Annotated in this window: 106 protein-coding genes and 3 tRNA genes (2 of these 109 only partly in view); 60 read left to right on the top strand and 49 right to left on the bottom strand. The window is 69.7% G+C overall.

What is annotated here, in order from left to right; genetic code table 11:
* The 3 genes from PUW82_RS09445 to PUW82_RS09435 form a co-directional block, all read left to right on the top strand.
* Positions 1-187, top strand: partial view of an ATP-dependent Clp protease proteolytic subunit gene (locus PUW82_RS09445; protein WP_274222048.1) — the final stretch only. 479 nt of this gene lie to the left of the window's left edge; 187 of the gene's 666 nt are visible here — the last part of the coding sequence; its start codon lies off the left edge, out of view; its stop codon occupies positions 185-187.
* A 167-nt stretch (positions 188-354) separates the two neighbouring features.
* Entirely contained in the window at positions 355-1,623 is a 1,269-nt protein-coding gene (gene clpX, locus PUW82_RS09440; RefSeq protein ID WP_274222047.1) for an ATP-dependent Clp protease ATP-binding subunit ClpX, read from the top strand.
* A 37-nt stretch (positions 1,624-1,660) separates the two neighbouring features.
* Positions 1,661-2,218, top strand: a complete 558-nt coding sequence (locus PUW82_RS09435; protein ID WP_274222046.1) for a dihydrofolate reductase family protein — start codon at positions 1,661-1,663, stop codon at positions 2,216-2,218.
* Between the two features lie 10 nt (positions 2,219-2,228).
* Here PUW82_RS09435 and PUW82_RS09430 read toward each other — a convergent pair whose 3' ends face one another.
* The 6 genes from PUW82_RS09430 to PUW82_RS09405 all read right to left on the bottom strand — a co-directional run bounded on the left by PUW82_RS09430 (position 2,229) and on the right by PUW82_RS09405 (position 9,560).
* Positions 2,229-4,286, bottom strand: a complete 2,058-nt coding sequence (locus PUW82_RS09430; RefSeq protein ID WP_274222045.1) for a M3 family metallopeptidase — start codon at positions 4,284-4,286, stop codon at positions 2,229-2,231.
* Between the two features lie 44 nt (positions 4,287-4,330).
* On the bottom strand, positions 4,331-4,564 hold the full coding sequence (locus PUW82_RS09425; RefSeq protein ID WP_274222044.1) for a hypothetical protein: 234 nt from the start codon (positions 4,562-4,564) through the stop codon (positions 4,331-4,333).
* A 1-nt stretch (position 4,565) separates the two neighbouring features.
* Positions 4,566-7,145 (bottom strand): valine--tRNA ligase, encoded by a 2,580-nt coding sequence (valS, locus tag PUW82_RS09420; protein ID WP_274222043.1) that lies wholly within the window; start codon positions 7,143-7,145, stop codon positions 4,566-4,568.
* A gap of 102 nt (positions 7,146-7,247) precedes the next feature.
* Entirely contained in the window at positions 7,248-8,075 is an 828-nt protein-coding gene (locus PUW82_RS09415) for a MetQ/NlpA family ABC transporter substrate-binding protein (RefSeq protein ID WP_274222042.1), read from the bottom strand.
* Positions 8,076-8,127: 52 nt separating this feature from the next.
* Positions 8,128-8,799 (bottom strand): methionine ABC transporter permease, encoded by a 672-nt coding sequence (locus tag PUW82_RS09410; RefSeq protein ID WP_274222041.1) that lies wholly within the window; start codon positions 8,797-8,799, stop codon positions 8,128-8,130.
* Complete coding sequence (locus tag PUW82_RS09405; RefSeq protein ID WP_274222040.1) at positions 8,796-9,560, bottom strand: ATP-binding cassette domain-containing protein; 765 nt, start codon at positions 9,558-9,560, stop codon at positions 8,796-8,798. Before PUW82_RS09405 ends, PUW82_RS09410 begins: the two co-directional genes overlap by 4 nt.
* A 47-nt stretch (positions 9,561-9,607) precedes the next feature.
* On the opposite strand from PUW82_RS09405, the gene PUW82_RS09400 reads away from it, so the two are divergent.
* On the top strand, positions 9,608-10,024 hold the full coding sequence (locus PUW82_RS09400; RefSeq protein ID WP_274222039.1) for an OsmC family protein: 417 nt from the start codon (positions 9,608-9,610) through the stop codon (positions 10,022-10,024).
* Here the strand turns inward: PUW82_RS09400 and PUW82_RS09395 are convergent.
* Positions 9,990-10,556 (bottom strand): GNAT family N-acetyltransferase, encoded by a 567-nt coding sequence (locus PUW82_RS09395; RefSeq protein WP_274222038.1) that lies wholly within the window; start codon positions 10,554-10,556, stop codon positions 9,990-9,992. The genes PUW82_RS09400 and PUW82_RS09395 overlap by 35 nt on opposite strands.
* Positions 10,553-11,236: a hypothetical protein gene (locus tag PUW82_RS09390; protein ID WP_274222037.1), complete on the bottom strand. Its 684-nt coding sequence runs from the start codon at positions 11,234-11,236 to the stop codon at positions 10,553-10,555. Before PUW82_RS09390 ends, PUW82_RS09395 begins: the two co-directional genes overlap by 4 nt.
* Positions 11,237-11,448: 212 nt before the next feature.
* Between PUW82_RS09390 and ileS the strand changes: the two genes are divergently transcribed.
* From ileS to ndk, 4 genes are read left to right on the top strand one after another with little or no spacing between them, the layout of a single operon-like run.
* On the top strand, positions 11,449-14,796 hold the full coding sequence (gene ileS / locus PUW82_RS09385) for an isoleucine--tRNA ligase (RefSeq protein WP_274222036.1): 3,348 nt from the start codon (positions 11,449-11,451) through the stop codon (positions 14,794-14,796).
* Positions 14,793-16,145 (top strand): bifunctional folylpolyglutamate synthase/dihydrofolate synthase, encoded by a 1,353-nt coding sequence (locus PUW82_RS09380; RefSeq protein ID WP_274222035.1) that lies wholly within the window; start codon positions 14,793-14,795, stop codon positions 16,143-16,145. The genes ileS and PUW82_RS09380 overlap by 4 nt, the downstream gene beginning before the upstream one ends.
* Positions 16,133-16,534, top strand: coding sequence for a DUF4233 domain-containing protein (locus PUW82_RS09375; protein ID WP_420792742.1), 402 nt, complete (start codon positions 16,133-16,135; stop codon positions 16,532-16,534). The genes PUW82_RS09380 and PUW82_RS09375 overlap by 13 nt, the downstream gene beginning before the upstream one ends.
* 1 nt (position 16,535) lies before the next feature.
* Entirely contained in the window at positions 16,536-16,952 is a 417-nt protein-coding gene (gene ndk / locus PUW82_RS09370; RefSeq protein WP_210004510.1) for a nucleoside-diphosphate kinase, read from the top strand.
* A gap of 64 nt (positions 16,953-17,016) precedes the next feature.
* On the opposite strand, the gene PUW82_RS09365 is transcribed toward ndk, so the two are convergent.
* Together PUW82_RS09365 and PUW82_RS09360 are read right to left on the bottom strand one after the other, a co-directional pair.
* The gene (locus PUW82_RS09365) at positions 17,017-17,616 is read right to left on the bottom strand and encodes a vitamin K epoxide reductase family protein (RefSeq protein WP_274222033.1); all 600 of its coding nucleotides are present in this window, start codon (positions 17,614-17,616) and stop codon (positions 17,017-17,019) included.
* A 197-nt stretch (positions 17,617-17,813) separates the two neighbouring features.
* Positions 17,814-18,491 (bottom strand): hypothetical protein, encoded by a 678-nt coding sequence (locus PUW82_RS09360; RefSeq protein WP_274222032.1) that lies wholly within the window; start codon positions 18,489-18,491, stop codon positions 17,814-17,816.
* A gap of 80 nt (positions 18,492-18,571) precedes the next feature.
* Here PUW82_RS09360 and PUW82_RS09355 point away from each other — a divergent pair, with 80 nt between their 5' ends.
* Positions 18,572-19,144 (top strand): hypothetical protein, encoded by a 573-nt coding sequence (locus tag PUW82_RS09355; RefSeq protein ID WP_274222031.1) that lies wholly within the window; start codon positions 18,572-18,574, stop codon positions 19,142-19,144.
* Here the strand turns inward: PUW82_RS09355 and PUW82_RS09350 are convergent.
* From PUW82_RS09350 to PUW82_RS09335, 4 genes are all read right to left on the bottom strand, one after another.
* A complete protein-coding gene (locus PUW82_RS09350; protein WP_274222030.1) occupies positions 19,141-19,953 on the bottom strand; it encodes a fibronectin type III domain-containing protein in 813 nt (270 codons plus the stop codon). The two genes, PUW82_RS09355 and PUW82_RS09350, sit on opposite strands and share 4 nt — an antisense overlap.
* Positions 19,954-19,963: 10 nt before the next feature.
* Positions 19,964-20,179 carry a hypothetical protein gene (locus tag PUW82_RS09345; RefSeq protein ID WP_274222029.1) on the bottom strand — a complete coding sequence of 72 codons (216 nt, stop codon included), beginning with the start codon at positions 20,177-20,179 and terminating at the stop codon, positions 19,964-19,966.
* 13 nt (positions 20,180-20,192) lie between these two features.
* Entirely contained in the window at positions 20,193-20,405 is a 213-nt protein-coding gene (locus tag PUW82_RS09340) for a hypothetical protein (protein ID WP_274222028.1), read from the bottom strand.
* A gap of 223 nt (positions 20,406-20,628) precedes the next feature.
* Positions 20,629-21,699, bottom strand: coding sequence for a tyrosine-type recombinase/integrase (locus PUW82_RS09335; protein WP_274222027.1), 1,071 nt, complete (start codon positions 21,697-21,699; stop codon positions 20,629-20,631).
* A gap of 342 nt (positions 21,700-22,041) precedes the next feature.
* Between PUW82_RS09335 and PUW82_RS09330 the strand changes: the two genes are divergently transcribed.
* Positions 22,042-24,531 (top strand): Rne/Rng family ribonuclease, encoded by a 2,490-nt coding sequence (locus tag PUW82_RS09330; RefSeq protein ID WP_274222939.1) that lies wholly within the window; start codon positions 22,042-22,044, stop codon positions 24,529-24,531.
* A gap of 34 nt (positions 24,532-24,565) precedes the next feature.
* Here PUW82_RS09330 and PUW82_RS09325 read toward each other — a convergent pair whose 3' ends face one another.
* On the bottom strand, positions 24,566-24,838 hold the full coding sequence (locus PUW82_RS09325; protein ID WP_274222026.1) for a DUF4031 domain-containing protein: 273 nt from the start codon (positions 24,836-24,838) through the stop codon (positions 24,566-24,568).
* Positions 24,839-25,070: 232 nt separating this feature from the next.
* On the opposite strand from PUW82_RS09325, the gene rplU reads away from it, so the two are divergent.
* The 10 genes from rplU (at position 25,071) to PUW82_RS09275 (ending at position 31,994) form a co-directional block, all read left to right on the top strand.
* The gene (rplU, locus tag PUW82_RS09320) at positions 25,071-25,379 is read left to right on the top strand and encodes a 50S ribosomal protein L21 (protein ID WP_178014546.1); all 309 of its coding nucleotides are present in this window, start codon (positions 25,071-25,073) and stop codon (positions 25,377-25,379) included.
* 17 nt (positions 25,380-25,396) lie between these two features.
* Positions 25,397-25,654 carry a 50S ribosomal protein L27 gene (rpmA, locus tag PUW82_RS09315; RefSeq protein ID WP_210004483.1) on the top strand — a complete coding sequence of 86 codons (258 nt, stop codon included), beginning with the start codon at positions 25,397-25,399 and terminating at the stop codon, positions 25,652-25,654.
* Between the two features lie 72 nt (positions 25,655-25,726).
* Complete coding sequence (obgE, locus tag PUW82_RS09310) at positions 25,727-27,238, top strand: GTPase ObgE (RefSeq protein ID WP_274222025.1); 1,512 nt, start codon at positions 25,727-25,729, stop codon at positions 27,236-27,238.
* Entirely contained in the window at positions 27,235-28,080 is an 846-nt protein-coding gene (gene proB, locus PUW82_RS09305; protein WP_274222024.1) for a glutamate 5-kinase, read from the top strand. The genes obgE and proB overlap by 4 nt, the downstream gene beginning before the upstream one ends.
* Positions 28,081-28,089: 9 nt before the next feature.
* Entirely contained in the window at positions 28,090-29,352 is a 1,263-nt protein-coding gene (locus PUW82_RS09300) for a glutamate-5-semialdehyde dehydrogenase (RefSeq protein WP_274222023.1), read from the top strand.
* A gap of 47 nt (positions 29,353-29,399) precedes the next feature.
* A complete protein-coding gene (locus tag PUW82_RS09295; RefSeq protein WP_274222022.1) occupies positions 29,400-29,627 on the top strand; it encodes a hypothetical protein in 228 nt (75 codons plus the stop codon).
* A 10-nt stretch (positions 29,628-29,637) separates the two neighbouring features.
* The gene (gene nadD / locus PUW82_RS09290; protein WP_274222021.1) at positions 29,638-30,234 is read left to right on the top strand and encodes a nicotinate-nucleotide adenylyltransferase; all 597 of its coding nucleotides are present in this window, start codon (positions 29,638-29,640) and stop codon (positions 30,232-30,234) included.
* Positions 30,231-31,508, top strand: a complete 1,278-nt coding sequence (locus PUW82_RS09285) for a hypothetical protein (RefSeq protein WP_274222020.1) — start codon at positions 30,231-30,233, stop codon at positions 31,506-31,508. Before nadD ends, PUW82_RS09285 begins: the two co-directional genes overlap by 4 nt.
* Complete coding sequence (rsfS, locus tag PUW82_RS09280; RefSeq protein ID WP_274222019.1) at positions 31,505-31,894, top strand: ribosome silencing factor; 390 nt, start codon at positions 31,505-31,507, stop codon at positions 31,892-31,894. Before PUW82_RS09285 ends, rsfS begins: the two co-directional genes overlap by 4 nt.
* Before the next feature lie 27 nt (positions 31,895-31,921).
* A tRNA-Ala gene (locus tag PUW82_RS09275) sits at positions 31,922-31,994 on the top strand.
* A gap of 74 nt (positions 31,995-32,068) precedes the next feature.
* On the opposite strand, the gene PUW82_RS09270 is transcribed toward PUW82_RS09275, so the two are convergent.
* The 4 genes from PUW82_RS09270 to PUW82_RS09255 are packed head-to-tail and all read right to left on the bottom strand — an operon-like array spanning position 32,069 to position 35,426.
* Positions 32,069-32,953: a 3-methyladenine DNA glycosylase gene (locus tag PUW82_RS09270; RefSeq protein ID WP_274222018.1), complete on the bottom strand. Its 885-nt coding sequence runs from the start codon at positions 32,951-32,953 to the stop codon at positions 32,069-32,071.
* On the bottom strand, positions 32,950-33,657 hold the full coding sequence (locus PUW82_RS09265; RefSeq protein ID WP_274222017.1) for an SOS response-associated peptidase: 708 nt from the start codon (positions 33,655-33,657) through the stop codon (positions 32,950-32,952). The genes PUW82_RS09270 and PUW82_RS09265 overlap by 4 nt, the downstream gene beginning before the upstream one ends.
* A 49-nt stretch (positions 33,658-33,706) precedes the next feature.
* Positions 33,707-34,741 carry an App1 family protein phosphatidate phosphatase gene (locus tag PUW82_RS09260; protein ID WP_274222016.1) on the bottom strand — a complete coding sequence of 345 codons (1,035 nt, stop codon included), beginning with the start codon at positions 34,739-34,741 and terminating at the stop codon, positions 33,707-33,709.
* Positions 34,742-34,745: 4 nt separating this feature from the next.
* Positions 34,746-35,426, bottom strand: coding sequence for a DedA family protein (locus tag PUW82_RS09255; RefSeq protein ID WP_274222015.1), 681 nt, complete (start codon positions 35,424-35,426; stop codon positions 34,746-34,748).
* 43 nt (positions 35,427-35,469) lie between these two features.
* Here PUW82_RS09255 and PUW82_RS09250 point away from each other — a divergent pair, with 43 nt between their 5' ends.
* From PUW82_RS09250 to holA, 5 genes are all read left to right on the top strand, one after another.
* Complete coding sequence (locus PUW82_RS09250; RefSeq protein ID WP_274222014.1) at positions 35,470-36,798, top strand: anthranilate synthase component I family protein; 1,329 nt, start codon at positions 35,470-35,472, stop codon at positions 36,796-36,798.
* Positions 36,799-36,850: 52 nt separating this feature from the next.
* Complete coding sequence (gene leuS, locus PUW82_RS09245; protein WP_274222013.1) at positions 36,851-39,430, top strand: leucine--tRNA ligase; 2,580 nt, start codon at positions 36,851-36,853, stop codon at positions 39,428-39,430.
* Positions 39,431-39,614: 184 nt separating this feature from the next.
* Entirely contained in the window at positions 39,615-40,223 is a 609-nt protein-coding gene (locus PUW82_RS09240; RefSeq protein WP_274222012.1) for a ComEA family DNA-binding protein, read from the top strand.
* Complete coding sequence (locus tag PUW82_RS09235; protein WP_274222011.1) at positions 40,220-42,535, top strand: ComEC/Rec2 family competence protein; 2,316 nt, start codon at positions 40,220-40,222, stop codon at positions 42,533-42,535. The genes PUW82_RS09240 and PUW82_RS09235 overlap by 4 nt, the downstream gene beginning before the upstream one ends.
* 62 nt (positions 42,536-42,597) lie before the next feature.
* Positions 42,598-43,638, top strand: a complete 1,041-nt coding sequence (gene holA, locus PUW82_RS09230) for a DNA polymerase III subunit delta (protein ID WP_274222010.1) — start codon at positions 42,598-42,600, stop codon at positions 43,636-43,638.
* A 95-nt stretch (positions 43,639-43,733) separates the two neighbouring features.
* Here the strand turns inward: holA and rpsT are convergent, their stop codons facing one another.
* The 3 genes from rpsT to PUW82_RS09215 all read right to left on the bottom strand — a co-directional run bounded on the left by rpsT (position 43,734) and on the right by PUW82_RS09215 (position 49,918).
* Positions 43,734-43,994 (bottom strand): 30S ribosomal protein S20, encoded by a 261-nt coding sequence (rpsT, locus tag PUW82_RS09225; protein WP_274222009.1) that lies wholly within the window; start codon positions 43,992-43,994, stop codon positions 43,734-43,736.
* A 117-nt stretch (positions 43,995-44,111) separates the two neighbouring features.
* The gene (locus PUW82_RS09220; RefSeq protein ID WP_274222008.1) at positions 44,112-44,849 is read right to left on the bottom strand and encodes an alpha/beta fold hydrolase; all 738 of its coding nucleotides are present in this window, start codon (positions 44,847-44,849) and stop codon (positions 44,112-44,114) included.
* Between the two features lie 113 nt (positions 44,850-44,962).
* The gene (locus PUW82_RS09215; protein ID WP_274222007.1) at positions 44,963-49,918 is read right to left on the bottom strand and encodes an ExeM/NucH family extracellular endonuclease; all 4,956 of its coding nucleotides are present in this window, start codon (positions 49,916-49,918) and stop codon (positions 44,963-44,965) included.
* A gap of 222 nt (positions 49,919-50,140) precedes the next feature.
* On the opposite strand from PUW82_RS09215, the gene lepA reads away from it, so the two are divergent.
* The 11 genes from lepA to era all read left to right on the top strand — a co-directional run bounded on the left by lepA (position 50,141) and on the right by era (position 61,064).
* Positions 50,141-51,991 (top strand): translation elongation factor 4, encoded by a 1,851-nt coding sequence (lepA, locus tag PUW82_RS09210; protein WP_274222006.1) that lies wholly within the window; start codon positions 50,141-50,143, stop codon positions 51,989-51,991.
* Positions 51,992-52,017: 26 nt separating this feature from the next.
* A complete protein-coding gene (locus PUW82_RS09205) occupies positions 52,018-52,677 on the top strand; it encodes a DUF1990 domain-containing protein (RefSeq protein WP_274222005.1) in 660 nt (219 codons plus the stop codon).
* The gene (hemW, locus tag PUW82_RS09200) at positions 52,677-53,894 is read left to right on the top strand and encodes a radical SAM family heme chaperone HemW (protein WP_274222004.1); all 1,218 of its coding nucleotides are present in this window, start codon (positions 52,677-52,679) and stop codon (positions 53,892-53,894) included. The genes PUW82_RS09205 and hemW overlap by 1 nt, the downstream gene beginning before the upstream one ends.
* A gap of 75 nt (positions 53,895-53,969) precedes the next feature.
* Positions 53,970-55,007, top strand: coding sequence for a heat-inducible transcriptional repressor HrcA (hrcA, locus tag PUW82_RS09195; protein WP_274222003.1), 1,038 nt, complete (start codon positions 53,970-53,972; stop codon positions 55,005-55,007).
* A gap of 39 nt (positions 55,008-55,046) precedes the next feature.
* Positions 55,047-56,168: a molecular chaperone DnaJ gene (gene dnaJ, locus PUW82_RS09190; RefSeq protein ID WP_274222002.1), complete on the top strand. Its 1,122-nt coding sequence runs from the start codon at positions 55,047-55,049 to the stop codon at positions 56,166-56,168.
* A gap of 4 nt (positions 56,169-56,172) precedes the next feature.
* Entirely contained in the window at positions 56,173-56,901 is a 729-nt protein-coding gene (locus PUW82_RS09185; RefSeq protein ID WP_274222001.1) for a 16S rRNA (uracil(1498)-N(3))-methyltransferase, read from the top strand.
* Positions 56,902-56,947: 46 nt separating this feature from the next.
* Complete coding sequence (locus PUW82_RS09180; RefSeq protein WP_274222000.1) at positions 56,948-57,295, top strand: HIT domain-containing protein; 348 nt, start codon at positions 56,948-56,950, stop codon at positions 57,293-57,295.
* Positions 57,246-58,385 carry a PhoH family protein gene (locus tag PUW82_RS09175; RefSeq protein ID WP_274221999.1) on the top strand — a complete coding sequence of 380 codons (1,140 nt, stop codon included), beginning with the start codon at positions 57,246-57,248 and terminating at the stop codon, positions 58,383-58,385. Before PUW82_RS09180 ends, PUW82_RS09175 begins: the two co-directional genes overlap by 50 nt.
* Positions 58,382-58,846, top strand: coding sequence for an rRNA maturation RNase YbeY (gene ybeY, locus PUW82_RS09170; protein WP_274221998.1), 465 nt, complete (start codon positions 58,382-58,384; stop codon positions 58,844-58,846). Before PUW82_RS09175 ends, ybeY begins: the two co-directional genes overlap by 4 nt.
* Positions 58,843-60,168 (top strand): hemolysin family protein, encoded by a 1,326-nt coding sequence (locus PUW82_RS09165; RefSeq protein WP_274221997.1) that lies wholly within the window; start codon positions 58,843-58,845, stop codon positions 60,166-60,168. The genes ybeY and PUW82_RS09165 overlap by 4 nt, the downstream gene beginning before the upstream one ends.
* Entirely contained in the window at positions 60,165-61,064 is a 900-nt protein-coding gene (gene era, locus PUW82_RS09160) for a GTPase Era (protein ID WP_274221996.1), read from the top strand. Before PUW82_RS09165 ends, era begins: the two co-directional genes overlap by 4 nt.
* Here era and PUW82_RS09155 read toward each other — a convergent pair.
* Entirely contained in the window at positions 61,061-61,660 is a 600-nt protein-coding gene (locus tag PUW82_RS09155) for a hypothetical protein (protein WP_274221995.1), read from the bottom strand. The genes era and PUW82_RS09155 overlap by 4 nt on opposite strands.
* A gap of 204 nt (positions 61,661-61,864) precedes the next feature.
* On the opposite strand from PUW82_RS09155, the gene leuA reads away from it, so the two are divergent.
* Entirely contained in the window at positions 61,865-63,625 is a 1,761-nt protein-coding gene (leuA, locus tag PUW82_RS09150) for a 2-isopropylmalate synthase (protein ID WP_274222938.1), read from the top strand.
* 56 nt (positions 63,626-63,681) lie between these two features.
* Positions 63,682-64,584: an alpha/beta fold hydrolase gene (locus PUW82_RS09145; RefSeq protein WP_274221994.1), complete on the top strand. Its 903-nt coding sequence runs from the start codon at positions 63,682-63,684 to the stop codon at positions 64,582-64,584.
* On the opposite strand, the gene PUW82_RS09140 is transcribed toward PUW82_RS09145, so the two are convergent.
* Positions 64,544-65,104: a CGNR zinc finger domain-containing protein gene (locus tag PUW82_RS09140; RefSeq protein WP_274221993.1), complete on the bottom strand. Its 561-nt coding sequence runs from the start codon at positions 65,102-65,104 to the stop codon at positions 64,544-64,546. The genes PUW82_RS09145 and PUW82_RS09140 overlap by 41 nt on opposite strands.
* Before the next feature lie 75 nt (positions 65,105-65,179).
* On the opposite strand from PUW82_RS09140, the gene PUW82_RS09135 reads away from it, so the two are divergent.
* Complete coding sequence (locus tag PUW82_RS09135) at positions 65,180-66,220, top strand: DMT family transporter (RefSeq protein WP_274221992.1); 1,041 nt, start codon at positions 65,180-65,182, stop codon at positions 66,218-66,220.
* Here PUW82_RS09135 and PUW82_RS09130 read toward each other — a convergent pair.
* The 3 genes from PUW82_RS09130 to PUW82_RS09120 are packed head-to-tail and all read right to left on the bottom strand — an operon-like array spanning position 66,156 to position 68,181.
* On the bottom strand, positions 66,156-66,629 hold the full coding sequence (locus PUW82_RS09130) for an Lrp/AsnC family transcriptional regulator (RefSeq protein WP_274221991.1): 474 nt from the start codon (positions 66,627-66,629) through the stop codon (positions 66,156-66,158). The two genes, PUW82_RS09135 and PUW82_RS09130, sit on opposite strands and share 65 nt — an antisense overlap.
* A gap of 42 nt (positions 66,630-66,671) precedes the next feature.
* Positions 66,672-67,280, bottom strand: a complete 609-nt coding sequence (locus PUW82_RS09125) for a histidine phosphatase family protein (protein ID WP_274221990.1) — start codon at positions 67,278-67,280, stop codon at positions 66,672-66,674.
* 52 nt (positions 67,281-67,332) lie between these two features.
* Positions 67,333-68,181 carry a Sir2 family NAD-dependent protein deacetylase gene (locus PUW82_RS09120; protein WP_274221989.1) on the bottom strand — a complete coding sequence of 283 codons (849 nt, stop codon included), beginning with the start codon at positions 68,179-68,181 and terminating at the stop codon, positions 67,333-67,335.
* Positions 68,182-68,245: 64 nt separating this feature from the next.
* On the opposite strand from PUW82_RS09120, the gene PUW82_RS09115 reads away from it, so the two are divergent.
* Positions 68,246-69,037 carry a TrmH family RNA methyltransferase gene (locus PUW82_RS09115; RefSeq protein ID WP_274221988.1) on the top strand — a complete coding sequence of 264 codons (792 nt, stop codon included), beginning with the start codon at positions 68,246-68,248 and terminating at the stop codon, positions 69,035-69,037.
* Here PUW82_RS09115 and PUW82_RS09110 read toward each other — a convergent pair whose 3' ends face one another.
* Positions 69,038-69,886: an SGNH/GDSL hydrolase family protein gene (locus tag PUW82_RS09110; protein WP_274221987.1), complete on the bottom strand. Its 849-nt coding sequence runs from the start codon at positions 69,884-69,886 to the stop codon at positions 69,038-69,040.
* Positions 69,887-69,981: 95 nt separating this feature from the next.
* On the opposite strand from PUW82_RS09110, the gene PUW82_RS09105 reads away from it, so the two are divergent.
* From PUW82_RS09105 to PUW82_RS09090, 4 genes are all read left to right on the top strand, one after another.
* Entirely contained in the window at positions 69,982-71,820 is a 1,839-nt protein-coding gene (locus PUW82_RS09105; protein ID WP_274221986.1) for a DEAD/DEAH box helicase, read from the top strand.
* Positions 71,821-71,922: 102 nt separating this feature from the next.
* Positions 71,923-72,007 (top strand) — tRNA-Leu (locus PUW82_RS09100).
* 128 nt (positions 72,008-72,135) lie between these two features.
* Positions 72,136-73,434: a M20/M25/M40 family metallo-hydrolase gene (locus PUW82_RS09095; protein WP_274221985.1), complete on the top strand. Its 1,299-nt coding sequence runs from the start codon at positions 72,136-72,138 to the stop codon at positions 73,432-73,434.
* Positions 73,435-73,444: 10 nt separating this feature from the next.
* Entirely contained in the window at positions 73,445-74,278 is an 834-nt protein-coding gene (locus PUW82_RS09090) for an undecaprenyl-diphosphate phosphatase (protein ID WP_274221984.1), read from the top strand.
* 17 nt (positions 74,279-74,295) lie between these two features.
* On the opposite strand, the gene PUW82_RS09085 is transcribed toward PUW82_RS09090, so the two are convergent.
* Positions 74,296-75,159: a PAC2 family protein gene (locus PUW82_RS09085; RefSeq protein ID WP_274221983.1), complete on the bottom strand. Its 864-nt coding sequence runs from the start codon at positions 75,157-75,159 to the stop codon at positions 74,296-74,298.
* Positions 75,160-75,262: 103 nt separating this feature from the next.
* Here PUW82_RS09085 and PUW82_RS09080 point away from each other — a divergent pair, with 103 nt between their 5' ends.
* The 9 genes from PUW82_RS09080 (at position 75,263) to lnt (ending at position 85,096) form a co-directional block, all read left to right on the top strand.
* Complete coding sequence (locus tag PUW82_RS09080) at positions 75,263-75,943, top strand: HAD family hydrolase (RefSeq protein WP_274221982.1); 681 nt, start codon at positions 75,263-75,265, stop codon at positions 75,941-75,943.
* Positions 75,940-76,953 (top strand): tRNA (adenine-N1)-methyltransferase, encoded by a 1,014-nt coding sequence (locus PUW82_RS09075; RefSeq protein ID WP_274221981.1) that lies wholly within the window; start codon positions 75,940-75,942, stop codon positions 76,951-76,953. Before PUW82_RS09080 ends, PUW82_RS09075 begins: the two co-directional genes overlap by 4 nt.
* Before the next feature lie 9 nt (positions 76,954-76,962).
* On the top strand, positions 76,963-77,913 hold the full coding sequence (locus tag PUW82_RS09070; RefSeq protein WP_274221980.1) for an FKBP-type peptidyl-prolyl cis-trans isomerase: 951 nt from the start codon (positions 76,963-76,965) through the stop codon (positions 77,911-77,913).
* 36 nt (positions 77,914-77,949) lie between these two features.
* Positions 77,950-78,951, top strand: a complete 1,002-nt coding sequence (locus PUW82_RS09065) for a helix-turn-helix transcriptional regulator (protein ID WP_274221979.1) — start codon at positions 77,950-77,952, stop codon at positions 78,949-78,951.
* Positions 78,948-79,910 (top strand): helix-turn-helix transcriptional regulator, encoded by a 963-nt coding sequence (locus tag PUW82_RS09060; protein WP_274221978.1) that lies wholly within the window; start codon positions 78,948-78,950, stop codon positions 79,908-79,910. Before PUW82_RS09065 ends, PUW82_RS09060 begins: the two co-directional genes overlap by 4 nt.
* 71 nt (positions 79,911-79,981) lie before the next feature.
* Complete coding sequence (locus PUW82_RS09055) at positions 79,982-80,230, top strand: twin-arginine translocase TatA/TatE family subunit (protein ID WP_274221977.1); 249 nt, start codon at positions 79,982-79,984, stop codon at positions 80,228-80,230.
* 66 nt (positions 80,231-80,296) lie between these two features.
* Positions 80,297-81,076 (top strand): twin-arginine translocase subunit TatC, encoded by a 780-nt coding sequence (gene tatC / locus PUW82_RS09050; protein WP_274221976.1) that lies wholly within the window; start codon positions 80,297-80,299, stop codon positions 81,074-81,076.
* Positions 81,073-83,547, top strand: a complete 2,475-nt coding sequence (locus tag PUW82_RS09045; protein ID WP_274221975.1) for a DEAD/DEAH box helicase — start codon at positions 81,073-81,075, stop codon at positions 83,545-83,547. Before tatC ends, PUW82_RS09045 begins: the two co-directional genes overlap by 4 nt.
* A 10-nt stretch (positions 83,548-83,557) precedes the next feature.
* Positions 83,558-85,096: an apolipoprotein N-acyltransferase gene (gene lnt / locus PUW82_RS09040; protein ID WP_274221974.1), complete on the top strand. Its 1,539-nt coding sequence runs from the start codon at positions 83,558-83,560 to the stop codon at positions 85,094-85,096.
* A 54-nt stretch (positions 85,097-85,150) separates the two neighbouring features.
* On the opposite strand, the gene PUW82_RS09035 is transcribed toward lnt, so the two are convergent.
* From PUW82_RS09035 to PUW82_RS09020, 4 genes are all read right to left on the bottom strand, one after another.
* Positions 85,151-85,513, bottom strand: a complete 363-nt coding sequence (locus PUW82_RS09035; protein ID WP_274221973.1) for an RNA polymerase-binding protein RbpA — start codon at positions 85,511-85,513, stop codon at positions 85,151-85,153.
* A gap of 110 nt (positions 85,514-85,623) precedes the next feature.
* Positions 85,624-86,394, bottom strand: coding sequence for a glycerophosphodiester phosphodiesterase family protein (locus PUW82_RS09030; RefSeq protein WP_274221972.1), 771 nt, complete (start codon positions 86,392-86,394; stop codon positions 85,624-85,626).
* Positions 86,391-87,317 (bottom strand): SPFH domain-containing protein, encoded by a 927-nt coding sequence (locus PUW82_RS09025; RefSeq protein ID WP_274221971.1) that lies wholly within the window; start codon positions 87,315-87,317, stop codon positions 86,391-86,393. Before PUW82_RS09025 ends, PUW82_RS09030 begins: the two co-directional genes overlap by 4 nt.
* The gene (locus tag PUW82_RS09020) at positions 87,310-87,795 is read right to left on the bottom strand and encodes an NfeD family protein (RefSeq protein ID WP_274221970.1); all 486 of its coding nucleotides are present in this window, start codon (positions 87,793-87,795) and stop codon (positions 87,310-87,312) included. The genes PUW82_RS09025 and PUW82_RS09020 overlap by 8 nt, the downstream gene beginning before the upstream one ends.
* Positions 87,796-87,916: 121 nt before the next feature.
* Here PUW82_RS09020 and PUW82_RS09015 point away from each other — a divergent pair, with 121 nt between their 5' ends.
* A complete protein-coding gene (locus PUW82_RS09015; protein ID WP_274221969.1) occupies positions 87,917-88,681 on the top strand; it encodes an SDR family oxidoreductase in 765 nt (254 codons plus the stop codon).
* A gap of 2 nt (positions 88,682-88,683) precedes the next feature.
* Entirely contained in the window at positions 88,684-90,666 is a 1,983-nt protein-coding gene (locus tag PUW82_RS09010; protein WP_274222937.1) for an alpha/beta hydrolase family protein, read from the top strand.
* Between the two features lie 7 nt (positions 90,667-90,673).
* Here the strand turns inward: PUW82_RS09010 and PUW82_RS09005 are convergent, their stop codons facing one another.
* The 3 genes from PUW82_RS09005 to PUW82_RS08995 all read right to left on the bottom strand — a co-directional run bounded on the left by PUW82_RS09005 (position 90,674) and on the right by PUW82_RS08995 (position 94,630).
* Positions 90,674-91,225, bottom strand: a complete 552-nt coding sequence (locus PUW82_RS09005) for an HdeD family acid-resistance protein (protein WP_274221968.1) — start codon at positions 91,223-91,225, stop codon at positions 90,674-90,676.
* Between the two features lie 74 nt (positions 91,226-91,299).
* A complete protein-coding gene (locus tag PUW82_RS09000; protein WP_274221967.1) occupies positions 91,300-92,217 on the bottom strand; it encodes an AEC family transporter in 918 nt (305 codons plus the stop codon).
* A gap of 43 nt (positions 92,218-92,260) precedes the next feature.
* Positions 92,261-94,630, bottom strand: coding sequence for a glycoside hydrolase family 65 protein (locus PUW82_RS08995; protein WP_274221966.1), 2,370 nt, complete (start codon positions 94,628-94,630; stop codon positions 92,261-92,263).
* Between the two features lie 124 nt (positions 94,631-94,754).
* Here PUW82_RS08995 and PUW82_RS08990 point away from each other — a divergent pair, with 124 nt between their 5' ends.
* A complete protein-coding gene (locus PUW82_RS08990) occupies positions 94,755-95,156 on the top strand; it encodes a hypothetical protein (RefSeq protein ID WP_274221965.1) in 402 nt (133 codons plus the stop codon).
* Positions 95,157-95,314: 158 nt separating this feature from the next.
* Here PUW82_RS08990 and PUW82_RS08985 read toward each other — a convergent pair whose 3' ends face one another.
* Positions 95,315-95,743, bottom strand: a complete 429-nt coding sequence (locus PUW82_RS08985) for a hypothetical protein (protein WP_274221964.1) — start codon at positions 95,741-95,743, stop codon at positions 95,315-95,317.
* Positions 95,744-95,993: 250 nt separating this feature from the next.
* Positions 95,994-96,587, bottom strand: coding sequence for an RNA polymerase sigma factor (locus PUW82_RS08980; RefSeq protein ID WP_274221963.1), 594 nt, complete (start codon positions 96,585-96,587; stop codon positions 95,994-95,996).
* 132 nt (positions 96,588-96,719) lie between these two features.
* Here PUW82_RS08980 and PUW82_RS08975 point away from each other — a divergent pair, with 132 nt between their 5' ends.
* Positions 96,720-97,475, top strand: a complete 756-nt coding sequence (locus tag PUW82_RS08975) for a phosphotransferase (protein ID WP_274221962.1) — start codon at positions 96,720-96,722, stop codon at positions 97,473-97,475.
* An 11-nt stretch (positions 97,476-97,486) separates the two neighbouring features.
* Here the strand turns inward: PUW82_RS08975 and PUW82_RS08970 are convergent, their stop codons facing one another.
* Positions 97,487-97,915 carry a YdeI/OmpD-associated family protein gene (locus PUW82_RS08970; protein ID WP_274221961.1) on the bottom strand — a complete coding sequence of 143 codons (429 nt, stop codon included), beginning with the start codon at positions 97,913-97,915 and terminating at the stop codon, positions 97,487-97,489.
* A gap of 59 nt (positions 97,916-97,974) precedes the next feature.
* Between PUW82_RS08970 and PUW82_RS08965 the strand changes: the two genes are divergently transcribed.
* On the top strand, positions 97,975-99,312 hold the full coding sequence (locus PUW82_RS08965; RefSeq protein WP_274221960.1) for an MFS transporter: 1,338 nt from the start codon (positions 97,975-97,977) through the stop codon (positions 99,310-99,312).
* Position 99,313: 1 nt separating this feature from the next.
* On the opposite strand, the gene PUW82_RS08960 is transcribed toward PUW82_RS08965, so the two are convergent.
* The 6 genes from PUW82_RS08960 to polA all read right to left on the bottom strand — a co-directional run bounded on the left by PUW82_RS08960 (position 99,314) and on the right by polA (position 107,362).
* Entirely contained in the window at positions 99,314-99,574 is a 261-nt protein-coding gene (locus PUW82_RS08960) for a DUF6458 family protein (RefSeq protein ID WP_274221959.1), read from the bottom strand.
* Between the two features lie 103 nt (positions 99,575-99,677).
* Positions 99,678-100,454, bottom strand: a complete 777-nt coding sequence (locus tag PUW82_RS08955; RefSeq protein ID WP_274221958.1) for an SGNH/GDSL hydrolase family protein — start codon at positions 100,452-100,454, stop codon at positions 99,678-99,680.
* A complete protein-coding gene (locus PUW82_RS08950) occupies positions 100,444-101,811 on the bottom strand; it encodes an MFS transporter (protein ID WP_274221957.1) in 1,368 nt (455 codons plus the stop codon). The genes PUW82_RS08955 and PUW82_RS08950 overlap by 11 nt, the downstream gene beginning before the upstream one ends.
* Before the next feature lie 43 nt (positions 101,812-101,854).
* The gene (locus PUW82_RS08945; RefSeq protein ID WP_274221956.1) at positions 101,855-102,895 is read right to left on the bottom strand and encodes an LLM class flavin-dependent oxidoreductase; all 1,041 of its coding nucleotides are present in this window, start codon (positions 102,893-102,895) and stop codon (positions 101,855-101,857) included.
* Positions 102,896-102,971: 76 nt separating this feature from the next.
* Positions 102,972-104,648, bottom strand: coding sequence for a DUF885 domain-containing protein (locus PUW82_RS08940; RefSeq protein ID WP_274221955.1), 1,677 nt, complete (start codon positions 104,646-104,648; stop codon positions 102,972-102,974).
* A gap of 74 nt (positions 104,649-104,722) precedes the next feature.
* A complete protein-coding gene (gene polA, locus PUW82_RS08935) occupies positions 104,723-107,362 on the bottom strand; it encodes a DNA polymerase I (protein WP_274221954.1) in 2,640 nt (879 codons plus the stop codon).
* Positions 107,363-107,419: 57 nt separating this feature from the next.
* On the opposite strand from polA, the gene PUW82_RS08930 reads away from it, so the two are divergent.
* Positions 107,420-107,851, top strand: a complete 432-nt coding sequence (locus PUW82_RS08930; RefSeq protein WP_274221953.1) for a hotdog fold thioesterase — start codon at positions 107,420-107,422, stop codon at positions 107,849-107,851.
* An 80-nt stretch (positions 107,852-107,931) separates the two neighbouring features.
* On the opposite strand, the gene PUW82_RS08925 is transcribed toward PUW82_RS08930, so the two are convergent.
* Positions 107,932-108,549: an ANTAR domain-containing response regulator gene (locus tag PUW82_RS08925; RefSeq protein WP_112614836.1), complete on the bottom strand. Its 618-nt coding sequence runs from the start codon at positions 108,547-108,549 to the stop codon at positions 107,932-107,934.
* 88 nt (positions 108,550-108,637) lie between these two features.
* On the opposite strand from PUW82_RS08925, the gene PUW82_RS08920 reads away from it, so the two are divergent.
* Positions 108,638-108,718: transfer RNA gene (locus tag PUW82_RS08920), tRNA-Leu, on the top strand.
* Between the two features lie 59 nt (positions 108,719-108,777).
* On the opposite strand, the gene pyk is transcribed toward PUW82_RS08920, so the two are convergent.
* The 3 genes in view from pyk to gltB are tightly spaced (at most 42 nt apart) and all read right to left on the bottom strand, a layout consistent with a single transcriptional unit that may run on beyond the window.
* Positions 108,778-110,226, bottom strand: coding sequence for a pyruvate kinase (pyk, locus tag PUW82_RS08915; RefSeq protein WP_274221952.1), 1,449 nt, complete (start codon positions 110,224-110,226; stop codon positions 108,778-108,780).
* Positions 110,227-110,268: 42 nt separating this feature from the next.
* Entirely contained in the window at positions 110,269-111,735 is a 1,467-nt protein-coding gene (locus PUW82_RS08910; protein ID WP_274221951.1) for a glutamate synthase subunit beta, read from the bottom strand.
* Positions 111,728-114,676, bottom strand: partial view of a glutamate synthase large subunit gene (gltB, locus tag PUW82_RS08905; RefSeq protein ID WP_274221950.1) — the 3' portion only. 1,632 nt of this gene lie beyond the right edge of the window; only the last 2,949 of its 4,581 coding nucleotides appear in the window; its start codon lies beyond the right edge, outside the window; the stop codon is at positions 111,728-111,730. The genes PUW82_RS08910 and gltB overlap by 8 nt, the downstream gene beginning before the upstream one ends.

Here is a 114,676-nt window from a genome sequence, read left to right as displayed (position 1 = left end):
CGAGATCCTGCGCATGCGGACCTGGCTCGAAGAGACCATGGCGCGCCACACCAACCGCACGCAGGAGCAGGTCAACAAGGACATCGACCGCGACAAGATCCTGTCGGCGCACGAGGCGATGGAGTACGGCATCGTCGACCAGGTGCTGACGTCGCGCAAGCGCACCCCCGCGGCCATCACCGCGTGACGCTCACGACGTGAACAGCGACGGCCCCGGGGGAACCCGGGGCCGTCGCTGTTCGCGACGATCGACGGCGAGGCGTCGGAAATCCGCAGGGATGTCCGTGGGAGAGGTTAGGCTCGGAACACCGCGTTCCCCCCGGGGGCGACGGCATCCGGCATCCAGGAGGGTACATGGCTCGCATCGGTGAGAGCGCTGACCTGTTCAAGTGCTCGTTCTGCGGCAAGAGTCAGAAGCAGGTGCAGCAGCTGATCGCAGGCCCCGGCGTCTACATCTGCGACGAGTGCGTCGAGCTGTGCAACGAGATCATCGAAGAGCGCATGGCCGAGTCGGGCGATGAGTCCGTCGCCGAGTTCGATCTGCCCAAGCCGCGCGAGATCTTCTCGTTCCTCGAGGAGTACGTCGTCGGGCAGGATCCCGCCAAGCGCGCCCTGTCGGTCGCCGTCTACAACCATTACAAGCGGGTCCGCGCGCACTCGACGCTGCAGCCCGCGGAGCAGCGTGCCGATGATGTCGAGCTCGCGAAGAGCAACATCCTGCTGCTCGGTCCGACCGGTTGCGGCAAGACCTACCTCGCGCAGACGCTCGCGAAGCGTCTCAACGTCCCGTTCGCGGTGGCCGACGCCACGGCGCTGACCGAGGCCGGGTATGTCGGCGAGGATGTCGAGAACATCCTGCTCAAGCTGCTGCAGGCAGCGGACTTCGACGTGAAGCGTGCCGAGACGGGCATCATCTACATCGACGAGGTCGACAAGATCGCCCGCAAGGCCGAGAACCCCTCGATCACGCGCGACGTCTCCGGCGAGGGTGTTCAGCAGGCGCTGCTGAAGATCCTCGAGGGCACTGTCGCGTCCGTTCCCCCGCAGGGCGGGCGCAAGCACCCGCACCAGGAGTTCATCCAGATCGACACGACGAACGTGCTGTTCATCGTCGCCGGTGCATTCGCGGGCCTCGAGGAGATCATCTCGTCGCGCGTCGGCAAGCACGGTGTCGGCTTCGGTGCGCCGCTGCAGGAGAAGGACAAGGAGCTCGACCTGTTCCGCGAGGTCGAGCCCGAGGACCTGCACAAGTTCGGCCTGATCCCCGAGTTCATCGGCCGGCTGCCCGTCGTCACGTCGGTCTCGCCGCTCGACCAGAAGGCGCTCATCGAGATCCTCACCGGTCCCAAGAACGCCTTCGTCAAGCAGTACCAGCGCATGTTCGAGCTGGACGGCGTCGAGCTCGAGTTCGAGGACGATGCTCTGCGTGCAATCGCTGACCTCGCTGTCGCGCGCAAGACCGGAGCTCGCGGTCTGCGAGCGATCCTCGAGGATGTCCTCGGCCCCATCATGTTCGAGATCCCCTCGGCCGACGACGTCGATAAGGTCATCGTCACGCGGGCCGCGGTCGACGAGGGAGCGCCGCCGACGCTGGTGCTCCGGCAGAAGCGCAAGACCGCCTGATCGAGGCCTGTCCGACGCCGCCGTTACCATCAGCGGCATGGGACGCATCATTTTCGACACCGCAACATCGCTCGACGGTTTCATCGCCGACGCCGACAACTCGCTCGCGTGGCTCTTCGCCGTCGACGGCGGCACCGAGCCGGACGAGCAGCTGCTGCCCGCTGATGCCGGCGTGCTGGTCGAAGGTTCGACGACGTACGAGTGGGTGCTCGCCGAGTCCGACATCCTGGCTCATCCCGGACGGTGGCGGGAGTTCCACGGTGACCGTCCGACCTTCGTCTTCACGACGCGCGACCTGCCTGCGCCGGCCGGTGCCGACATCCGCTTCGTCTCCGGGGCGGTGGCGGACGTTCTCCCGGAGATCCGCGCGGCGGCCGGTGATCGCGACATCTGGGTGGTGGGCGGGGGAGACCTCGCCGGTCAGTTCCTCGACATCGGCGCGCTCGACGAGATCGCCGTCTCGATCGCACCGGTGACGCTCGGCGCCGGCGCGCCCTTGTTGCCGCGGCGCGTCGAGTCCGACCGCCTGCGCTTGCACTCGGCGCAGGCGGTCGGTGCGTTCGCGCGGCTCATCTACACCGTCGAGGGGCGCTGACGCCGGCGCGTCAGGGCTGAAGTCCGCGGCGCGCGAGCAGCGGGTCGATGCGCGCATCACGGCCGCGGAAGTCGCGGTAGGCCTCCAACGGATCCTTCGAGCCGCCCACGCCGAGTAGCCGCTGGCGGAAGCGATCGCCGTTGGCTCGGTTCAGCCCCCCGTTGTCGTCGAACCACTCGACCGTATCGGCGTCGAGCACCTCGCTCCAGATGTAGGAGTAGTAGCCGGCGCTGTAACCGCCCGAGAAGATGTGGGCGAAGTACGTCGACGAGTACCGCGTCGGCACGGCCGGTTCGTCGAGGCCGATGTCGCCGAGCGCGGCCGCCTCGAAGGCCGCGACATCCGATACCGACCGTGCCTCGTCGACCGAGAGGGAGTGCCAGGCGAGGTCCAACCACGCGGCGGCGAGGTACTCGCTCGTGGCGAAGCCCTGGTTGAAGGTGCTCGAGGCCTCGAGGCGAGCGATGATCGATGCCGGCAGTGGCTCGTCGGTCTCGATGTGGCGCGCGTAGTTCGTGAGGATCTCGGGGCGGAAGATCCACATCTCGTTGACCTGGCTCGGGAACTCGACGAAGTCGCGGAACACGTTCGTGCCGGCGAAGGTGGGGTAGGTGACGGTGGCGAACAGGCCGTGCAGCGCGTGGCCGAACTCGTGGAACAGCGTCGTCACCTCGTCCAGCGTGAGCAGCGTCGGCGTTCCCGGGGCAGGCTGCGGCACGTTGAGGTTGTTGACGACGATCGGCGTTGTTCCGCGCAGGCGCGACTGCGACACGACAGCGTTCATCCATGCGCCGCCTCGCTTGCTGTCGCGCGTGTAGAGATCGAGGATGAACAGCCCGACGTGAGAGCCGTCGGCATCGGTCACCTCGAAGACGCGAGCGTCCGGGTGGTATGCGGGCAGGTCGGGGCGCTCCTGGAACGTGATGCCGTAGAGCTGCGTCGCCGCGAAGAAGACGCCGTCGTGCAGGACGCGCTCCGCTTCGAACCAGGGTCGCAACGCGGCGGTGTCGATATCGAGCGTCGCCGCGCGCACCCGCTCCGTGTAGAAGGACCAGTCCGCAGCGCCGATGCCGCCCGGGAGCGGCCCGTCCTGTTCGGCGACACGCGTGAGCTCTGCCTTTTCGCGCTGCGCGTTGCGGGCGGCCGGTACCGCGAGACGGCGGAGGAGGTCGGCTACCGCGTGCGGGTCACCGGCGGTCTGGTCCGAGGTGACGTAGGCGGCGTGGGATGCGAAACCGAGCAGTGCGGCGCGCTCGGCCCGCAGACGGACGATCTCGAGCAGGACCGGCCGATTGTCGTGTGCGCCGTCGCGGCTGCCGCGCAACCGGGACGCCTCGAGCAGCCGCTCGCGACTGGCCCGTCGACGCAGCGACGCGAGCAGCGGATGGCCCGTGAACAACGTGAGGGTGACGACGAACCGACCGGGCATACCCCGGTCGGCCGCGGACTGGGCGGCGGCGGAGATCTGTCCGTCGCCGAGGCCGTCGAGTTCGGCGACGTCGTCGAAGACCACGGCGAGCTCGTTGGTGTCGGCAAGCAGGTTCTTCTCGAATGTCGTCGTCAGTACCGACAGGCGGCCGTTGATGGCGGTGAGCCGAGCTTTGGCGGCTTCGTCCAGCGCGGCGCCCGCGTGGGTCATCTGGGTGAAACGGCGTTCGATCAGGTACCGCTGCTCGTCCGTGAGATCGAGGTCACCCGCCTGCGCATGAAGCTGGCGGACGCGGTCGTAGAGCCGGCCGTCGAGCAGGATCGCGTCGCTGTGCGCCGACATGAGCGGGGCCAGTTCCCCGTCGACGTGCTGGATCTCGGGCGTGGCGTCGGCGGAACTGACGGTGTAGAAGGTGTGTGCGACGTCGGTCAGCAGGCGCCCGCTACGCTCCCACGCCTCGATCGTGTTGTCGAAGGTGGGCGACTCGGCGGCCGTGGCGATCGCGTCGATCTCGGCGCGCTGCTGGGCGAAGGCGTCACGGAAGGCGGGCAGGTAGTGCTCGGCCTTGATGGCCGGATAGTCCGGCAACCCGTGAGGCAGGGGAGAAACGATGAGCAGGGGATTGCCGGATTCCGTCATCGCTCCAGCCTAAAAGGCCTCGCCGCCGTCGCCGGCGCGCGGCCTCAGAAGGTATCGTCGTCGATCTGTCCGACGACGGCGCGGCCGCTCGCGTCGAGCGAGACGACCGCCCCGTTCTCGAGTTCGGCGACGGGTCGCCCCTCGAGCCAGGTGAGCGTCCACTTCGGGCGCGGGTCGACCTCGATGAGGCGGTCGACCTGACCGATCTGTTCGTGCAGGGCCTCGGGCACGGACGCAGGGATCGCGCCGCCACTGGTCCAGCGGGTACCGAGTCTCATGTCATGCCTCCTGGGCGGCGAGCTCGACGCGCTCGACGCTGAGGTCGCCCTCGCCGTCGAGCAGTTCCAACTCGGTGATTCGTCCGACAGCCTTGAGGTCGCCCTCGGCCTGTCGCAGGCGACCGACCGTTGCGGCATCGGCGCGCAGGGTGAGGATGGTGACGGGGGTCTTTTGCGACGCCTTGGCCTCCGTCTTCGCACGACGGATGCCGATGAGCGCGGCGCTCGCGGCGGTCAGGATGGCGGGGTCGCCGTCGATGTCACGCGGCTGCGGCCACGCGGCGACGTGGATCGAGCCCTCTTCGAACCACGACCACGCCTCCTCGGCTGCGAAGGCGAGCACCGGCGCCAGCAGCCGCAGCAGCGAAGACAACGCCAGGCGCAGGGCGAGCGCGGCGGAGGCCTGCCCACTGTCGGCCTGGTTGTAGGCGCGCTCTTTCACGAGCTCGAGGTAGTCGTCGCAGAAGGTCCAGAAGAACGCCTCGGTGACCTCCAGCGCACGTGCGTGGTCGTAGGCCTCGTAGGCCCGCGTGGCGTCGGCGATCACTCGGTCGAGCGTCGCGAGCATCGCCGCGTCGAGGGCGTGGGTGACGCGCGCTCCCTCGGGAACCGGGAAGGACAGCACGAACTTCGCCGCGTTGAGCACCTTGATGGCCAGACGCCGGCCGATCTTGACCTGCGTGGGGTTCTGCGGGTCGAAGGCGGCGTCCGATCCGAGACGGCTGGATGCCGCCCAGTAGCGCACCGCGTCGGTGCCGTGCTGGGCGAGGATGTCGGCGGGCGTGACGACGTTGCCCTTGGACTTCGACATCTTCTTGCGGTCGGGATCGACGATGAAGCCAGAGATCGCGGCATCCGACCACGGTGCGCGACCGTCCTCGAGCGTACTGCGCAGCATCGTCGAGAACAGCCACGTGCGGATGATGTCCTGGCCCTGCGGACGCAGGTCGAACGGCGCGACGAGGTTCCACAGCTCGTCGTCGCGCTGCCAGCCCCCGGCCAGCTGCGGCGTCAGCGACGACGTCGCCCACGTGTCGAAGATGTCGCGCTCAGCGTCGAAGCCGCCGGCCACGCCGCGCTGGTCCTCGGTGTAGCCCGCGGGGACGTCCGTCGTCGGATCGACCGGCAGCTGCGACACGTCCGGGGCGATCACGCGGCTGTAGTCCCGCTCGCCGTTCTCGTCGAGCCCGTACCAGATCGGGATGGGCACGCCGAAGAACCGCTGGCGCGAGACGAGCCAGTCGCCGGTGAGGCCGTTGGTCCAGTTCTCGTAGCGGACGCGCATGAAGTCGGGGTGCCACGACATCCCCTGGCCCAGCTGGATGAGGCGGTCGCGCAGTTCCTCGTCGCGCGCGCCGTTCCGCAGGTACCACTGGCGCGTCGAGACGATCTCGAGCGGGCGGTCGCCCTTCTCGAAGAACTTCACCGGGTGGGTGAACGGCTTCGACACCGCCAACAGCTCGCCCGATTCCTCGAGCAGCTCGACGATGCGCTTCTTCGCGCTGAAGACGGTCTTGCCCGCCAGCTCCGCGTAGGCGGCGCGCCCGGTCTCGCCGACGATCACCTCGGGCGCTTCGGCGAGGATGCGCCCGTCGGCGCCGAGGATGGTGCGGTTGGGCAGGTCGAGCTCGCGCCACCAGATGATGTCGGTGACGTCGCCGAACGTGCAGATCATCGCGATGCCCGAGCCCTTGTCCTGCTGGGCGAGAGGGTGGGCGAGAACGGGGACCTCGACGTCGAAGAGCGGGGTGCGCACCGTCTGGCCGAAGTACGGCTTGTACCGCTCGTCGTCGGGGTTGGCCACCAGCGCGACGCACGCGGGGAGGAGCTCGGGGCGCGTCGTCTCGATGTGGATGTCGCCGCTTCCATCGGTCTTGTGGAAGGCGATGCGGTGGTACGAGGCCTGCTGGTCGCGGTCCTCGAGCTCGGCCTGGGCGATCGCAGAGCGGAAGTCGATGTCCCACAGGGTGGGGGCGAGCGCCTGATAGGCCTCGCCGCGCTCGAGGTTGCGGAGGAAGGCGAGCTGGCTCGTGCGGATCGTGTCGTCCGAGATGGTGCGGTAGGTCTGGGTCCAGTCGACCGAGAGCCCGAGCTGGCGGAAGAGCGACTCGAACTGCTTCTCATCCTCGAAGGTCAGCTTCTCGCAGAGCTCGATGAAGTTGCGTCGGCTGATCGGCACCTGGTCGGCCGCGCGGCTCGACTTGTTGTCGCCGCCCTCGAAGGGCGGGGCGAACGAGGCGTCGTAGGGGAGGGTCGGGTCGCAGCGCACGCCGTAGTAGTTCTGCACGCGCCGCTCCGTCGGCAGGCCGTTGTCATCCCATCCCATGGGGTAGAAGACGCTCTTGCCGCGCATGCGCTCGAAGCGCACCTTGAGGTCGGTGTGCGTGAACGAGAAGACGTGGCCGATGTGCAGCGACCCGGATGCCGTCGGCGGCGGGGTGTCGACCGAGAAGACGCCGGCGCGACCGGATTCGGCGGCACGGGCACGGTCGAACAGGTATGTGCCCTGCTCGGCCCACGCGGCATCCCACTTGTCCTCGAGGCCTTCGAGAACGGGCTTGTCGGGGATCTGCGCGGACATCGGGTCTCCTCGGCGATATGTGCGGCACTGTGTGAGCGTGCCTGAGTGTGGGAACACCGGAAGTCTACTCGGCGGGGCGCGTCGGGCGCGCCCCGCCGAGGCTCAGAACGCCGCTTCGATGGTGGCGTTGCCCTCGATGATCTCGCGCACCTCGTCGCTCGTGAAGGCGTCGATCAGCGCGCGGGTCGCGTCGGAGTCGGCATCCTCGGACGGGACGACGAGCTGGAGCGCGAAGCGGTCGTCGAGCTCGGTCAGGAGGCCGTCGTCCTGCGGTGTCAGGCCGAGCGCGGCGATGTGCGAGGGCCACTGGAACACCAGGTCCGCCTCGTCGTACGCCGTGTTGAGCTGATTGATCTCGAGCGAGAGGAACTCCAGATTCTTGGGGTTCTCGGCGATGTCGTCGACCGTCGCGGCGTAGGGGTCGACGCCCGCCGCCAGCGTGACGATGTCGGCGTCGGCGAGAAGTTTCAGAGCGCGCGCGGTGTTGGACGAGTCGTTCGGGATCGCGACGGTTGCGCCGTCGGGCAGCTCGGCGATGTCGCTCAGGGTTTTCGAGTAGAACGCGATCACGAAGTTGTAGACGGGCTGGACCGCCTCGAGCGCGGCGTCGTTCTTGGTGTTGAACTCGGTCATGTACGGCTCGTGCTGCGAGAAGTTCGCGTCGATGTCGCCCGCGGCGAGCATGTTGTTGATCGTGACGTAGTCCGACGCCTCGACGAGCTCGATCTCGTAGCCGTCGGCGATCGCGTCGCCGGCCGCCTCGACGATGTCGGTCGCAGGTGCGGTCACCGCGCCGACACGGAGCGTGACCGGGGCAGCGTCGGCGTCGCCGTCGGCGGCGGAGGACCCGCAGCCCGCGAGCAGGCCGACAGCGGCGACGGACGCAACGGCGGCCAGGGTGAGGCGGGAGCGCAGGGAACGAACGGGCATGGGGTTTCTCCTCGTGGGATGGGCAGGCGTAAGCGGATAGGGGAGCGGGTGGTCAACGGTGGTCGAGGCGCACCGAGAGACGGTGCCCGGCGGACTGGATGACGAGCACGACGATGAGGATGACGCCGATCGTGAAATACATCAGCGGGTAGTCGTACTCCTGGTAGCCGTACCGCAGCGCGAAGTCGCCGATCCCGCCGCCCCCGACCACCCCCAGGACCGTCGAGTAAGACAGCAGGCTGATCGTCGCCGACGTCAGCGCGTAGACGAGGCCGGGGAACGCTTCGGGCAACAGGAAGCGCAGGACGGTCTGCGGCAGCGTCGCGCCCGTGGTGACGGCGACGCGGGGAATGCCGGGCGGGATCTCCCGCAGGATCTGCTCGACGAGGCGGGCGTAGATCGCTACGGCGACGAAACACAGCGAGAAGGTCGCGGCCGGTGTGCCGAACGTCGTGCCGTACACGAGCCGCGTGACCGGGACGAGGAAGACGACCAGCAGCAGGAACGGGAAGGATCGGACGACGTTGATGAAGAGGTTGCCCGTCCACCAGAGCAGCCGGTTCTCGGCGACGCCGCCGTGGCGGGTGAGGTAGACGAGCATGCCGAGAGGCAGGCCCAGGACGATCGCTGCTGCGAGCGACACGACAAGCATGTAGCCGGTCTGTGCGAGAGCCTCGAGCAGGTCGTGGCCGCGCCGGGCGAGGGACTCGGCGAGGGCGTTCACGCGCCGAGCTCCCGACGTGCGCGGTCGAGGTAGGTGCCCTGCTCGGGCTCGACGCGTCCGGTGACCGTGAGGACCTCGCGGAGCGAGCCGGACTCGAAGAGCGCGACCCGGTCGCAGATGCGGCGCACGACGCCCAGGTCGTGGGTGACCACGACGATTGTCGTGCCGAAGCGCTCGCGCGCGGCGCGGAGCAGCGCGAGGACCCCGTCGGTCGTCGTTGCATCGAGCGAGGATGTGGGCTCGTCGCACAGGAGCAGGCGCGGGCGCGAGACCAGCGCGCGAGCGATGCCCACGCGCTGGCGTTGGCCGCCGCTGAGCTGTGCAGGGTAGGCGTCGGCGCGCGCGTCGAGGCCGACGAATCGCAACGCCTCGGCGACGCGCTCGCGGTGATCCGTGCGCGCGTCGCGGCTGGGCCGAGCGTCGTCGAGGGTGAGCGGCAGCGCGACGTTCTGCCGCACGGTGCGGTTCGACAGGAGGTGCACGCCCTGGAAGACCACGCCGAGGCTCCGCCGCAGCGTCCGTAGCTCGCCGGTCGAGAGCAGCGCGGGGTCCTGACCCAGCACCTGAACGGTGCCGCTCGTGGCCGTCAGTTCCCCCGTGAGCAGTCCGAGGAGCGTGCTCTTGCCGGCTCCGCTCTCACCGATGACGCCGAAGATCTCTCCGTCGCGGACGGCGAGATCGACGTTCGCGAGGGCGCGCGTGCCGCCGGGGTAGGTGACGTCGACGCCGCGGAGAGCGACCGGGAGGTCGAGGGTGGGCACGACGGCATCCTCCGAATAGTTGGACGACGTTCAACTATAGTCGCGGTATGACTGTCCGGTACCGCACGTCCGCGTTCAACGACGATGGAGGCACGGGCGTGAGCCGCGTGCCCTGGGGCCTGAGCGTCGCGGTCTCGAACCCGCTGCAGCCCGATCGCGACGCGGGCGCGAGCAACCCCGAGCAGCTTCTCGCGCTCGCCTGGTCGACGTGCTTGAACGCCACGGCTCAGGCGATCGTCCGAGGTGCGCACCGGACCGCCGTTCGCGTGGACGTCGAGATGCGCGACGCGGAAGCCCGCGGCGGGTTCGAGTTCGTCGCGACGGCATTCGTCTCGGGCGAAGGTCTGAGCGAGACCGAGGCCGCGGAGCTCGCCACCGCCGCCCACGACCGCTGCCCGGTGTCGCGGCTGCTCCATGACGCTCCCACCGTCAGCGTGCGCGCGGAGGCGTGGGCCTCGGACTGAGCGTCGTCCGGCTGCCGGTCTCGCGCGAGCGATCGACGGCGAAGCCCAGGTGCGGCATGTCGACCCCCCGGTAGTGCACGACGAAGCGGCGCCGGACGGTCATTCCCAGGCGGATGGCGACGTTCATCGACGCGAGGTTCGTGTCGCGCACCTTGGCCCAGACGGTCGCGACGCCGAGGTCGCGGAACGCCCAGTCGCGCGCCGCGGTCGCCGCTTCGGTGGCGTAGCCGCGGTGCCAGTAGGCCCGGTTGAACAGGTACCCGACCTCGAAGACCTCGTCGTCGTCGATCCGCTGCCGGGTGATGCCGCACTGTCCGATCATGCCGGCGCCGGGCAGATCGACAGCCCACAGGCCGAAGCCGTCGTCGTCGTAACGCTGGAGGTTGCGTTCGAGCCACCGCGCGCTCTCGTCGTCGTCGAACGCGCCCTCGTACGCGGTCATGGTGATCGGGTCCGCAAGGATCGTCCGCAGCGGCGACAGATCGTCCGGGGTCATGCGGCGCAGGACGAGTCGCGACGTCGCGGCGATCATCGCGGCATCCGTTCGTCTCGCGCGTCGTCGCGCACCTCGATCCCGAGGGCCTGTGCGAACGCCGCCGCGTGCGACTCGGCCTGCCGGAGCGACACGGTCGCGTTCCGCAGCGCCCGGACATCGGTGAACGCCAGAGCGTCGAGCCCGCGCAGGTCGAGGTCGCTGCCGCGCAGCTCGCGGGTGTCGAACTCGTCGACCGTCGTGCCCACGAACTGCACGCGCTCGAGCGTCGAGCCGGGCGCATCGAGCGTCCCGATGCGGCAGTCGACGAACCGCACGTCGCGCAGGACCGCGGCGGGAGCCGAGAGATAGTCGACGCGGATGCCGCGGATCTCCACCCCGTCCCAGCGCGCGCGCCCGGCGTCGAGGGTGCCCAGGCGTCCGCCGGCGATGCTCACCGTGCGCCAGCTGCCGTCGCGCGCGGCGAGTTCGACCGCGGAGACATCCGCGACGCGCACATCGCTCATGACGGCGCCCGTCAGATCGATCCGGTCGACGGATGCCGCGGTGAGCGAGCTCTCGCTCACCCGTGCGTGCGCGCCGTCCGCGCTTCCGGCCTCCACGGTGACGGCCGCGCCGGTGAGGTCCGCGTGCCGCGCGAGGCGTCCCGGTGCCAGGTGTCGGGGGAGGTCGGGGTCCGTGATGCGTGGGGGAGCCGGATGAGTGCGCGGGCGGGCCATGCCTTCAGCGTAGGACGCCGGTATGATGGGGCGATCAGCACCGATCCGGCCATCACCGGGGAGCTCTCGGAAGAACAGCGGACACCCGCCCAGTAGAACCGAGCGGGGCAGGCCCGTCACAGCCGCTGGGAGAGTGGCCCTCCGGGGCAAGCGGGGTGGTACCGCGGTCGCACGATCGTCCTCGCAGGAAGTCCGACCCTGCGAGAGAAGCCATGACGTATCCCCAGTCCTCTGCTTTCGGCCCTGCCGCCGACAGCGTCGTCCCCAGCCCGCGATTCCCCGACGTCGAGCGCGATGTGCTCGCGTTCTGGGAGCGCGACGACACGTTCCGCGCCTCGATCACGCGCCGCGAGGGCGCGCCGGAGTGGGTCTTCTACGACGGTCCTCCTTTCGCCAACGGTCTGCCGCACTACGGCCACCTGCTCACCGGGTACGCGAAGGATGTCTTCCCGCGGTTCCAGACGATGCGGGGCAAGAAGGTCGACCGCGTGTTCGGGTGGGACACGCACGGTCTGCCGGCCGAGCTCGAGGCCATGAAGCAGCTCGGTATCACCGAGAAGAGCGAGATCGAGCAGATGGGCATCGCCGCCTTCAACGACAAGGCGCGCTCGTCGGTGCTCGAGTACACGCGCGAGTGGGAGGACTACGTCACCCGCCAGGCGCGTTGGGTCGACTTCGAGCGGGGGTACAAGACGCTCGACACCGGCTTCATGGAGTCGGTCCTGTGGGCGTTCAAGGAGCTCTGGGACAAAGACCTCGCGTACGAGGGGCACCGAGTGCTCCCGTACTGCTGGCGTGATGAGACGCCGCTGTCGAACCATGAGCTGCGCATGGACGACGACGTCTACAAGATGCGTCAGGACCCGTCGGTCACCGTCACCTTCCCCTTCGTCGGCCCGAAGGCCGAGTCGCTCGGCCTCACCGGCGTCCGGGCGCTCGCCTGGACGACCACGCCCTGGACGCTGCCCACGAACCTCGCGCTCGCCGTGGGCCCCGATATCGACTACGTCGTGGTGCCGGGTGGCCCCGCGGGAGCCGCGGACGTGCACACCGACCGCGTCGAGGCGGACGCCCACCGCTACCTCCTGGCCGCGGACCTCCTTCCCGGATACGCCAAGGACCTCGGCTATGCCGACGTCGAGCAGGCGCGGGCCGCGGTCGAGCGGACGGTGCGCGGCGCCGACCTGGCCGATGTGCAGTACGACCGGCTGTTCGACTATTACGCGGATGCCGACACGTGGGGCACCGGGTCGGCCTGGCGCGTCCTCGTCGACGACTACGTGACGACCACCGACGGCACCGGCATCGTCCACCAGGCCCCGGCCTACGGTGAGGACGACCAGCGGGTCACCGCCGCCGCCGGCATCCCGCTCATCATGAGCCTCGACGACGGCGGGCGGTTCCTGCCGCAGGTCGCCGATGTCGCCGGCGAGCTCTGGATGGATGCGAACCGGCCGCTCATCCGGCTGCTGAAGGCCGAGGGGCGGTTGCTGCGCGAAGCGAGCTACGAGCACTCCTACCCGCACTGCTGGCGCTGCCGGAACCCCCTGATCTACAAGGCCGTGTCGAGCTGGTTCGTCCGCGTGACGGCCATCAAGGACCGGCTGCTCGAGCTCAACGAGCAGATCACCTGGGCGCCCGAGAACGTCAAGCACGGTCAGTTCGGCAAGTGGCTCGAGGGCGCTCGCGACTGGTCGATCAGCCGCAACCGCTTCTGGGGCTCGCCCATTCCCGTGTGGAAGAGTGACGACCCCGAGTACCCGCGCGTCGACGTCTACGGCTCGCTCGCCGACATCGAGCGGGACTTTGGCCGTCTTCCACGCAACGAGCAGGGCGACGTCGACCTGCACCGGCCGTTCATCGACGACCTGACGCGTCCGAACCCCGACGACCCGACCGGCCGATCGACCATGCGTCGCATCGAGGACGTGTTCGACGTGTGGTTCGACTCGGGCTCGATGCCGTACGCGCAGGTGCACTACCCCTTCGAGAACCGGCAGTGGTTCGACGAGCACGCCCCCGCGGACTTCATCGTCGAGTACATCGGTCAGACGCGCGGCTGGTTCTACGTCATGCACGTGCTCTCGGGCGCGCTCTTCGACCGTCCGGCGTTCTCGGGAGTCGCCTGTCACGGCATCGTCCTCGGCAGCGACGGCCAGAAGATGTCGAAGTCGCTGCGGAACTACCCCGACGTCTCGGAGGTGTTCGATCGTGACGGCTCCGACGCGATGCGCTGGTTCTTGATGGGATCGTCGGTGCTCCGCGGTGGCAACCTCGTCGTCACCGAAGAGGGGATCCGCGCCGGCGTGCGCGAGTTCCTGCTGCCGCTGTGGAACACGTGGTACTTCTTCGCGACCTACGCCAACGCGGCCGGTGGCCCGAACGGCGCCGGCTACGAGGCGACGTGGCGCACCGACTCGACCAACGTGCTCGACCGCTACATCCTCGCCCTCACCGGCGACCTCGTGCGCGACGTCGCCCGTGACCTCGAGGCACTCGACTCCACGATGGCGGCGGCCAAGCTGCGCGACTTCGCCGAGGCGCTCACCAACTGGTACATCCGGCGCTCGCGCGACCGTTTCTGGGAGGGCGCCCGCCCGGGTGACCCATCGTCGACCGAGGCGTTCGACACGCTGTACACGGTGCTCGAGACGCTGACGCGCGTCGCGGCGCCGCTGCTGCCGCTGGTGAGCGAGCGCGTGTGGCAGGGGCTGACGGGCGGACGCAGCGTCCACCTCGAGGACTGGCCCGACGCCGACGCCTTCGCGCCCACCACCGACATCCGCACCGCCATGGACGCGGTGCGCGAGGTGTCGTCGGTCGCGAACGCCCTGCGCAAGAAGGAGGGCAAGCGCGTGCGCCTGCCGCTGCCGCAGCTCACCGTCGCCGTGTCGGACGCGGCCTCTCTCGGCCAGTTCGAGGACATCCTGCGCGAGGAGCTGAACGTCAAGCAGATCGCTCTCGCCGAGCTGGCGGACGACCTCGCGGCCTCGTACGGCATCAGCCAGCGCCTGTCGATCAACGCGCGCGCTGCCGGCCCCCGGCTGGGCAAGCAGGTGCAGCACGTGATCGCCGGCGCCCGCTCGGGCCTCTGGGAGGAACGGGACGGCGGGGTCGTGGTCGACGGCGTCGCTCTGGAGCCCGGCGAGTACGACCTGACGCTCGAGGCGGGTGGCGTCGCCGAGGGAACGGCGATCGCGCTGCTCTCGGGCGGCGGTTTCGTCCTGCTCGACACGACGACGACGCCTCAGCTCGAGGCGGAGGGCCTGGCACGCGACATCGTCCGGGCCGTGCAGGACACGCGCAAGGCTGCCGGCTTCGACGTCAGCGACCGGATCCGGCTCGTGCTGGCGCTCGCAGACGCGCATGACGCGACCGCGCTGCGGTCGGCATTCGAGGCGGCGGATGTCGCCGGCGAGACCCTGGCGGTCGAACATGCCATCGTCGACGGCACAGAGGTCGACGACGCCGAACACGTCGGCGACTTCGCCGCAGGAACATTCGCGAACCGGGGCGCCTTCCGCGTCGCCGTCTCGCGCGTCTCGGAGGGAACCGCATGACCGATCAGGCCCGCGCGGACGCGGTCTACGCCGCTCTGCTGGAGCGCCAGGGCGAGCAGTGGGTGCAGCCTCGCATCGAGCGCACGCGCCGTGTGCTCGAGCTGCTCGACGACCCGCAGCGCACGTACCGCGTCGTGCACGTCACCGGGACCAACGGCAAGACCTCGACGAGCCGGATGATCGAGAGCCTGGTGCGCGCCCACGGGCTGCGGACCGGCCTGTTCACCAGTCCCCACCTCGAGCGCTTCACCGAGCGCATCATGATCGACGGCGAGCCGATCGCGGATGCCGCCGTGGCCGAAGCCTGGGAAGAGATCGAGCCCTTCGTCGCCCTCGTCGACGCGGAGCTGAGCGCGGCCGGCGACGCGCCGCTGACCTTCTTCGAGCTGCTGACGGTGCTCGCGTTCGTGGCCTTCGCCGACGCGCCGGTCGACGTCGCGGTGATCGAGGTCGGCATGGGCGGCACCTGGGATTCGACGAACACGGCGGACGGCGACGTCGCCGTCATCGGTCCCGTCGCCCTCGACCATGCGGATCGCCTGGGCGAGACGGTCGCCGAGATCGCCGCCGTCAAGGCCGGGATCATCAAGCCGGGCGCAGCCGTCGTCTCGGCCGCGCAAGCACCGGAGGCGGCCGCGGCGATCCGCGCGCGTGCGGCCGAGGTGTCGGCCACAGTCGGGTTCGCCGGCGATGACTTCGCGCTGACGGCGCACAGTCTCGCCGTCGGCGGACAACAGGTGAGCGTCCGCGGTCGCGCCGGCGAGTACCCCGAGCTCTACCTGCCGCTGTACGGCTCGCACCAGGCCGACAACGCGGCTCTCGCCGTCGCTGCGGTCGAGGCGCTCATCGGCGCCGCGGACCAGCCGCTGCACGCGGAGGTCGTCGCGGACGGTCTGGGAGCGGTGACGTCGCCCGGACGCCTGCAGCTGCTCGGCGTCGCCCCGACCGTGCTCGTCGACAGCGCGCACAATCCGCACGGCGCTCGCGCACTCGCGACCGCGCTGCGCGAATCGTTCGACTTCGACGAGTGGGGCATCGTCCTCGGCGTCCTCGGCGACAAGGATGCCGACGGCATCGTGAGCGAGCTGGCCCCTGTGGCGGCGCACGTGTTCGCCACGGCGCCCGACTCCGAGCGTGCGTCCGAGCCGACCCGGGTCGCCGATCTGGCGGAAGAGCGCGGGCTCGCCGTCACCGAGCACGGTGACCTCGTGGAAGCTGCCGAGGCCGCGCGCGAATGGGCGGCGTCGGCGGAGCGTCGCGCGATCGTCATCGCCGGATCCGTCATCCTGGCGGGCGAGGCGATCGCCCTCGCCGCGGCTGAGGACTGGAAGTCCGGGTGGCAGGAGTGAGTCAGCCCCGTTCGCGGCGTCGCCGCGGTGCGGCCGAATCGCTCGGCTCGGTCGTCCTGGGGTTCGAGTCGATCGTCGTGTTCCTCGGGGGACTGACCGTGTACGGACTGTCGGCGCTGCCGGCATCCGTCCCCTCGTGGTGGGGGGTCGTCGCCGGGGCGGTACTCGCCGCGGCGATGGTCGTGACCGCCGGGTTGCTGCGGCACCGGTGGGGGATCGCGCTCGGCTGGGCGCTGCAGATCGTGCTGGGCCTTGGCGTGTTGCTCGTGCCGGCGCTCGGACTGGTCGCCCTGATTTTCGGCGCCATGTATGCGTATGCGACCATCAAGGGGGCTGCTCTCGACCGGCGGAACGCCGCCTTCGCAGCCGACGAATCGAACGGAGACTGACATGCCCATCGAAGAGACCCTCGTCCTCGTCAAGCCCGACGGCGTGGCTCGCGGCCTCACGGGCGCGATCCTGGCCCGTATCGAGGCGAAGGGCTACGCCCTCGTCGACGTCCGCCTCGTCGAGCCCGACCGCGAGCGGCTCGAGAAGCACTACGCCGAGCACGCCGGCAAGCCCTTCTACGAGCCCCTGCTCGAGTTCATGCAGAGCGGGCCCTCGGTGGCCATCCGCCTCGCCGGCAACCGTGTCATCGAGGGGTTCCGATCCCTCGCCGGCACGACCGACCCCACGACGGCCGCCCCCGGCACGATCCGCGGCGACTTCGGCCGCGACTGGGGCCTCGCGGTGCAGCAGAACCTCGTGCACGGCTCGGACAGCCCCGAGTCGGCCGCGCGCGAACTGGAGATCTGGTTCGGCTGACCCCGAACCCCCGCGGCATCCGGCCCGCGAGTCCGCGCACCGCGCCGGCTCGCGGGCTTCGTCGTCAGAGGAAGCCGATCCAGTCGAGCCGGACCTGCGCGACGACGGCGATGGCGACGTAGCTCAGCACCGCCAGCAGCGGCACCCACGCGATGAGGCCGGCCGCGACCGAACGGGCACGGCGGGGCACCGGCACGACACCTGTTCGCAACAGGTGCAAGGTGACGGCGTAGAACGTCGGGATGGTCACGAACCACGTGACCATGCACCACGGGCACAGGGTTCCCAGAACGAAGATGCTCTGCGAGATCAGCCACACGACGAAGCCGAACGCGAAGGCGATCCCCACCCAGAACGCCGCCCAGAACCAGCGCGAGAACCGCGCACCCGAGAGGATCGCCGCCCCGACGACGATCGGCGCCACCCAGCCCGCGACACCGAGCAGTGGGTTGGGGAACCCGAAGACCGATCCCTGCGCCGATGTCAGGTTCGCGCCGCACTGCACGACGAGGTTGAAGTCGCACGAGGCCGTGGCCGTGGCGTCCTGCAGCAGGTGGATGCGCTCGGTCGTGAGCGCGAACGCTGCGATCCACCCGATGACGCCCGCGACGATGAGCCAGACGGCCAGGAGAACGGGGCGCGCGCGGGTGCTCGAAGCGGACATGGGGGCGATTATCCCACCGCCGTCGATGGCTCAGCCCTGAGCCCGCGGGGCCCGCGTCCCACAGTCCGACGCCGGTAGTGCGATAATTCCCGTTCTGACCAGGCGCTGTCTCTCAGATCATGATTTGAGAGACCTCCCGCGTCACAACCTAGCTGGGTTTGGGGCATCTCACGGACCAAACCACGGACCACGCCGGGTCAATGCTTCCGGGATCGTCGCCAGCTCAGGAGCTTCCGGCGTGCCCAGCGGAGCGGGTGTCGGCGGTTCTCGGCCCGTGCCTCCCTCCGGATGATCTCGTCGTACTCGTTTCTGGAACGTTCGCGGCCACGGTTCATCAGGTCCACCCTGAGCTTCCGGAGCCGCTTGTTGGCCTCGATGAACAGTTGCTCGGCGGCGAGGTACTCGGGGTCGGCGTGCAGAGCTTGTATCTCGTTCAGATAGCGCTTCGCGTTGGGGCTTCCCAGGAAGGCGGCATCCTGAAGACGATGCATCATCGCAAAGTTGTGGATGTGGTTGTCCGGAGGTAGGACGCCACGACGTTCGTAGTGTGCGCGCGCGGCGGCGGTGTGCTCGTCGCGATTGTGCTGGACTCCGAGGAACGCGTTTGTGGTGGCTTCCAGCAGGCGAAAGTCATCGGGCCCTAGATATCGGCGGTAGTGGTCAACCTGGATGGCTGATGCGGCGCTGTAGAAGTCCTCGAACGTAGTGGACGGGTTGTGAAGTAGCGGCTCTAACTGTCGGAGTTCGCCTGTCCACGCCACTCCGAGGTCGCGTCGCCGTTCCGCGCGCTCATGGAAGACGAGTGGGAGCGACAGCACGAAGCCGAGGACCGCACCGGCGAGAAGGTTTGGGACATCGATGTTCAGCCACTCCATAGGGTCCATCATGTCGGCACTAAGAGACACCAGGCGAGAGTCAACATCTCCGCGAGTTGATAGTGGCTATCATCTGTTGCATGAGTGTGCCTACGGTCGAAGACGCCCAGAAGCAGGTCGAAAAGACAGAGGCGGATCTGACCTCGGCCCATCCCGAGACCCTGGGCAGGCTCAAACAGGTCGTGGCTACAGCTCTAGATGGCATGGTGGAGACTTTCATCAGAGGTCAGCATCAAGTGGTGATAGCGATGGATCCCGCGGACCGCTCCACTCTCAAGTTCAACCTGGATGAGGCATCCAAAAGTGCCCAGGCGCGCGTCGAGGGCCAGATCAAGTTGGCGCAACTGAAGGAGCAGGCGTCGCGCCAGGACGGTTACACCGCCGTGCAGGTAGACGGCGAAAAGGTTGTCGGCCCCCTGCTGAAGCCGAGCGCAGATCTGCTCACCTCAACGGGCTTTGATTCGCAGTCCATGATGTTCTTTCTCAACGGGCAGGTACGTGTACATAACTTCGTCGATAAGCAAGTGATGGATCACGCAGTCAGGCCGCTGAACTCGGCGCTCAAAGAGTACGCCGCGGCCTGTCACGTACTCCAGCTCGCCGTAGTCGCCTATGGGCGGTCTGAAGCACAGCAGCTCTGGGACGACGCCTAGCGGGTGTTTCGCCAGGCGGATCCGCTCCACTGACGGACGCGCACCAACTGCCACCGGGAGCCGTTCCACATCCGGACCTTGCAGTTGCGGAAGCTGGTCCCATCGAACGCTCGGCCACCGGCCAGGGTCTCGGCGCTGATGGGTCCAGCCCACGGCCCCCACCCGCGGGAGTTCCGGGAGCGCACGTAGACGTAGTGCATCGTCCCTGGCGTGAGCTGGGGCGCTCCGGATGCTCCCGCGGGGTTGGTGTAGCCCGCGGGGCCGTTGTCCTCCCAAACGAAGGTTCCCTGCCCTGCTGGGCCTCGTGCGTACCAGTGAGCCTGGTCCTGGACGGTGGCCGCGCCCATGTCGTCGCCCCGGTCGTAGCGCACGCCGAACGAGGTCGGTAGCACGCTCTCGATCCGGAGGTTGTTCGGCACGTTGGGCGTCTTAGGGATACGAGGCGGGGTTTCCTCACCGACCGTGACGGAGCCCGAGCCGATGTCGGGATGGTTGGCGCTGATGGACGCCGACGACTGGAAGCCGGATCCGAAGCCCGCCCAGTCGTGGACACGGTTGAAGTCGCCCTCCCAGAGCGTGAAGTCGCCGGAGCCACGGGGGATGGTGAAGTTGCCGCCGATGCTCCAGCCGCCCAGGTTCGCGCCCCAGGACTGCTGGTCGTTGGACCAGTGGCTGTGGCCGTTCGCGAGGAAGCGGATGACGGCGTGGTAGCTGGAGAAGTTGCCGTCCCAGTTCTGCCCGGTGCGGTAGACGTTGATGTAGACCTGGTGGCGGGTGTAGCCGCTGAGGTCGCCCCATCCTTCGGTCATCTCTCACACCTCAGATCGGCTCGAACCACAGGTGGCCAACGACCGGGTTGGCCGGTGCCGTCGAGCCCACGTGGATGGCGATGTTGGGGGCGCTGCGCTTGGTCCGCTGGGCGGTGTAGTCCCGGGTGCGGTTGATCTCCCGCGCCCCGTACTTGACCTTGCCGTTCTCGCCCGTGTCGGGCACCAGCTCCATGCCAGCGCCTGCTGCGTCGTCTCCGATAGCCATCTGTCATTCCTCCTCAGGTGAGCGAGCCCCACGTCTCGGTGTCGGTCACTTCGTCCCAGTCCTGCTCGGGGTCGCGTGCGAGCCAGGAGCCGGGGGTGACCTCGGTGATGCCGGATGCGCCCAGGTCCATGACGCCTTCGGCGAGCTGCCAGTGCACCGACTGGAGGCGTCCGAGCTGATCGGCCGTTCCGGGCAGGGAGCGGCGATAGCTGCCGGAGGCTTCCATGCCTCCAAGAGTGTCGGGACGGGCTTAGGCTCGGGGGTCGCCAGGATTTCGCGCTGAGACTTGATCTGCTTTGCGCTCCAGGTGAAGGTGCGGTTTCGGCCGCCGTTGGCCTCTCGTCGCCGTCGGCTCTTCTCAGCGTTCGCTGTCCTGCACACGTCGCATCGGCACTTGTGGCGGTCGTACGCGTACTGGGCAGAACCGTCGTGGACCGGGCATTTGGCGCTCACGCTGATGCCCCCGCACCGAACGCCAGATCCATCGCCGACACGATCTCCCGATCACGGGTCCGGCTGTGGTGTTGATAGCGCAGCGCGGTCCGGTAGTCGCTATGGCCACCACGCGACATCACCTCCGCCAGCGTCGCCGTCCGCCTGTAGGCGGTCAGCGAGGCGTGCCTCAGGTCATGCAGGCGGAAGCCATCGAGCCCACGCGAGGCTCGAATGCTGGCGAACATCTTCGCAGCGGTGTCCTGTCGCAGACGCGTCCCTGAAGCGTTGAGGAAGACAGGGCCGTCCAGCGTGCCAGTCGTCGTCTCCTGGTGCCGCCTGAGGGCTTCCACGGCCCTCTGGGGCAGCGTGAGGAACCGGACCTGTTCCGGGTGGGCCTTTGTTCCCTCGACCCGCTCTCCGCCGACGAGGTGGTAGGCGACTGTCATCTCGCCCAGGCGAAGGTCGATCTGCTCCCAATCCAGAGCGCAGGCCTCGCCGATGCGGCACCCACTTCCCATCAAAATCCACAGCAGGGCGCGTTCCTGGTCGGTCGCCGCCGCTTCGACGAGCACCTGGAAGTCGCCGAGAGAGAGGGTGGGTCGCTTCTTGGATTTCGCGGCGCTCACACCCTCAACCAGACACGGGTTCCGGTCGATCTCACCCTGCATGACCGCCCGCTTCATGATCATGCTCAGCACGCTGTACCGCTGGGCGTTGCTGGGGGAACCCTCCGGCAAGACCTCGTTGAACCACCGATCGATCTCGCGAGTGGTGATGTCTCGGAGCTTCTTCTGGCCGAACGTCGGCAGGATCCAACGCTGGAGCATCAGGTTGTAGTTGCTCCACGTGCCCACGGTGACCTTCTTGGTGCGCAAGCGGTGGTGCAGTGTGCGCTCCGCGAAGGTGACGAACAGCTCACCGCCTCGCGCCCGGTCCTCGACCACCTTCGGCTGGAGCCCCTTGGCGTGCTCCAGCTTCGCCTTCGCGACCTCGTAGTCCCGCTCCTCGGCTGTGTCGAAGTAGCCGACGTGGACGTACTTCGCGGCCGCGGGGTCCCAGAACCTTGCCTTGAACTTCGTGGTCATCTCGTGTTGCCTCCCCATGGTGATACGCCTGGGAGTGCGCGTTTGCCAGGTAGCGGAGAACATTCACGGACCAGCGTCCACGGACCAGAGGAGCCGACTCGCCTACTCCCGCTAGGGGGAGCAAGCAACGAGGCACCCTCGTGCGATAATGGTCGTCGATGCTCGTTCGCAGCCGCGCTGCGCCAGAGCATCACGAGAGACTTCGGGCAATGGCTGCCCACGCAGGCCGCGCCGAGAGCCGGCTGCACACCGAGTGAGTTCGCGGCTCGTCCTTCCGGGAGCGACGCCGCCAGAGATGTGCCGGGTGGCGCGCGGTGCCGCCCGAAGAGGAGTACGCCAGTGATGGCCGATGATCGCAACGACAATCCGACCGCCGATGACGCTTCGCCGGCGGTCGACCCCGCCGCTGCCGAGCTCGCCGCTGCGGTGACCTCGATCGACGCTGTCGAGGAGCACATCGACAGCGGACGCGCGACGGATGACACCCAGCCGGCGACGCCGAGCGCCAACGAGGGCGAGGGCTCCCCGGAGCTGCCCACGGAGCCCGAGCCTGCCGCGGAGCCCGAGACCGAGGGAGAGCCTCAGCCGGACGCGGAGTCCGAGCTCGCCGCAGAGCCTGAGATTCCCGCAGCGCCCGAGATTCCCGCAGCGCCTGAGTCCGCTGAGGAGCCCGAGCCGGCTGGGGAGCCCGAGCCGGCTGCGGAGCCGACCGCAGAGCCCGAGCCCGCCGCAGAGCCCGAGCCGGACGCGGCCGCGGACGCCGTTCCCGCGAAGCCCGAGCCGCTGACGGCGGTCTCGCTCGGACTGCTGCCGGCCGACTTCGTCTCGGCCGTCTCGACCGAGCTGCACTTCTACGCTCCCGCGATCGCGCCGCTGCCGCCGCGCGTCGACGAGGTCGACGAGGCCGATGACGACGCGTTCTCGCGTGGGGGCACCGCGGGTGCCCGCCGCCGTGGTCGGCGCCGCGGGGGAGCAGGGTCGGACGAGGCACCGGAGCCCGCGCCGCGTCAGCGCGCCGTCGAGCTGATCACCGAGCCGCAGCGCATCAAGGGCTCCACGCGTCTCGAGGCCAAGAAGCAGCGTCGTCGCGACGGTCGCGAGGCCGGTCGTCGCCGCACCGTCGTCACCGAGGCCGAGTTCCTGGCTCGCCGCGAAGCCGTCGACCGCGTCATGATCGTGCGCTCGAAGAACAGCCGCATCCAGATCGCTGTTCTCGAAGACAACGTGCTCGTCGAGCACTACGTCGCCCGCAACCAGGACGCGTCGCTCATCGGCAACGTCTACCTCGGCCGCGTGCAGAACGTGCTGCCCAGCATGGAGGCGGCGTTCGTCGACATCGGTCGGGGCCGTAACGCGGTGCTGTACTCCGGCGAGGTGGACTGGGATGCCGTCGAGACCGGCAACCAGCCGCGACGCATCGAGCTGGCGCTGAAGTCGGGCGACCGGGTGCTCGTGCAGGTGACGAAGGACCCCGTCGGTCACAAGGGCGCGCGCCTGACGAGCCAGATCTCGCTCCCGGGCCGCTACCTCGTGTACGTACCCGGCGGTGCGATGAACGGCATCTCGCGCAAGCTCCCCGACACCGAGCGTGCGCGCCTGAAGCGCATCCTCAAGGAGGTGCTGCCCGAGTCCAGCGGCGTCATCGTGCGCACGGCGGCTGAGGGCGCGACCGAGGAGCAGCTGACACGCGACGTGCAGCGGCTCACGTCGCAGTGGGAGCACATCAGCGCTCAGCTCGAGAAGATCCAGGCGCCCGCGCTGCTGCACTCCGAGCCCGACCTGCTCGTCAAGATCGTCCGCGACGTCTTCAACGAGGACTTCTCGCGCATGCTCATCCAGGGCGACGAGGCGCACGCGACGATCACCTCGTACCTCACCGGCGTCGCACCGGACCTGCTCGAGCGGGTGGAGAAGTATGAAGACGAGCAGGACCCCTTCGACGCGTTCCGCGTGACGGAGCAGATCGAGAAGGCGCTCGACCGCAAGGTCTGGCTGCCCTCGGGTGGTTCGCTCGTCATCGACCGCACCGAGGCGATGACCGTGGTCGACGTCAACACCGGCAAGTTCGTCGGCTCCGGCGGCAACCTCGAAGAGACCGTCACGAAGAACAACCTCGAGGCGGCCGAGGAGATCGTCCGTCAACTGCGCCTGCGCGACATCGGCGGCATCATCGTCGTCGACTTCATCGACATGGTGTTGGAGTCCAACCGGGACCTGGTGCTGCGGAGGCTCATCGAGTGCCTCAGCCGCGACCGGACCAAGCACCAGGTCGCCGAGGTCACCTCGCTCGGTCTCGTGCAGATGACCCGCAAGAAGCTCGGACTCGGCCTGCTCGAGACCTTCAGCGAGGCGTGCGAGGTCTGCGCCGGCCGCGGCGTCATCGTCCACCACGACCCGGTCGTCAAGCACCGGGGCGGCACGGGGCAGAACGGCGGCAACGGCTCATCCCGTCGCGGCGGTCGCGGTGGTGGCGGCGGCAATACGCCGCCCGCACCGGCGAATGGCGGCACCCACGTCATCACCGAGGGGGCGAAGTCCGCGCTCGCGCAGATCGCGGCGTCGACCATTCAGCCCTCCGCGGCCGACGAGGATGCCGAGATGATCGCCCCGGTCGCCGACGCCGAGGCCGCCCCCGTCGAGCGGCCCAAGAAGCCGCGTCGCAAGAAGTCCGACGCGAAGACCCCGCGCACCGAGAAGGATCTGCTGCTCGATTCGGTCCTCAACGCTCTTCCCGAGCCGAAGGCGCCCGGGCAGGGCCGCGGCCGGCGCCGGGTGACGACCGCCGCGCTCAGCGGGACGCCGGTATCGGCATCGCCGGCGAGCGACGACTGACCCCGCACCGACCAACGAACGCCGCGGCCCGCTCTCAGCGGCCGCGGCGTTCGCGTGCGGTGACGCGCAAGCCCGAGGCGATGAGTCGGCGGACGAGTTCGTGGCCCGACACGTGCTGCGCGCCGCCGGCGACGAGCCGGTCGAAGGCGGCATCCGGTACGTCGTAATGGTCGAGGTCGAAGCTGCGCACAGGCAGGTCATGACGTCGTGCGAAGGCATGGAGCTCCGCGAGGTCGCTGTCGCTGACCAGGTGCGACCACAGTCGGCCGTGCGCCGGCCACCGCGGGTCGTCGATGAGGATCGCCATCATCCGATCCTACGAAGCCGCACGCGGGGGAGGCCCCGGCGCGACACACCACCGCCTCCTTTTGCCGGATGGCGATGCATCCGGTAAAGTGGACCCTTGGTGCAGCGAGTTCGGCGACGTCCCGTCACGATACCGTCTCAGCCGCAGGGTCATCTGCGGGAAGTGCACCAAGACTTTCCAGTCTCGCAAAGACAATCGGAGCCGTGCGCTCCACAGAAGAAACAGGTGTGAAGTGGTTTACGCAGTTGTGCGCGCCGGCGGCCGTCAGGAAAAGGTCGAGGTCGGTACGATCGTCGTCCTGGACCGCCAGGCGGCTCGGATCGGTGACAAGCTCGAGCTTCCCGCCGTCCTTCTCGTCGACGGCGACGCCGTGACCACCGACGCTGACAAGCTCGCGAAGGTCACGGTCACCGCCGAGGTTCTCGGTGAGGAGCGCGGCCCGAAGATCGTGATCCAGAAGTTCAAGAACAAGACCGGCTACAAGAAGCGCCAGGGCCACCGTCAGGACCTCACGCGCGTCAAGATCACCGGCATCAAGTAAGCCAGGGAGACGCAGAGATGGCACACAAAAAGGGCGCAAGCTCCACCCGTAACGGTCGTGACTCCAACGCACAGCGCCTCGGCGTGAAGCGCTTCGGCGGCCAGGCCGTCCTCGCCGGCGAGATCCTCGTCCGCCAGCGCGGCACCCACTTCCACCCGGGCGCCAATGTCGGCCGTGGTGGCGACGACACGCTGTTCGCTCTCGCGGCGGGCGCTGTCGAGTTCGGCACGAAGGGCGGCCGCAAGGTCGTCAACATCGTGGCGGCCGCCGAGTAATTCGGTTCAGACCACTTCGCGGCGAGGGGCGGGCTTCGGCTCGCCCCTCGCCCTGTTTTCAGGAGGCACCGCATGGTGACGTTCGTCGACCGGGTGACGCTGCATCTGCGCGCCGGCAAGGGCGGCAACGGCTGCGTGTCGGTCCGCCGTGAGAAGTTCAAGCCGCTGGCCGGTCCCGATGGGGGCAATGGGGGCAACGGTGGGGATGTCGTCCTCGTCGCCGACCCGCAGGTGACGACGCTGCTGTCGTACCACCACTCGCCGCACCGCTCCGGCGGTAACGGCGGCTTCGGCATGGGCGATCACCGCTCGGGTGCCGCCGGTGAGCACCTCGAACTCCCGGTGCCCGTCGGCACGGTCGTGAAGGACCCCAACGGCGAGACGCTCGTCGACATGGTCGTCCCGGGCATGCGCTTCGTCGCCGCGCCCGGCGGTCAGGGCGGGCTCGGCAACGCCGCTCTGTCCTCGCCCAAGCGCAAGGCCCCCGGTTTCGCCCTGCTCGGCACTCCCGGGTGGGAAGGCGACGTCCTGCTCGAGCTCAAGACCGTCGCCGACATCGCCCTCGTCGGTTTCCCGTCAGCGGGCAAGTCGAGCCTCATCGCCGCCGTATCGGCCGCGCGCCCCAAGATCGCGGACTACCCGTTCACGACCCTCCACCCGAACCTCGGCGTCGTGCAGGCCGGCGACGTCCGCTACACGATCGCCGACGTGCCGGGACTCATCGAAGGGGCCAGCGAGGGCCGCGGCCTCGGGCTCGAGTTCCTGCGCCACGTCGAGCGCTGCTCCGCCCTCGTCCACGTGCTCGACTGCGCGACGCTCGAGCCGGGGCGCGACCCGCTGACCGACCTCGACGTGATCCTCGCGGAGCTCGGCGCGTACCCCGTGCCCGAGGGGCAGGTGCCGCTGCTCGAGCGCCCCCAGCTCATCGCTTTGAACAAGGCGGACGTGCCCGAGGCGCGGGAGCTCGCCGAACTGGTGCGCCCCGACCTCGAGGCGCGCGGGTACCGCGTGTTCGAGGTGTCGACGGTCAGCCGCGAGGGCCTGCGCGAGCTGTCGTTCGCGATGGCGGAGCTGGTCTCGGAGCACCGCGCGGCCACGGCCGACCAGGCTCCCGCCGAGCGCATCGTCATCCGCCCGAAGGGCAGTGAGCGCGACTTCACCATCCGCGTCGAGGGTGGAACGTACGGCAACATCTACCGCATCCTCGGCGAGAAGCCGGTGCGCTGGGTGCAGCAGACGGACTTCCAGAACGAAGAGGCCGTCGGCTTCCTCGCCGACCGGCTCGAGAAGCTCGGTGTCGAGACGGAGCTCTACCGTGCGGGCGCCACGCCGGGTTCCACGGTCGTCATCGGCGAGGGCGACGGCATCGTCTTCGACTGGCACCCGACCCTGTCGTCGCCGGCCGAGCTCATGACGGCTCCGCGCGGAACGGATCCGCGACTCGACCTCAACGGCCGCCGTACCTCGAGTGAGCGCCGTGAGCGCTACCACGAGCGGATGGACGCCAAGGCCGAGGCGCGGGCCGAGCTCGAGGCGGAACGGCGCGCCGAGAAGTCGCGAGGTGTCGTCGAGGACGACGAATGAGCGCTCGCTCGCGGGCCGAACTCAACGGCGCTCGACGCGTCGTGGTGAAGGTGGGCTCGTCGTCGATCAGTGGCGAGAACGCGGGCAAGATCGACCTGCTCGTGGACGCGCTGGCGGCCGCTCACGCGCGCGGCACCGAGGTCGTGCTGGTCTCGTCCGGCGCCATCGCCACCGGGATGCCGTACCTGCGGCTCGACGAGCGCCCCACCGACCTTGCGACGCAGCAGGCGGCGGCGGCCGTCGGCCAGAACGTCCTCGTCTACCGCTACCAGAGCGCGTTGCGCGCCTTCGGGATCGTCGCGGGACAAGTGCTGCTCACGGCGGGCGACTTCGACGACCCGACGCACCGCTCCAATGCCCGGCGGGCGATGGAGCGGCTGCTGGGCCTGCGCATCCTCCCCATCGTCAACGAGAACGACACCGTCGCGACGCACGAGATCCGCTTCGGCGACAACGATCGGCTGGCGGCTCTCGTGGCGCGGCTCATCGGAGCCGATGCCCTCGTCCTTCTCAGCGACATCGAGTGCCTCTACACCCGCCCGCCGAGCGAGCCGGGTGCGGAGCCGATCCGCGACGTGGCCTACGGCGATGACCTGAGTGGCTTCGAGTTCGGAGCGACCGTCGTCAACAGCGTCGGTACCGGTGGCGCTGCGACCAAGGCCTCGGCCGCGCGACTTGCCGCCGAGGGCGGTGTCTCCGCCCTCGTGACGAGCATCGACCTCGCCGCCGACGCCCTGGCTGGAGCCGACATCGGTACGTGGTTCGCGGCGAACCCGCAGCCCGCTGTCGTGGCGGGAACCGGCTCGATCCGGCTCGACGAGGCGCTCGACCCGGCTGGATAGACTGACCCGATGAGCACAGCCGTCGCCCCCGATGTCGCCGAGCGGCTGCGCTCGGCTCAGCGCGCCGCCCGTCAGATCGGGCTCCTCGACGACGCAGCGAAGGTCGCGCTGCTGACAGGGATCGCCGACGAGATCCTCGCGCAGACACCGGCGATCATCGAGGCGAACGCGGCCGACCTGGCCCGCGGCGACGCCGAGGGCATCTCGGCCGGTCTGCGGGATCGACTGCTGTTGGATGCCGCCCGCGTCGCGGCTCTCGCCGACGCCGTCCGCGCCGTCGCCGAGCTGCCGGACCCGGTCGGACGCGTGCTCGACGAGCGCGAGCTCGCGAACGGCGTGCGGCTGCAGAAGGTAGCGGTGCCATTCGGCGTCGTCGCCTCCATCTACGAGGCGCGTCCGAACGTCACGGTCGACATCACCGCGCTCGCGCTCCGTTCGGGCAACGCGGTGGCCCTGCGCGGCGGCTCGGCGGCGCAGTCGACCAACGGCGCCCTCATCGCCGCAATGCGCTCGGCGCTCGTCGCGGCCGGCGTCGACCCCGGCGGCATCCAGAGTGTCGATGACCTCGGCCGCGACGGAGCGCGAGCGCTCATGCGCGCGCGCGGACTGGTGGACGTGCTCGTCCCGCGGGGGAGCGCGCAGCTGATCGAGACGGTCGTCACCGAGTCGACCGTCCCGGTGATCGAGACGGGCGCCGGCGTGGTGCACATCGTGCTCGACGAGAGCGCTCCGCTCGAGTGGGCGCGCGACATCGTCGTCAACGCGAAGACGCAGCGACCCAGCGTCTGCAACGCGGTCGAGACCGTGCTCGTGGTGCGCTCGGCCGCCGACCGGCTCATCCCGCCGGTGTCGGATGCCCTGATCGCCGCCGGCGTCACCATCCACGGTGACGCCGAGGTGCAGCAGCGCGTCCCGGCGGCGGTCGCCGCCACCGACGACGACTGGGCGACCGAGCACATGAGCCTCGACCTGTCCATGCGCGTCGTCGACGACCTGGACGAGGCGATCGAGCACATCAGGCGCTATTCGACGATGCACACCGAGTCGATCATCACGGCCGACGACGCGAACGCGGAGCGCTTCCTCGCCGAGGTCGACGCCGCCGTCGTGATGGCGAACGCGTCGACGCGATTCACCGATGGCGGCGAGTTCGGGTTCGGTGCCGAGGTCGGCATCTCGACCCAGAAGCTGCATGCCCGCGGTCCGATGGGGCTTCCCGAGCTCACCAGCACGAAGTGGCTCGCGCGCGGCGCCGGGCAGACCCGCGCCTGACCGCCTAAACTTGACCTGCGCCGCCGCGCGAAACGAACGGAGCCCCGATGACCCTCGCCACGATCACCGCATTCGCCGCCGAACAGACGGAGCATCACGGCAACGTCCAGGCGGAGACGATGATCTTCGGCGTCATCGCCCTGGTCATCTTCCTCGCCCTGGGGCTCGTCACCCTCTCGTACCGGAATGTCGCGAACCGTCACTCCAGCAAGGCCGAGGCGTACGCCGCGGCGCAGGGACGTGAACTGACGCAGTCGGGGAACGGCCACCACTGAGGCTGCGTCGATGACGGGAACGCGTGCGCCGCGCATCGGCGTGATGGGCGGCACGTTCGACCCGATCCACCATGGGCACCTCGTGGCTGCGAGCGAGGTCGCGCAGTCGTTCGACCTCGACGAGGTCGTGTTCGTCCCCACCGGCACGCCGTGGCAGAAGTCCTTCGTCTCACCGGGCGAGCACCGGTATCTCATGACCGTCATCGCGACCGCGTCGAACCCCATGTTCACCGTGAGCCGCGTCGACATCGACCGCAGCGGGCCGACCTATACGATCGACACGCTCCGCGACCTGAAGGCCCAGCGACCCGAGGCCGACTTCTTCTTCATCACGGGAGCCGACGCCATCGCGCAGATTCTCAGCTGGAGGAACCATGATGAACTGTGGGAGCTCGCCCACTTCGTCGCGGTCTCGCGTCCGGGGCACACGCTGAGCAGCGCTGGACTGCCCAGTGATGACGTGAGCCTGCTCGAGATCCCTGCGCTGGCCATCTCGTCGACGGACTGTCGAGCACGCGTGGGTCGAGGCCATCCGGTGTGGTATCTCGTCCCCGACGGCGTCGTCCAATACATTGCGAAGCATCACCTCTATCGGAGCAAGGCATGAGCGATAACGAGCAAGAGTCATCGACTCCGCAGCTCACGCGTCGGCAACTGCGGGAGCTGCGCAACACCGCGTCGAACCCCGTGATCGTCGACGCGGGGGCGACTGCGGATGACGCCGGGGAACCGGACGTCCCACCGGCGGTCGTCTCGGCGCCCCTGCCGCGGCCTGCAGAACCGGTCGAGGTCCCGCCCGCACCGGTACCGCAGACGTCGGTCGACCTGGGTGCGCCCGCCCTGACCCGGCGACAGGCGCGGCAGCAAGAGAAGATCCGCACGGCATCCATCCCCGTCATCATCACCACCGGCGAGCATGTAGCGCCCACTCCGGCTGAGATGGCGGCCGCTGACTCCCGCGAGGATGCGGGCGTCGACGACGGTGCGCCGGTCGACGAGCACGTCGACTCCGGCGATCAGGTGGATGCCGACCAGCACGGTGATGCCGGCGAGCAGGTGGATGCCGACCAGCACACCGACTCCGACCAGCACGCCGATGCCGCCGAGCACGTGGATGCCGCCGAGCACGCCGATGCCACCGAGCACGTCGAGTCCGACGACCACGGTGACACGGACGCGCCGCAGGTCGAGGATGTCGCCGAGCACGACGAGCCGGCTGACAACGCCGACGATGTCGCCACCGATGATGCGGTCGTCGAGGAGACTGCGTCCGCGGAGGCGGCGCCGATTGCCGATGTTCCCTCCGTCACCGAGGTTGCGGAGATCGACACGACGACGGACGACGCCGATGGCGAGCCCGGGGACGAGGTCGAACGGCACGTCGTCTCGAACGACCTCGGTGCCGACCTCTTGGCGGGCGATTCCGTGTCGGCCGACGTGCCGGCATCCTTCGACCAGCTTCTCTCGCGCAGTGCGGCCGCGACCGGGGCCTTCACCGCGCCCAATGCTTTGATCCTCGCGCAGAACCCGGACGCCGGCCCCTTCGTCGCGCCCGTGAACGCGACCGGCGAGGTGCTGATCACCGGCACGTTCGCGCTGCCCGAGCACTACGGTTCGACCGGGGTCGTCCCCGGTTCCGCCGACGGCAAGGAGGTGGACGCCGTGCTCATGGACGGCGAGCTGCCGCCCGCGTCGTCACCGACCCCGATCGCCGCGAGTGCGGCTATCTCCACCATCAAGAGCGCCGAGGACGTCATCCGTCCGCCGGCACCGGAGAAGGGCAGTCGTTGGACGGTCGCCCTCGCCATCACCGCCGGCGTCCTCGCCGTCGCGCTGGCCGGTGTGCTGATCGTCGCGCTCGTCACAGGAGTCTTCCAATGAGTGCAGCATCCATCATCGAGATGGTCGCCATCGCCGCGGCCGCCGCCGACTCGAAGGGCGGCGAAGACCTCGTCGCCCTCGATGTGTCGCAGCCCCTCCCGCTCGTCGACGCGTTCCTGCTCGTCAGCGGCAACAGCGAGCGCAACGTCGCCGCGATCGCGGATGCGGTCGAGGAGAGCATGCTCGAGGCCGGACACAAGCGTCTGCGCCGCGAAGGACGCACCGAGTCGCGCTGGGTGCTGATCGACTTCGGCGACCTCGTCGTGCATGTCTTCCACGAGCAGGAGCGGGTCTACTACGGTCTCGAGCGTCTGTGGAAGGACTGCCCCGTCATCCCGATCGAGCCCGCCGTGGTCACGAGCACATCGGGAGATGTAGTAAGCTAAATGAGTTGCCGCGAGAGCGGAAACCACGGGCCTGTGGCGCAGCTGGTAGCGCACCTGCATGGCATGCAGGGGGTCAGGGGTTCGAGTCCCCTCAGGTCCACGATGTCCCCGCTTCGGCGGGGATTTCGTGTTTTTGCCCCCGGTATGCGGTCGCGCCGGAGCCGAAGAACGCGTTCAGTTCGCGGCGGCCGCGTCCAGCCCCGCCAGCACGGCGCGGCGGAGGCGCTGTCCTCGTTCACTCAGCTCCCGCTGGCGCCGGACGTACTCGGCCTTGCCTTCGGCGGTCTCGATGGGCACGGGGGAGTAGCCCCAGTCGCTCAGGTCGTAGGGCGACGCCCGCATATCGAGCGTGCGGATGTCGCGCGCCAGCTCGAACGCGTCGAGCAGCAGCTCACCGGGAACGAGGGGGCTCAGCTTGACGATCCACTTGTACACGTCCATGCCGGCGTGCAGGCAACCCGGCTGTTCGCGTTCCTCGGTGCCCTCACGCTGCAACGCGTCGCGGTTGCGCGGAACGGCCTCGGGCGTGAAGAAGCGGAACGCGTCGAAGTGTGTGCATCGCAGGTCGTGCGCCTCGACGACGGCATCCGTTCCCGGCCCGCCGAGCCGCAACGGAACGGCATGGCGCGTGGCTTGGGCGCGATAGACCATGGCCCACTCGTGCAGCCCGAAGCAGCCGAACGCCGCGTTGCGGGAGAGGGTCGCGCGAAGGATCCCGACGGCGCCGCGGTACAACGACCCCCGCTGGTCGCGGAAGCCTGCATCGTCTACCCGTGCGCCGTCGACACCGACGGCGGTGTACCAGCGCCAGCCGGCACGCTCGCCGGCTTCCTCAAGGACGACGCCGGCGCCGGGATGCCACCGGCGGAGCACGGCGGGCTTGTAGGAGTAGTAGGTGAACAGGAAGTCCTCGACGGGGTGCTTCTGCCCGCGAGCCGACCGAGCGCGGTGCGCGGCCGTGAGCGCGTCGGCGCGCTCCGCGTGCGCATCAGCGCGGTCCCGCCATTCGTCGGATGAAAGGCGGGTCGGCGGGGGCGCGGCCGCGAGCGTCGGGGTCACACGGGCTCGATGAGCGAGGGATCGTCGTTGCGGACGTTGCCGACGGCGGCACCCACCGGGAACCAGGTGAGGCTCTCGACGACGCCCGGGGCCGCGTCGACGACGGCGTCGAGCAGATCCGCCGGGTACTCGGTCGTGGGGTCGAGCCAGACATCGGCGTGATCGACGTCGATGACCAGCGGCATCCGGTCGTGGATGTCGGCGAGCCCGCCGACGGCGGAGCGGGTGAGGATCGTGAAGCTGAGCAACCAGCGGTCGGCGTCGTCGTCGGCGCGGGACTCGTCTTTCCACCACTCGTACAGGCCGGCGAAGAAGAGCGGCTCGTCACCGTCGGGGCGGATGTAGTGGGGTACCTTCGATCCGGCGGGGCCCTGCCACTCGTAGTAGCCGGAGGCGGGGACGACAGCCCGCCGGGCCGCGAGCGCCTTGCGGAACATGGGCTTCTCGGCGGCCTCTTCGGACCGGGCATTGAAGGCGCGCGAGCCGACGCTCGGGTCTTTGGCCCACGCCGGCACGAGGCCCCAGCGCGCGGTCGCGAGTCGCCGCGTCGGCGGCTCGGTCTTCGCGGAGTCGAGCACGATCGTCGCTCGTGCCGTCGGCGCGACGTTGAACGAGGGCGCCGGCAGATCGTCGGGCACGACCTCGGCGCGCAGAACGCCCGCCAGCTCGGACCCCACGCGGGCTACGACGAAACGACCGCACATACGACCAGCGTAAACGGCGCCGCAGACATGGCGGCCTCGGGATGAGCGGTCAGTCGTTCTCGATGACCCCGACGCCCGCGAGCCGGTCGATCAGTGCCGCCCCGTCCGAGCCGGTGACCCACGGCACCTGCGCTGCGGTGTGGTCGTTGACGGCCGTCCGGCCTCCGGCGAGCACGGCCTCCGTCGGCGAGAGCCGCCGGATCGCGACCGCGCGCACACGATCGGGGTGCTCGCTCGCGAATGCGGTGTACAGCGCGTCGTCGTGCTGGCCGTCGTCTCCGATCAGCAGCCAGCGCACGTGCGGGAACTCCTGCGCCAGCCGCCGCAGGTTCTCGGCCTTGTGGTCGCGACCGCTGCGGAACCAGCGGTCGTGCGTCGGGCCCCAGTCGGTGAGCAGCATGGGACCCGAGGGGAAGACGTGCCGGCGCAGGAACCGCATGAGCGTCGGAGCGACGTTCCACGCCCCGGTCGAGAGGTAGATCACCGGGCTTCCGGGACGATCGCGCGTGAGGCGCTCGAGCATGACGGCCATCCCGGGTACCGGCTGACGAGCGTGCTCGTCGAGCACGAAGGAGTTCCAGGCCGCCACGAACGGGCGGGGGAGCGCCGTGACCATGACGGTGTCGTCGATGTCCGAGACGATGCCGAACTCCACGTCGGGGCCGATCACGAAAACGCGTGTCTCGATCGGGTCGCTGCCCTCGACCGCCATCGTGACCTGCTGCCAGCCGGGTTCGAGCGTGCCGGGCAGTTTGGCGTCGACCACGCCGCCGCGATCGGCGACGATGTCGTGCGAGACACCCGCGATCGTCACGCGGACCTGCGCGAACGCCACCGGCACCGAGGCGAAGCTGCGCCAGCCGCGCACCGACGCGTACTCTCCGCCATCGGCGGGCGGCACCTGGGGTGCGATCAGCACGCGGCCGAGCACGCGTACCCAGCCGTCACCGCCGTACCCGGGGTAGGCCGCGACGGTGGGGCGCTGACCGCGGGCGCGGGCGCGTCGTTCCCGCCACGAGTGGAATCGGCGTTCGAGGCGCGCGAGCCACAGGATCTTCTTCCGCGGAGCCGGTGAGGAAGCCATCGCCTCAGTCTTTCATGTCGGGGTCGGTGGCGCGGTTCGTTTCGACCTCGACCGCGAGGTGCCGGGCTTCACGTCGCGCGATGACGCGCTTGACGAGGTATGCGCCGATGAGGAACAGAACGATGATCGCGACGAAGAGATAGCCGGCGTACTGGATGTTGTCCGACACGGCGCGGTACGTCTTCGCCGCCGCGGCGACGACCCCGACGTAGAGCGACGTCCAGATCACGCAGGCCGGCGCGGTCCAGGAGATGAAGCGGCGATACGAGTAGCCGCTCATCCCGACCGTGAGCGGTACGAGCGAGTGCAGCACGGGGAGGAAGCGCGACAGGAAGATGGCCAGTCCGCCGCGACGGCGGAGGTAGAGCTCCGAGCGCACCCAGTTGCGCTCACCGATGCGCCGCCCGAGACGCGAGAAACGGATGCGCGGCCCGAGCCATCGCCCGAGGGCGAACCCGATGGACTCGCCGGTGAGCGAGCCCACGACGACCGCCGCGCCGAGGAGGAACCCCTCGCCGACGCTCCCGACAGCGGTCGAGGCGACGATCACGACGGTGTCGCCGGGGACGACGAGACCGACGAGGACACTGGTCTCGAGCATGATCGCGATCCCCGCGACGACAGTGCGCAGCACCGGGTCGATGTTCTGCACCGTGTCCAGAATCCAGTCGAGGATCTCGTTCACCCTCTGAGCCTAGGGCCCGCCAGCGGCGGCATAGCCTGAGAGTGTGCCCGCGCCCATCGCCGTCCGTCCGCTCGAGGAGTGGGTCGACCCGTCGGCGCTGTTCCCGGGCGTGCCCGACGACCATGCGTTCTGGCTCGACGCGGGACCGGATGCCGCCGATGGCTGGAGCTGGGTCGGTGCCGGCGTTCCCGCCGAACGGCCTGATCCTGTCGTGGATGGGACGGCGCAGCGCGTCCACGACGCGGGCGCCGCGTCCGGACCGTTCCTCGGCGGCTGGGTCGGCTGGTGCGACTACGACTCCGCGGCTGCGGCCGCCGGAGCCCCCCACCGCCGCGATGATGCGGTACCGGCGTCCATGTGGCTGCGGGTCGATCGGGTGGTCGCGTTCGACCACGCCGCGCGCACCGCGTGGCTCGTCGCTCCGGCGGACGAGCTCGAGGCGTTCGCCGACACGGTGGCGAGCTGGCGCCAGGCTGCGGCAGGGCGCGTCGCGGTGGCCGGGTCGCCGCTGCGTGGCGCGGCCGCGGCGCGCGTCCAGCCCGACGCGTACGCGGCCCTGGTCGAACGCTGTCGCGCGGCCATCCGTCGCGGCGACGCCTACCAGCTGTGCCTCACGACGCGGTTCGACGTCACCGCCCACGGAGCGATCGATCCGCTCGAGACCTTCCTGCGACTGCGTGAGACGGCATCGTCGCATCACGGCGGACTGATCCGGTCGGGGGCCGCAGCGATCGTCAGCGCGAGCCCGGAGCGCTTCCTCCAGCTCGACGGGGGAGCGATCCGCACGAGCCCGATCAAGGGCACGCGGCGCCGCGACGGCGGGGACGCCGCGGACCGCGCCCTGGCGCAGGAACTCGTCACGAGCCCAAAGGAGCGCGCCGAGAACGTCATGATCGTCGACCTCATGCGCAACGACCTGCAGCGGGTCTGCGTCCCTGGATCGGTGGTCGTCGAGCGCCTGCTCGAGGTCGAGACCTATCCGACGGTGCATCAACTGGTCAGCACGGTCGCGGGCGCGGTGCGGCGCGGCATCCGCTTCTCCGACGTCCTCGCCGCAACGTTTCCCGCGGGCAGCATGACCGGAGCGCCGAAGCTGTCGGCGATGACGATCCTGCACGAGCTCGAGGGCGGGCCGCGCGGTGTGTTCGCGGGATGCTTCGGCTGGATCGGCGACGACGGCCGTGGCGATCTGGCGATGGTGATCCGGTCCATCCTCGTCGCGGGCGACCGTGCGTACGTGGGCGCGGGCGGCGGGATCACGTGGGGCTCGGAGCCCGAGGCGGAGGTCGATGAGGTCGCGTTGAAGGCGCGCGCGCCGCTCGCCGCGCTCGGGGCGGACTTGCCGCCGCGCTGGCGGGAACGGGTCCGGTAGCCTGGATGGTGCGCTTTCGCGCCCATCTCGCACTTCCCAGATTGGTTCACCCGTGACCGACACTTCGACTGATCGCGCGACCGCGCCCGATTCCGCCGCTTTCGACGCCCACGCCATCCAGGCGAAGTGGCAGCGCGCCTGGGCCGACGCCGATCCCTTCCGCGCCGGCGGCGACGACGACAAGCGCCCCCGCAAATACGTCCTCGCGATGTTCCCGTATCCGTCCGGCGACCTGCACATGGGGCACGCCGAGAACTACCTCTACTCCGACATCGTCGCCCGCTTCTGGCGCCACCGCGGGTACAACGTGCTGCACCCGATCGGCTGGGACAGCTTCGGTCTGCCCGCCGAGAACGCCGCGATCAAGCGCGGCGCCGACCCCCGTGCCTGGACGTACGACAACATCGCGCAGCAGAAGCAGAGCCTGCACGAGTACGGTGTCTCGTTCGACTGGAGCCGCGTGCTCCACACGAGCGACCCCGAGTACTACACCTGGAACCAGTGGCTGTTCCAGAAGCTCTACGAGAAGGGTCTGGCGTACCGCAAAGAGAGCCCGGTCAACTGGTGCCCCCACGACCAGACGGTGCTCGCGAACGAGCAGGTCGTCGACGGCCGATGCGAGCGCTGCGGCAACGAGGTCGTCAAGAAGAAGCTCACCCAGTGGTACTTCAAGATCACCGAGTACGCCGACCGCCTGCTCGACGACCTGAACCAGCTCGAGGGGTTCTGGCCGCAGAAGGTCATCCAGATGCAGCGCAACTGGATCGGCCGATCGGTCGGCGCCGACATCGACTTCGAGATCGAGGGACGGGCCGAGAAGGTCACCGTGTTCTCGACGCGCCCCGACACCCTGCACGGCGCGACCTTCATGGTCGTCGCTCCCGACTCCGACCTCGCCGCCGAGCTCGTCGCAGACTCCTCGGACGAGGTGCGCGCGCGTTTCCAGGACTACCTGCGTACCGTGCAGAAGACGAGCGAGATCGACCGGCAGACCGCCGACCGGCCGAAGACGGGCGTCTTCCTCGACCGCTACGCCCTCAACCCGATCAACGGCGAGCGGCTGCCGATCTGGGCCGCGGACTACGTGCTCGCGGACTACGGGCACGGCGCGGTCATGGCCGTTCCCGCGCACGACCAGCGCGACCTCGACTTCGCGCGCGCGTTCGATCTGCCCGTTCGGGTCGTCGTCGACACCACGGCGCCGGTCACCGGTGCGATGCCCGTGATCGAGCTCGACGAGGACGGCGTGCCCATCGAGCCGGCGTCCGAGATCGACGACATCGATCCGGTCCGCACCGGTGTCGCCCTCACCGGCGACGGCCGGATGATCAACTCGGGGGCCCTCAACGGACTCAGCAAGCGCAACGCGATCACCCGCGCCATCGAGCAGCTGACGGCGAGCGGCACCGGTCGTGCCGCCAAGACGTATCGCCTGCGCGACTGGCTCATCTCGCGTCAGCGCTTCTGGGGTACGCCCATCCCCATGATCCACTCCGACGACGGCCGCATCGTCCCGGTTCCCGCCGACGAGCTGCCCGTGCGTCTGCCCTCCGTCGAGGGGCTCGACCTCACCCCCAAGGGCGCATCACCGCTGGGTGCGGCGACCGATTGGGTGACGACGGCCGACCCCGAGACCGGCGAGCCGGCCCGTCGCGACCCCGACACGATGGACACCTTCGTCGACAGCTCGTGGTACTTCCTGCGGTTCCTGTCGCCGAATGACGCCGGTCAGCCGTTCGCGCCGCGCGAGGCCGACAAGTGGGGTCCGGTCGACTTCTACATCGGCGGTGTCGAGCACGCGATCCTGCACCTGCTGTACGCGCGGTTCATCACCAAGGCTCTCTTCGACATGGGCCAGGTCGAGTTCACCGAGCCCTTCTCGAGCCTGATCAACCAGGGCATGGTCATCCTCGACGGCGCCAAGATGTCGAAGAGCAAGGGCAACCTGGTGCTCTTCCAGGAGGAGCTCGAGCAGCACGGTGCCGACGTCCTGCGCGTCGCCCTCGCCTTCGCCGGTCCGGTGGAGGATGACAAGGACTGGGCGGATGTCTCGACGACGGGCGCCGCGAAGTTCCTGGCTCGCGCGCTGCGCGTGGCGGCCGACGTCGACAGCGAGACGGATGTCGTGTGGGCTGAGGGCGACACCGCCCTGCGCCGCGTCACGCACCGGATGTGGGCCGACGTCCCCGGGCTGGTGGAACAGACGAAGTTCAACGTCGTCGTGGCGCGCCTGATGGAGCTCGTGAACGCGACCCGCAAGGTCATCGACACCGGTGCCGGCGCGTCCGACCCCGCCGTGCGCGAGGCCGCGGAGGCGATCGCCGTCGTGCTCGACCTGTTCGCGCCGCACACGGCCGAGGAGATGTGGGCGATGCTCGGTCACCGGCCGTTCGTCGGCCTGACCGCCTGGCGCCAGCCCGACCCGACCCTGCTGGTCGAGGATTCCGTGACGGCGGTCGTCCAGATCGACGGCAAGGTCCGCGGCACGCTCAGCGTGTCGGCGAAGATCTCGGCAGACGAGCTCGAGGCCCTCGCCCGCGCCGACGAGAAGGTGACGCGGGCGCTCAACGGTCGGGCGATCGCGCGCGCGGTCGTGCGCGCCCCGAAGGTCGTGAGCTTCACCACCGCCTGATCGGCATCGAGGGGCCCGGTCTGCCGCGCGGACCGGGCCCCTCGTCGTCCCGGCGGGGGTCCTCCCCGGCCGGTCGCGTGGGTTCGCATTCTTGCGTCCTCCCCGATCCCGCGTGCCGCCGCCCTCTCCCCAGCCCCCGGGGCCGTGTCCCTCCGGCCCTCCGCGGCATCCTTAGCCTGACGGCGTGACAGGTCGTGATTCTTTGGCCGCACGGCGCCGCCTCGGCGTCGGCGCCGTCATCGTTCTCGTCCTCGCGGCGGCCGGCGCAACGGTTGCGATCGGCATGTTCCGCTCGGTCGCAGCGCCGGTCGAGCTGGTGACACCGGCAGCATCACCGGGTGTCGTCGCGGAGCCGGCATCCGTCTATGTGCACGTCCACGGTGCGGTCGTGAACCCCGGTCTGTACCGCCTCGACGTGGACGCACGCGTGGTCGACGCGGTGGCGGCGGCGGGCGGGCTCACCGACGCCGCTGACCCGGCGGGGGTGAATCTGGCCCGGATGGTCACTGACGGTGAGCAGCTCTATGTGCCGGCCGCCGGGGAGGCGCCACCGCCCGCGTCACCCGACGAATCGAGCAGCGGGGGCGGCGCGGGCGCGAATGGCCCGGTGAACCTGAACACCGCGGATGCCGCAGCGCTCGACACGTTGCCGCGGGTGGGGCCGGCGCTGGCCGAGCGCATCATCGCCTGGCGCGAGGAGAACGGTCGTTTCACGAGTGTCGAGGATCTGCTCGCGGTCTCGGGGATCGGCGAGAAGATGATCGAGGCGCTCCGCGACCAGGTGACCGTGTGAGTGGGCGGACCCACCGCCGCGATCTGCGGTTGCTCCCGGTCGCCGGGGTCACGTGGGCGGCGGCGTTGGTCGCGACCCGATACCCCGGTCTCGCGGCTGTCGGGGCTGCGGCTCTGTGGGGGAGCGCATTCGCGCTTGTCGTGGCGCTGCTCGGCGCTCGACGACGCGTTCATGATGGCCGTCTCGTCCCCGTTCTCGCGATCGCCGCTATCGCGAGCGCATTCGCCGCCGCGAGCGCCGGCCATGTCGCGGTGGCGCATCCCGATCGCGAGCGGGCGGTGAGCCTACCCATCTCGGGCGGACGGTCGATCGTGGTGGATGCCACCGTGACCGGGAAGGTGGAGCGTTCGCCCACCGGATGGCGGTTCGATGCCGTCACGAGCCGCATCGGAGCGGCGGAGGAGACCTCGCACGCGTCGATACCGGTGGTGGTGCGCGCGGCGGAAAGGCCCACCGGGCTCGATATGGGCGCAACCATTCGTGTCACCGGCTCGGCGTTTCCCGCGGAACCCGGAGAGCGTGCCGTCCTGGTCGTGGATGCCGGCCCGCCGCCGCAGCTGCGCGCCCCTCCGGCCGGCATCCTCGCCGTGGCGGCGGGTCTGCGATCCGCGCTCGTCTCGCAGTCGCACACGCTGCCGCAGCCCGGTGCCGGCCTCATCGCCGGACTGGCCGTGGGCGAGACCTCCGCGGTGACCGACGAGCTGGACGCGCAGATGAAGACCGCATCGCTCTCTCACCTCACGGCCGTCTCCGGCGCGAACTGCGCCCTGGTGGTCGGCGTCGCCTTCGTCGCTGCCGCCGGGCTGGGGCTCCGTCGCGGGTGGCGGGTTGCGGCGGGGCTGGTCGTCCTCGTCGGCTTCGTGCTGCTTGTCTCACCCGAGCCGAGTGTCGTCCGGGCCGCGGCGATGGCCGCGATCGCGATGCTCGCGGTGCTGCTGGGTCGGGCGGGAGCAGGGGTCTCCGTCCTCTCCCTCGCCATCGTCGCCTGCCTCGTGGCCGATCCCTGGCTCGCCGGCAGCCTGGGCTTCGCGTTGTCGGCCGCGGCGACGGGCGCCCTGTTGCTCGCAGCCGGCCCTGTCGGCGACACGCTCGCTCGGGTCATGCCGCGCCCGCTCGCGCTGGCCGTTGCGGTGCCGCTCGCGGCGCAGCTGGCCTGCACGCCGCTCATCGTGCTGATCGATCCTCGGCTTCCGGTCTACGCGGTGCTCGCGAATGTGCTGACCGCTCCTGCGGCGCCGCTCGCCACGATCGCCGGGCTCGCCGCGTGCCTGTCGGTGGGGGTGCCCATGCTCGCATCGGGCTTCGCTGCGCTCGCCTGGCTACCGTGCGCGTGGATCGCCGCGACGGCGGGGCTCGTCTCGGTCCTCCCGGGCAATGCAGTGCCCTGGATCGCCGACCTACCCGGCGCCGCGGCCGCCCTCGCTCTCAGCGCTGCCGTGCTCATCGCGCTGATACCGCGCGCTCCGCGGCTCCTCAGACGCCTCGCAACAGGTGTCCTCGCCGCCGCGGCCGGCGTCGGGAGCGGGGTCTTCGTGCTCGCGGGGCCGATTCAGCGCGGGGGCGTTCCCGGGGACTGGTCGATCGCGATCTGCGACGTGGGGCAGGGCGACGCGCTGTTGCTGCGTTCGGCCGAACGGACGGCCCTCGTCGACACCGGCCCCGACCCGGAAGCGCTCGCGGCGTGCCTCGAGCTGTTCGGAGTGGAGCGGCTCGACCTGTTGGTGCTGACTCACTTCGACCTGGACCACAGCGGAGGAGTCGCGGCCGTGCGCGGACGGGTGGAGACCGTCGTGCACGGACCGGTCGGAGAACCCGCCGACGAGGCGCTCCTCAGCGACCTCGTCGGCGCAGGGGCGGCGACGCAGACGGCGTCGTCCGGGATGTCGGGGGTGCTCGGCGATGCGCGATGGCGTGTGCTCTGGCCGCGCAGCAGCGGGGTCGCGTACCCGCCCGGCAACGACGCGAGCGTCGTCCTGACGATCGAGGGCGGCGGCATCCCGCGCTCGATTCTGCTCGGCGACCTCTCGGAAACGCCTCAGGTCGCGCTCTCACCTGCGGTGAGGGGCAGTTTCGACGTCGTGAAGGTCGCCCACCACGGCAGTGCGGATCAGTCCGCGGGGCTCTATCAACGCATCACCGCGCGCATCGCGCTGATCAGTGTCGGCGATAACGACTACGGCCATCCACGGGCCGAGATCCTCGACGTCCTCGTCGGCACCGGCGCCGCGGTCGTCCGGACCGACCGCTCGGGGGCCGCTGCCGTCGCGGAGACGCAGCGCGGGCTCGAGCTCTGGCGCCAGCGTCCCGGCTGAGTCCAGTGGGCCGGGTGACGCCGTCGGCAGGCGATGTCACCGGTGCCGATTAGGCTGGGAACATGCCGCCGAGTACCCGACGTCCTGCCGCCCGTGGCACTGCGAAGTCGGCCATCCGGCAGCTGTCGTGGCGGTCACCCGAGCCTGCTCCGATCGTGCTCGTCGCCGGTCCCGAAGAGGTGTGCGCCGAGCGGGCGATCGCCGGCCTCCGCGACTACCTCAAGGCGGAAGACCCGAGCCTCGAGGTGTCCGACGTCCGCGCCGACGACTACGCCGCAGGCACGCTTCTCGGCATGGCGTCGCCGTCGCTGTTCGGCGAGCCCCGCCTGGTCCGCGTCGCCGGCGTCGAGAAGTGCTCCGACGCCTTCCTCACCGAGGCGCTGGCGTACCTCGAGAACCCGCAGGACGGAGCGACCGTCGTGCTCCGGCACACCGGCGCCAGCGTCCGCGGCAAGAAGCTCCTCGACGCGATCCGCGCCGGAACGGGCGGTGGCGTGGAGATCGCCGTGCCGGCGATCAAGCGTGACTCCGACAGATTCGATTTCGCCGCGGGGGAGTTCTCGTCCGCGGGCAAGCGCATCGCGCCCTCGGCGCTGCGCACACTCGTCTCGGCGTTCGCTGACGATCTCACCGAGCTCGCCGCCGCGTGCCAGCAGCTCATCTCCGACGTCCCCGGCGACATCGGTGATCAGGTCGTCGAGCGCTACTACGGCGGTCGGGTCGAGACCACAGCGTTCGCCGTCGCCGACACGGCCATCGCCGGGCGCTACGGCGAGGCCCTGCTCACGCTGCGCCATGCGCTCTCGAGCGGGGCCGACCCGGTGCCGCTCGTCGCGGCGATCGCGTCGAAGCTGCGCACGATGGCACGCGTCGCCGGAACCCGCGAGTCGTCGTCGGCCCTCGCAGCACGTCTCGGCATGAAGGACTGGCAGGTCGACCGGGCCAAGCGCGACCTCGTCGGATGGACCGAGTCCGCTCTCGCCACCGCCATCCAGGCTGCTGCCCGCGCCGACGCCGAAGTGAAGGGCGCCTCTCGCGACCCGGTTTTCGCGGTCGAGCGTCTCGTCACGGTCATCGCGACCCGCGCGCCGTACGGGTCCTGACGCCACCGCGGGCGCGCCGCCACCGAGGCGTGGCATCGCAGCAGCAACGAAGAAGGCCCGCCCCGGAACGGGACGGGCCTTCGGAAAGCGACGGCTCAGAGAGCGGCGACCTTCTTGGCGATGGCCGACTTGCGGTTCGCAGCCTGGTTCTCGTGGATGACGCCCTTGCTGACGGCCTTGTCGAGCTTCTTCGACGCGGTCGCCAGAGCCTTCTCAGCGGCGGCCTTGTCGCCAGCGGCGATGGCCTCGCGGGTGCGACGCACCTCGGTCCTCAGCGCGCTCTTGATCGCCTTGTTGCGCTCGCGCGCCTTCTCGTTGGTCTTGTTGCGCTTGATCTGCGACTTGATGTTCGCCACGTTCGACGTATCTTTCGTTCGGAGTTTTTCGGTGGATGTGCCGGGCGGCAGTAGAGGGGTGCCACACGGCGGTCGTGTGAGGGAGGAACCCACACGGCAAGCCGAATTCCGAGTCTATCAGGTCGCGTCGCGGGATCCGGTATCGGCCATCCTGGCAAGCGCCAGATCGAGCACGGCGTTAAAGACCCGCGGCCGCATCGCAGTGACCAGGTGGCTCGTTCGTGGGACGACGATCAACTCCGCCGCCGGCGCCAGCTGTGAGAACAGTCGCTCGTTGACCCGCAGCTGGTCGTACTGGCCGTTCACGAACCACGTCGGCACGTCGATGCGGCGCAGTGCCGCGAGGAGGTCGAGGACCGACAGGCTCGCGAGCGCGGCATCCTGTGCGTCGTACGCATAGCCGCCGGCGCCGAAGTCGGGGCGGGTCTCGACCGGGAGCGTCCGGTCGAGCACCCAGTCGGTGATGCGCTGTCCGCGTCCGGGCAGGCGGTCGAAGCCGAGCGCGAGCGCGCGGTAGACCGCGAGACCGAACCCTCGAGGGATCGCCGTGCAGGATGCCGCGATGAACGCGGACACCGGCGGACGCTCCTCGTTGCCGACGTACGCGGTGCTGAGCAGCCCACCCATCGAATGCCCGACCAGCAGCACCGGCCCGCGTTCGGCGGCACCGCGCACGGCGTCGTCGATCGTGGCGAACGCCCCGTCGAGGGTGAACGTCTCGGACATCCGCGTCCCGTGACCCGGCAGGTCCACAGCGTTCACGGCGACGTCACGGTCACGCAGATGTGCAACCTGCGCGCGCCACATGGTCGCGGACGTCCGGATGCCGTGGACGAGCACCACCTGAGCGGTCATGCCCCCACTCTACGAAGCCGAAGCGGTGCATCGCCTGGGCGAGCGGGCAGGACGGCGACGAGTGAGGGCGGCCGGTTTCCCGACCGCCCTCACTCTGCTCGCGTATCGCGGGCTCAGCCCTCGCGGACCGTCGGCCGCCGCCGCGTCGCCGCGAACACACCACCGGCGACGAGGAGCATCGACGCGGCCAGCAAGGCACCCAGCGGCGTCTCGGCGCCGCTCACCGCGAGCTGTCCGGCTCGCACGACGGTGAGTCCGAACTCCAGCGGCTGCTCACCGGCCGCCGTGATCCGCAGCGTGTGCGCCCCCACGGCGAAGTCGGCGGGGATCGCGATCCGGAAGGAGGTGACGCCGGATGCGTCCGCCACCGGGATGCCGCGCACCACGATCGGGTCGCTGAACACCGTGGCGCCGATCTGCTGGCCGGGCTCGAGGCCCGAGACCCGCACATCGACGAACCCGCCCTGCTCGACTCGGGTCGTGGAGAGCTCGACCTGCGCCCACGCCCCAGTGCCGGGGTCGGTCCCCGGCTCGGTGCTCGGCTCGCCGATCCGAACGGGGATGGCGACCGTCGTCTCCGTGGCATCCGTCGTGAGGGCGAGCTCGGCGGCGCCGTCGGGGAGGTTCGCCGGGAGCGGCACGGACACCACCGCGCTTCCGCCCGCGACCGGCGCGGACGCGATGACCTCGCCGCCGAGCGAGACGTCCACCGCCCCGTTCTGGGGCGCGCCGAGGCTCGTCATGTCGAGGTTCGACACGGTGAGCTCGAGCGTCGAGCCCGCAGCCGCGGTCTCGGGGACTCCCTGGACGCGGACGGCGTGCTTCGTGAACGAGGGGGCGACCGGCTGCTGCTCGCCGAGGTATTCGATCCAGGCCTCGTGGTCGAGGAAGCCGGTGTCGACGTAGTCGGTGCCGGCGGCGAAGGCGCGGAAGTTGTCCCCCGAGCCGGATGCGAGGAACGAGAGCGTACCGATGCGGTACTCGGCGTCGAGATCGAGCGGTTGTCCGTCGACCGTGACCGAGGTGATCCGGCTGCCCTCCGGGCGGGTGTCGTCGAACGTGTAGCTCACGTTGTCGGACAGGCCCAGCTGCAGGTAGGGACGCGACGGCACGTTGCCGTCTTTGTCGCGCTGCCATTGCTGCTCGAGGACGCGCACGAAGTCGGCACCGGTGAGCGTCACCAGCGCCATCGTGTTGTTGAACGGCAGCACGGCGTATGCCTGACCCCACGTGATGGTGCCGTCCGGCACACCCGCTACCGCGTTCGCGCCGAACTCGGCCTGGGTGTCGAACAGGTCGGCCCGCAGTCCTCCCGAGTTCGTCACGCCGATCTGTGCGCCGTTCGGCAGGTTCGCGAGGTTGGAGCGGATGGACTCGGCGACGAGGTTGCCGAGCGACGACTCCGCCGCACGGTTGTCGCGCTTGCCTCCGGCGTAGACGCCGTCGACGTAGGCGCCGCCCGAGTACGCGCTCGTGATGTCGGCGGAGATGGTCGCCACCGGGCGGTTGCCGACCTCGGCGAAGTCCGCCAGCGCGCGCTGGACGATCTCGTTGACTTCCGCGACGCGCGGGTGGGTGGCGATCAGCTCTGCGGCGGGCGTCTTGGTCTGCCCGACGTTCTCCTGCGTGTGCGACAGGACCGCTCCCGTACGCGGGTCGACCGAGAGCACGATCTTGCCCACGAACTCACCGTACGAGCCGGTCTGCACGACCGGACGCGTGCGGTCCGTGCCGGGGATCGGCGCGGACCACGCGTACAGCTTGTGGGTGTGCCCGGTGAAGATGGCCGCGACGTCGGGGGAGGTCTCGTTCACGATCCGGTCGAACACCGCACTGTCGGCGACGGCGTCGGCCAGGCTCGCGTCGGAGGCGTTGTCGGCAGCGCCCTCGTGGTAGACCGCGACGATCACGTCAGCCTGCTCGCCCTCGCCGTCGGTGAGGTCGGCCGTCACACGGTTCACCGCTTCGACGGGGTCGCCGAACTCGAGACCGGCGATCCCGGGGCCGCTGACGAGCGACGCGGTCTCCTGCGTCACCACGCCGACGACTGCCACCGTGAGCCCCTGGGACTCGATGAGCTCGTACTCGTCGAGCTGCGGCTCACGGGTGCCGCTCGCGTAGACGTTCGCGCCGAGGTGCGAGAAGTCCGCGCTGGGGATGACGCGGTCGCCCAGGTCGGCGAAGCCGCGGTCGAACTCGTGGTTGCCCACGGCGCTCGCGCGCAGCTCGAGCGCGTTGAGCACGTCGATCGTCGGTGCGTCCTGCGCCAGCGACGAAGCGGGGAGCGAGGCCCCGATGTTGTCACCGGCCGACAGCAGGATCGCCTCCGGTGCGTCGGCGCGGAGCTCCTCGATGGTGCCGGCGAACCCGACCGTGCCGGGAATCTCCGGCTGCGCCTTGGTCTCTCCCACGGCGGGCTTGGGCGGCGTGATGCCCGCGATGCGTCCGTGGAAGTCGTTGATCCCGAGCAGCGTCAGATCGATCGGTTCGACGGGGGCCGAAGCTTCCGCCGAGAGGCCGACCTTGACCGGATCGTGGTCCGATGAGCGGTACGGGCCGCCCTCGTGGAAGTCCACCGGGAAGGAGTTGTACCGGCTGTACTCCAGGAAGATCGACTCGCCCGCGTTGATGTTCCACACATCGGCGCCCGTGGCACGGTCGTAAGCTGCCTCGTTCATGAGGACGTGGTCGAGCGAGCCCGAGAGCTCCTGGAACACGTAGCTGGTGTCGGTCACGTCGAAGGCGATGCCCGCGTCGACATATCCCGACTCGTAGAAGACCTGCATCGGGTCCTCCTGCGAGTAGGCGTTGAAGTCTCCCGCCAGCAGGACCGACTCCACGTCGCCCTGGATCCGCTCCACCCAGGCATCGAGGGAACGGGCCTGGCGCACCCGCGACTCATTCGACGCGCCCTGGCCGTCACCGGCGTCCGCGTCTCCGGCCCAGGGGCCCGCCGAGCCCTTCGACTTGAAGTGGTTCACCGCGAAGAGGAACGGCTCGCCGCCGTCGACGGGCTCGAAGGCCTGAGCGATCGGGGCCCGTGCGTTCTGGAATGCCTCACCGGCGTCCGACTCCGTGCCGAGCGCGCGGGCGTCACCGACGCGTTCGACATCGCTCGGCTGGTAGATGATCGCGTTCGTGATGACGTCGCGCCCCGCGGCATCCGGGAGCTCGTCCGAAGACGGCACGAACGCCCAGCGCTCCGTGCCGGCCGCGGCATTGAGCGCCGCGACGAGGGACGCGGTCGCCTCGTCGGCCCGCTCGCCGAGGCGTGCGGAGTCCTCGATCTCCATGAGACCGACCACCGAGGCGTCGAGCGCGTTGATGGCGGCGACGATCTTCTCCTGCTGACGTTCGAAGGATGCCGCATCCCATGCGCCGCGCTGGTCGCAGCCGCCCCGGACGTTCGTGCCGTTGCCTTCGCGGTCGGTGTAGGCCTCGCAGGAGGTGTCCTCGACGCCCAGCGTCGTGAAGTAGTTCAGCACGTTGAACGATGCGACCGAGACGTCACCGCCGACCTCCGCCGGCCGGGTGGTTCGGGTGTTCTCGACGGTGATGTCGTCGTCGCGGTTCTCACCGGCGACGATGTACCGTACGGGGCTCAGTTTCCACGCATTGTTGCGATAGTCGAGGATCACCGGTGCATCGAACGCCACCGGTGCGCCGACGCGGATGGGGTCGGCGGTCGAGATGTACGGCGGCGTGGCACCGGCCGCGCCGAGGTTCGTCGACGACCCGTCGTCGAGGACGACCCGCCGGGCGGCGTTGTCGGCGGCGACGGCCGCCGCCTCGGCGGAACCGGGGCGAGCGACATCCGTCGGCTGGCGGAGCGGCTCGGTGCCCGTCGCAAGCACGAGCTCGCCGAAACGGTTGAGGTTGTAGTTGTCGGCGACGACGAAGTCGCCCTGCGGCTGGATGAGCATCGACTCGAGCGACTGCCGCTGTGCATCGTCGGTCGTCCACGCGACCGTGGCGGGGAGAACCGGCGCCGCAGCGGCTATCGCGGTAGCACTGCCGGGGCCGACGGTGAGCTGCGTCAGACCGAAGTAGTCACCGACGACGCCGGTGACGCGCACCGTGCTGCCGAGCGAGACCTCTCCGACGGCCGCGGGGGAGTACACGAAGACGGCGTCGGACGCCCGATGCGTCGCCACGTCGATCGCGCCGCCGGTGCCGCCCGTCTGGATGACGTACCCGTTGTACCCGCCCGTGGGGTAGTGCGCCGTGACGATGCCCTCCGTCGTGACCGTCTGTCCGGCCAGGGGTGAACGGCCGCCCGTTCCCTGGATGTCGGCGATGGTGACGACGGCGGGTTCCGCGGGCTGCTCCGGCTCCGTGGGCTCCGTGGGCTCCGTGGGATCCGTGGGCTCGGCCGGCTCCGTGGGATCCGTCGGCTCGGCGGGCGCAGCGCCCCGCGGCGTCGGAGCGCCGACGCGGAAGTCGGCGCCGTTGTCGCCCGTGTTCGTGGCGTCCGCGTCGCGCGCAACGCTCGTGCTGTTGGTCGTCGCCGGCGCGGCAGTGCCCGCGAAGTCCGTCGCGGCGCCCCAGCCGACGACGTCGACGACGTTCTCGAGGGCAGCCACACCCGTGGCGCCGACGATCGGATCGGTGCCGCGAACGAGCGCGACCTTTCCGCCGGTCCCGCTCATCGCGATCGTGCCCTCGACGTCAGCGGCGAAGCTCGGCAGATCGCGGTTCGTGCCGAACGCCTGGCCGACCAGCAACGAGCCGCCCGGGGCGATCGCCTCGCCGCTGAGCGAGGTCGCCTGCCAGCGCGATGATCCGGCGCCGCCGGCCGCCGAGGTGTACTGGACACTCCAGCCGTCGAGCGAGACGGCTGCATCCGAGGTGTTGCGCAGCTCGATGAAGTCGCGGTTCAGCGGCGCACCGCTGTTGCCGCCGCCCCCGTAGATCTCGTCGATGACGACGGCCGCGTCGGGCGACACGGCCGCCGTGGCGGGCATCGCGCCGAGGCTCACACCTCCCATCGCCATCGCGAGGGCGGCGCTCGATGCCGTCCATCTCTGCCACGGTCGTCGCGCGGGCGCGACGGGGTCTGCTGTGATCACGGTGCTCTCCGGGGGAAGCGGACCGGGCGCGGTGAGTTCGCGCAACCGCCGGCCGCCGCACTGAGCATTCGACGCGATCGACGTGTTCGGCAAGTAGCGGGATGGTTAATTGTTTTTCACCCGACGGATTGCTGGCGTGTCCGGCATCCGACGACGTATTCTCCCGCGCGTCGAACGGCCGCGGGTGTCGAGCGTCGGGGCCCCGGGTAGACTTCCCAGGACATGTCTCCGCGCGCACTTCAGCCGCTCGCGCCCGCCGCCACGCCGCCCGAGCAAATCCGCAACTTCTGCATCATCGCCCACATCGACCATGGCAAGTCGACCCTCGCCGACCGGATGCTGCAGATCACCGGCGTTGTCGCCGACCGCGATATGCGTGCCCAGTACCTCGATCGCATGGACATCGAGCGTGAGCGCGGCATCACGATCAAGAGCCAGGCCGTCCGGATGCCGTGGTCGAAGGACGCCGGCACGTTCGCCCTCAACATGATCGACACGCCCGGCCACGTCGACTTCACCTACGAGGTCAGCCGCTCCCTCGCCGCGTGCGAGGGTGCTGTCCTGCTCGTCGACGCCGCACAGGGCATCGAGGCTCAGACCCTCGCGAACCTGTACCTCGCGCTCGAGAACGATCTGCAGATCATCCCGGTCTTGAACAAGATCGACCTTCCCGCCGCTGACCCCGAGAAGTACGCGGCGGAGCTCGCGAACCTCATCGGCGGCGACCCGGCGGACGTGCTCCGCGTCAGCGGCAAGACCGGCATGGGCGTCGAGGATCTGCTCGACCGCATCGTCGACCGCATCCCCGCGCCCGTCGGCGACCCTGCCGCCCCGGCACGCGCCATGATCTTCGACTCGGTGTACGACGCCTATCGCGGCGTCGTCACCTACGTCCGCATGGTCGACGGCAAGCTCGAGCCGCGCGAGCGCATCCAGATGATGTCGACGCGCGCGACGCACGAGCTGCTCGAGATCGGTGTGTCGAGCCCCGAGCCGATCCCCACGAAGGGTCTGGGCGTCGGCGAGGTGGGCTACCTGATCACCGGCGTGAAGGATGTGCGTCAATCGAAGGTCGGTGACACCATCACCAACCACCGCAAGCCGGCGACCGACGCCCTGCCCGGGTACACCGACCCGAAGCCCATGGTCTTCTCGGGTATCTACCCGATCGACGGCAGTGATTACGGCGACCTGCGCGAAGCGCTCGACAAGCTCAAGCTCTCTGACGCTTCGCTGCAGTACGAGCCCGAGACATCGGTGGCGCTCGGCTTCGGGTTCCGGTGCGGCTTCCTCGGCCTTCTGCACCTCGAGATCATCACCGAGCGGCTCTCGCGCGAGTTCGGCCTCGACCTCATCACGACCGCACCGTCGGTGACCTACGAGGTCGCAACCGACACGGGCGAGACGGTCGTCGTGACCAACCCGAGCGAGTACCCCGACGGGCGCGTCGCGGAGGTGTCGGAGCCGGTCGTCAAGGTCGGCATCCTCGCCCCGAAGGACTACGTGGGCACGGTCATGGAACTGTGCCAGTCGCGTCGCGGAACGCTCCTGGGCATGGACTACCTCAGCGAGGACCGCGTCGAGCTGCGGTACAACATGCCCCTCGGCGAGATTGTCTTCGACTTCTTCGACCACCTCAAGTCGCGCACGCAGGGCTACGCCAGCCTCGACTACGAGCCGGCCGGGTCGCAGACCGCCGACCTGGTGAAGGTCGACATCCTGTTGCAGGGCGAGAAGGTGGATGCCTTCAGCTCGATCGTGCATCGTGAGAAGGCTTATGCGTACGGCACGATGATGACCGAGCGGCTGCGCAAGCTCATCCCGCGTCAGCAGTTCGAGGTGCCCATCCAGGCCGCCATCGGTGCGCGCATCATCGCGCGCGAGAACATCCGCGCCATCCGCAAGGACGTTCTCGCGAAGTGCTACGGCGGTGACATCACCCGTAAGCGCAAGCTCCTCGAAAAGCAGAAAGAGGGCAAGAAGCGCATGAAGATGGTCGGGCGGGTCGAAGTGCCCCAGGAAGCCTTCATCGCGGCGCTCTCGGGCGACGTCGAGGGCAAGGACAAGAAGTAGTCCCCACCGGATCCACGAGGAGAGCGATGCATCACCGACGCGGGACCTTCCGTGACGAGACCGTCGACTACGCGGCGGTCGGGGCGACCCGGGCTCACGACCTGATGGCCTACCCGCCCGAGCGCAGCATCCCCGCCGAGGACGCGTGGCGCATCGGCAGCGGACAAGCGCGCTTCGACACCGCCGCCGACCTGCTGATGTCGTGGAGCGCGCTGCGCGGAGCGGGCCTGCGCGTCACCGACGTGCGACCGGCGTCCGGCCCCATGTACACGGGCGTCGCGTTCGACGACGAGGGCAACGCGGTCGCTCCCAGCAGCCTCGAGCACGAGCAGCGCTTCGACGCCGACGGCACCCCGTACGTCGGAGCGGGCACGACGCTGCGCGTCCACGGCCGGGTCGCGGGGCACAGCGCGGACGGCGAGCTGCGCGTGATCTTCGTCGACGAGGAGCCGCGCCGCGTCGCGTTCGCCCTCGGCACGGTCGACGGCTCCGTCGTCAGTGGCGAGGAGTCGTTCCTGCTCGAGTGGCGCGACAACGACGAGGTGTGGTTCGTCGTGCGCGCCTTCGACCGGCCCACCGCGATGCTGTACCGGATGCTGCCGGCCTTCGTCCGCCGCCGCCGTCGCCTGCTGTTCCAGGGTTACCTGCGCGCGATCTCGCCGTTGTACGCCACCCCCGGGTCCTGATGGGTTCAGCACTGCCCCTCGGCGATCCCGCTCCCGCCGACGGAGCTCTGCCCGACGACCTCGTCGTCTCGCCCGACATCGACTTCGGCGTGTACCTGCACGTGCCGTTCTGCCGGGTGCGCTGCGGGTACTGCGACTTCAACACCTACACCGCCACCGAGCTGCGCGGAGCGCGCCAGGACGCGTACGCCGATGAGGTGTTGCGCGAGATCGCGCTGTCGGCGCGGGTACTCGACACGCGCGGTTCCCGCCGCCCCGCCGCGACCGTCTTCTTCGGTGGTGGCACGCCGACGCTGCTGCCGCCGGGGGACCTCGCGCGCATGCTCGCCGGCGTGCGCGACACCTTCGGCATCGCGCCGGGGGCCGAGGTCACGGTCGAGGCCAACCCCGACACGATGACGCCCGCGGTCGCTGAGGAACTCGCCGGGGCCGGAGTGACGCGCCTGTCGATCGGGATGCAGTCCGCGGTGCCGCACGTGCTGGCCGCGTTGGATCGCACGCATGACCCCGCGAACGTGTCGACGGCGGTGTCGGCGGCGCGCTCGGCGGGGCTGGACGTGTCGCTCGACCTCATCTACGGCGCGCCGGGGGAGAGCCTCGCGGACTGGCGTCGATCCGTCGAGACGGCCGTCGCTCTCGCGCCCGATCATGTCTCGGCGTACGCCCTGATCATCGAGGACGGGACGAAGCTCGAACGCCAGATCCGGCGCGGCGAGGTGCCGGCTCCGGACGACGACCTGCAGGCCGACATGTACGAGACGGCCGACGCGTTGCTCGCGGCCGCGGGGTACTCCTGGTACGAGGTGTCGAACTGGGCGACCTCGCCGGATCAGAGGTCGCGCCACAACCTCGCGTATTGGCGCGGCACCGACTGGTGGGGCTACGGGCCCGGTGCTCACAGCCACGTCGGCGGTCTGCGCTGGTGGAACGTCAAGCACCCCGCGGCCTACGCCCAGCGCCTCGCGATGGACGCCTCACCCGCGGCGGGCCGGGAACGACCGGATGCCGCGGCTCGACGCCTCGAGTCCGTGCTGCTGCGCACCCGCATCGTCGACGGCCTGCCCGTCGCCGAGCTCGAGGAGGAAGGCCGGCGCAACGTGGCGGCGCTCATCGCCGACGGCCTCATCGAGGGAGCGGCGGCGGTGCGCGGTCGGGTCATCCTCACGCGTCGCGGTCGTCTCATGGCCGACGCCGTCGTGCGTGCGCTCACCGAGTGAGTCCTGGCGGCGATCCCACCTCCGTTCGCGATAGAATTGGCACTCAGCTATAGCGAGTGCCAGCGAGGAGGTGACATGGTCTCGGAACGCGGACTGCAGGTGCTGCGAGCGATCGTGCAGGACTATGTCGATACCCGCGAGCCGGTCGGCAGCAAGTCGATCGTCGAGCGGCACGCTTTCGGCGTGTCTGCGGCGACGATCCGCAACGACATGGCTCTGCTCGAGGACGAAGACCTCATCGCGGCGCCGCACACGTCGTCGGGTCGCGTGCCCACCGACAAGGGCTACCGCGTCTTCGTCGACCACCTCGCGGGACTGCGTCCCCTCAGCTCGGCGCAGCGCTCGGCGATCGCGACCTTCCTCGACGGGCCGTCGGACCTCGACGATCTGCTGGTGCGCACGGTGCGGGCGCTCACGCAACTGACCGGCCAGGTCGCGATGGTGCAGTACCCCTCGTTCGCGCGGGCTCAGGTCTCGCACCTCGAGCTCGTCGACCTGGGCGGCGGACGGCTCGTCGTGATCGTGGTGACCGACACCGGGCGGGTCTCGCAGCGGGTCGGCGTCGTGCGGACCCTGCTCGACGAAGCGCAGTTCGCCGTCGCGAAGGCGACGCTGCGGGCCGCCGTGACCGGCAGCTCGATCCGTGACGCGTCGCAGGCGGTGTCGGCACTGGCCGAAGGCCAGTCCGCGGGCGATCCCATCGGCGAGGCCGTGCGCGAGATCGCCCGCATCCTCGTCGAAGAGCTCGAGACCTTCCGGCAGGACCGGCTCGTCATGGCCGGCACCGCCACGCTCGCCCGTCGCGAGGCCGACTTCCGCGGCAGCATCTACCCCCTGCTCGAGGCGATCGAGGAGCAGGTGACGTTGCTGCGCCTGATGGGCGAGATGGTCGCCGACGAGCGGGGAGTCGCCACCCGTATCGGCCGCGAGAACGAGGCCTTCGGGCTCTCGGAAGCGTCCGTCGTGACGAGCGACTACGACGTGCCGGGTTCGCATGCGCGCGTCGGTCTCATGGGGCCGACGCGCATGGACTACCCGACCAACCTCGCGACGGTCCGTGCCGTCGCTCACTATCTCAGCCGGCTGCTCGAAGACGACGAGAGCTCCCGCTGACCGTATCCATCCACGCCCGCACGGGCGGAAAGGCGATCCGTGGCTGACCACTACGAGGTCCTGGGCGTCGCGCGCGACGCGTCGCCCGACGAGATCAAGAAGGCGTACCGACGCCTCGCGCGCGAACTGCACCCCGACGTCAATCCGGGGGAGGACGCTTCCGAGCGCTTCAAGCTCGTGACGCACGCCTATGACGTGCTCAGCGACCCTGAGCAGCGGCAGCGCTACGACATGGGCGGCGACGCCGCCGGTGGTTTCGGCGGCGCCGGCGGATTCGGCGGGTTCAGCGACATCTTCGAGACGTTCTTCGGCGGAGGAGCCGGCGGCGGTGGGCGTGCCGGACGCCCGCGGTCGCGGCGCGAGCGCGGGCAGGATGCCCTCGTGCGCGTGACGCTCGAGCTGGGGGATGTCGTCTTCGGCGTCCACCGCGATATCGAGGTCGACACGGCCGTCCTCTGCGACACCTGCCAGGGCTCGTGCTGCCAGCCGGGAACGCAGCCGGTGACGTGCGACGTCTGCCACGGTGCGGGCAACGTCCAGCGCACGGTGCGCAGCCTGCTCGGCAACGTCGTCACCTCTCAGCCGTGCAACGTGTGCCAGGGCTACGGCACGACGATTCCCTACCCCTGCACCACGTGCCAGGGGCAGGGACGTGTCCGCGCCCGCCGCACCGTCTCGCTCGACATCCCAGCCGGCGTCGAGACCGGCCTGCGGTTGCAGCTGCCCGGCTCCGGCGAGGTCGGCCCCGCGGGCGGTCCGAACGGCGACCTCTACCTCGAGGTCACCGTCGAACCCCACGACGTGTTCAGTCGGGAGGGCGACGACCTGCTCGCGACCCTCGAGGTGTCGATGCCGGACGCCGTGCTGGGTGCGACGACGACGATCGAATCCCTCGATGGATCGGTCGAGCTCGAGCTGAGGCCCGGCGTGCAGTCCGGTGACGTCCTGACGATCAAGGGCCGTGGCATCACGCCGCTGCGGGGTTCCACCCGCGGCGACCTGCGAGTCGGCGTGCACGTCGTGACGCCCACGCGTCTGGACGCGAAGGAGCGCGCGCTCATCGAGGAGCTCAAGCGGCGTACGAAGGCACCCGCGCCGCACCTCGCGGAGTTCCACCAGGGCATGTTCGCGAAGCTGCGCGACCGCTTCCGGAACAGCTGAGCCGGTGGCGCTGCACTTCGTCGTCGATGCGCCGCTGCAGGCGGGCGTGGGCGAGACCGTCGACCTGACCGGGGCCGAGGCGCATCACGCGGCGGGCGTCCGCCGGGTGCGCGCGGGCGAGACCGTGACGGTCGGCGACGGCGCGGGGGTGTGGGTCACGGGCGAGGTGGCGTCGGTGGATCCCAAGCGCGTGAGCGTCATCGTGCGCTCACGCGTCGAGCAGCCGGCGCCCGCCCGGCGCGTGACCCTCGTCCAGGCTCTGGCCAAGGGCGATCGCGACGAGTTGGCGGTGCAGGCGAGCACCGAACTCGGCGTCGACGGCATCGTGCCCTGGCAGGCGGCGCGCAGCGTCTCGCGATGGGCGGGACCGAAGCTCGAGCGCGGCGTGCAGCGCTGGACGACGATCGCGCGCGAGGCTGCGAAGCAGGCGCACCGGCCGTGGCTGCCGGCGGTCGGCGCCCCCGTGACGACACGCGAGCTCGTCGCGCGCGCCGAGCACACCCGCATGCTCGTGCTCGAACCCACCGCCACCGAGCGCCTGAGCGAGGTCGATCTCGGCGACGGCGACGTCGATCTGGTCGTCGGGCCTGAGGGCGGCATCTCGCCCGAGGAGCTCGACGAACTGCGCCGCGCCGGCGCCACTCTCGTGCGACTCGGCGACACAGTGCTGCGCACGTCGACGGCAGGCCCCGCCGCGCTCGGCGTGGTCAACGTCGCCTGGGGGAGATGGTGACGCTTCTCGCCGTCCCGCGCCGGTCCGCCGTCGATAGACTGAGTGGATGAGCGAACCCTCCGTCTTCACGCGCATCCTCCGCGGCGAGATCCCGGCTGAGATCATCGCCGAGACCGAGAACGTGTTCGCCATCCGCGACATCGCGCCGCAGGCGCCGGTCCACCTCCTCGTGATCCCCAAGACCGCGGAGCACCGCAACGTCGTCGAGCTCGCCGCGGCCGACCCCGCTCTGCTGAGCGAGCTCATCGGCCTCGCGAACGCCGTGGCGGCTGAGCACGCCGACGGTGACTTCCGCCTCATCTTCAACACCGGCGCCGGAGCTGGGCAGACGGTGTTCCACGTCCATGCCCACGTCCTGGCCGGTGGCCTCTCCGAAGGGAGCCTCGGTGGCTGACGCTTCCGAACCCGCCGTCGCGACGATCTTCGCCGACGGTGTCGCCATGGTCCAGTTGCTCGGGCCGCAAGACCGTCTCCTGCGCGTCGTCGAGCGAGAGCACCCCGATGTCGACGTCCTGGTGCGCGGCAACGAGATCACCCTCACCGGATCGGCGGATGCCGTCGCCGCGGCGCGCGCGCTCGTCGACGAGCTCATCGCGATGGCCCGCGCCGGTCAGGGCCTCGATCCGAGCGACGTCTCGACGTCGAACCGCATCCTGCAGCGCCGGTCGCCCGGCGACGAGGGCCCTCGGCCGTCCGAGGTGCTCGGCGAGGCGATTCTGTCGTCGCGCGGCAAAGTGATCCGGCCGAAGACGCTCGGTCAGAAGGCGTACGTCGACGCGATCGACGAGAACACGATCGTCTTCGGTATCGGCCCGGCGGGCACGGGCAAGACCTACTTGGCGATGGCGAAGGCCGTCCAGGCCCTGCAGCGCAAAGAGGTCAACCGCATCATCCTCACGCGGCCGGCGGTCGAGGCGGGAGAGCGGCTCGGATTCCTGCCGGGAACCCTGACCGACAAGATCGACCCTTACCTGCGCCCGCTGTACGACGCGCTCAACGAGATGCTCGACCCCGAGCTCGTGCCCAAGCTCATGGCGACGGGCACGATCGAGGTCGCGCCGCTGGCGTACATGCGCGGGCGCACGCTGAACGACTCGTTCGTCGTGCTCGACGAGGCGCAGAACACCACACCCGAGCAGATGAAGATGTTCCTGACGCGTCTCGGTTTCGGTACCCGCATGGTGGTCACGGGCGACATCACCCAGGTCGACCTGCCCCAGGGCACCTCGGGTCTGCGCACCGTCACGCGGGTGCTGAAGGACGTCGACGACATCCATTTCGCCACCCTCACCAGCGACGACGTCGTCCGTCACACGCTCGTCGGCCGGATCGTCGACGCGTACAGCGAATACGACGAGCAGCGGCTGCTGGCGCGGCGCGAGCGCGACGAGGCCAGCGAGTTCGCCAACCGGGCCGAGCGTCGTTCGACGGCCCGCCCCGCCGGTGCCCGCGATCGACTCCCGAAACGAGGACGTTCTTCATGACCATCGAGATCACCAACGAGTCCGGGGTCTCGGTCGATGAGACCGTGCTGCTGCGCCTGACAGAGCACAATCTGGCGCAGCTCAACGTCAGCCCCGACGCCGATCTGGCCATCCTGCTCGTCGACGAGGGGGCGATGGAGTCGCTGCATGTGCAGTGGATGGACGAGCCCGGACCCACGGACGTCCTGAGCTTCCCGATGGACGAGCTGCGCCCCGGCACCGAGGACGCGCCGACGCCCCCCGGTCTACTCGGCGACATCGTGCTGTGCCCCCAGGTCGCCGAGACGCAGGCCCAGGCCGCGCGCCACACCACCCTCGACGAGCTCATCCTGCTCACCACCCACGGGCTGCTGCACCTGCTCGGCTTCGACCACGCCGAGCCGGAAGAGGAGCGCGAGATGTTCGGGCTCCAGCGCGAGCTCATCTCGGCCTTCCACGCGAGCGAGCGCCGCCGCGCGTGACCGAGCTCCTCCTCGCCCTCGGCGCCGTCTTCCTGGTCGCGCTCGGGGGTCTGATGGCGGCGCTGGATGCCGCGCTGGGTGTGACGTCCCGCTCCGACCTGTCCGACTGGGCCGAACTCGGCCGGCAGCAGAACGCCCTGCGGCGGATCGCCGACGACACGACGGCGCACGGAAACGCCGTCGTCTTCATCCGCATCCTCGCCGAGTCGACCGCTGCCGTGTTCGTCACGGCGGCGCTGACCCTCGCACTCGAGAACCTCTGGTGGGCGATTCTCGTGGCCGCGCTGCTGATGACAGCGGTGTCGTTCGTGCTGGTCGGCGCGAGCCCGCGCTCGGTCGGTCGCCAGCACGCCCGGGGTCTCCTCATCGCGTGCGCCCCCATCGTGCGGGGCGCCCGCATCGTCCTGGGCCCGCTCGCTCACCTGCTCGTGATCGTCGGCAACCGGGTGACCCCGGGTGTCTCGCGCGGCACGTCGTTCGCCTCCGAGGAGCAGTTGCTCAGCATGGTCGACGAGGCCGCCTCGCAAGACCTCATCGAGGCCGACGACCGCGATCTCATCCACTCCGTCTTCGACTTCACCGACACCCTCGTCCGCAGCGTCATGGTGCCCCGAACCGACATGGTCACCGTTGCGCAGACCGCGACGACCCACGAGGCGCTGGCGCTGTTCCTCGAGCGCGGTGTCTCACGCATGCCCGTCACGGACGACGAGCGCGACGACATCGTCGGTGTGGTCTACCTGAAGGACCTGGTGCAGTTCTCGTACGGCGAGGCCGCCGGCTGGCGCGACGTGCCGGTGGGGCGCGTCGCGCGCACGGCGCTGTTCGTACCCGAGTCGATGCGCGCCGAGACGCTGCTGCAGCAGATGAAGCGGGATGCCGTGCACGTGTGTCTCGTCGTCGACGAGTACGGCGGCGTGGCCGGGCTGATCACGCTCGAAGATCTCATCGAAGAGCTCGTCGGCGACATCGCCGACGAGTACGACCGTGGGGCGGCCGAAGTCGTCGAGCTCGAGCCGGGCCGCTACCGCGTGAGCGCCCGGTTGGGCCTGGACGAGGTCGGCGAGCTGTTCGGGCTCGAGCTCGACGATGACGACGTCGATTCGATCGGCGGGCTGCTGGGCAAGCAGCTGGGCCGCGTGCCCATGCCGGGAGCGACCGTCGTCGCCGACGGCCTCATGATCACCGGCGGTGTCTCGCGCGGGCGCGGGCGCGGCCTCGCGACGGTTTTCGTCGAGCGCGCGCCGACCGAGGACATCGCCGACGATCCGAACCCCCGCACCGGCGGCATCCGGGTGGAAGCAAGAGGAGAAGACCGATGACCGATCAATCGCACCGTTCGGGGTTCGTGACGTTCGTGGGCCGCCCCAACGTGGGCAAGTCGACGCTGACGAACGCGCTCGTCGGCGAGAAGGTCGCCATCACCAGCGACAAGCCGCAGACGACGCGTCGGGCCATCCGCGGCATCCTCAACCGGCCGGCCGGGCAGCTCGTGATCGTCGACACCCCCGGCATCCACAAGCCCCGCACGCTGCTCGGACAGCGCCTGAACGACCTCGTCGAGCAGGTGCTGGGCGACGTCGACGTCATCGGTTTCCTGGTGCCCGCGGTCGACAAGGTCGGCCCGGGCGACCGGCGCATCGCGGCATCGCTCGACGGCTACCCGCGCGCCAAGAAGGTCGCCATCGTCACCAAGACCGACCTCGCCGGACGCGACGAGATCATGGAGCGGCTCATGGAGGTCGACAGCCTCCGCGAGGACTGGGCCGCCGTCATCCCTCTGTCGGCCGTGACGGATGAGCAGCTCGACGTGCTCTCCGACGAGTTGCTCGCCCTCATGCCCGAAGGTCCGGCCCTGTACCCCGACGACGTCGTGACCGACGAGTCGACCGAGGACCGCATCGCCGAGATCATCCGCGAGGCGGCGCTCGAGGGCGTGCGCGACGAGTTGCCGCACTCGATCGCGGTGACCATCGAGGATTTGTCCGACCGCGAGGACTCCGACCTCACCGACGTCTACGCGAACATCGTCGTCGAGCGCGACAGTCAGAAGGCGATCATCATCGGACGGAAGGGCTCGCGCCTGGCGGATGTCGGAGCCCGCGCCCGCGCTCAGATCGAGCCGCTGCTGGGGCGGCGGGTGTTCCTGTCGCTGCGGGTGCGCGTCGCGAAGGAATGGCAGCGCGACCCGAAGCAGCTGGGCCGGCTCGGCTTCTAGCCCACTTCGCGCATCGCGGACTGCACGACGACGACGTCGTCGCCGAATTCTGCATCCGCGGCGCGCTGCAGTGTCCCGTCGTCCCACACCACCGTGACCCAGAGGCGCCCGTCGTAGGCGCCGGAAGCCAGCACCGTCTCGCCGAGGGTGTCGTGGACCCGCTGCTCGACGTCGCGGAGGGTGGCTTCGTCGGCGCTGCCCGGGCTGCCACCGGTCGGGTCCTCGATCGGTGCCGGGTCGTAGAGCGCAAGCGGCACGGGTGCCTCGGTGACCGTGACGACCCGGCCGTCGTACGTGCCGTGCACGGCGTAGGCGCCCCACCTCGCACCCGACAGCTCCGTCGCGCCGTCGAGACCGTCCCAGCTCCACTCGGCGAGCGGGATCCCGTCGCACTGCGGGGGAGCGGACTCGGCCACGGCGCCCAGGCACAGCTCCACCTCGGACCCGTCGTCGATGACCGTTCCCGGCACCACGACCGGCCCGGACGGCGGCGGGGGCGTGAGTGACGCCTGACCGGCAGGAGTCGTCGCGCAGCCGACCGTGAGCACCAGGGTCGACACGACGACGGCGAGCAGGGGCAGGCGCGCAGTTCTCATACCCGGAAGTGTCGCCGATGCGGCGACCGTCTCAGCGGTGGCACGCCCGTGTGCGCACGACCCGCTCGCCGGTGTAGCCTGGGCGCATGCGCTTCGGCCGACTTCTCCTTCTTAGTCGCCGCGACGAGTCCTCGTTCTAGGGCCTCTCTCGTCGCGGAGCTTCGCGTTGGCCCGCCACACCTGATGAGGAAGAGCGAGACCACCATGGAGAACAACCAGAAGCCTTCGGGCATGCCGATCCACAAGTATCGGCCGTTCCACGAGCAGATCCGCGTCGAGCTGCCCGACCGCACCTGGCCCGCGAAGCGCATCGAGACCGCGCCCCATTGGTGTGCCGTCGACCTGCGCGACGGCAACCAGGCGCTGATCGACCCGATGAGTCCCGAGCGCAAGCGCGTCATGTTCGAGCTGCTCGTGAAGATGGGCTACAAGGAGATCGAGGTCGGTTTTCCGAGCGCGAGCCAGACCGACTTCGATTTCGTCCGGCAGCTGATCGAGGACGGCCTCATCCCCGACGACGTGACGATCCAGGTGCTGACGCAGGCACGCGAGCACCTGATCAAGCGCACGTACGAATCGATCGCGGGTGCGAAGCAGGCGATCGTGCACCTGTACAACTCCACGAGCATCCTGCAGCGCGACGTCGTGTTCCGCACCGATCGCCAGGGCATCATCGACATCGCTCTCGAGGGCGCGCGCCTGTGCCGCGAGTACGAGAAGACCGTTCCCGAAACGGCCGTCTACTACGAGTACTCACCCGAGAGCTACACCGGTACCGAGCTCGAGTTCGCCGTCGACGTCTGCAATCAGGTCATCGAGATCTTCGAACCGACCCCCGAGCGCAAGGTGATCATCAACCTGCCGGCCACGGTCGAGATGGCGACGCCGAACGTCTACGCCGACTCGATCGAGTGGATGAGCCGCCACCTCGCCCATCGCGAGAACGTCATCCTGTCACTGCATCCCCACAACGACCGCGGCACCGCGATCGCCGCCGCCGAGCTCGGCTACATGGCCGGCGCCGACCGCATCGAGGGGTGCCTCTTCGGCAACGGGGAGCGCACCGGCAACGTCGACCTGGTCGCGCTGGGCATCAATCTCTTCACGCAGGGCATCGACCCGCAGATCGACTTCAGCGATGTCGACGGCATCAAGCGGACGGTCGAGTACTGCAACCAGCTGCCCGTCCCCGAGCGCAGCCCGTGGGCGGGCGACCTCGTGTTCACGGCGTTCAGCGGGTCGCACCAGGACGCCATCAAGAAGGGCTTCGAGGCGATGGCCGCGCGGGCCGACGCCGCCGGCGTGTCGGTCGACGATATCGAGTGGGCTGTTCCCTATCTGCCCGTCGACCCGAAGGATCTCGGGCGCTCGTACGAAGCCGTCATCCGCGTCAATTCGCAGTCGGGCAAGGGCGGTGTGGCGTACCTGCTGAAGACCGACCACGCACTCGACCTGCCGCGCAAGCTCCAGATCGAGTTCTCGGGCGTCGTGCAGGAGAAGACGGATGCCGAGGGTGGCGAGGTCACGAGCGAGCAGATCTGGTCCATCTTCACGGACGAGTACCTGCCGGCGTCGGCGGCCCCCGACAAGTGGGGGCGGTTCGAACTGCTCGGCACGCGCACGCACAGCGACATGTCGGGCGATGTCCGGCTCGACGTGACCCTTCGCGACGGTGAAGCGCGTGACGAGGTGTCGGCGGTCGGCAACGGCCCCATCGCCGCCTTCATCGAGGTCGTGCGCGAGCGGGGCTTCGACATCTCGCTGTACGACTACGTCGAGCACACGCTGAGCTCGGGCGGCGACGCGCAAGCGGCCGCCTATGTCGAGCTGCAGGTCGACGACCAGCGCCTGTGGGGCGTGGGAATCGATGGCGACATCTCGACCGCGAGCCTCAAGGCCATCGTCTCGTGCGTCAACCGCGCTATCCGCACGCGTGAGCGCTCGGGCGAGCTCGCGACGGTCTGACGCGGTCCACGGCGCGGACGGCGTTCGTCGAGCGGAGCGATCCGTAGACTCGACGAATGCCTTCCGCGCCGTCGCCGTATTCCGAGCTCCTCTCGCGCATCCCGGTGCGTCGCGACGAAGCCTCGGTGCTGGGCGGCCGGACGGCCTATTGGGTCTACGGTCGCGATGACGCCCCGATCACCCTGGTCGCCGTCCACGGTTTCCGTGGCGAGCATCACGGGCTCGAGCCGGTGGTGGCGCACCTCGGCGACGTCCGCGTCGTCATGCCCGATCTTCCCGGCTTCGGAGAGACCGCGCCGGTGCCGGGGCGGACACACGATCTGTCGACCTACGCGGAATGGCTCAGGGAGTTCGTCGTCGCCGTCGCCCCGGACGCCGTCGTCGTCGGGCACTCGTTCGGCTCGATCGTCGCGTCGGCGGCGGTCGCCCGCGGTCTGGCGACGCCGCGGCTGATCCTCATCAACCCCATCGGCGCCCCCGCCCTCGAGGGGCCTCGTGGCATCTTCACGCGTCTCGCCGTCTGGTACTACGCGCTGGGCGCACGCCTGCCGCGACGGCTCGGCGAGGCGGTGCTGCGGAACCGTGTCATCGTCCGGGTGATGAGCCTCGCCATGGTCAAGACGCGTGAGAGGGGGCTGCGTCGCTTCGTGCACGCGCAACACGACACGTACTTCTCGCGTTTCGCCGATCGTGACGTGCTGCGCGACGCCTTCGTGACGTCGGTCTCGAACGACGTGCGGGCGTTCGCGCCCGACATCTCGCAGCCGACCCTTCTGGTCGCCGCGGTGCAGGACGACATCACGCCGATCGAAGCGGAGCGCCGCCTGCAGACGCTCTTCGCCGACGCCGAGCTCGTCGAGATCGACGGCGTCGGCCACCTCATCCATTACGAGAAGCCGCGCGAGGCGGCGGGGGCCATCAGGCGCTTTCTCGGGCTTTTCGCCGGCGATACGCGTTGACGTTCATGCGGTTGCCGCAGTTGCCGGTGTCGCAGTAGCGTTTCGAGCCGTTCTTCGAGAAGTCGACGTAGACGGCGGCGCAATCGTCGGCCGCGCACGTGCGCACCCGGTCGTACGCGTCCGCGCGGATGACGTCGACGAAGGCCATCGCCGCCTCGACGAGGATGCGCGTCGCGAGCGGCGCGTCGTCGGGGGTGGCGTGGATATGCCAGTCGTAGCCGTCGTGGATCACGAGCTGCGGCTGGGCATGCCCATCGCGCAGCATGGCATTGACGTGGGGCACCGCCTCGTCGCGGGTGATGGCCCACAGCTCGCGCAGCCGCGGCCGGATTCGCCGGAGCGCCTGCAGCTCGGCGTCGTCGCGCACGATAGCCCCGGTGAACGCGAACTCCGAGAGGTAGGCGTCGAGATCCGCGCGATCGGCCAGGGTGTCCGAGGTTCCGGCGCTGGTGCGGGGCAGCGTGTTGACCAGTGCCGCCGTGGCGCGAAGCGACAATTCGGTGTCATGGATGAACACCATGTTGACTCCTGACTCGATCGAGCGTTACTGTCACGAGTGTAGATAACTTTCACCCGTGACACGCGAGGCCTGCCGATGACCAACCCGACCGCGCCCCTGCCCATCATCGCAGCCGCCGATACCGCAGCCTCGCCGGCCGCGCCGTCGGCCGGCCGTCGCACCGTCGGCATGGCGATGGCCGTGGCGTCGGCCCTCGCCTTCTCGTCGAGCGGACCCCTCGTCAAGCCGCTGCTCGAGCAGGGCTGGTCGCTGGGGGCGGCATTGTTCGTGCGCATCGCCACGGCCGCCCTCCTCCTCTCGCCGTTCCTCGTTCGCGCGATGCTCCGCGAGCGCGGCATCCTGCGTCGCCATGGGATCGCGATGATCGCCTTCGGCCTCATGCCCGTCGTCGGCTGCCAGCTGTTCTACTTCTCCGCGATGCAACGGATGCCGGTGGCCGTGGCACTCCTCATCCAGTACCTGGCGCCCGTCCTGCTGGTGATCTGGGTGTGGCTGCGCACGCGACGTCGGCCCTCGAACACCGTCATCGCCGGCTCCGTCGTCGCCATGATCGGTCTCGTGCTCGTCGTCGACATCGCGGGCGCCCGGTTCGACTTCTGGGGCACGCTGCTCGCGCTGGGCGCGGCGCTGTGCACGTGCGTGTACTTCGTCATGGCCGAGCGCACCGGTGACACTCTCGCGCCCATCGTCCTCGCCGCCGGGGGCATGGTCGTCGCCGCGACCTTCATCGCCATCCTCCTCGCGTCCGGGCTGCTGCCGCTGGCGATCTCGGGCGAAGCGGCGGCGGTGCTGGGATCGGAGGTCGCGCCGCTCGCCGTGCTGCTGTTCGTTGGGCTCGCGACGGGGACGGCTTATGCACTCGGCGTGTCAGCGGTGCCCCGCATCGGGTCTCGCCTGGCTTCGTTCATCGGGCTTTCCGAGGTGCTCTTCGCCCTCGGTTTCGCCTGGCTGCTGCTGGCCGAGGCGCCCGCGCCCGTTCAGTTCGCCGGGGGAGCGCTCATCCTCGTCGGCGTCGTGCTCGTCCGGCTCGATCCGGACGGAGCATCATCGGTCAGGCGTCGGGTCGCCCCTGCCGCAGCAGCGGCCGGACGCGGTGGGGGATCACCTCGTCCATGATGAGCGAGGTCTCGGTGCGCTCGACGCCGGCGATGGCGAGGATCCGGGCGTCGATCGCGAAGAGGTGCTGCGTGTCGTGCGCCACGACGCGCACCAACAGGTCGACCTGACCGCTGAGCCCCTGAGCGTGCAGCACCTCGGGGATCTCCGCGAGCTCACGGGCGATGCGGGGGAGCTCGGGCTGCCGCAGGACGACGCTCACGACCGCTTCGATCGGGTAGCCGAGGGCGCGCATCGAGATCGCGCGCTCATACGACAGGAACGCCCCCGACTGCTCGAGGCGGCCCATCCGTGCCTGCACCGTGTTTCGCGACATCCCGAGCCGTTCCGACAGAGCGACGACGGTCGCGCGGGGATCGCCGGCGAGTACGTCGAGGAGCGCCAGATCGACCTGGTCGTGAGGTGCCATGAACCTGGACGATACACCGGCGGGCGTCGGCGTGTCGGCGGGTCAGTGCGACGCGACCGCCACCGATTCGAGCAGGCGCAGACGTTCGCGCTCGAACAGGAACGTGTGGCTCGAGCCGTTCGCGAGGCGCACGCCCTGCAACGGGAACTCGTCGGCGGTGGCGTGGCGGATCACCTCGCGGATCAGCGCGCCGTGCGCCACCACGATCAGGGGCGCGGCGACCGGCGCGGTGCGCGTTCGGGCATCGCGGACCGCGCGCTCGAGCCCGCGCAGCGCACGCTCGCGCACCGTCGGCCACGGTTCGGCGTTCGGCACGTCCGCGGTGGCCCATTCGCCCCAGCGGGCGTGGAACTCCTCGACGCCGACGCCCTCGGCATCGCCGTAACCGCGCTCGCGCAGCTCGGGGTAGGCGAGCGGTTCCGGGGCGCCGATCTCGCGGGCGATCAGGCGGGCGGTCTCGGCGGCGCGAGAGAGATCGCTCGACGCGACCGTGACCCCGGGAACACCGTCCAGCTTCCCGCGGAGCTCGACCCCTACGGCCCGAGCCTGGGCGCGCCCCGTGTCGTTGAGCGGGATGTCGGTGGAGCCCTGGATCCGGCGATCCCGGTTCCAGTCGGTCTCGCCGTGGCGCACGAGGGTCAGAACAGTCACTCTTCGACCCTACGCGCGTCTCGACTCCACACCCGCGTCACGCCGGACACTGTCACGCCGGACGCGGCAGGCGCTCGGCGAGCTCGCGGAGGACCTCGGTCGTCCCGGCGTCGATCTTCACGGTCGCCTTCGCGTCCGCGCGGGTGGCGCCGCGGTTCACGATGACGACGGGGATGCGCCGACGTCGAGCCCGCTCGACGAGTCGCACGCCCGAGTTGACCACGAGAGATGAGCCCGCGACCACCAGCGCGTCGCTCATGCGCACGAGCTGCTCGGCCTCGGCGAACTTCTCGCGCGGAACGAATTCGCCGAAGAAGACGACATCCGGTTTGAGCGTCCCCTCACACACGCTGCAGCGCGGCACCACGAAGCCGTCGCTGGTCGCGGGCAGGACGTCGCCGTCGGGGCCGAGCTCGACGTTCTCGGGAACGGTGATCCACGGATTGTCGCTCTCGACGCGCTCGGCGAGGTCGCGCCGGTCGAAGACCTGCCCGCAGTGCAGGCAGAAGACCCGCCGCATCGTGCCGTGCAGCTCGACGACGCGGCTGCTGCCGGCGCGCAGGTGCAGGCCGTCCACGTTCTGCGTGACGATGCCCGTGACCAGCCCCGCGCGTTCCAGGTCGGCGAGGGCGGCATGACCGTCGTTGGGATGCGCGGCGGCGAACGCGCGCCAACCGAGATGGCTGCCGACCCAGTAGCGACGACGGGCGTCCTCGCTCGCGAGGAACTGCTGCGCCGTCATGGGCGTGCGCACGGGCGCGCCGGCGCCGCGGTAGTCGGGGATGCCGGAGTCGGTCGAGACCCCCGCCCCGGTCAGCACGGCGATGCGACGTCCCGCGAGAACCTCGAGGGCCTGCCGCACGTCGTCGCTCGACGGGGAGACGCTGTCGGCGGAGGTCACCCCTCTACTCTACGAGCGACGCGGGCCCTCGGACCCGGGCTGTCTCACGTGCGAGAGTGGGAGCGTGCCCGTGATCCGCATCGACAACCCCGACGACCCTCGCCTGTCCGACTACCGGGATCTGACGGATGTCGCGCTGCGGCGCGTCCTCGAGCCGGCGGGCGGGCTGTACATCGCCGAGTCGGCGAAGGTGATCGGCCGTGCCCGGGCCGCGGGACACCGCCCGCGGTCGGTCCTCGTGCAGGAGAAGTGGCTCGACGACGTCACCGACCTCGCGGGGGACGCACCGGTGTACGTCGTGTCGGATGCCGTGGCCGAGGCGCTCACGGGCTACGCGGTGCACCGCGGCGCCCTCGCGGCGATGCACCGTCCCGCGGCGGCATCCGTTGCCGAGGTCGTCGACGGTGCGCGGCTCGTGCTCGTTCTCGAAGACATCGTCGACCACACCAACGTCGGAGCGGCCTTCCGAGCTGCGGCGGGGCTCGGCGCCGATGCCGTCCTGATCAGCGATCGGTGCGCGGATCCGCTCTACCGCCGGAGCGTGCGCGTCAGCATGGGCACGGTCTTCCAGGTGCCGTGGACGCGCCTGCCGGCGTGGCCGGAGGCCGCGCCCCTGCTGCGGGAGGCCGGTCTGCACCTGGCCGCCTTGGCCCTGTCGGACGATGCCGTCGCACTGGACGACTTCGCCGCCACGCGCCCTGACCGCGTGGCGCTGCTCATGGGGACGGAGGGCGACGGGCTGAGCCGCCGCGCCCTGGCTGCCGCGGACACCATCGTGACGATCCCGATGGCCGGGGGAGTGGACTCGCTCAATGTCGCTGCCGCAGCCGCCGTCGCCCTGTGGGCGCTGCGGTGATCAGTCGGCGTCGTCGTGCAGACGCCGGATCACCGGCAGCGGTTCCGGGCGTTTCGCCGTGACGTGGTCGCCGGATGACTGGTGCCGCAGGCGCCGCAGGACCCACGGCACCAGGTGCTCGCGGGCCCACACCAGATCGTGAGCGCGTGCCGCGCGCCAGGTGGTGGGCGGCAGCGAGTCGGGCTGCATGGGCTGCAGGTCGTTCGGCACGTTCAGGGCGCGGAGCACCATCCGGGCGACCTCGTGGTGGCCGAGCGTGTTGTAGTGAAGGCGATCATCATCGAAGAAGCGCATGTCCTGCACTTCCTTCAGCGCCCACTGGTCGGCCACGATCGCGTCGTATCGTTCCGCGATCGCCCGGATGTTCTCGTTGTAGATCGCCACGCGCCCGCGGATGCCGCGGAAGACGGGCGTGAAGTTGGTGTCGATGCCGGTGAACAGCACGAGGGTCGCACCCGTCGAGGTCAAGCGGACGACGGCATCCTCGAACTGCTGGGCGACCGCGTCGGGGTCGGCTCCGGGACGGATGACGTCGTTGCCGCCCGCCGAGAACGTCACGAGATCGGGTTTGAGCGCGACCGCCGGCTCGATCTGGTCCGCGATGATCTGCCCGATCAGCTTGCCGCGCACCGCGAGGTTCGCGTAGGCGAAGTCAGGGACCTGAGCGCTGAGCACCTCAGCGACCCGGTCGGCCCAGCCACGGTGCCCGCCGGGGCGGTCGGGTTCGGGGTCGCCGATGCCCTCGGTGAAAGAATCTCCGATCGCGACCATGCGTCGCCACGGGTGCGCGGTCTCATTCGGGACGTAGGGCGTGCGTCGGTCATCCGCGGACGGCTCATTCTCGCTCATGGCACCTCCTGGAGCATCGCTTCATCCACGGTAGCCGCTCACGTCCGATCCCGACGAGGCGACCGTGTCGGCGTGGTCGTTTAGGGTTGTCCCTCGTGACAGAGGACCCGCAGGAGCATTTCGGAAGCTTCGCCGCCGAGCATCTGTCGCCCTCGTTCCCGCAGCGTGCGCCGTGGGGCACGGCTCAGCGACTGCGCGCGTGGCAGGCCGAAGCGCTGGATCAGTACTTCGGCGCCGATGGTCCGGAGGGCGTCGGGCGCGGTCCGCGCGACTTCCTCGCCGCCGCGACGCCCGGCGCCGGTAAGACGACGTTCGCGCTGCGGCTCGCGTCCGAGCTGTTGCGGCGAAACGTCGTGGACCGCATCGTCGTCGTGGCGCCCACCGAGCACCTGAAGACCCAGTGGGCCGATGCCGCCGGGCGCGTCGGCATCCGTCTCGATCCACGCTTCAGCAACCGCCACGCCGCCCCGTCGCGGCAGTATCACGGGGTCGCGGTGACCTACGCGCAGGTCGCCGTGAAGGCGTCCGTCCATCAGCGTCTGACGATGGACGCTCGGACGCTGGTCATCCTCGACGAGGTGCACCACGGCGGCGACGCTCTCAGCTGGGGCGACGCCCTGCGCGAGGCGTACGGGCGCGCCACTCGACGCCTGCTGCTGTCGGGCACGCCGTTCCGCAGCGACACCGCGCCCATCCCGTTCGTGGAGTACCACCCGAACGACAAGGGCATCCGTCTCTCGCGGACCGACTACAACTACGGCTACGGGCGCGCGCTGGCCGACGGCGTCGTGCGGCCCGTGCTGTTCCTCGTCTATGCCGGGCACATGAAGTGGCGCACCAAGACCGGCGACGAGTTCGAGGCCCACCTCGGCCAGGACAACACGAAAGACATCACCTCCCAGGCCTGGCGCACCGCGTTGAACCCGGAAGGCGACTGGATCCCCGCGGTCCTGCGATCGGCGGACCGGCGGCTGAGCGAGGTGCGTCAGGAGGTCCCGGATGCCGGTGGCCTGGTGATCGCGACGGATCAGACCGCCGCGCGGGCATACGCCGAGATCCTCCACGGCATCACGGGCGAGGCGCCCACGGTCGTGCTCTCGGACGACAAGGCCGCGTCGGGGAACATCGAGGTCTTCGCACAGAGCACGAGTCGCTGGATGGTGGCCGTGCGCATGGTGTCGGAAGGCGTCGACGTGCCGCGTCTCGCGGTCGGCGTCTACGCGACATCGTCGTCGACGCCGCTGTTCTTCGCTCAGGCCATCGGGCGCTTCGTCCGGGCTCGGCGCCGCGGTGAAACGGCGAGCGTGTTCCTGCCGAATGTGCCGGTGCTCCTCGGGCTCGCCGCCGAGATGGAACGTCAGCGCGACCATGCGCTCGATCGCGAGGCCGGCGACGACGACGGTCTCGAGGACACGCTCCTCGCCGAGGCGGAGCGTGAAGACGACGCCTCGGACGCGCTGACCGAAGAGTTCACGTACCAGGCTCTCGGCTCCGTCGCCCACTTCGACCGCGTACTCTTCGATGGCGCCGAGTTCGGGCAGCTCGCGGTTCCGGGCACTCCCGAGGAGGAGGAGTTCCTCGGGATTCCTGGGCTGCTCGAGCCCGAGCATGTGCACGAGCTGCTCATGCAGCGTCAGTCGCGGCAGTCCAAGCACCGGCACAGCCGAGAAGCGCGTGAGAAGGCCGAGGGCGGCACAGCAACGGCGGAGGATGCGCCGGAGACAACGCTGCCCGAGCCTCTGCACCGATCGCTCAAGGAACAGCGCCAGCTGCTCAACAGTCTGGTGGGGCTCTACGCGCGGCAGAGCGGCGAGGCGCACGGCCAGATCCACGCGGAGCTCCGCCGCGTATGCGGGGGGCCCGCCGTCTCGCACGCGACGGTCGCGCAGCTGCAGGCGCGTATCGCGGTGCTGCGTTCGCGCGTCCGGTCCTGAGGCCTCGGCCGCGCCGCGCCACGCCCGGGGCGTCGACGATTCTTCACCGCGGCGGTGACGTGTTAGTGTTGATCCTCGGTTGGGAACAACTGAAAACACACTGCGCGGGTGGCGGAATAGGTAGACGCGCTAGCTTGAGGTGCTAGTGCCCGTATAGGGCGTGGGGGTTCAAGTCCCCCCTCGCGCACAGTGAGAAAGGCCCGTCCCGGGAAACCGGGACGGGCCTTTCGCTTGTGTCCTCGGACGATCGTGGCGCAGCCGACGCGTCCGACGAGCGGTCCTGATCCGGACGGCGTCGCGACTAGCGTGGAACCCATGTCCGAGAACGACGATCTGCCCGAAGTCGCCCGCGTCGCGCGGGACCTGATCCGCTTCGACACGACGAACTTCGGCGAGGGCCGCTCGCGCGGTGAGCGCGAGGCCGCCGAGTACGTCGGTGCGTACCTCGAAGGGCTGGGGCTGAGTCCGGAGTACTACGAGCCGATCCCGCGCCGGACCAATGTGTCGGTGCGGATCCCGGGTCGCAACCGCGACAAACCGGCGCTGGTGCTCCACGGCCACTTGGACGTCGTCCCCGCCGTGGCCGAGGACTGGAGCGTCGACCCGTTCGGCGGCGTCGTCCGCGACGGGATGCTGTGGGGCCGGGGCGCCGTCGACATGAAGGACATGGACGCCATGATCCTGACCTCCGTTGCTGCGCTGCTGCGCGCGGGGGAGCAGCCCGAGCGAGACCTCGTGGTGACCTTCTTCGCTGACGAGGAGAACGGCGGTGTGGAGGGCTCTCAGCTGGTCGTCCGCGATCGGCCAGAGTGGTTCGCGGGTGCGACGGAGGCCATCAGCGAGGTCGGCGGCTACTCCATCGGTGTGGACGGGCACCGGGCCTACCTCCTGCAGGTCGGCGAGAAGGCGCTCGTCTGGCTGCGTCTGCACGCGACGGGCCGAGCGGGCCACGGCAGCCGGCTGCATCCCGACAACGCGATCACCCGCGTGGCCGAGGCGGTCGCCGCGCTCGGCCGCGCGCGCTGGCCGATCGAGCTCACCGCCACGACCGAGCGCCTGGTCGCCGACCTCGCACGCCTGAGTGGACGGGATGCCGCGGACCCCGACGCCGTCGTGGCCGCGACAGGCGCGACCTCGCCCTTCCTCGCGTCCACGTTCCGCACCACTGCGAACCCGACGGGCCTGACCGCCGGCTACAAGCACAACGTCATCCCGGATGCCGCTTCGGCGGCCATCGATGTGCGCACCCTCCCGGGGCAGGAGGACGCCGTCCTCGCCGAGATCCAGCGCATCGTCGGCGACGACATCCGGATCGAGATCGTGCACCGCGACATCGGACTCGAGGTGCCGTTCGCGGGCTCGCTCGTCGATTCCATGGTCGCCGCGCTCGAGCGCCACGACCCCGGCGTGCCGGTGCTGCCGTACCTGATGGGCGGCGGCACCGACAACAAGGCGCTCGCAGAGCTCGGGATCGCCGGGTTCGGCTTCGCTCCGCTGCGCCTCCCGGCCGAGCTCGACTTCACCGGTATGTTCCACGGAGTCGACGAACGCGTCCCGATCGACGCGCTCGTCTTCGGGCAGCGCGTGCTCACCGATCTCATCCGCACGTACTGAAAGGCGCCCCATGCAGCTTCTCGAGGCGATCATCCTGGGCATCATCCAGGGTCTGACCGAGTTCCTGCCGATCTCCTCCAGCGCTCATCTGCGCATCGTGGGAGAGTTCCTGCCGTCCGCGCAGGATCCTGGCGCGACCTTCACGGCCATCACGCAGATCGGCACGGAAGTGGCCGTGCTGGTGTACTTCTGGAAGAAGATCACCCGCATCATCGGGCGCTGGTTCCGCTCCTTCACGGGCTCCGTGCCGCGCGATGACGCCGACGTTCGGCTCGGCTGGATCGTGATCATCGGCACGCTCCCGATCGGTGTGCTCGGGTTCCTCTTCCAGGACGTGATCCGCGACACGTTCCGCAACCTGTGGCTCGTGGCGATCGTGCTGATCGTCTTCGGTCTCCTGCTCGGTGCGGCCGATGCCCTGGGGCGCCGGGTGCGCACCGAGAAGGACCTCACGTACGGCCACGGCCTCGCGCTCGGGTTCGCTCAAGCGCTCGCCCTGATCCCCGGCGTCTCCCGCTCCGGCGCGACGACCACAATGGGCCTGACCCTCGGCTACACCCGCCCCGCCGCGGCCGAGGTCGCGTTCCTGCTCGCCGTCCCCGCCGTCTTCGGTAGCGGCCTCTACGAGTTGCTGCAGGCGATCCGCGAGCCCGGCGCGTCGGTGTTCACGTTGACCGAGACGGCGGTGGCCACGGTCGTCGCCTTCGGTGTCGGACTCGCCGTCATCGCGTTCTTGATGCAGTACCTCAAGCGCGGCAGCTTCCTGCCGTTCGTGCTGTACCGGGTCGGGCTCGGCGTCGTGCTCATCGTGCTGCTGTCGATGGGCGTGCTGCAGGCGTCCTGAGCCGCGCGGGGGCCGCGTCAGCGGTGCGGTCCCCGCCCGAGCCCACGACCGTCGCCGTCGCCGCGGTGGCGCAGGTACTTCTCGAACTCCTGCGCGATCGCATCGCCGGAGGCCTCGGGCGAGTCCCACGTGTCGCGAGTCTGCTCGAGCTGGCGGATGTACTCCGTCATCTCCTCGTCGTCGGCCGCGGCCGCGTCGATCGTCGCCTCCCACGCGAGCGCGTCGCCGGGCAGCGAGCCGCGCGCGATCTTCGCCCCCGTGATGCCTTCGAGCCGGTCCAGCAGCGCGAGCGTCGCCTTGGGCGAGGGGGAGTGGCCGGCGACGTAGTGCGGAACGCTCGCCCACAGGGCCGCGGTGGGGATCCCGGCCTCCTCGGCGGCGGCCGCGATGACGGAGAGGATGCCGACCGGCCCCTCGTAGGTCGAGCGCTCGAGACCCAGCGCCGTGCGCAGTTCGTCGTTGTCGCTGCCGCTGAAGACCGTGATCGGCCGGGTGTGCGGAACGTCGCTCATCATCGAGCCCAGTGCCACGAGTCCCGTGATGTCCTCGCTGAGCGCGGCGTCGATGAGCTCGGCGGCGAACGCCTTCCAGGCGCGGGCCGGCTCGGCGCCGCTGAGCACCCACAGGCGGGTGCCGCGGGCGGTCGCCTGGGGACGCCAGAGCGTGGCGTCGGGCCAGCGCAGCGTCCGGCGCCCGTCGGCGTCGGCCTCGATCTGCGGCCGGGTGTACATGTAGTCGAAGTAGAGCTCGGGATCGACCGAGTAGACCGGCTCGTACGGGCGTGCCTCACGCAGCTGGGTCGCAGCGGCCGTCGCGGCTTCGCCGGCGTCGTTCCATCCGTCGAAGGCGACCACGAGAACCCGACGTCCCAGACTGTTCACCCGTCCTCCTTCCGAGAGGTTCTGCTCCACGATACGCCGCGCCCGCTCGGGCCGGGGCGGGGGGCGCGCGGCGCCGGGACGGCGCGTCGGTAACATGGGGCGGATGACCTCTCCCGCTCCTGCCGCCGTCCTGTGGGACATGGATGGCACCCTCGTCGACACCGAACCGTACTGGATGGCCGCGGAGGGCCCGCTCGTCGCGAGCTTCGGAGGCGTCTGGACGCACGAGCAGGCGTTGTCGCTCGTCGGGCTCGGCCTCGAGGACTCCGCGCGGATCCTGCAGGCCGCCGGCGTCCGGATGCAGACGCAGGAGATCATCGACCATCTCACCGACACCGTGTCGTCGCGACTGCGCGCCGAGGGTGCCCCGTTCCGCCCCGGCGCGCGGGAACTGCTCGCCGGTCTCCGCGAGGCGGGCATCAAGACGGCGCTCGTCACGATGTCGATGCGCCGGATGGCCGAAACGGTCGTCTCGGCCATCCCGTTCGAGGCGTTCGACGTCGTCATCGCCGGCGACGATGCGGTCCGGCCGAAGCCGCATCCCGATCCCTACCTGCAGGCATGCGAGGCGCTCGGTGTCGACGTCGCCGACACAGTGGCGATCGAGGACTCCCCGAACGGGCTGCGCTCGGCCGTGGCATCGGGCGCCGTCGCGCTCGGCGTGCCGCTGATGGTGCCCCTCGCGGGAATCGGCGCCCACGCCCTGTGGGATTCCCTCGACGGCCGGACCGTCGCGGACCTGACCGACCTGTACACCCGTCACCGACTCGGAGCTACCGCATGACCGACGACCTGCAGCCCCGCGGGCCCTTCCGCTACGGCGACCGCGTCCAGCTGACCGGCCCCAAGGGGCGGATGCACACCATCACGTTGCGCGAGGGCGGCGAGCTGCACACGCACCACGGCGTTCTCCGTCACGACGTCCTGGTGGGTCAGCCCGACGGTTCGGTCGCGACCAACAGCGGCGGACACGAGTACCTGGCGCTCCGGCCGCTGCTGCGCGACTTCGTGATGTCGATGCCTCGCGGTGCGGCGATCGTCTACCCGAAGGATGCGGCCCAGATCCTCGCGGCCGGAGACATCTTCCCCGGTGCGACCGTCGTGGAGGCGGGAGTCGGGTCGGGCGCCCTGTCGCTGTGGCTGCTGCGCGCGATCGGCGCGGAGGGGCGGCTGCTCTCGTTCGAACGCCGTGCGGAGTTCGCCGAGGTCGCCGAGGCGAACGTCACGACGTTCTCCGGCTCACGCCCCGGCAACTGGGATGTCGTCGTCGGCGACCTCGTCGAGAGCCTGCCGGAAGCCGTCGCGCCGGGCAGCGTGGATCGCGTCGTGCTCGACATGCTCGCTCCGTGGGAGTGCATCGACGTCGTCGCGGATGCCCTCGCCCCGGGCGGCGTGGTGCTCTGCTACATCGCCACGGCGACGCAGCTGAGCCGCGTGGCCGAGTACCTGCGCGGCACGGGCCTGTTCACCGACCCCGAGGCATCCGAGACGATGATCCGGGGCTGGCACGTCGAGGGCCTGGCCGTGCGGCCGGACCATCGGATGGTCGCCCACACCGGTTTTCTGGTGACGGCCCGACGTCTTGCGCCCGGCGCGGTGCCCCCGGATGTCCGCAAGCGTGCGCTCAAGAAGCCGAGCTACGCGGACGAAGACGTCGAGCTGTGGACCCCGGGCGCCGTCGGCGACCGTGAGATCACGGACAAGAACCTCCGCAAGCGCATGCGCGAGGCGCAGCGCGCCGCCGACGGTGCCCGCATCGCCGCCGGGTCGGGCGGCGAGGACGAGTCCGCGTAGACTGCTGCGGTGCGTAGGATCCTCGCCGCCGCCGGCGCTCTCTCGTTGACCGTTGTCGCTCTCACGGCCTGCTCGACTCCCTCGGGGGATGCAGCGTCCTGCATGCGCGAGACCGCGGACTCGAGCGCGCTCGACCTGGTTCAGGTGAGTGATGCCCCCGTCGGCACGGAGCCGGAGATCAGCCTCGGCGCTCCCGTGCACGTCGATGGCCTCGCGGCCCGCGACCTCGTCGTCGGTGACGGCCGCGCCATCACCTCCGACGCCCAGGACGTCGTCTTCGATCTGACGGTCATCGACGGCTCGTCCGGCGCTCCCATCGCGGCATCCGGATACAGCGGCGACCTGTCGCAGGTGTATCCGCTCGACAACTGGGAGGCGACCTTCCCGGGCCTCGTCGATGCGCTCTCGTGCGCCACCGAGGGCTCGCGGGTCGTCATGGCGCTCGGCCCGGACGAGGTCACCGCCGACACGCGCGCGCGTTTCGGGATGGGGCCGGACGCGACGACGGTCGTCGTCCTCGACCTGCAGAAGGTCTACCTCGCTGCCGCAGACGGCGCCGAGCAGTACAACGACCGGTCGGGGATGCCGTCGGTCGTCCGCGCACCCGACGGCCGCCCCGGCATCGTGGTGCCGGATGCTGCTCCGCCGGCCGAGACCGCCGTCGAGGTGCTCAAGAAGGGCGACGGACCCGAGGTCACCGGCGATGTCCCGGTGCGCGTCCACTACACCGCCGTGAGCTGGAGCGACCAGCAGGTCGTCGACACGACCTGGGGCAGCGGCTCACGGCCCGTCATGATCGACAGCATGGGCGTCGCCTTCGCCGACGCGCTGCGCGGTCAGCCGGTGGGGTCGCAGGTGCTCGTCGTGGTCCCGGCGGACGGCGGCTCGAACACGGCGGGCGCCACGGGCGACACTCTGGTCTACGTGGTCGACATCCTCGGTCTCGATCCGGCCGCCTGAGTCGGACGGGCCTCGCCCGCACCTAGAATCGAAGGCGTGTCCAGCCCTTCACCGCGCGTGCCTCCGGAAGAGCGTCTGGTGAACCTCGTCGTGGCGCTCATGGCCACCGAACAAGGCCTCACGAAGGACACGATCCTCGGTTCCGTGTCGGGCTACCGCGAGCAGACTGACAGCGGTGTCCGCAAGGACGCGCTCGAGAAGATGTTCGAGCGCGACAAGGAGAACCTGCGCGGACTCGGCGTCCCGATCGAGACCATCGGCGACTACGCCGACCCCGACGACCTGCGCGAAGCCCGGTATCGGATCCCGCCCACCGAGTACGCACTGCCCGACGACATCGAGTTCACACCGGCTGAGCTGGCCGTTCTGACGCTCGCCGGCGGCGTATGGGAAGAGGGATCGCTTTCGGCCGGCGCCCGGTCCGGGCTGCGCAAGATCCGCTCACTCGGGATCGACGTCGACGAGCCGATCATCGGGTACGCGCCGCGCATCACCCTGCGCGAGCCGTCGTTCCTGCCCCTGCAACGGGCGATCGAGCAGGCTCGGGAAGTGACCTTCGACTACCTGCGCCCGGGGTCGGATCAGCCCCGTCGCCGTCAGGTGAGGCCGTACGCTCTGCTCGATTTCGAGGGGCGCTGGCACCTCTTCGCCTTCGACACGAATGTCGGCGCGGAGCGCACCTTCCTGCTGTCGCGCATCTGCTCGGACGTGGCGACTACCCGTCGCTCGTTCGAGCCCACCGCCCGCGCAGGCGCCGGAGAGCGAGCCCTGGCCGGTCTTCGCGACCTCGCGGCGCGACAGCGCGCCGTGGTCGAGGTCGCGGCCGGCACCGAGGCCGCCGTCCGCCTCGGACGTCGCGCCGCCGGCGGTGCCGACGTTCCCAGCGGGCTGAGCATCCCCTTCGTCGACTTGCAGGTCCTCGCCGACGAGCTCGCCTCGTACGGACCCGAGGTGCGTGTAGTCGCGCCTGCCGACCTGAGGGATGCCGTCATCGAGCGCCTGCGCGGCGCGCTCCGGCAGTCGGAGGTGCGTGCATGAGCTCTCAGCCGATCGTCGCCACCGACCGTGCGGCGCTCATCCTGCAGCTCGTGCCCTACCTCATCGCCGCGGGCGAGGTGACGGTCGAGCAGGCGGCGCACGACTTCGAGGTCTCTGCGGCGCAGATGCGCGAGATGGTGCGCAAGCTCACCGTCATCGGTCTGCCGGGCGAGGGCGGTTTCTGGCAGATGGCGAACGATCTGTTCGACATCGACTGGGATCTCCTCGAGCGCGAGGACCGGATCGTCATCACCAACTCCGTCGGCCTCGAACGCTCACCGCGATTGACGGCGCGTGAGGCGGCGGCGCTGCTCGCCGGCCTTCAGCTGGCGGCATCCCTGCCGGGTGTCGGCGACAGCGACGTCATGCAGGGGCTGCTCGCCAAGCTCGCCCGCGGCTCGGGTCAGACTCCCGCCGAGGTGATCATCGCGCCGGGGCCGGTCGACGAGGTGCGTGAGACGGTCGCCCGCGCGCTGCGCGAGCGGGTGGCGGTGTCGTTCACCTATCGTGCGCCCGACGCTCCGGGACCGACGACCCGCACCGTCGACCCGGTCAAGGTCTCGATCTCGGACGGGCAGTGGTATCTGCAGGGCTGGTGCCACATGCGGCGGGCGATGCGCACCTTCCACCTCGACCGGGTGTCCGATGCGGAAGCGACGCGGATCCCCGCCGTCCACGCGTCCGAGCCCGTGCCGGAGCTCTTCCAACCGGCTGACGACGAGGTCGTCGCCGAGATCCGGTTCCCTGTGGCGGCGACGGCCGCGGTCGGGGAGTACCTCGCGAACGCCGAGGTGCGCTCGGACGGGCCCTGGCGGATCGCGCGCATCCGGGTCGCCGACGCGCGCTCGCTCAAGCGGCTCGTCGCCCGCGCCGGAGGGGCGATAGAGATCATCGCCCCCGTGGATGCACGCCGCGCCGCGCACGACTGGGCGACGGCTGGGCTGGCTCAGTACGAATAAAGACGACGGCGCTCGGCTGCGTCCCCGGATGCCCGGGTTAGACTGACCGAAACGATCGACGAGGAGACGCTATGGGCAATCTTTTCGCAGGACCGCACCTGTGGATCCTACTCATCGTCATTCTGCTGCTGTTCGGCGCGGCCAAGCTGCCGGCGCTGGCGAAGAGCATGGGCCAGTCCGCCCGGATCTTCAAGGGTGAGATGAAGGCCATGAAGGACGACGACGCCGCAGCCGGGACGACCGCGGCCTCGACGGTCGACGCTGCGCCGAACGACAAGCCGGCGGAGTCGAAGAGCGGCCCCGCCGCGCCCACTCCGTAGCTCCGCGTGGTCACTGCTGAGCGCACGCGCTCAGGGGCGGACGGCGGCCCCCGGCGCGACAAGCGCATGTCACTGGGGCAGCACCTCGTCGAGCTGCGCCGCCGCCTCATCATCGCCGCCATCGCCCTGGTGGCGTCGATGGTCGCCTCGTTCTTCCTCACCGACTGGATCATCTGGGCGATGACCGAGCCGATCCGGCTCGTCGCCGAGCAGCGCGGCGACGGCGAGGCCGTGAAGCTGATGTACTCGACGATCACCGGACCGTTCGACATGCGCCTGCGCATCTCGTTCTCGGTCGGCATCATCCTGTCGGCGCCCATCTGGCTGTGGCAGATCTGGGCTTTCCTGATGCCCGGACTGACACGGAAAGAGGTGCGTTACACCGTCGGGTTCGTCTCCGCAGCCGTGCCGCTGTTCTTCGCCGGTGTGTTCACCGGGTGGCTCGTCATGCCCCACATCGTGGAGATCATGGCGACGTTCTCGCCCGAGTCGTCCGCGAACTTCTACGAGGGCAAGTACTACTACGACTTCGTGTTCAAGCTGCTCCTCGTCGTCGGCATCGCCTTCGTCATCCCGGTGTTCCTCGTGGCCCTGAACTTCGCGGGCATCATGAGCGGGATGGCGATCCTCAAAGGATGGCGGGTCGCGATCCTCGTCGCGGTCATCTTCTCGGGGCTGGCGACTCCGGCTGCCGACATCGTCAGCATGCTCATGCTCGCGGCGATCCTCACCGTCCTCTACTTCGCAGCGGCGGGACTGTCGTTGCTGCTCGACTTCCGCCGCTCACGGCGCGCCCCCAAGCTCACCGTTCCGGGTCCGATGCCGACGACGGATCCGCTTCCGTGAGCGGGTCCAGCCCGGCCGACCGGTATCTGGCCGCGCAATCGGCACGCGCGCATCCGCTCACCTCCGCGTTCGCGGACGCGCAGCGCTTCTCGCTCGACCCGTTCCAGATCGCCGGGTGCCAGGCGCTCGAGGACGGACGCAGCGTCCTGGTGGCCGCGCCCACGGGGGCGGGCAAGACGATCGTCGGCGAGTTCGCGATGCACCTGGCCATGCGCGAGCCCGACGCCAAGGCGTTCTACACGACCCCGATGAAGGCGCTGTCGAACCAGAAGTTCCGAGAACTCGTCGAGGTCTACGGGCCCGACGAGGTTGGGCTGCTCACCGGTGACACGAACATCAACGGCAACGCCCGCATCGTCGTGATGACGACAGAGGTGCTGCGGAACATGCTCTACGCGGACTCCCCGGCGCTGCGCGGCCTGCAATACGTCGTCATGGACGAGGTGCACTACCTCGCCGATCGCTTCCGCGGTGCGGTGTGGGAAGAGGTCATCATCCACCTGCATCACTCGGTGCGGATGGTGGCGCTGTCGGCCACGGTGTCGAACGCCGAGGAGTTCGGCGACTGGCTCGACACGGTACGCGGTGACACCGCGGTCGTCGTGTCCGAGATCCGTCCGGTTCCCCTCGAGCAGCATGTCCTCGTGCGCGGCGACCTCCTGCCGCTGTTCGATGATCGCGCCGGGGTCGCCACGGCGCGGGTGAACCAGGAGCTGATGCGTCTTCGGTCGCCGCACGGGCCGCGCTCCGACCGCGACCACCGCTCGCAGGGCCACCGTTCCGGGGGCGAACGCGAAGCGCACCGCAGTCGGCGGCGTGATCGCAACGGGCCGCGCCCGGGCGGGATGCCGCGGATGGAGCGGCTCGACCGGCCGGATGTCGTCGGCCTGCTCTCGCGCGCCAACCTGTTGCCCGCGATCTTCTTCATCTTCAGCCGGGCCGGCTGCGACGGCGCCGTTCAGCAGCTGCGCCGCTCGGGGATCCGTCTCACGACGCCCGAGGAGCGGGACGAGATCCGCGCGGTGGTCGAGCGCCGCACGCGGTCGCTGGCGGAGGAGGACCTCGCGGTCCTCGGCTTCTGGGAGTGGCGCGAGAACCTCGAACGCGGCGTCGCCGCCCACCACGCCGGGCTATTGCCCGCCTTCAAAGAGGTGGTCGAGGAGCTGTTCCAGCGCAAGCTCGTGAAGGTGGTCTTCGCCACCGAGACGCTCGCGCTGGGCATCAACATGCCGGCGCGGACCGTCGTGCTCGAGAAGCTCGAGAAGTTCAACGGCGAGGCCCGCGTGGCCATCACCTCGGGCGAGTACACCCAGCTGACCGGCCGCGCCGGACGTCGAGGCATCGACGTCGAGGGGCACGCGGTCATCCAGTGGACCGAGGCCCTCGACCCGCAGGCGGTGGCGGCGCTCGCCTCGCGTCGCACCTACCCCCTGAACTCGAGCTTCCGCCCCACGTACAACATGGCCGTGAATCTCATCGACCGTTTCGGACGTGAGCGGGCTCGCGAGGTGCTGGAATCGTCGTTCGCGCAGTTCCAAGCCGATCGGTCCGTCGTGGGCCTTGCACGGCAGGTGCGCGACAAGGAGCAGACCCTCGAGGGGTACGCCCGCTCGATGACCTGCGACCGCGGCGACTTCGCCGAGTACTCCGGCATCCGTCGCGAGCTCAGCGACCTCGAGAAGATCAACCGCAACGACCGCACCGTCCCCGCGCGGGTGCGTCAGCGGCGGCAGGATGAGATGGCGCAGCTTCGGCGCCGGATGCAGCGGCATCCCTGTCACGGCTGCCCCGATCGTGAGCACCACGCCCGCTGGGCCGAGCGGTACTGGCGCCTGCGACGTGATGTCGACAAACTGCGGCAGCAGATCGACACCCGCACCGGAACTGTCGCGCGGGTGTTCGACCGTGTCGTCGACGTCCTCGCCGCGCTCGAGTACGTCCGGATCGACGACGACGGCACGACCGCGATCACACCGGCGGGTGCAACGATGCGGCGGATCTACGGCGAACGCGATCTGCTCGTGGCCGAAGCCCTGCGACGTGGCTTGTGGACCGACCTCGACCCGGCGGGCATGGCCGCGCTCGCGTGCTCGCTGGTTTACGAACCGCGTCGCGAGGGGGACGGGCCGGGGGAGTACGGGCTGCCCCGCGGCGCCTTCCGCACCGCCTTGTCGGCGACGCAGGAGCTCTGGGCTGTGCTGGACGACCTCGAACGGGATCACCAGCTGCCGGGTTCCGAGCCGGTCGCGACGGGGCTCGCGGGCGCGATGCACTCGTGGGCGCGCGGTGCGATGCTCGACCGGGTGCTCGTCGAGGCCGACATGGCGGCTGGAGACTTCGTCCGTTGGGCGAAGCAGACGATCGACCTCCTCGACCAGTTGTCGCTGGTGGCGGACGGGCCCGTCGCGCGCACCGCCCGTGCCGCGCTCGAGGCCGTGCGACGCGGCATCGTCTCGTATTCCGGCGTTTAGGCTCGAGAGCGTGCCCGATTCGTCCGCGCCCCCTGCGCGGCCCCTGATCCCGCTGTGGCTGGCGCTCGTCGCCGCGCTGGTGGGCGGGGCCGTGCTCGACGCGGCGTTCCCCGACATCGGCTGGTGGCCGCTCGCATTCGTGGGCGTCGCGTTCTCGCTCGTCGGGCTCGTCGGGCGCTCGCTCGGTGGCGCGGTCGCCGTCGGAGCGGTGTTCGGCGCCTCGTTCTACTTCATCCACATCTCCTGGATCACGCGATACCTGGGGGCCCTGCCCTGGTTCGGTCTCGCCGGCATCGAGACCTTGTTCGTCGCCCTCGGCTCTCTTCCGATCGCCCTCGCCTACCGGTGGCTGCCGCGCGTCGCGCCGGGATGGTGGGGGCGGTTCGTCGCCCTCCCTGCTCTCGTCGCGGGGCTGTGGACCGCGCGCGAGCTGTTCATGGGCTCCTGGCCGTACACCGGCTTTCCCTGGGGGCGGATCGGGATGAGCCAGTCCGAGAGTCCGCTCGCGCACATCGCGTCATGGACCGGGGTCTCGGGTCTGACGTTCCTCATGGTGTTCGTTGCGGCCGCCGGCATCGAGTGGGCGCGTGTCGGGCGGTGGCGCGAGCTCCGCGCAGCACTCCCCGCGCTCGTCGTCGTCCTCGTGCTGGTCCTGACACCGGCGTTCCCGACCACGGGTGCGGACACGTATCGCATCGGCTCGGTGCAGGGCGACGGTCCGGCGGGCTACTTCGATGAGCGCGAACCTTACGGGGTGTTCCGCGCGCAGCTCGACGCGACCCAAGCGATCATCGACGAGCCCATGGACCTGCTGGTGTGGCCCGAGGGTGGCATCGATGCCGACCCGCTGGCCAACGCATCCGTCGCCCGAGCGCTCGATCGCCTCTCGGAGCGCGTCGATGCGCCGTTGCTGGTCAACGCGGCGACCACTCGCGGCGACGACAGCTTCAACACCTCCATGCTGTGGCGCGCCGGGGCCGAGAATCCGGTGGCGATCCACGACAAGTCCCGGCCCGTGCCGATGGGGGAGTACGTGCCCGATCGCTGGTTCTTCGAGCTGATCGTGCCCGACCTGATCGGGTTGATCCAGCGCGAGTACACACCGGGAACCAATCCGCCGTTCATCGACGTCGACGGGGTGGGGGTCGGTCTGGCCATCTGCTTCGACGTGCTCTACGACGATGTGATCTGGGCGGGGGCGCGCGACGGCGCGCAGGTCTACGTGTTCCAGACGAACAACGCCGACTTCCGCGACACCGATGAGAATCTGCAGCAGCTCGCCTTCGCGCGGATGCGCGCGATCGAGACGGGACGCTCCGTCGTCAACATCTCGACGGTCGGAACCAGCCAGGTGATCGCGCCCGACGGGCGCGAGCTCGACGGACTGGCCGCCGCCGAGGCGGGCGCGATGCTCACCGAGGTGCCGCTGCGGACCGGGCTGACGCCGGCGGTCGTACTGGGCGGCGCGGTGCAGGTCGTGCTGGGGTGGGGCAGCCTTGCGGCGCTCATCGTGGTCGGCGTGATCGCCCGGCTCACGCGGCGCCGGTGAAACGACAGCGCCGGCCCCCGAGGGGACCGGCGCTGTCTTCGCGAAACGTCAGGCTCAGGCGCTGAGGCGCGAACCGCGGCGCTCGCGGAGCATGGCGAGACGCTCCTCGAGCAGCTCTTCGAGCTCGGGAATCGTCCGACGCTCGAGCAGCATGTCCCAGTGCGTACGGGCGGCCTTGTCGCCCGAGTGGTCGACCTCGACGACGTTCTCGCCCACGCGCAGCAGAGCCTCCGCGCCGCATGCGCGGCACTCCCAGGTCTCGGGTGCTTCGGCGTCGGCCGCGAAGGTCATGACGGTCTCGTGCGCACAGCGCGAGCACACGTACGTGTGGTTGATCCGGTCGTGGAAGACGACGCCCTCTTCGCTCTGTAGGCTCGAGGCGCCGAGTCGGATGCCGCGCAAACTGCGGTCTGCCATTGTGTGGTCCTCTCGTCGGCTATCAGTTGTAACGTGCGCGGCTGTGTGCATCATCCGAATGAGTGAATGTCGGCGGGGTTTCACAGCCGATGTTCAGCGTCTCGGGGTAATCAGCGCGAATCGTTGATGACGGCCAGCGCGCGATCGATACGATCCGTCACCAGCCCGTCGACCCCGGCAGCCAGCAACCGGCGCATGTCGTCCGCGTCGTTCACGGTCCAGACGTGCACCTCGACGCCGGCGCGATGCGCCGCGTGGATGAGGCGGGGGGAGACGACCCGGACCGGCCCCCGTCGCTCGGGTACCTGGATCGCGTCGATGCCGCGTAATACGCGGCGTATCAACCATGGCATACCGATGCTCGCTGCGACGACGAAGGCCGCGACGCGCACGGTGCCGGCTGAGGTCGCCGGCAGGCTGCCGAGCTGCGAGGCCGAACGCATCGCGGCGATACGGCGCCGCTCGGAGAAGCTCGTGAGCAGCACTCGATCGGCGTGCGGCGCGATGACGCGACCGACGGTCTCGGCCGCGCCCTCGGCCTTGACGTCGAGGTTGAAGCGCAGGGTCGGGAATGCCTCGAGCGCCTGGCTCAGCGTGATGAGCCCGCCACGATCGGCCATCAACGCCTCGAGCTCGCGATCGCCGACCTCTGCGACGCTTCGCCGGTCATCGGCCACACGCGCGAGGTCGGCGTCGTGGAACAGGATGACCGTGCCGTCGGCGCTGACGTGACAGTCGGACTCGACGTATGCCACACCGGCCGCGTGGGCCGCCGCGAATGCCGCGAACGAGTTCTCGACGATGCCCTCCGCGTCGGGCGGCACGAACCCGCGGTGCGCGAGCACGCGGGGGCGGGCAGGTGAGAAGAAGGGGTGCGTCACGGCGTCGGGGGAGCGGGACGGTCGTCGCGACGACCGGCGAAGCCGGCGCTCATCCCTTTCAACGCCTCGGTGAATTCGCTCGGGATGATCCACAGCTTGCTCGACGCGCTGTCGCTGATCTTGGGGAGGGTCTGCAGGTATTGGTATGCGAGCAGCTTGTCGTCGGGGTTGCCGTCGTGGATGGCCTGGAACACCGATTGGATCGCAGCGGACTCTCCTTCGGCCCGCAGGATCTGCGCCTGCTTGTCGCCTTCGGCCTTCAGGATCTCGGCCTGTCGGCGCCCTTCGGCCTCGAGGATCTGCGACTGCTTCGAGCCCTCGGCGGTGAGGATGGCGGCACGTCGATCACGCTCTGCCCGCATCTGCTTCTCCATCGAGTCCTGGATGGAGGTGGGCGGGTCGATCGCCTTGAGCTCCACGCGTGATACGCGGATGCCCCACTTACCGGTCGCCTCGTCGAGCACGACGCGCAGCTGGCCGTTGATGTTGTCGCGGCTGGTGAGGGCTTCTTCGAGGTTGAGCCCGCCGACGACGTTGCGCAGCGTCGTGGTCGTCAGCTGCTCGACGGCACCGAGATAGTTGTTGATCTCGTACGTCGCGGCACGCGCATCTGTCACCTGGAAGTAGACGACCGTATCGATCGAGACGACCAGGTTGTCCTCGGTGATGACGGGCTGCGGCGGGAACGACACCACCTGCTCGCGCATGTCGACCAGGGGGAGGACGCGGTCGATGAAGGGCACCAACAGGTTCAGACCCGGCGACAACGTGCGCTGGTAACGTCCGAGCCGCTCGACCACGCCGGCGTACGCCTGAGGGATGATGCGGATGGCGCGGAACAGCACGACGATCACGAAGATCGCGAGCACGACGAGCAGGACGATCACGAAGATCTGTCCGACGAAAGCGCCGACGTCAACCATGGGTGTTCTCCTTCGGATCGGGGACGGGAGCGCCCACCTCGACGGTCGCTCCGCGGACGGCGCGCACGACGAGGCGCGCACCGACCTCGGCGGAGGGTTGGCCGTCCGCCAGGCGAGCAGTCCAGGTCTCGCCGTTGTCGAGCTTCACCGAACCGGCCCCGTCGACGAACGGCACGAGGACGCGGGCGCCGATACCTGCGAGGGCGTCGACGTTGGTGGGGATGTGCGCGCTGTTGCGATGGAGCACCCGTAACAGCAGCGGCCGGATCGTGAACAGGAGCAGGGCGGAGACGGCCGCGGCCGCGCCGACTTGCAGCCACCAGGGCGCCGACAGGAGGTTCGCTCCGAGCCCGCCGATGAGCGTGCCGCCGGCGAGCATCAGGAAGGTGAACTCGAGCGTCAGCAGCTCGACGATCACGAAGATCAGGGCCAGCACGAGCCACGCTATCCAGAGGTACTGCGTGAGATCGGGCAACATCGGCGCTCCTTCGTCCCTGCCTCGAATCTACCAGTCGGGGGTGCGCGGAAGGCGGTTGATAGGCTCGTGCGGTGCCGGCGATCCGCCGTGCCCGAGCCCACTTCGTTGCAGGAGCGCCCTCATGACTCAGCCCCTTCCCGCCGGAACTCTCAGCGGTCGCACGGCACTGGTGACGGGATCGTCCCGCGGCATCGGCGCGGACACGGCGCGCTATCTGGCGCAGGCAGGCGCGAACGTGGTCATCAACTTCCGCAACAAGGCCCCGCGCGCCGAGAAGCTCGCCGCAGAGCTGCGCGAACTCGGCGTCGAGGTGCTCGTTGTCGGGGCCGACCTCACCGACCGCGCGTCTGTCGACGAGATGTTCGCCGCCGTCCGCGAGACCTTCGGCCACCTCGACCTGCTCGTGCTCAACGCGTCCGGCGGGATGGAGGGTGGGATGGCGGAGGATTACGCCCTCGCGCTCAACCGCGACGCGCAGGTCGGCACCCTCGAGTCGGCGCTGCCGCTGCTCGAAGACGGTTCGCGCGTCGTATTCGTGACCAGTCACCAGGCGCACTTCATCCGGACCACCCCGACCATGCCCGAGTACGAGGCGGTCGCCCTGTCGAAGCGCGCCGGTGAGGACGCGCTGCGCGAGCGCGTCGGTGAGCTCTCCGAGCGCGGCATCGGATTCGTCGTCGTGTCGGGCGACATGATCGAGGGCACCATCACTGCAACGCTCCTGGAGCGCGCGAACCCCGGTGCGATCGCGACCCGTCGGGAGTCTGCCGGCAAGCTCTACAACGTCTCGGAGTTCGCCGCGGAGATCGCGCTGGCGGCGGTCGAGCCGATCCCCGCCGATCACACGCGGCTCGTCGGCGACATCTCGTCCTTCGGCGGCGAGTGACCGTGCGCGCCGAGGACATCGAAGCCCTCATCGCGGTCGGGCGGCCCACGGTCGCCCCCGATGGATCGTTCGCCGTGTTCGCGACGTCGCGGCCCGATATCGCCGCCAACCGCAATGTCGGCCAGCTCTGGCGCATCGAGCTGCCCGGCGGGAACGTCGAGCGACTGACGCGGGGGACCGCGGACACGACGCCGCGGCTGTCGCCCGACGGCACCGTCGTCGCGTTCCTGCGCGCGGACGACCGCGGCAAGGCGCAGGTTCACCTGGTCACGGCGACGGGTTCCGAGGTCCTCCGCGTCACCGATGCGCCACTGGGTGTCTCGTCGTTCGCCTGGGACCCGTCCGGGCGCCGGATCGCCTTCACCGCTCGCGTGCCCGAGGCTGGTCGCTACGGGACCGTCGACGGGCTGACGCCCGAGGCCGAGTCACCCCGCCGCATCACCGGCATCCGCTGGCACGCCAACGGCATCGGCTACATCCTCGATCGCCCCGCGCACGTTTTCGTCGTGGACGTGCCCGACCTCGGGGCCGAGCCGGTCTACGAGGCGGCGCCCGCTCTCGGCGCCGACGGCGCGTCGACGGCGAGCGGGGCGAAGAACCGCGCCATCCAGCTGACGGACGGTCCGCACTCGCACGACGGCGTGGTCTTCACCCGTGACGGCGACGAGATCCTCACGGTGGTCGATGCCATCGAGGCGGAACGGCGCGACCTGCGGACTCCGCTGATCGCTGTCCGCGTGAACGGGTCGGGCTCGCGCGAGGTGCTTCCGGCGGTTCTCTCGATCAGCGACGTCTCGGTCGCGGACGACGGCTCGATCGCCCTGCTGGCTTCGGACCCCGGTCCGACGGGCGTCGACTTCGTCGCTCCGGGCGTCGGACTGTTCCTCGTCGAGGACGGCGAGCCCCGCCGCCTCACCGACGACGAGAGCATCGACCTCGGCGAGGTCGGTTCGCACATCACCCCGGTCGGCGACGATTTCCTCGTCCAGAACCGCACGCGCGGGGAGCTCGAGCTGCTCCGCGTCACCCGCACCGGGACGGTGACGCGCCTCCGCGGCGGTCTCGAAGTGAACGGGCACGGGGCAGACCGCGCGGGGGAGCGCATCGTCTGCGCCGTCGCCACCAACCGCTCCGCGGGCGAGATCCTGCTGCTCGACGCCGATGGCGTCGACGCGCGGCTCGTCACGACGTTCGGCGACGCGGCTGCTGCCCGCGGCTTCGTCGTACCGCGGGCCATCGAGGTTCCCGGTCCCGAGGGTTACCCGGTGCACGGATGGGTCGCCACGCCCGCCGGTGACGGACCGTTCCCGGTGCTGCTGCAGATCCACGGCGGCCCCTATGCGTCCTACGGCGTGCATCTGTTCGACGAGACGCAGGTGCTCGTCGACGCCGGCTATGCCGTGGTGTTCTGCAACCCGCGGGGGAGTGCCGGCTACGGGCGCGCTCACGGGCGCAGCATCCGCGGCCGCATGGGCACCGACGATCTCGTCGACGTCCTCGCCTTCCTGGACGGCGCAATCGCAGCCGACACCCGCCTCGACGGAGATCGTGTCGGCGTCATGGGCGGATCGTACGGCGGCTACCTCACCGCGTGGACGATCGCCCACGATGACCGCTTCGCCGGTGCCATCGTGGAGCGGGGATTCCTCGACCCGGCCACGTTCCAGGGCACGAGCGACATCGGCTCGTTCTTCGGCGATGAGTACGTCGGCACGGACCCGGACGCGATCGAGCGTCAGAGTCCGATGGCGGTCGTCGACCGGGTGACCACGCCGACGCTCGTCATCCACTCGGAGCTCGACTTCCGGTGCCCGCTCGAGCAGGCGACGCGGTACTACACCGCGCTCCGCCGCAACGGCACCGTGGCGGAGCTGCTGGTGTTCCCGGGGGAGGACCACGAGCTCACCCGAGCCGGCCGCCCCCGGCACCGCGTCGAGCGGTTCGAGGCGATTCTCGAGTGGTGGTCGCGCTACCTGCCCGTCTGATCCCGGCCTAGGGGCGGAACGAGAGCCCGCGGACGATGTTCACGATGCCGAGGGCGAAGGCCGAGATGCCCAGGAGCCACCACAGGACGAAGGCTCCCCAGAGCGGCGAGAAGAGCAGCATCACGCCGGCGATGATCGACAGGACGGCGAAGGCGATCGTCCACCCGCGCGAGCTCGACTGGCCGACCACCGAGAGCGAGACCGCGCCCTCGATGATCCAGAGGATGCCGACGAGGACACCGAGGAAGATGGCGAACGAGGCCGTGAATGCGGCGAGGTTGGCGAAAGCGACCACGCCGACGATCACGAACAGGGCGCCGAGCGCGATGTGCCCCAGGCGCGACCAGCCGCCCTTGGTGCGCGAGAAGATCCCGAGCGCCAGATACACGATGCCGGCGACGATAGTGTAGGCGGCGATGATCCCGGTCGCGACCTGAGCGGTGCGCCCGGGCCAGATCAGGATGAGGATGCCGAGGATGATCGAGAGGATGCCGCCCACGATGAACGCCGTGCGCAGCGACTTCACGAATGTCCGGGCAGTGCCGTCGATGTGGGACATGGTCAGGCCTCCTTCTGCGAGGCGCACGCCCCGCCACGCCTCACGCTAGCCCACCGCGGGTGGCGGCGACATGATCAGCCGAGCAGAACGGTCGCACCGATGAGGATGGGGACGCAGCCGAGTGTCGTCAGGAAAACGGTGTCCCGGGCGATCGTCTCGCCGATGTCGTAGCGCTGGGCGAAGTTGAAGACGTTCTGAGCCGTGGGGAGCGCGGCGAGCACCGTCACGGCCAGGATCTCTTCGGGGGAGAGGCGGAAGGCGAACGCGGCGACGGCCCACGCGACGACGGGCATCGCGACGAGCTTCAGCCCGCTGGCGAGCAGGATGTCGCGCCGGCGACCCGAAGGCGAGAGCACACGCTGCCCGTGCAGCGACATCCCGTAGGCGATCAGCAGAACGGGGACGCACGCGTCGGCGATGAGCTGCAGGGGGTCGAGGACGATCGGCGGTAGCTCGAGGCGGCTCACCGAGACCGCGACACCGGCGAGGGAGGCGATGACGATCGGGTTGCCGAACGTGCGGCGAAGGATCGGCAGTGCTCGGCGCTGACCCGTCGTCACCGCTTCGAGGATCGCCATCGTGATCGGGGTGAACACGATGAGTTGCATCAAGATGACCGGCGCCGGCAGCGCCGCGGAACCGAGCAGGTAGAGGGACAGCGGGATGCCGATGTTGTTGGAGTTCACCTGGCCCGCGGAGAGCATCCCGATGAGCGCCTCGCCGACGGGCCTGCGCCAGATGAATCGCGCGACGAGCGCATAGACGAGGAACATCGATACCGCGGCGATGGCGGACACCGGGAGCAGTGCGGAGAACAGCGTCGACACATCCGCCTGCGACAGCACCACGAACATGAGGAATGGTGACAGGACGAAGAAGATGAGTCGCGCCAGCACGGGGCGGCCATGCGGACCGAGCAGATCGATGCGCCCGATCACGTAGCCGACGACGATCGCGACCCCGATCACGACGAACCCGGTCACGACCTGCACCCTCCGAGCCTAGGCGAGGCGCGGGGCAGGACTCGTCGACGGGTCAGTCCGCGAAGGCTGCGGTGAAGTCGCGCGGCGCGCGGCCCGGCGGTTGGGTCGGCCGGGGACCGACGGCGGGCAGCGGGGGAGTCGGCACGGTCGTCGGGTGGCCGGGGGACAGTACGAGGGTCTCGTCGAAGTGCCGGATGGATCGCGTCGGGCCGTCGCTGAGCAGATACACCGTCGCGGCCGGCGTGATGTCGAGATGGAGCGTCTGCCCGTCGATACGGACACCGAAGGCGATCCGTGTCAGCTGAGAGGGGAGGCGCGGGGCGAAGCGGAGACCGTTCTCGCTGTCGCGCATCCCGCCGAACCCGGCGGTCAGTGCCAGCCAGATGCCGGCGAGGGAGGCCAGGTGGAGCCCGGCATCGGTGTTCTCGTGCAGGTCGTGAAGGTCGATCGTGGCCGTCTCGGCGAGATAATCGGCGGCGAGTTCCAGGTGCCCGACCTCAGCGGCGATCACCGCCTGCACCGCGGCCGAGAGCGAGGAGTCCCGGACGGTGAGGGCCTCGTAGTAGGCGAACGCGCGCTCCTTCTCCGTGGCCGTGAACGCGTCGCCGGCGAGATACAACGCCAGCACGAGGTCGGCTTGTTTGACGACCTGCTTTCGATACAGGTCGAAGTAGGGGAAGTGCTCCTGCAGCGGGTACTGGTCGGGGGATGTGCCGTCGAAGTCCCAGTGCTGTTTGTCGGTGAAGCCCGCGAACTGCGGGTGAATCTGTCGCGCGGCGTCGAACGGGACGGTCATGGCGGATGCCGTCGCCGCCCACTGGTCGATCTCATCCGGGCCGACGCCGAGCGTATCGGCCACGTCAGGGTGGCGGCGCGCCGTGGCGGCGGCCCCGTCGAGGTTCAGCCGAGCCATCAGGTTTGTGTAGACGTTGTCGTCCACCATGGCCGAGTACTCGTCGGGTCCGGTGACGCCGTCGATGTGGAACCGTCCGTCGGCGTCGTGGTGGCCCAGCGACATCCACAAACGAGCGGTCTCGACCAGGATCTCCAGTCCTGCATCGCGCTCGAAGGCCCGGTCGCCGGTCGCCCGGACGTAATGCAGGGCGGCGAAAGCGATATCGGCGTTCAGATGGAACGCGATGGTGCTCGCCGGCCAGTAGCCGGAGCTCTCGCGGCCGTCGATCGTCCGCCAGGGGAAGGCCGCACCCGCGAGGCCCAGCAAGCGGGCGCGGCGGCGGGCGTGATCGAGCGTGGAGTGACGCCAACGGAGGGCTTGCTCGGCGGCGCGCGGCGCGGTCGACGTCAAGACCGGCAGGACGAAGGCTTCGAAGTCCCAGAACGTGTGACCGTCGTATCCCGCGCCGGTCAGGCCCTTTCCGGGCACCGACCGCAGCTCGGCGCGCGCAGCCGCCTGGAAGATGTGGAAGAGGGCGAACCGGACCGCCTGCTGCAGCTTCGGTTCTCCGTCCACCCGGACGTCCGCGCACGCCCAGTACTCGTCCAGTCGCGCTCGTTGCTGCTCTGCGAGCCCGTTCCAGCCGTCTCGCACGGCGTCGGCCACGGCGCCCTCGGCGCGATCGCGCAAGCCCGCGACGGACACGCCGTCGGCCCACTCGTGCCCGATGAATTTGACGATCTCGAGCCGCTCGCCGGGCTCCAGACGAACACTGATCGTGGTGCGGGCCAGGTCAGCCGAGACCTCCGTGCCGACGTCGGGGTCGGTCGAACCCGACGTCGCCACCCTGTGGTCCATCGTCACAGCGATGCCTTGGCTGCTCGTGCGGGTGCGGTGCACGAGGGTCGCCGCGGACCCGAGCACGACGTGCTCGACGCCGTCGAGCGGAGCATCGACCGTCCGCTGGACGCGCGCTTCGGGATGCGCGTCGGGGATGGCCTCGTTCGCCACGAGCTCCGACTGAACGGTCGCCGTGACGGGCGCATCCATCGCCTCGACCTCGTAGCGGACCGCGGCGACGGATCGATGTGAGAGAGAGACGAGCCGGGTGGAACGAACGCGAACCGCGCGGCCTGCGGGCGACGTCCACTCGACGTGGCGGTGCAGCGTGCCGGCCCGGAAGTCCAGGCGCTGGTCGTGTCGTGCCAGCGTCCCGCGCCGCACGTCGAACGGTTCGTCGTCGAGCAGCAATCGGAGGATCTGACCGTTGGACACGTTGATGACGTGCTGGCCGTCCTCGGGGTAACCGTAGCCGTCCTCGGCATAGGGCATCGGATACTCCTCGAAGACGCCGTTCAGGTACGTCCCGGGGATGCCGCGTGGATCGCCCTCGTCGAGGTTTCCCCGCCAGCCGATGTGCCCGTTGGACAGCGCGAAGACCGACTCGCGATGCATCAGCTGAGACGTATCGATGCCCGACAGGCCGATGCTCCACGGGTCGACCGTGAACGGATACGAGCCGCTCATGCGATCGGACGTGCGGCGGTGTGGTCGAGCCCGGCGGCGGAGAATCCATGTCGGTGCCCGAGAAGTCGCATCCGTCCACGGTAATCGACAGTGGCTCAGCGACCGTGCGGCGTACCATCACCACATGGGTCGTCGTCGCAGAATCATCGTCGATCCGCAGACGTGGCTGGAAGTCGAGGTGCCGGACTTCGCGACGGACGTCGAGGCGCTCGAGCGTTCACGTCGGCTGTCCCGCGGCGCCGTGCAGTCGGTGCGCATGGAGCCCGACTACGGCCTGGTTCTGCCGCTTTGGCCGGCGGACATCGAGGCCACAACAGACATCGAACGGCGTCTTCCTGACGACATTGTCCGAGGTCTCATGCTGTGGCAGGCGAAATTCGAGGACGGCTACGTCGTCGCGACGGCCTGGCGATCCGACATGCTCAGGAACGAGTGGCTCGCGCAGGGTGAGCGATTGTTCGCCGTCGTACACGAGATTCTCTGGTCGGACTTCGAAGTCCTCCCGAGCTTCCGGAGCCACAGATGATGCATCCGTGCGGTGTGAGATGCGTCACGGCAGCGCTGCGCTCGGCTACGCCGATAATGCACATTATGTCAGCTTGCACAGCTGCGGGCATCCCCGAGTGCGCCTGCAAGCAACCGAAGCCGCCCGTCGCCTCGACCGCGCCCCGAGCGATCCGGCGGCTATGAGATACGACCGGAGCAGTCTGTCGTGCTGCCGACGGCGGCGTCCGCCGGAAGCAGCCCGTTCGCTCGTTCCCGTACGAGCTGAGCTGCAGCTCGCTCGAACGCGATCCTCTCGCGAAGTGCATCATCCAGGCTCGTCCACTCCGGGCCCGCTTCCGTGAACGGGTTCTCCAACGCGGCCTCCTTCACATCCTCACCGAAGGTCGTCCAATCCTGGCTCCGAAGCAGCGATCTGGCCGCTTCGACGTCCGCGTGACCCGAGGCGGCGCTGAGTGACACCGCGAACGTGCAGCGGACGGCTTCTCCGGAAAGTGTCGTGTAATCCACGGCGAGAGTCAGGTCGACATCGACCACCTCCCCCGCGGGCCCGACGCCGAACTGCGGCACCCACATGGCGGCAGCACCCGTCACGAACACCGCCGACACGAGAAGACCCGTTGCGATGGCGCTCGTCCGAGACCAGGACGGACGTCCCCTGCGTTCGCCTGTCCCACCCGGGCCCGCGAGCGAGGAAACGAGCCAGGTCGTCGCTGCGGCGCTCACCCGGTGCCGCAGCGGAATGCGACCTGCATCTGCTGTTTTTGCATGATCGCGCGATGCGCGTTCCCGCTCACCGGCGTCGCGGAGGGCGGATCTCGCGCGTGCCACCGCCTCCGGACGAGGAGTGTGAGTATCGTCACGAGTGTTGCGGAGCGGTGTGAGTTCGTCCATGGCTTCCCTCCCCTTCGACAGTGATGAGCGCCGCCGCCCGACGGATGTGTCGTCGAGCGCGATTGAGGCGGGAACGCACCGTCCCCACGGGCACCTGCATCGCTTCGGCGATCGACGCGTAGTCGAGGTCGGCCCACGCATACAGAAGCAACGTGTCGCGGTCGGCGGCCCCCAGCTTCCGCAGCGCCTGGGTCAGTCGCCGCGTCAACCTCTCGGCATCGACGCGGGCCCCCGTCTGTTCGATGACGTCGGGCGCGATCCGAGCGGCCAGGTCGGCGGACATTCCGCGCCACGCGACCGCCTCGAGCCGGGCATGTTTGCGCATCAACCGGGTCGCGATCCCCAGGAGCCACGGGCGCGCATCGGAAACCGCGAGGTTGTAGGCCGATCGTCTCTCGAACGCGACGAGGACAGTTTCGGACATCACGTCCTCGGCAACGCGGTCCCCCATTCGCTGCGCCGCGTACCGGTACACGGACGTCGCGTGTCGCTCGAACAGCGCGCTGAACACCTCCGGCTCGCGCGCCGAGTGCTCAATCACCTCGTTATCGGGGCTCACATCCGTATTGCTCGAATCCTCCGGATTAGTTCACAGCAATCATTCCTCACAGCGTGCGGTCACGGAACGCCGCGATCCCCTGGCGTGAGCCAAGAGATCTACACTCGGCGGTGTCGTCAGGAAGGACGTTCCGTGAACCATGAGGAACCGCTGGCGGGTGGCAACGCGAGCGGCGCTGTCGTCCGCATCGACGGAACCGTTCGCAAGCCCTGGACGGCATCGACCGCCAGCGTCGTCACCTTCGTGAACGCGCTCCGCGGAGCCGGCGTCGATGCCCCGGCTCCGCAGGGTCGCGACGAGCAGGGTCGACAGGTTCAGGAATTCGTCGCCGGGACGCTGGCCGTCGAGGCCGGCCCGCTCTCCCCCGCGGAGCTCCGGCGCGTGGGCGCGATGGTCCGAGCCATCCACGACGCCAGCGCCGCTTACGTCCCGCCGGCGAACGCGGTGTGGGAGACCGCGGTGCCCGCGCCAGGCGCCGAACTGGTCTGCCACAACGACCTCGCCCCGTGGAACCTTCTCGTCGGAGACCGATGGGTGTTCATCGATTGGGATGCCGCGGCGCCCAGCACCCGTGTGTGGGATCTGGCCTACGCCGCGCAGGCGTTCACGCTCTCGGATGCCGCGCGGGACCCGCTGCTCGCCGCCGTGGACCTGGCCGCGCTCGTCGACGGCTATCGCGCGGACGAGAAGATGCGTCGCGCTCTGCCGGAGGCGATGTCCGACCGCACCGCGGCGATGTACGACCTGCTGCGGAGCTCGCACGCCACGGGGAAAGAGCCCTGGGGCACGATGTTCACCTCGGGGCACGGTGATCATTGGTCGACCGTGAACAGTTACGTCAGCCGCCATCGCGACCTGTGGAGCGCGGCTCTCCTGCCGGTCGCCTGATTCTTCCGGTTTCAGGTCAGGCGGGCGACGATCGCCGCGACGCGACGTTCGCGGGTGTCGGCGGCTTTCGCGCCCGTGACACTCGCGACATCCGCTTTGCGTCTGCTCGGCGCGAGGCCGTCGAACGCTCCGCGGACGCCGGCTACTTCGAGTGCCGCGGCGAGATCCTCGGGGACGTCCACCGTGCGCGGCGTCGTGTCGAGTTCGAGTGCCACGTCGATCGGGTCGCCGCCGGAGAGGCCGGTGGCCGCGCGTTTGTCGGCCGAGAACGGGATGAGGTGGCGTCCGCCCATGACCGCGAGCGTGCTGGGATAGCTGAACCCGTTGACGGTGACGACGACCGCGGCGCGCTGGCCGCCCCCGAGAGCTTCGACGACCTCGGGCGGCACCTCGATGCCGGTGTTGTTGCCGGTCTGGAACAGCGTCGTCTCGAACCGCATGCCTCGGATTATGGCAGTCGTGCCGCCGCGGCGCGAGACGACGGGAGTAGCGTGGACGGGTGACATTCGCCGCCTCCGCTCCCCCGGGCCGCGGCGGACCGGATCTGCGGGCCTGGCTCGTGTGGGGCACGGGCGTCGCGGCGTATGTCCTGTCGATCACCAACCGCACCTCGCTCTCGGCCGTCGGTGTCGACGCGGCGGAGCGCTTCCAGGCGGACGCCGCGACCCTGTCGATGTTCGCCGTCGTCCAGCTGGCCGTCTACGGCGGGATGCAGCTGCCGATCGGCGTCCTCCTCGACCGCTACGGCTCACGGCCGATCATGACCATCGGGATGGTGTTGATGGCGGTCGGGCAGCTGACCATGGCCCTCTCCCCCAGCGTCGGCGTCGCGATCGTTGCCCGCATGCTGCTCGGCGCCGGAGACGCGGCGATCTTCCCCGCGGTGCTGCGGCTGGTCGCCACCTGGTTCCCGGCGCAACGCGGCCCGGTGATGGTGCAGCTGACGGGCATCATCGGGCAGGCGGGTCAGCTCGTTGCGATCATCCCGCTCTCGGCGCTGCTGCACGCCACGACGTGGTCGATCACCTTCGGCAGTATCGCGGGTCTCGGCGTGCTCTTCGCGATCCTGGTGTTCCTCGTGATCCGCAATCACCCGCCCGAGGTGGATCGCGACGTGAGCGTCGACACCGACACGGGCGCGATCCGCGTCGTCACCTCGAGCGTTGACACGGGCGTCGGCATCCGCGCCGCTTGGGCGCACCCGGGAACACGTCTCGCCTTCTGGTCGCACTTCACGACGCCGTTCGCCGGCACGGCCTTCATCCTGCTGTGGGGCATCCCGTTCCTCACCGCCGGCGAGGGACGCACGCAGGCCGAGGCCACGTTGATCACGACGCTGTACGTCTTCGCCGGCATGGCGCTCGGCCCCATCGTCGGAGACCTGTCACGCCGCATCCCGAACCTGCGTTCTCGCGCGCTCGTCTTGCCCGCCGTGGGCGTGCAGCTGGCAGCCTGGACGGCTGTCCTGCTGTGGCCCGGACCGGCGCCGCTGTGGCTGCTGGTCACCCTGGCCGTCGCATTGTCGACGGGCGGCCCGGCATCCATGATCGCGTTCGACCATGCCCGAACGCACAATCCGTCGCACCGGCTGAGCACCGCGACGGGCCTGACGAACTCGGGCGGGTTCCTCGCCGCGCTGATCGCGGTGTTCGCAATCGGTCTCGCGCTCGACCTGCAGGGCGCGGGAACGCCGTCGACCTACACCCTCGACGCGTTCCGCATCGCCTTCCTGACACAGGTGCCGCTGTGGCTCATCGGCGGCACCTTTATCGCGGTCGAGCGCAAGCGCACCCGAATCCACATCGGCATGGATGCGCCGCGGCGACCGCGACGCTGACTCAGAGAGTCGGGTCGCCCGACGTGGTCGAGCTGTTACGCGTCACGCGCTGCCCGCTGGCCGGGTCGACGGCCGTGCGGCTGACGGTCTCGGTCTGGCGACGGCGGGCGAGCAGCACGAGGCCCAGGACGAAGATGACCGCACCCGCGCCCATGAGGATGTAGCCGATGAGGTCGAGATCCACCCACTCCACCTCGACGTTGACGGCGAAAGCGAGGATCGCTCCGATGACGAACAGGGCGATTCCGGAACCAATGCTCATGACAGCTCTTTCGGGACGGGCGTGCAAGCGGACGGCTCCGATCCTGGCGCCCCTGACCGAGCCCGCGCACCCGCTTGACACCGGCGGAGCGTGCGTGCTTGCGTCAGCCGCGCGGCGACACCTCGACCCACGAACCGAACTTCGGCGCACGTCCGTCACCCGACGACCGCCCCGTCAGCCGCCGCCGCACCCACGGGGCGAGGTGCTCGCGGAAGTACTCGCCGCGCGCGAGCGTCGGTGCCTGCTGCTCTGCGGGAAGCGCCCACCACTCCCCTGGCGCGTCCAGCCCGAGAGACCCGAGGACGCGCGCCGCGACACGGTGATGGCCACGGGCATTCATGTGCAGGCGGTCGGCGGACCAGTAAGAGGGATGCGTGAGCGTGCGGTCGTACCAGTTCAGCGCGCGCACGATGTCGTCGCGGTCGCCGAGACGGCTGACGACGGCATCCGACAGCGCGTCGCCGCGGCGGTTCACGAGGCTCCCGAACGGGAGCTGCGCCGACGGGTTCGCCCCCGACAGCACGATGAGGGTCACGCCCTCCTCGTCGCAGCGTCGCACGACCTGCATGAAGGCCTCGAGGACGTGTTCGACCGAGGTCCGCGGACGCAGCATGTCGTTGCCGCCGCCGTTGAACGACAGGTGGGTCGGCCGCAGCGCGAGCGCGGACTCGAGCTGCTCGTCCACGATGGGACGCACGAGCCGGCCGCGGATCGCGAGGTTGGCGTACTGGACGCTTTGCCCCGTCGCGTCGGCCCAGCCGGCGGCGACGAGGTCGGCCCAGCCGCGGACTGCGCCGTCGGGCAACTCATCCCCCACGCCCTCGGTGAACGAGTCGCCGATGGCGACGTAACGGACGGATGCCGCGGACTCAGCGCTCATCGAGTGCCATCCCCTTCCGATCGGCGAGGCCCCACGCCGCGGCGGCCGCGACAGCGAAGAAGATCGCGAACACCACGAAGAGCGCCGGCGCGCCGCCCCACAGCAGAAGCGGCGGGACGGAGAGGGGCGCGAGGATGGACGCGATGCGGCCCACCCCGGCGGCCCAGCCGGCACCGGTGCCGCGCATCGAGGTCGGATACATCTCCGGCGTGACGGCGTACAACGCCCCCCACGCACCGAGGTTGAAGAACGACAGGGCCATACCGGCGCCGATGATGACGCCCTCGGTGCTCGCGGTGCCGAACACCACGGCGGCCACGGCCGAGCCGACCAGGAACACCGACAGGGTCGCCCGCCGTCCCCACACCTCGATCAGCCAGGCGGCCACCGCGTACCCGGGCAGCTGCGCGAGCGTGATGATGAGCGTGAACCCGAACGAGCGCACGAGGTCGTACCCCTGCGTGTAGAGGATCGTCGGGATCCAGATGAACGCCCCGTAGTACGAGAAGTTCACGCAGAACCACACGAGCCACAGGCTCGCCGTTCGCGCGCGGAACTCCTTCGACCAGAGCGCGCCGATGCGACCGCGGCCGGTGGTGACCGGGGTGGGCGCGGCGTGGGCGGTGAGCGCGGGGTCGCCGGCGGCCGGCGAGGCGGGGTCCGCCGCGGCGGCCGGCGAGGCGGCTTCGAACTCGCGCACCACGGCGTCGGCGTCGGCGTGACGGCCGCGCCGCTCGAGCCAGCGCGCCGATTCGGGCAGCCCCCACCGCACGACGAGCGCGTACGCCGCGGGCACAGCGCCGATGAGGAAGGCCCAGCGCCATCCCTCATCGACCTGCGGAATGACGAAGTACCCGATGAGGGCGGCCGCCGTCCAGCCCACCGCCCAGAACGCCTCGAGGATCACGATCACCCGGCCGCGGATGCGTGCGGGTGCGAACTCGCTCACGTACGTGCTCGCGACGGGCAGCTCGGCTCCGAGCCCGAGACCGACGATGAAGCGCAGCACGAGCAGCACGGCGAGTCCGCCAACGGCGGCGCTCGCACCGGTGGCGAGGCCGTAGACGAGCAGGGTAACGGCGAACACGGACCGACGGCCGAAGCGATCGGCGAGCAGGCCGCCCAGGCTCGCACCGATGGCCATGCCGGCGAATCCTGCGGAGGCGATCCACGACGCTTGCGATGTCTCGAGCGACCACTCGGCGATGAGGGCGGTGATGATGAACGAGATCAGCCCCACGTCCATCGCATCGAGGGCCCAGCCCAGCCCCGAGCCGGTGAGGACCTTCAGGTGACGTCGTCCGAAGGGAAGGGCGTCGAGGCGGCGCGCCACCGAGGGCGTCGCGGTATCGGTCATTGCTCCATGCTATTGACCCGCGACGCCCCCGGATGCCACGACGTCAGGCCTTGCCGAGCATGTCGCGCACGAGCGGGACGACGCGCGTCCCATAGAGCTCGATCGAGCGCATCATCGGTTCGTGGCCGAGGGTGCCGTGCGAGAACTTGAGGTCGAAGCGATCGAGGTCCAAGGTCCGGACGGTCTCGGCGATCTTCTTCGCCACGGTCTCGGGCGAGCCCGCGTAGACGGCTCCGTCAGGGCCGAGATCGTGCTGGAACTGCAGCCGCGAGTACGGCGGCCAGCCGCGCTCGGCGCCGATCGCGTCGCGGTTCACCTTCATAGCCGGGAACACCTCTTCCCAGGCCTGCTCGTCGGAATCGGCGATGTGCCCCGGCGAGTGGACGCCAACGGGCAGCCGCTCGGCGCCCATTGCGTCTCGCGTGCGATGGAAGAGGTCCACGTAGGGCCGGAAGCGCGCCGCGCCGCCGCCGATGATCGCCAGCATCAGGCCGTACCCGTGGTGCGCGGTGCGGAGCACCGACTCGGGCGACCCGCCGACGCCGACCCATGCGCGCAGGCCGTTCTCGGTCTTCGGGAAGACGTCGGCGTTCGTCAGTGCCGGTCGGGTCTTCCCCTGCCACGTCACGGGCTGCTCCGTCCGGAGCTGGCCGAAGAGGTCGAGCCGCTCCTCGAAGAGGATCTCGTAGTCGGCCAGATCGAACCCGAACAGCGGGAACGACTCCGTGAAGGAACCGCGCCCGAGGATGATCTCGGCGCGTCCGTTCGAGACGGCGTCGAGGGTCGCGAAGCGCTCGTACACCCGAACGGGGTCATCGCTCGAAAGCACCGTGACGGCGGTGCCGAGGTGGATGTCGCGGGTGCGCGTGGCCGCCGCGGCGAGCACGATCTCGGGGCTCGAGACCGCGAACTCCCGACGGTGGTGCTCCCCCACGCCGAAGAAGTGGAGGCCGACCTCATCGGCGAGCACCGCCTGGTCGACGACGTTACGGATGGTCTGGGCGTCGGACAGGAGCGAGCCGTCGGCGTCGCTCGTGACATCGCCGAACGTGTCGAGGCCGAATTGGACGGAGGTCGCGGTCATGAGATCACCTTTCATTCACACGCATAAAACGGGCGGCCGACGGAAGTATTCCCGTCGGCCGCCCGTGGAGCCCGGCTCAGTCCGTGGCGAGCGCCATGCGCAGGGTGTCGAGTCCCACGCCGCCCAGCCGCAGCGCCGTCATGTGGAACGCCTTGATGTCGAAGTCGTCGCCGGCACGCGCCGCGTAGTCGTCGCGGATCTGCTCCCAGATGCGCTGGCCGACCTTGTACGACGGCGCCTGCCCCGGCCAGCCGAGGTAGCGGTTGACCTCGAAGCGGATGAACTCGTCGGGCATGTTCACGTTGCGCTGCATGAACGCCAGAGCGTACTCGGCGTCCCACACCCCTTCGCCATCGGGACGCTGCTTGCCCAGGTGCACGCCGATGTCGAGGACGACGCGTGCGGCACGCATCCGCTGCCCGTCGAGCATCCCCAGGCGGTCGGCCGGGTCGTCGAGGTAACCGAGCTGTTCCATCAGGCGCTCGGCGTAGAGCGCCCAGCCCTCGGCGTGGCCGCTGGAACCTGCCAGCAGGCGCCGCCACGAGTTCAGCTCCGCTCGGTTGTAGACGGACTGCGCGATCTGGAGGTGATGCCCCGGCACGCCCTCGTGATAGACCGTCGTGAGCTCGCGCCACGTGTCGAACGAGTCGACGCCCTCCGGTACCGACCACCACATGCGACCGGGACGCGAGAAGTCGTCCGTGGGACCGGTGTAGTAGATGCCGCCCTCGTTGGTCGGGGCGATCATGCATTCGAGCGTGCGAATCGGCTCGGGGATGTCGAAGTGCGTGCGCCCGAGCTCCTCGACGGCACGGTCGCTCGTCTCCTGCATCCACTTCTGCAGCGCCTCGGTGCCGTGAAGCTTGCGTGAAGCGTCCTGCTCGAGGAACGCGACGGCTTCCTCGACCGTCGCGCCGGGCAGGATCTCGTTGGCGATCGCCTCTTGCTCGGCGACCATCCGCGCGAGCTCCTGCAGCCCCCACTCGTACGTCTCATCGAGATCGACGGTGGCGCCCAGGAACCGGCGCGAGTGCAGCGCGTACAGCTCACGTCCGACGGCGTCGATGTCGGATGCCTCGGGCAGCAGCTCGGCGGTGAAGAACGAGGCCAACCCGTCATAGGCGACACGAGCGGCGTTGGCGTTGTCGGACAGATCGCGCGCCAGCGACGCGGGCAGCCCGCCCTCCGCCGGCGCCGCGTCGGCGGCGAAGGTGGCGAAGAAGCCGGTGTCGGAGGTGTAGCGGGCGATCTGCGTCGCGACCTCGGCGACCTGGCGCCGCGCCGGCACCACACCGCGGGCGATGCCTTCGCGGAGCGTCTCGATGTACCCCTCGATCGCCGCGGGGACAGCGCCCAACCGCGATGCGATGACGCTCCAGTCATCGACGGTGTCGGTGGGCATGAGGTCGAAGGTGCTGCGGATCTCCTGCGCGGGCGACGCGATGACGTTGACGTCGCGCAGGTGGTTGCCGGCCTCCGCCAGCTCGATCTGCAGACGCAGGTCGCCCGCGAGATCGGCCTGCGTGACGGTGTCGACGTCATCCACGGGCTCCGCCGCTTCGAGAGCGGCGAGCGTCGAGCGCGCCGCCTCGAGCATGCGGGCCGTCCCGGCGGGCGAATAGTCGTCGAGGCGACCGTTGTGCTCGAACCGGCCGATGTACGTCGCGAGCCCGGGCGAGAGCTCGGCAAGGGTGTCGACCCACGCGTCGGCGATCTGGTCGATCGGCGTGGGGGTGCGCTGTGCTTCGGTCATCCTCCGAGCCTACTGCGACCGGTTCCCCCGCCTCAGGGTGTCGCGCGACGCCGGCCTGCACCCGCCCGAAGCGCTCAGTGCCCCGCTACGTCCCAGTCGCCACCGCGCCCGATCTGGACCTCGAGCGGGACGGTCAGATCCGCCGCGTCGCCCATGCGCTCCCGCACGATCCGCTCAGCGGCATCCCACTCCCCCGCGGCCACCTCGACGACGAGCTCGTCGTGGATCTGCAGCAGCACGCGCGAATGCAGACCCTCGGACCGGAACTCCTGATCGATGCGGAACAGGGCGATTTTCATGATGTCCGCGGCGCTGCCCTGGATCGGGGCGTTGAGAGCCGCGCGCTCGGCGTTCTCACGCAGCACCCGGTTGGGGCTCGCGAGGTCGGGGAACGGGCGTCGGCGGCCGAAGATCGTCTCGGTATAGCCGTCGATGCGGGCCTGCTCGACGCTCGAGCGGAGGTAGTCGCGAACGGCGCCGAAGCGCGAGAAGTACTCGAGCATGAGCTGCTTCGCCTCGGACTGCTCGATCCGCAGCTGCTTCGAGAGCCCGAAGGCCGAGAGGCCGTAGACGAGCCCGTACGACATGGCCTTCACCTTGGTGCGCATCGCCGGGGTGACATCGGCGGGTTCGACCCCGAACACGCGGGCGCCGACGAAGCGGTGCAGGTCCTCGCCTGAGACGAAGGCTTCGATGAGACCCGGGTCTTCGGACAGGTGCGCCATGATGCGCATCTCGATCTGGGAGTAGTCCGCCGTCAGGAGGGTCTCATACCCCTCGCCCACCTCGAACGCCGCGCGGATACGCCGACTCTCCTCATTGCGGATCGGGATGTTCTGCAGGTTGGGGTCGGTGCTCGACAAGCGTCCGGTCTGGCTGCCGGTCTGCACGTACGTCGTGTGGATGCGGTCGTCAGCGGCGATCGCGGTATCGAGCGATTCGATGATCTGACGCAGCTTGGTCGCCTCGCGGTGCTGCAGCAGCAGCGCGAGGAAGGGATGCGGGTTCGACTCCTGCAGGTCGGCCAGCACCGCGGCATCCGTCGAGTACCCGGTCTTCGTCTTCCGTGTCTTCGGCAGCTCGAGATGCTCGAACAACACCTCTTGTAGCTGCTTGGGCGAACCGAGGTTGACCTCGCGTCCGATCGTCTCGTACGCCCGCCGTGCGATGTCGTCGGCGCGCGCGCCGAGCTCACCCGAGAACGTGGACAGCTTCTCGTGCGAGACCGCGACGCCCGCGAGCTCCATGTCGGCGAGCGTGTCGAGCGTGGGCAGCTCGATGTCGGTGAGCACCGAGGCGACGGGGGCGGGCAGCTCGGCGCGGACGGCGTCGGCGGCGCGCAGCGTGAACCACGAGAGCTGACCCGGGGTCGCGCCCTCGGTCTCGGGCACGAGCTGCGACGGGTCGGCCTCGGGAAGCTTCTCGTCGAGGTAGCGGTGCACGAGGTCGGCGAGGGTCTTGTCGGGGAAGCTCGGGCGCAGCAGCCAACCCGCCAGGATCGGATCGCAGGTCAGTCCGCCGAGCCGGATCCCGGCGCGCCGCAGCGCCTTGACCTGAACCTTCGCATCGGCCATGACCTTGGGGGTGTCGGACTCGAGCCACGCGCGCAGGGCTTCGGCGACGGTGTCGTCCCACGTCCCCTCGACAGCGGCATCGCGGGTCGCGAGACCGATCCGTTGAGGGAATCCGCCCGCGACCATGACGGTGACGCCGATGTCGCCCTCCTGGGCCTCGGCCCAGGCTGCCAGCGCCGCGGCATCGGGCTCGGACGCGACCGGCGCCGGCACTGCCGGGGCCGCGGCCTCGACCGCCATCGCGGGGTCGGCGCCGGCCGCCTCGAACACCCGCGGCAGCAACGTGCGGAACTCGAGACGGGCGAAGATGTCGCGCACGGCTTCGGCGTCGATCGGCTTGACCGCGAGGTCGGCGGGCGTCCGCTCGAGCTCGACGTCGGTGAGCAGCCGGTTCAGGGCGCGGTTGCGGCGCACGTCGTCGAGGTGCTCACGGAGGTTGCCGCCGACGACGCCGCCGATCTTGTCGGCGTTCTCGATCAGAGCGTCGAGCGTGCCCCACTGGGTCAGCCACTTCACCGCGGTCTTCTCGCCGACCTTGGGGACGCCCGGCAGGTTGTCACTCGTCTCGCCGACCAGCGCGGCGATGTCGGGATAGTTCTCGGGCGGCAGGCCGTACTTCTCGACGACCGCCTCGGGGGTGTACCGCTTGAGCTGCGAGACACCCTGCACGCTCGGGTACAGCAGCGTGACGTCGTCGGTGACGAGCTGGATCGTGTCGCGATCACCGGAGCAGACGAGCACCTGGAAGCCCTCGGCCGCGGCCCGGGTCGCCAGGGTGGCGAGGATGTCGTCGGCCTCGACATCCTCTTTGGTCAGTACCGTCACGTTCATCGCGGCGAGACACTCCTGCAGCAGCGGGATCTGCCCCTTGAACTCGGCCGGGGACTCGGACCGGTTCGCCTTGTACTCGCTGTACTCCCGCGTGCGGAAGGACTGGCGCGACGTGTCGAAGGCGACGGCGAGGTGCGTCGGCTTCTCGGCCTTGATGAGGTTGACGAACATCGACAGGAACCCGTAGATGCCGTTCGTGTGCTGGCCGTCCTTGGTCGTGAAGTTGTCGACCGGCAGAGCGAAGAACGCCCGGTAGGCCAGCGAGTGGCCGTCGACGACGAGAAGGGTAGGCTTTGCGGAGTCCGTCACCCGACCAGCCTAACGAGAGCGACGGACAGGACGACCCGCTGCGACCGAGGGTGGAGCATGCTCGAGAACACCGACGCCGAAGCCGGACTCGACTGGGCGCGCGCCCGCGGCAAAGGAGCGCTGGCCGAGCGCATGGGGATCGATTTCCTTGAGTTCACGACCGAGCGCTGCGTGGCGACGATGCCGGTCGAGGGGAACACCCAGCCCGCCGGCCTTCTCCACGGCGGCGCCTATGTCGTCCTGGGCGAGTCGCTCGGTTCGATGGCGGCCAACATGCACGCCGGCGCCGGTCGACTCGCTGTCGGCGTCGACATCAACGCCACCCACACGCGATCGGCCACCTCCGGCGTCGTGACCGGCACCTGCGTGCCGTTGCACCTGGGCCGTTCGATGACCGTGCACGAGATCGTCGTCACCGACGAACAGGGGCGACGGTGCTCGACGATCCGCATCACCAACCTGATCAAGGACTCCCCCGCCGCGTCCTGACGGCAGACGAGAAGACCCCGCCGGCGCACCGGCGGCCTCAGGCCGAGCGGTGCGCGACGGGGTCTTCGCGACGCGGGTGGTTACTTCTTGGGAGCCAGCTGCTCGATGATCGCCTTGGCGACATCCTGCATCGTCAGACGGCGATCCATCGACGCCTTCTGGATCCAGCGGAACGCCTCGGGCTCGCTGAGCCCCATCTTCTCGTTGAGCAGGCCCTTGGCCCGGTCGACGAGCTTGCGGGTCTCGAAGCGCTCGACCATGTCGGCGACCTCGGCCTCGAGCGTGATGATCTGCTCATAGCGGGCCAGCGCGATCTCGATCGCCGGGAGGAGGTCGTTGGGGGTGAACGGCTTCACGACGTAAGCCAGGGCGCCTGCCTCGGTCGCCCGCTCGACGAGCTCCTTCTGGCTGAACGCGGTGAGCAGGACGACCGGCGCGATGTGCGCCTTGCCGAGCCGCTCGGCCGCCGAGATGCCGTCGAGGACCGGCATCTTCACGTCCATGATGACGAGGTCGGGACGGAGCTCGGTCGCCAGCTGCACAGCGGTCTCGCCGTCTCCGGCCTCGCCGACGACGTCATAACCGTTGTCGCGGAGGATCTCGACGATGTCGAGTCGGATCAGCGATTCGTCCTCGGCGACGACGACCCGGCGAGGTGCGGGCGCGGCCGACGTGGGGACCTCTTCTTGCTCTGTCACCTTTCGATCCTACGGTATGGCCGTTCCGGGAACGCTCCCGCCTCGCTCGGTGGCACGCTTGATTGCCGGTAGGCTCCTAGAGGCGTGCGCCGGTGTGGCGGAATGGCAGACGCGACCGACTCAAACTCGGTTGTCTTCGGACGTGTGGGTTCGACTCCCACCACCGGCACGAACGAAAGGGCGAGTACCTCTTCACGAGGTACCCGCCCTTCGGCATCCCGGCTCCGGTTACTGGATCGCCTGGTAGATCGGTGCCCGGCCGTTGACGGCGTCGCCGATCTTGTGGATGCGGATGTCGTTCGTCGAGCCCTGGATTCCGGGAGGGGATCCGGAGATCACCACGACCTTGTCGCCGACCTCGGCGAGACCGTTGGAGAGGAAGTAGTCGTCGACCTGGTGGTACATCAGATCGGTGTGAGCCACCTCTTCGACCATGCTCGAGCGGATGCCCCACGTCAGCGCCATGCGGCGGCGGATGGCGGGGTCGGTCGCGAACGCGATCATCGGGATCTCGGGGCGCAGGCGCGACATGCGGCGCGCGGTGTCACCGGACTCGGTGAACATGCAGAGGAACTTCGCCTCGATGAACTGGGCGACCTCCATCGCAGCGAGCGTGATGGCACCGCCCTGCGTGCGCGGCTTCGCCGTCAGCGGAGCGATGCGGTCGAGACCGTGGGTCTCGGTCGAGTCCACGATCCGCGCCATCGTCTCGACGACGCCCACCGGGTACTTGCCCACGCTGGTCTCGCCCGACAGCATCACGGCGTCAGCACCGTCGAGGACGGCATTCGCGACGTCGCTGGTCTCGGCACGCGTCGGGACGGGGTTCTCGATCATCGACTCGAGCATCTGAGTCGCGACGATGACGGGCTTGGCCATGCGACGGCACAGCGCGACAGCCTTCTTCTGCACGATCGGCACTGCCTCGAGCGGCAGTTCGACGCCGAGGTCGCCGCGGGCCACCATGATGCCGTCGAAGGCGTCGATGATCTCCTCGAGGTTCTCGACAGCCTGCGGCTTCTCGATCTTCGCGATGACGGGGACCTTGCGGCCCTCCTCCGCCATGATCTCGTGCACACGCGTCACGTCAGCCGCGTCACGCACGAACGACAGAGCGATGAGGTCGGCACCCTGCTGCAGCCCCCAGCGCAGGTCGGCCTCGTCCTTGTCAGAGAGCGCCGGCACGCTGACCGCGACGCCGGGCAGGTTGATGCCCTTGTTGTTCGACACCGGACCAGCGACGATCACCTTCGTGGTCACGACGGGGCCGTCGACCGAGACGACCTCGACGCGGACCTTGCCGTCGTCGATCAGCAGGAAGTCGCCGGCCGTGACGTCGCCCGGAAGACCCTTGAAGGTCGTCGAGACGATCTCCTTCGTGCCGAGGATGTCGTCGGTGGTGATCTTGAAGATGTCGCCCACTGCGAGCTGGTGCGGGCCGTTCTCGAACTTCCCGAGCCGGATCTTCGGTCCCTGCAGGTCGACGAGGATGGCGACGGGGCGCCCCGCATCGTCGGCCGCCTTGCGCACGTTTGCCCAGCGGGCCTCGTGCTCCGAATAGTCTCCGTGGCTGAGGTTGAAACGGGTCACGTCCACGCCGGCGTCGATGATGGCTCGCACCATCTCGTAGCTGGCTGTGGCCGGTCCCAGGGTGGCGACGATCTTGGCGCGTCTCACTGAATCTCCGGTGGTCTCGGGTCGGGAGGGGATGGGTCCAGCCTATGCCCGCTGGAGCCCGATCGCGACGTCCGTCGGACGCACCGGTGCCGGCAGGGCCGTGTCGCCCATCAGGTACCGGTCGACGGCGGCCGCAGCCGCCCGCCCCTCGGCGATCGCCCATACGATGAGCGACTGCCCCCGGCCGGCGTCTCCCGCGACGAACACGCCGGGCGCGGTCGTCTGGTAGTCGTCGGCACGGTCGACGTTGCCACGATCAGTGAAAACGGTACCCAGCTGGGCCTCGAGCTCGGAGCGTTCCGGGCCGGTGAAACCCATCGCGATGAGCACGAGGTCGGCCGGGATCTCCCGCTCCGTGCCGCTCTTGGCGACACGGCGACCGTCGACGAACTCGGTCTCGGCCACGCGCAGGGCACGCACCTCGCCCGCCTCGTTCGCGAGGAACTCCACGGTCGAGGCGAGGTAGCTGCGCTCCCCGCCCTCCTCGTGCGCCGACGCGACCTCGAAGACCGTCGGCATCATGGGCCACGGCTGGTGGTCGGGTCGGTCCGAGGGCGGCTGCTTTCCGATTGCGAGGTTGGTGACGCTGAGCGCCCCCTGACGGTGCGCCGTTCCGATGCAGTCGGCTCCGGTGTCGCCACCGCCGATGACGACGACGTGCTTTCCCTCGGCGTGGATCTGGTTGGCGACTTGGTCGCCGGCGACGGCCTTGTTCGACTCGATGAGGTACTCCATCGCGAAGTGCACGCCGGCGAGGTCGCGACCGGGGATGGCCAGGTCGCGCGGCAGGGTGGCGCCGGTGGCGACCACGACGGCGTCGTAGCGAGCACGCAGCGCGTCCCAGGAGATGTCCTTGCCGATCTCGACGCCGGCGCGGAACCGCGTGCCCTCGTCCTGCATCTGACGCAGGCGCGCCTCGATGTGACGCTTCTCCATCTTGAAGTCGGGGATGCCGTAGCGCAGCAAGCCGCCGATACGGTCGTCTCGCTCGTAGACCGCGACGGTGTGGCCGGCGCGCGTGAGCTGCTGGGCCGCGGCGAGCCCGGCGGGCCCGGAGCCGACCACCGCGACGGTCTTGCCGGTGAGGCGCCCCGGCGGCTCAGCCTCGACCCAGCCGTTGGCGAAGGCCTCGTCGATCGTCGAGACCTCGATCTGCTTGATCGTCACCGGCGGCTGGTTGATGCCGAGCACACACGAGCTCTCGCACGGCGCGGGGCACAGCCGCCCGGTGAACTCCGGGAAGTTGTTCGTCGCGTGCAGGCGCTCGATGGCCGACCGGCCCTCGCCGCGCCACATCAGGTCGTTCCACTCCGGGATGAGGTTGCCCAGCGGGCATCCCTGGTGGCAGAACGGCACGCCGCAGTCCATGCAGCGGCCGGCCTGACGGCGCAGCACGGCGGAGTCGCCGGGCTCGTACACCTCGCGCCAGTCCATGATGCGAACGGGGACAGGGCGCCGCTTGGGTAGCTCGCGCTCCGTGGTCTTCAGGAAGCCCTTGGGATCAGCCACGGGTCACCTCCAGGATGCGGTTCCAGACCTCGTCGCCATCGGGGTCGAGCCCCTCCGCTGCGGCGGTCTGTCGGGTTTCGAGGACCGCGGCGTAATCGCGCGGCACCACACGGACGAAGTTCGCGACCTCGGTGTCGAAGTCGGCGAGCAGGCGCGAGGCCAGCTCGGAGCCGGTCTCGGCGACGTGACGCTCGAGCAGGTCGTGCAGGATCTCGGCGTCGCCGGATCCCATCTCGCCGAGCACGAGTTCACCGGTCGCGATCGCCTCGCGGTTCACATTGGCCTCTTCGAGGCGGTAGACGTAGGCGTTGCCGCCCGACATGCCCGCGCCGAGATTCCGCCCGGTCGCGCCGAGGATGACCGCCAGGCCGCCGGTCATGTACTCGAGGGCGTGGTCGCCGACGCCCTCGACGACAGCGGTCGCGCCGGAGTTGCGCACGAGGAAACGCTCCCCCACGACGCCTCGCAGGAACATCGTGCCCTGCGTCGCGCCGTACCCGATGACGTTGCCGGCGATGACGTTCTCCGAAGCGTCGAAGGCGGCGTCGCGCGGCGGACGCACGACGATCTGCCCGCCCGAGAGGCCCTTCCCGACGTAGTCGTTCGAGTCACCCTCGAGGCGCAGAGTGATGCCGGCGGGCAGGAACGCCCCGAAGGACTGACCCGCCGATCCGGTGAGGCTCACGACGATCGAGTCCGCCGGAAGCCCGTTCTCGCCGTGCGCCAGCGTCACCCGGTTGCCGAGCATCGTGCCCACGGCACGCTCGGTGTTCCGGATGGGGAGATCGATCTCGATGCGACCGCCGTGGGCGACGACATCCTGGGCCCGCTCGATCAGCTGCACGTCGAAGTGCTGGTCGAGCTCGTGCTCCTGGTCGCGCAGGTGACGGCGCGGCACCTCGTCGGCGAACGCCGGTCCGGTGAGGATCGGGCCGAGGTCGAGTCCGTTGGCCTTCCAGTGCTCGATCGCACCGTCGACGTCGAGGACGTCGTTGCGGCCGATGGCCTCGTCGAGCGAGCGGAAGCCGAGCTCGGCGAGGTACTCGCGCACCTCCTGAGCGACGAACTCCATGAAGTTGACGACGAACTCCGGCTTGCCGGTGAAGCGCTCGCGCAACACGGGGTTCTGCGTCGCGACGCCGACCGGGCAGGTGTCGAGGTGGCAGACGCGCATCATGATGCACCCCTCGACGACGAGGGCGGTCGTGGCGAACCCGAACTCCTCGGCGCCGAGCAGCGCGGCGATGACGACATCGCGCCCGGTCTTGAGCTGGCCGTCGGCCTGCACCACGACGCGGTCGCGCATGTCGTTGAGCATCAGCGTCTGCTGCGTCTCGGCGAGGCCGAGCTCCCACGGCGTGCCCGCGTGCTTGAGCGAGTTGAGCGGGCTCGCGCCGGTGCCGCCGTCGTGTCCCGAGACGAGGATCACGTCGGCCAGGGCCTTCGCCGTCCCTGCCGCGACCGCGCCGATACCCGACTGGCTGACGAGCTTGACGTGGACGCGTGCCGCGGGGTTGGCGCGCTTGAGGTCGAAGATCAACTGCTTGAGGTCTTCGATCGAGTAGATGTCGTGGTGCGGCGGCGGCGAGATGAGGCCGACGCCGGGAGTGCCGCCGCGCGTGCGGGCGATCCACGGGTACACCTTGCCGGGCGGCAGCTGACCGCCTTCGCCGGGCTTGGCACCCTGCGCGAGCTTGATCTGGATGTCCTCGGCGTGCGTCAGGTACATGCTCGTGACGCCGAAGCGGCCCGAAGCGACCTGCTTGATGGCGCTGCGGCGCTCCGGGTCGAGCAGGCGGTCGACGTCCTCGCCGCCCTCGCCCGTGTTCGACTTCGCGCCGAGACGGTTCATCGCGATCGCGAGCGTCTCGTGCGCCTCTTTCGAGATCGATCCGTAGCTCATCGCTCCGGTCGAGAAGCGCTTGACGATGGATGCCACCGATTCGACCTCGTCGATCGGCACGGGCGGCCGCACCCCGGTGCGCAGCTTGAACATGCCGCGCAGGGTCTTGAGCTCCGACGCCTGGTCGTCCACGAGCTTGGTGTACTCGCGGAAGATGTCGTAGCGGCGCGTGCGCGTGGCGTGCTGCAGCCGGAAGACCGTCTCGGGGTTGAACAGGTGGGGCGCGCCGTCGCGGCGCCACTGATACTCGCCGCCGGTCCACAGCCGCTCGTGTGCGCGCACCGCCGCGTCCTCGGGGTAGGCGTAGGCGTGGCGCGCCGCGTTCTCGGCGGCGATCACCTCGAGGCCGACGCCGCCGAGCTTGGTCTCGGTGCCCGTGAAGTACTTCGAGACGAACTCGTCCGACAGACCGACGGCCTCGAACACCTGAGCGCCCGCGTACGACGACACCGTCGAGATGCCCATCTTCGACATGATCTTCAGCACGCCCTTGCCGAGCGCGTAGATCAGGTTCTTGACGGCCTTCTCGGGGGCGACGCCGGTGATGTAGCCGGCGCGGACGAGGTACTCCACCGTCTCCATCGCCAGGTACGGGTTGACCGCCGAGGCGCCGTAGCCGAGCAGGGTCGCCACGTGGTGCACCTCGCGGACGTCGCCGGCTTCGACGACGAGTCCGACACGCATGCGGGTCTCCTGACGGATCAGGTGATGGTGCACGGCGGCGAGCATGAGCAACGAGGGGATGGGGGCGAGGTCCTTGTTCGAGTCGCGGTCGCTGAGCACGATGAACTCGGCGCCGTCCTCGATGGCCTGATCCGCCTCGGCGCACATCTGCGCGAGACGCTTCTGCATGCCCTTGTGCCCGGCCTCGACGCGGTACAGGCCGCGGATCGTGACCGAGGACCGGCCGCGCAGCGCCGTGTCGATGTGCTGGATCTTCGCGAGCTCGTCGTTGTCGATGACCGGGAAGTCCAGCGTCACCGTGCGGGTGTGCTCCGGTCCCCAGGCGAGCAGGTTGGCCTCGGGTCCGAGGCCGAG

The organism is Microbacterium thalli, from assembly GCF_028737325.1.
In the GTDB taxonomy this organism is placed as follows: domain Bacteria; phylum Actinomycetota; class Actinomycetes; order Actinomycetales; family Microbacteriaceae; genus Microbacterium; species Microbacterium thalli.
The sequence above is the reverse complement of the archived record's forward strand: the minus strand, read 5'-3'. Positions and strand labels throughout refer to the sequence as shown.

Coding starts and splice junctions, on each gene's coding strand:
- era (WP_274221996.1), top strand. CDS start 60,165: ATGACCGATCAATCGCACCGTTCGGGGTTCGTGACGTTCGTGGGCCGC.
- PUW82_RS09060 (WP_274221978.1), top strand. CDS start 78,948: ATGAGCTCTCAGCCGATCGTCGCCACCGACCGTGCGGCGCTCATCCTG.
- obgE (WP_274222025.1), top strand. CDS start 25,727: ATGGTGACGTTCGTCGACCGGGTGACGCTGCATCTGCGCGCCGGCAAG.
- ybeY (WP_274221998.1), top strand. CDS start 58,382: ATGACCATCGAGATCACCAACGAGTCCGGGGTCTCGGTCGATGAGACC.
- PUW82_RS09055 (WP_274221977.1), top strand. CDS start 79,982: ATGGGCAATCTTTTCGCAGGACCGCACCTGTGGATCCTACTCATCGTC.
- PUW82_RS09155 (WP_274221995.1), bottom strand. CDS start 61,660: ATGAGAACTGCGCGCCTGCCCCTGCTCGCCGTCGTCGTGTCGACCCTG.
- PUW82_RS09380 (WP_274222035.1), top strand. CDS start 14,793: ATGACCGATCAGGCCCGCGCGGACGCGGTCTACGCCGCTCTGCTGGAG.
- PUW82_RS09080 (WP_274221982.1), top strand. CDS start 75,263: ATGACCTCTCCCGCTCCTGCCGCCGTCCTGTGGGACATGGATGGCACC.
- PUW82_RS08930 (WP_274221953.1), top strand. CDS start 107,420: ATGCTCGAGAACACCGACGCCGAAGCCGGACTCGACTGGGCGCGCGCC.
- PUW82_RS09360 (WP_274222032.1), bottom strand. CDS start 18,491: ATGGAGTGGCTGAACATCGATGTCCCAAACCTTCTCGCCGGTGCGGTC.
- PUW82_RS08995 (WP_274221966.1), bottom strand. CDS start 94,630: ATGAGCGGCTCGTATCCGTTCACGGTCGACCCGTGGAGCATCGGCCTG.
- PUW82_RS09075 (WP_274221981.1), top strand. CDS start 75,940: ATGACCGACGACCTGCAGCCCCGCGGGCCCTTCCGCTACGGCGACCGC.
- PUW82_RS09335 (WP_274222027.1), bottom strand. CDS start 21,699: ATGACCACGAAGTTCAAGGCAAGGTTCTGGGACCCCGCGGCCGCGAAG.
- PUW82_RS09110 (WP_274221987.1), bottom strand. CDS start 69,886: ATGAGCGAGAATGAGCCGTCCGCGGATGACCGACGCACGCCCTACGTC.
- proB (WP_274222024.1), top strand. CDS start 27,235: ATGAGCGCTCGCTCGCGGGCCGAACTCAACGGCGCTCGACGCGTCGTG.
- PUW82_RS09130 (WP_274221991.1), bottom strand. CDS start 66,629: ATGGCACCTCACGACCAGGTCGATCTGGCGCTCCTCGACGTACTCGCC.
- PUW82_RS09135 (WP_274221992.1), top strand. CDS start 65,180: ATGACCAACCCGACCGCGCCCCTGCCCATCATCGCAGCCGCCGATACC.
- PUW82_RS09430 (WP_274222045.1), bottom strand. CDS start 4,286: ATGACGGAATCCGGCAATCCCCTGCTCATCGTTTCTCCCCTGCCTCAC.
- clpX (WP_274222047.1), top strand. CDS start 355: ATGGCTCGCATCGGTGAGAGCGCTGACCTGTTCAAGTGCTCGTTCTGC.
- lepA (WP_274222006.1), top strand. CDS start 50,141: ATGTCTCCGCGCGCACTTCAGCCGCTCGCGCCCGCCGCCACGCCGCCC.
- PUW82_RS08940 (WP_274221955.1), bottom strand. CDS start 104,648: ATGACCGAAGCACAGCGCACCCCCACGCCGATCGACCAGATCGCCGAC.
- PUW82_RS09325 (WP_274222026.1), bottom strand. CDS start 24,838: ATGGCGATCCTCATCGACGACCCGCGGTGGCCGGCGCACGGCCGACTG.
- hrcA (WP_274222003.1), top strand. CDS start 53,970: ATGGTCTCGGAACGCGGACTGCAGGTGCTGCGAGCGATCGTGCAGGAC.
- PUW82_RS09095 (WP_274221985.1), top strand. CDS start 72,136: ATGTCCGAGAACGACGATCTGCCCGAAGTCGCCCGCGTCGCGCGGGAC.
- PUW82_RS09090 (WP_274221984.1), top strand. CDS start 73,445: ATGCAGCTTCTCGAGGCGATCATCCTGGGCATCATCCAGGGTCTGACC.
- PUW82_RS09265 (WP_274222017.1), bottom strand. CDS start 33,657: ATGTGCGGTCGTTTCGTCGTAGCCCGCGTGGGGTCCGAGCTGGCGGGC.
- PUW82_RS09415 (WP_274222042.1), bottom strand. CDS start 8,075: ATGCCCGTTCGTTCCCTGCGCTCCCGCCTCACCCTGGCCGCCGTTGCG.
- ndk (WP_210004510.1), top strand. CDS start 16,536: ATGCCCATCGAAGAGACCCTCGTCCTCGTCAAGCCCGACGGCGTGGCT.
- tatC (WP_274221976.1), top strand. CDS start 80,297: ATGTCACTGGGGCAGCACCTCGTCGAGCTGCGCCGCCGCCTCATCATC.
- PUW82_RS09425 (WP_274222044.1), bottom strand. CDS start 4,564: ATGAGACTCGGTACCCGCTGGACCAGTGGCGGCGCGATCCCTGCGTCC.
- PUW82_RS09340 (WP_274222028.1), bottom strand. CDS start 20,405: ATGGAAGCCTCCGGCAGCTATCGCCGCTCCCTGCCCGGAACGGCCGAT.
- leuA (WP_274222938.1), top strand. CDS start 61,865: ATGGAGAACAACCAGAAGCCTTCGGGCATGCCGATCCACAAGTATCGG.
- PUW82_RS09145 (WP_274221994.1), top strand. CDS start 63,682: ATGCCTTCCGCGCCGTCGCCGTATTCCGAGCTCCTCTCGCGCATCCCG.
- PUW82_RS08945 (WP_274221956.1), bottom strand. CDS start 102,895: ATGACCGCGACCTCCGTCCAATTCGGCCTCGACACGTTCGGCGATGTC.
- hemW (WP_274222004.1), top strand. CDS start 52,677: ATGGGTTCAGCACTGCCCCTCGGCGATCCCGCTCCCGCCGACGGAGCT.
- PUW82_RS09220 (WP_274222008.1), bottom strand. CDS start 44,849: ATGACCGCTCAGGTGGTGCTCGTCCACGGCATCCGGACGTCCGCGACC.
- PUW82_RS09180 (WP_274222000.1), top strand. CDS start 56,948: ATGAGCGAACCCTCCGTCTTCACGCGCATCCTCCGCGGCGAGATCCCG.
- PUW82_RS09345 (WP_274222029.1), bottom strand. CDS start 20,179: ATGGCTATCGGAGACGACGCAGCAGGCGCTGGCATGGAGCTGGTGCCC.
- PUW82_RS09390 (WP_274222037.1), bottom strand. CDS start 11,236: ATGGCCCGCCCGCGCACTCATCCGGCTCCCCCACGCATCACGGACCCC.
- holA (WP_274222010.1), top strand. CDS start 42,598: ATGCCGCCGAGTACCCGACGTCCTGCCGCCCGTGGCACTGCGAAGTCG.
- PUW82_RS09205 (WP_274222005.1), top strand. CDS start 52,018: ATGCATCACCGACGCGGGACCTTCCGTGACGAGACCGTCGACTACGCG.
- rsfS (WP_274222019.1), top strand. CDS start 31,505: ATGAGTGCAGCATCCATCATCGAGATGGTCGCCATCGCCGCGGCCGCC.
- PUW82_RS09285 (WP_274222020.1), top strand. CDS start 30,231: ATGAGCGATAACGAGCAAGAGTCATCGACTCCGCAGCTCACGCGTCGG.
- PUW82_RS09295 (WP_274222022.1), top strand. CDS start 29,400: ATGACCCTCGCCACGATCACCGCATTCGCCGCCGAACAGACGGAGCAT.
- ileS (WP_274222036.1), top strand. CDS start 11,449: ATGACGTATCCCCAGTCCTCTGCTTTCGGCCCTGCCGCCGACAGCGTC.
- rpmA (WP_210004483.1), top strand. CDS start 25,397: ATGGCACACAAAAAGGGCGCAAGCTCCACCCGTAACGGTCGTGACTCC.
- PUW82_RS09005 (WP_274221968.1), bottom strand. CDS start 91,225: ATGTCCCACATCGACGGCACTGCCCGGACATTCGTGAAGTCGCTGCGC.
- PUW82_RS09330 (WP_274222939.1), top strand. CDS start 22,042: ATGGCCGATGATCGCAACGACAATCCGACCGCCGATGACGCTTCGCCG.
- PUW82_RS09260 (WP_274222016.1), bottom strand. CDS start 34,741: ATGGCTTCCTCACCGGCTCCGCGGAAGAAGATCCTGTGGCTCGCGCGC.
- PUW82_RS09015 (WP_274221969.1), top strand. CDS start 87,917: ATGACTCAGCCCCTTCCCGCCGGAACTCTCAGCGGTCGCACGGCACTG.
- PUW82_RS09355 (WP_274222031.1), top strand. CDS start 18,572: ATGAGTGTGCCTACGGTCGAAGACGCCCAGAAGCAGGTCGAAAAGACA.
- PUW82_RS08960 (WP_274221959.1), bottom strand. CDS start 99,574: ATGAGCATTGGTTCCGGAATCGCCCTGTTCGTCATCGGAGCGATCCTC.
- PUW82_RS09350 (WP_274222030.1), bottom strand. CDS start 19,953: ATGACCGAAGGATGGGGCGACCTCAGCGGCTACACCCGCCACCAGGTC.
- valS (WP_274222043.1), bottom strand. CDS start 7,145: ATGTCCGCGCAGATCCCCGACAAGCCCGTTCTCGAAGGCCTCGAGGAC.
- PUW82_RS09025 (WP_274221971.1), bottom strand. CDS start 87,317: ATGGTTGACGTCGGCGCTTTCGTCGGACAGATCTTCGTGATCGTCCTG.
- PUW82_RS09140 (WP_274221993.1), bottom strand. CDS start 65,104: ATGGTGTTCATCCATGACACCGAATTGTCGCTTCGCGCCACGGCGGCA.
- PUW82_RS09175 (WP_274221999.1), top strand. CDS start 57,246: ATGCCCACGTCCTGGCCGGTGGCCTCTCCGAAGGGAGCCTCGGTGGCT.
- nadD (WP_274222021.1), top strand. CDS start 29,638: ATGACGGGAACGCGTGCGCCGCGCATCGGCGTGATGGGCGGCACGTTC.
- PUW82_RS08950 (WP_274221957.1), bottom strand. CDS start 101,811: ATGACCGATACCGCGACGCCCTCGGTGGCGCGCCGCCTCGACGCCCTT.
- PUW82_RS08970 (WP_274221961.1), bottom strand. CDS start 97,915: ATGCGGTTCGAGACGACGCTGTTCCAGACCGGCAACAACACCGGCATC.
- PUW82_RS08955 (WP_274221958.1), bottom strand. CDS start 100,454: ATGAGCGCTGAGTCCGCGGCATCCGTCCGTTACGTCGCCATCGGCGAC.
- PUW82_RS09435 (WP_274222046.1), top strand. CDS start 1,661: ATGGGACGCATCATTTTCGACACCGCAACATCGCTCGACGGTTTCATC.
- PUW82_RS09035 (WP_274221973.1), bottom strand. CDS start 85,513: ATGGCAGACCGCAGTTTGCGCGGCATCCGACTCGGCGCCTCGAGCCTA.
- PUW82_RS09020 (WP_274221970.1), bottom strand. CDS start 87,795: ATGTTGCCCGATCTCACGCAGTACCTCTGGATAGCGTGGCTCGTGCTG.
- PUW82_RS09300 (WP_274222023.1), top strand. CDS start 28,090: ATGAGCACAGCCGTCGCCCCCGATGTCGCCGAGCGGCTGCGCTCGGCT.
- PUW82_RS09365 (WP_274222033.1), bottom strand. CDS start 17,616: ATGTCCGCTTCGAGCACCCGCGCGCGCCCCGTTCTCCTGGCCGTCTGG.
- PUW82_RS09400 (WP_274222039.1), top strand. CDS start 9,608: ATGACTGTCCGGTACCGCACGTCCGCGTTCAACGACGATGGAGGCACG.
- PUW82_RS09395 (WP_274222038.1), bottom strand. CDS start 10,556: ATGATCGCCGCGACGTCGCGACTCGTCCTGCGCCGCATGACCCCGGAC.
- PUW82_RS08990 (WP_274221965.1), top strand. CDS start 94,755: ATGGGTCGTCGTCGCAGAATCATCGTCGATCCGCAGACGTGGCTGGAA.